Below are 114,283 nucleotides of genomic sequence, written 5' to 3'. Positions count from 1 at the left end.
CGAAGCTCGCCGCCGTCTCCTCCGCGCTGGACCTGCAGACCGGTGGGGGAGAGGTGACGGCCTCCGCCCCCGTCCTGCCGCCCCTGCTGGCCGCGACCGAGTCGTGGCCGCCGAACGCCGCCGTGGCCGCCAGGAACCTGCCGTTCGTCGTGCGGGCACCCGACGGCGGGCCGCTGCCGTTCCGCACCGGGGTGTTCGACCTCGTGATCAGCCGGCACCCGGTGGTGACGCCGTGGCAGGAGGTCGCGCGGGTGCTCAAGCCCGGCGGGACCTACTTCTCGCAGCAGATCGGGGCGGGGACGAACCGGGAGCTGACCGACTTCATGATGGGACCGCAGGTGGTGGGCGAGGAACGCGGCACCGCGGCGGCCCGGGCCGCCGCGGAGGCCGCCGGGCTCGAGGTGGTGCGGCTGGAGCCGGTGTCGCTGCGGGTGGCGTTCTTCGACGTCGGCGCGGTGGTGCACTTCCTGCGGAAGGTGCTGTGGACGGTGCCGGGGTTCACCGTGGAGGCCTACCGGGACCGGCTCCTGGACATGCACGCGCACATCCAGGAGCACGGGGAGTTCGTCTGCACTTCGACGAGGTTCCTGGTCGAGGCGCGGAAGGGTCGGCGTGGGCCGGTGTGACCGGAGACGCGCGAGCCGGTTTGGTTGGGGCGGCTTGGTGGTGCGCGGGTGGGCCGGTGTGGTTGGGGCGGCTTGGTGCTGCGCGCGTGAGTCGGAGCGACTGGGGCGGTTCGGCGCTGCCTGGGTGAGCCGGTGTGATCGGAGGCGTCTTGGCGCTGCCTGTGTGGCCCGGTATGACTGGGGCGGTTCGGTGCCGCCCGTGTGAGCCGGCATGGCCGGAGGCACCTCGGCGCTGCCTGTGTGGCCCGGTACGACTGGGGCGGTTCGGTGCCGCCCGCGTGACCCGGCACGATCGGAGGCACCTCGGCGCTGCCCGCGTGACCCGGCACGGCCGGAGGCACCTCGGCGCTGCCCGCGTGACCCGGCATGACCGGAGGCGCCCCAGCGCCGCCCGCGCGACCCGGCACGACCAGGACGCCCCGGCGCCGCCCGCGCCGATCTCGCGGAACGGGCGGCACCGCGCTGTTCGCTAGCGGGGCTGGCGCTCCCGGCGGATCGTGACGCGCTTGCCCTTGATCGTGGCGTCCCGGAGCTGCTCGATCACGTCGTTCGCGGCCGGGCCCGGCACCTCCACCAGCGAGAAGCGGTCGGCGATCTCGATCGCGCCGATGTCGCGGCCCTTCAGGCCGGTCTCGCCGGTGATCGCGCCGACGATGTCCTGCGGCCGGATGCCGGACGAGCGGCCGGCGCCCAGGAACAGCCTCGTCATGCCCTCCGACGGGCCGCGGCGTTCGCGGCGGGGACCGGCGACGCCGTCCCGGCGCGGGCGGTCCTCGCGCGGGCGCACCTCCGGGATCTCCTCCTCGTCGGCGGCGGCACCGGAGGCCTCGTGGGCGAGCTTCACCGCGGCCAGCGCGATGTCCATCACGTCGAACTCGTCGGCCAGCGTCTCGACGACGACGCGGAACCGCGACAGGTCGTCCTCCAGCAGCGACTCGTGCAGCGAGGAGCGGGTCAGCTCGAGCTGGCGGGCGCGCAGGTCGGCGACCGTCGGGACCTTCTCGACCGGGATCTTGGTCTTGGTGACGCGCTCGATGGTCTTGAGCATCGAGTTCTCGCGCGGCTCGACCAGGGTGATCGCGACGCCCTCGCGGCCGGCGCGGCCCACGCGGCCGATGCGGTGCGTGTAGGCCTCGGGCGCCGAAGGCACGTTGTAGTTCACGACGTGGGTGAGCTGCTCGATGTCGAGGCCGCGGGCCGCGACGTCGGTGGCCACCAGCAGGTCGGCGGTGCCGCCGCGCAGGCGGGCCATCACGCGGTCGCGCTGCTCCTGGCTGATGCCGCCGTGCAGCGACTCGGCGCGGTAGCCGCGGCCGTTCAGCGTCTCGGTGAGCTGGTCGACCTCGTCGCGCGTGCGGCAGAAGACGACGGCCGCGGTCGGCGACTCGACGTCGAGCACGCGGCCGAGCGCGGCGGGCTTGTGCTCGCGGCGCACCAGGTACGCGGTCTGCCGGACGCGCGGCGCTTCGCCGGGCTCGGTCTTCTCGCGCTCGATCTGGATCAGCACCGGCTCGCGCAGGTGGCTCTTGGCCATGCGGTCGATGCGCGGCGGCATCGTGGCCGAGAACAGTACGGTCTGCCGCTGCGCCGGGGTCTCGTTGAGGATCGCGTCGATGTCCTCGGCGAAGCCCATGTCGAGCATCTCGTCGGCCTCGTCGAGCACGACGACCTGGAGGTCGCCGAGCTGCAAGGTGCCGCGCTGCAGGTGGTCGATCGCCCGGCCCGGGGTCGCGACCACCACGTCGACGCCGCGGGACAGCTCGCGGAGCTGGCGGCCGATCGGCTGGCCGCCGTAGATCGGCAGCACGCGCGTGCCCAGGTGGCGGCCGTAGCGGTGCACGGCCTCCGACACCTGCACGGCGAGCTCGCGGGTCGGGGCGAGCACGAGCGCCAGGGGCTTCTCGCCCTTGCCGATCCGGTCGGCGATGCGTTCGAGCAGTGGCAACGCGAACGCCGCCGTCTTGCCCGTGCCCGTGGCGGCCTGCCCGAGCAGGTCGTTGCCGGCGAGCAGCGGCGGGATCGCTTCACTTTGGATCGGCGTCGGCTCCTCGTAGCCCAGGGTGGTGAGTGCGTTGAGGATGTCGGGCCGCAGCCCCAGGTCGGCGAAACCGTTGTCGGCGGTGGTCATGCCGAGTATCTTCCCCCACCGCCCGACACCGCACTCACCCAGACCAGGTCAGGCCGCTCCGCGCGCGCTCACCCGCACGTCCGCGCTGCTCGTCACGCCGTTCACCGTGGCCGAGATCTTGACCTGACCAGGCCTGATGGCGGTGAGACCCCCGGTGCCGGGATCGAGCCACGCGACGTGCCACGGCCTGATGCCGGACTTCTCGCCCACGTGCAGACCGGGTGACCCCTCCCACACCACGCTCATCGGATATCTCACCGGGAGGGTCCGCGGCCCTTGTTTCACCGTCGCGGCAACCGTTTCCGCCCGGCCCGCCACCAGCTCCGCCGGAACCCGCACCTCCAGCGAGTCCACGTGGGGCCGGACCTCGGCCCTGATGCCCCCGCCGGTGACGCCGAAGAGCGTCCAGCCGGTGAACCCGCCGGCCTCGGCGGGGGCCTTGCCGGAGTTGCCGTTGACGACGTGCGGCACACCGTCCACAGTAGACGCGAAGAAGCCGCCGGCGTGCCCTGCGACGAACGCCGTGGGTTTGTCGCGTTCGGACAGCAGCTCCTCCAGGTAGGCGGCCTCCATCCGGTCGGCGAGCTGGCTCGTGCGCGCGGGCGCGGGGTCGCGCGTCGGGTGGTGCGCCATCACGACGACCTGGCCCTCGGCCGTCCGCAGCGCGGTCCTGAGCATCTCCACCTGGTCGAAGCCGCCGCCCCGCAGCGTTCCGGTCGACGAGTCGAGCAGCACGAACCGCGTGCCCCGGTGGTCGAACGCGCGGTGGGTGGCGCCGAACTCGCGGCGGAAGTTCTCGATCGTGCCCGGCCCCATGATCTCGTGGTTGCCCGGCACGTAGTACCAGGGGAGGTCGCCGAGCTCCTCGGTCAGGACCCTCCTCGCGAACGCCAGGTCCTCCGGTGACGCCTCGTCGACGAGGTCACCGTTGACCACGACGAACTCGGCGCCGGAGGACCTGATCTCCCGGAACGTGCGCCGGGCTGACCTGACGAGGTCGCTGCCGGGGTCGCGGGCCACGAACTGGGCGTCCGACATGACCGCGAACTTCCAGCCCGCCGCCGGTCCGACCACCTCCTCGCGCAGCTCCGGCGTGGGCGGCAGGGCGACCTCGGGCGGAACGCGCGCGGTGATGTCGTCGAGGAGCACCTCGCCCGTGTACGACCGGTCCGCCGCGGTCTCGGCCACGGTGAACCTGGTGACCTGGACCGGGAAGTCGAGCTCCGGCGGCACCGGGACCTCCAGCCGCTTCCAGCCGTGCCAGGTGATGTGCGGTCCGTAGAGCGCCCGCGACCGGCCGGTCGAGTCGGTCACGGTGAACGCTGTCCACTCGCCCCGGCCGGCGCCGTGGACCCGGGCGGCGAGCGAGAGGGGCCGGCCGTCGACCCGGAGCGGCCGCGGGGGGACGGCGTGGGCGGTGCGCGTGCCGGTCGACCGGGTGAAGTCGTAGCTCAGCCTCAGCCCGCCGCCGGTGTGGCCGCGCGGTTCGGGGGCGACCGCGCCCGTCGCCCTGGCGGATCCGAACGTCCACTGTGGTGCGTCGTCGAAGTCCGCGACCAGCTCGTCCTCGGCGCCGACGGTGACCGCGACGTGGGTCTCCGCGGCCCCGGCCCTCGCCCTGATCGTGGTCGCGCCGGCCTTCAGGGCCCTGACCCGCAGGTCCGGGGTGACCTCGACGACCGCGCGGTCGTAGCTCAGGTCGAGGTCGGCCCGCTCGATCGGCGCGCTGAAGCCCTTCGCGTCGAAACCGTTGATCCGCAACGGTTTCCGCTCGTCGAGGTGCAGGTTGATCCGGGGGTTCTCCGGGGCGAGGCGGGTGAGCTCGCCCAGCACGGTGAGGCCGGTGGTCGCGGACGTGCCGCCGCGGGAGGCGGTGAACGTCGCCCTTCCCGGGCGGGACCCGGCGTGGAAGGTGTCCCCGATCGCCCATCCGCCCGTCGCGCGCGTGAGGTGGCTGTTGTCGGTGACCGGTCCGTACGTCTCGTCGTGGCCCCGGACGGTCATCCGGCGCGTCAGGCCGGGGAAGACGCGCTCGTCCGCGGCCCGCAGGTCGAACCCGACCAGCCTGCCGGTGCCGGTCGGCGCGTAGAGCGCGAGACCGTTGGGGACCGGCCGCTCAGCGCCGTCCGACGGCGTGTTGACCAGCTCCAGCCCGGTCGTGCCGGGCTCGCGGGCGAGCATGGTCGACGAGCCGCCGCCGTCGAGGTTCAGGGCGTGGTGCGCACCGAGCTCGATCATGGCGTCGGCGAGGTCCCGGAGGTTCAGGCCGAGCAGGAACGGGCCCTGCCGCCCGTCGACGGTCAGCACGTGCATCTTCCTGCCGTCCCGGGAGAACCCGACCGCCGTGCGCGGGTGCGCCGCGTCGGCCGGAGCGACGTTCTCGCCGTCCCTGACCAGCAGTTGCCGCCCGCCGATGGCCGTCACCGGCTCGCTGCCGTCGCTGGTGCGGCTGCGGTAGGTGACGTCGAGCCGGTCACCGGGCTTGAGGGCCTTGAGCACGTCCGCGCCCCTGTCCCGGCCGACCAGCGCGTACCCCTGGACAGGTTCGGCGCTCGGGGCGCCGACCTTCTCGACGACGTCGTCCTTCACGATCACTTCGGCCGTGTTGGTCGCGCCCCGCGTGGCGTGCGCTCTGCTGTAGTCGCCCCACAACGAGTTGAAGACGCCTATGCCGTCGACGTCGATCTGCGCGCTGTTGAGCTGCGTCAGCCTGTGCGTGCCGTTGAGCGTGCCTTCGAAGAAGGTCTCCATCACGCTGCCGACGCCGGCCGCGTCGATGCCGACGGCCCGCCCCCGGCCGGACTTCCTGAGCCGGCCGTCCTGGACGCCGACGCCTTCCGGCGCGTTCGAGTTGTCGATGTCGAAGAAGTCGCCGTTGACCGCCGCGACGGCGTTCCCGGTCTGCTCCGAGAGGGGAACGGCGCGCGTGACGGTGCCGGGATCGACGTACCCGACCCGCGCCCTGGTGAGGTCGACGGCCAGGGAGTCGCCGCGGATCCAGCCCCCGGACCCGCCCGGCTCGTACCAGTCGAACGAGCTGAGCGTGACGCCGGGAGCGACGGGCCGCTCGGTCCGCTCGGTCTCGATGCGCCTGGTGATGTCGGCGTGAGCAGGGGAAACGGGCGCGAGCAGGGCCGCGGCGGTGATCACGACAAGTGCACGTCTCGTCACATCGCGCAATGTAGACCGCTCCGGTGTGAATCCGCCGGACCGTCCGTGTCACGCGCCTGAGTGCCTTCATCCGCAGTGGTGATGCGGGCTGATCCGGGTCAGGTCGTGGGCGTCAGCTCCGCGGCCTTGGCCAGGATGATCAGGATCCAGATGCCGGACGCGGCGACACCGAGGCGCACCAGCAGGCGGCCCGACTGCCCGGTTCGCGCGATCTGGAAGAGCGCCACGCAGCCGAAGATCCAGCACAGCAGAATGGGGAAGCCGAGAATTCCCACCAGCCCGCAGATCAGGCACGCGACGGCCCACCCGTTGCGCTGCGGCGCTGTCTGCTCGTGCTGCGGAGCCGGTGCCAACTGCAGGTACGCCGGTGGGTTCGGCCCCTGCGGACCGTTGTGCGGCGGCTGCCCCGGTGAACTGACCGACATCTCGCCCCCCCGCGAATGTGGGTGATCGACCTGGGCGATTATGTCACAGCGCGGTAGGCCGTCCGGCACAATCAGTGACGCTCGATGGCCTCATGGCGCCGGGGAGGGCTTGTGCGAGGGCAGGACGTGGTCGTGGCCGGTACGAACGAGATGTGGAGCCGGCTGTTCGACGGCCGGGAGCGGTGGGGCTGGGAGTTCACGCCTCCGGCGCCGCCCGCGGTGAGCCCGGAGGCTGCCTGGGAACCGGTCGCCGAGCAGGTGTACGCACCGCACGACTTCATGTTCCACCAGCGGCGCGCCAAGAGGGCCTGGCTGGGGCTGATCGGCTGGTTGGTCGTGACGTTCTTCGCCGTCGCGCTGACGGGCTCGGTGCTCAAACCGGCACAGGAGAAGATGCCGGGGCTGGTCGAGTGGACCACGTCCGTCATCCTGGCCCTGGGCGTCGTGTTGTCCGTGGTGACGTTCATCCGCACCAGGCGCCGGTTCAGCGTGATGAAGCGGAACTACGACAGCCAGTACAACGGCGCGCTGCAGCGGTACAACGAGGCCTATGCCGGGTGGCGGAGCCGGATCGACGAGCACAACCGCCGCGAGGCCGAGAGGTTCCAGTCGGCGATGCTGTGGCATCCGGTGCGACTGACGTCCAGGCCGAGCCGGATCGACGTCTTCGGCGGCACGGAGGACGGCTGGGCGAGCCTGCTCACCACGATCGGAGCCGCGCAGCTCGCGTCCGGGTCGTCGATGATGTTGCTCGACTTCACCGACATGGCCGTGGGCGACAACCTCGCCCACGCCGCCGCCGGCCAGGGGCATGAGATCGTCGTCCGCGAGGCTCCCCGCGACCTGGCCCGGCTCGGCCTGCTCGCCGGTCTCGACTCGGTCGAGCTCGCCGAGGTGATCGCCGACTCCATGCACAACCTCAACCGCTCGGCCATGTCGGCCGACCTGCGCGGTCTGCACATCGACCTGCTGTCGGCGATCGCGGACAGGCTCACCACCGTGAGCTTCGCCAAGCTGGTCGCCGGACTGCAGGTGCTGCGGCGGGTCTACGACGCCGGGTCCGACGAGACGCTCGCCGCGGATGAGCTGCGCAAGCTGAACTCCTACGTCGACACGGTCGGCAACACCGACCAGGTCCGCAACGAACTGCAAGCCCTCGAAGGTGAGCTGCGCGTGCTGGCGCGAGCGGAGCGGGAGGGCGAGAAAGCCGAGCCGGCCCGTTTCGACGCCATCTGGCCGGTGCGCGGCTTGTCCGTCATCGCGACCAGAGCGCGGACGGGCAGGCACCACCGGTTCCTCAACCACGTCGTGTTCCACCGGACACTGCAGGAGCTGAGCTCCCGCCAGGCGAGCGGCCGGGAGACGCTGGTCGTGGCGGGTGCGGACCAGATCGGGCTCGAGGCCCTCGAGTCGATGTCCCGTCAGGCCCGGCGATCCGGCGTCCGGCTGGTCTTCCTCATCCAGCACCTGCGCGACGACCTGCGCAAGCTGCTGGGCGCCGGTGGCACCGCCTCCCTGTTGATGCAGCTCGGCAACGGCGAGGAGGCCTCAGCCGCGGCGGAGTTCATCGGGCGTGGGTTCAAGGTCGTGATGTCACAGCTGACCGTGCAGGTGGGGCAGACCTTCACACATGGCACGTCATCGACCGACGGTGGTTCGCAGAGCAGCACCCGCAGCAGCGGCTACACCTACGGCGGCCACTCCAGCAGCTCCTTCTCCGGTGACGGCAGCAGCTCCTCGTCGTCCGGCAGCTCGTGGTCGACGACCAGGAGCAACGCCGAGACGAGGGAACAGAACTGGTCCGACACCCGCAGCCAGTCCGAGGCGGAGTCGCAGAGCAAGGGGGTCACCGCTGCCCGCGTCTACGAGTTCGACGTCGAGCCGACGACGCTGCAAGGCCTGGCGCCGACGGCGTTCGTGCTGGTCGAGACCGGACCCGCCGGGCGGAGGGTCGTCACTGGCGACTGCAACCCCGGCATCGTGATGCTCGACCGGGTGGCACTCGATGCACCGGTCTCCTGAGACGGTGCTGGACGGCTTCGTCTTCCACCGGATGACCGTGGCTCCTCGCGGCGACGACCTGGCGGCGGTCACCGACCGTCCCGACGAAGCGGGCGGGCGCGCACCGGCGCAGTTGTTCGCCGCCTTGACCGCGGCGCACGCGGGGCTTCGCGGCCGGGACGACGGGGCGTTCGCCGTCGCGTGGGAACGCGAGCGCGACGGCCGCGGCCTGAGAATCCTCGTCGGCGGACGTCCGGACTCGCCGATCGCCCGCCCGATCCCCGGTAGTCCCCGGGACGTGCCCCTGCTCTACCCGCCGGGCAGTCTCGGCATCCCGGCACCGACTCCGGAGATCGCCGAGCGGTGGGCGGGCCTCGCCTCGTGGATCCGATGCGCGGGCGGCCCGGACCCACTGTGGACACCACAGGCGGGCGGCGAGGCCCCTGGGCGGGGCGGCTTCGACGACTACGTCACCCATCTGCCCGGTGAGTTCGTCTGGCTGGTCGTCGCGGAACCGCTCGCGGCCGAGGCGGTGGAACGCGAGCTGCTGGTCCTCGAAACGACGATGCCGCGGCTGCGGCAGCGGGAGAACTCCGAGCCCGACCGCGTCGAACTGGTGCGCGCCGAGGCCCGTTACCGGGAACTGGCCCGCGCCAAGGCGGTCGGACTGTGGTCGGTGCACGTCCTGGTCGGCGGCCCGGACGACGTGAGCACCCGCACCGCGGCCGCGCTGTTGTGCGGCGCGAGCGACCTCGACGCGTTGCCGTACGTCCTGGCCCCCTGCGACGAAGCCGGCGCCTTCGCGGACGTGTGGTACGACCACGGCAAGGGCGCGGAACTGAGCTCGCCCTTCTCCGCCACCGCCGAGCTGGTGGCCGCGCTGGCCCGCCCACCGCGCCGCGAGCTGCCGGGCATCCGCGTGATCGAGCCACCGCTGTTCGACGTCACCCCGGAGAACGAGGGTGACGTGCCGCTGGGCACGGTGCTCGACGACGCCGACCAGCCGGTCGGCGAGTACCTGGTCCCGCTCGACACCCTGAACCGGCACACGTTCGTCGCGGGGGCCACCGGTTCCGGCAAGTCCCAGACCGTCCGGCACCTCCTGGAGGGACTGGGCAAGGCGGGCGTGCCGTGGCTGGTGATCGAACCGGCCAAAGCCGAGTACGCCGCGATGGCAGGGCGCCTGGGCGAGGACGGCGCCGTCACCGTGATCCGGCCCGGTGACCCGGAGACCTACCCGGCCGGGCTGAACCCGCTGGAACCCGCTGAGGGTTTCCCCCTGCAGACGCACATGGACTACGTCCGTGCGCTGTTCCTGGCGGCTTTCGAGGCCGACGAGCCTTTCCCGCAGGTGCTGGCCCAAGCCCTGACCCGCTGCTACACCGACCAGGGCTGGGACCCGGTCACCGGCGGGGTCCGGGGCAGAGCCGGAAGCGCGCGCTACCCGAGCCTCGGCGATCTGCAGACGGTCGCGAAGGAGGTCGTCAAGGGCATCGGCTACGGCAAAGAGGTCGCCGACAACGTCCGTGGGTTCGTCGACGTCCGGATCGGCTCGCTGCGCCTGGGCACCCCCGGCCGCTTCTTCGAGGGCGGGCACCCGCTCGACGTGGCGAAGCTCTTGCGGGGCAACGTCGTGCTGGAGATCGAGGACATCGGTTCGGACGCCGACAAGGCGTTCTTCATCGGCGCTGTGCTGATCCGGATCTTCGAGCACCTGCGCGTGAACCACAGGGCCCGCGCGCGCGGCCTGCGGCACGTGCTGGTGCTCGAAGAGGCGCACCGGTTGCTCAAGCGGGTGGAACCGGGTAGCCCGGCCGCGCACGCCGTCGAGCTGTTCACCTCGCTGCTGGCCGAGATCCGTGCTTACGGCGAGGGCATCATCGTGGCCGAGCAGATCCCAGGCAAGATCGTCCCGGACGTCGTGAAGAACACGGCCTGCAAGATCCTGCACCGCCTGCCCGCCGAGGACGACCGGCAGAGCGTCGGTGCCACGATGAACCTGAGCGAGGCCCAGTCCCGCCACGTCGTGACCCTGCCTCCAGGCCGCGCCGCGGTGTTCACCGACGGCATGGACCGGCCGTTGCGGTTGCTGATGCCGTTGAACGAGGAGCGTGAGTCTGCCGACCTGGTCTCGCGTTCACCCGCGGTCGGCCGGCGCAGCGCGGCGTGCGGTTCCCTGTGCGCGGTCACACCGTGCACTCTGGGCCAGCTCAGCGATGCGGTGCACAGCGCGGACGAGGACGAGCGTTTCGTGTTGTGGATCGAGCTGCTCACGGTCGCCCACCTCACCGGCCGACCGGCTCCGGAACCGGACCCCGGCTGGGTTTCGTCGTTGCGGTCGCGCTTTTCCGCACGGGCGCTGGAATGTGCTCTCGCACACCGCGTCCAGTCCGCTGTGGACAGTCGCTACGCCGGCATCGCCAAGAGGTATCCGGCCGACGACCTCATCCGGCACCTGACCGAGAGCGCCACCCGCACCCTCAACACCCTGCCACACGGCTGCAAGGTGCCGGACGTGCGTTGGCAAGCGGGCCGCTACCGCTGGTACGACGTGTACCAGGCGCTGAAACGAACCGACCTGCCCACCCCGCACCCGGACACGCCTGCTTGGCGCGCCCGCGGCCTCGACCTCGAGGGCACGACCACCGCCGAGCAGTTGACCGCCCTGCGCGCCCACCCGGACCACTGGCGCGGCGGCGACGAGACGGTGCTGGGGACCTTGCGCCCGACGCTGGTGGAGACTGCGATCGCCCGGCTGAGCAACAACAAGGACCCGGTGGAGCGGTTCAAAGCGGCGACCGGCTTCCTGAACCTGAACTGGCGGGCGGCCGCGGTGCTGAGGCTGGACCAAAAGGATCTCCGATGAGGTCCTGCGGAGGACGTCTGTGAACGAGACGAGTGACACCGGGCCGGAGGCGCCGGAAGAGCCGCCACCGACCTCTGCGGAAGACTCGGACACCTCTGCGGAAGGCTTTGACGATCCGGTGGACGACGACGGCCCCGAGCCGTCCGAGTCTGCAGACGATTCCGGTGACGCCCATGACGATCCGGTGGACGACGACGAACCCGACGCGTCTGACGCCGAGGTCGCGGATGACGATCCGGTGGACGATGACGATCCGGTGGACGATGACGATCCAGCCGACGATGACCAGCCGGTTGCTGACGAGCAGCCGGATGATCCGGTGGACGAGGACGAACCTGCTGCGGACGAAGAGCGGGATGGTCCGGTTGATGACGATCAACCGGTGGACGATGGCGATCCGGTGGACGACGATGGCCCCGCGGATGATGACGAGCCCGCCGACGATGACGAGCCGGTTGCCGACGAGCAGCCGGATGACCCGGCGGACGAGGACGAACCTGCTGCGGACGCAGAGCGGGATGATCCGGTTGATGACGATCAACCGGTGGACGACGACGATCCGGTCGTTGAAGATCATGAGGATCCGGTCGATGACGACGAGCCTGTCGACCCGGTCGAGGACGATCCCAGGGCTGAGGAACAGGCCGAGGACGATGATCGTGTCGAAGACGCCGATCGAGACGACATCGATGATCAGCAGGCTGAGGACGATGCCGATCGGGCCGGGGATGACGCTGATCGTGCGGATGACGACGTTGATCGGACTGAGACCGAGGACGATCGTGTCGAAGCTGAAGAGCAGCGGGCCGAGGACGATCGCGCTGACGCGGACGACGCGGCGCGGGAGCAGGCTGACGACGACGCGGATCAGGCCGACGCCGACCAGGCGGAGAACGACAGCGCCGAAGCGACCGGGTCGGAGGACAGCGACCGCACTGAGCCGGACGACACCCAGCCGCCCGCCGAGCAGCTCACCGATCCGGTTGAGGATTCGGGCGACACCGAAGAGCTGGAGCTCGAGCTCAGGCCGCAGGACCCGCGCTGGGACGGCAACTGGTTCACGCAGGCAGCCGACCAGCCGTCGCCGGGTGCGGTCCTGCTGACAGCGACGGACCAGCAGAGCGTCTCGCCGACGGCGGTTCGGGTGGATGTGATGTCCGGCAACACCGCGACCGCGTCGGTGGACGGGACAGGCGCCGGTGCTCCTTCTGACCAAACCTCGAGCGAAATCGGTCCTGGCTCCGAAGCAGTCGAGATGCCTCGGACGAAGGACACGACCTCCCAGCTCTCCCCGGATCGGCCCGGAGAGAGCGTCGAGAACCCGACACAGGCGGTTGACGACGCCTCGCCGATACATCCGGGCGACGAGATCTCCGAGGCGCTCCAGCAGGAGAACCCGGACGCGGCCACATCCGACCACGTGAACCACGCTGTGGAAGCGTCGGCCAGCGACGATTCCGGATCGACGACGCCAGACCGGGGCTCGTCCTCCGCAGCGGCTGCATCCGGTGAGCGGTCCACCGCAAACGGCGAGCGACCGGGCGACTCCCGGAACAGCACGGCCGGCGGGGACAACGGTGGCGGTGGTGGCGGCGACAACGGTGGCGGTGGCGGAAGCGGCGGTGGCGACCGAGGGGATGGCGGCGATCACGAAGACAAGGGCGAAAAGGCGGACAAGGAGGCTGCTGCCGACTACCTCACGCAGTTCTTCGGTGAAATGCTGGCGAAGGTGTGGGACGGGTTCGGGCAGCTCAACGACAGCGGCGCGATGGGCAAGATCGGCGAGTCGCTCGCGGAGGCCTACAAATCCGGAGGGCTCGAGGCCGCGAAGAATATCGCGAACGGCTGGGTCGCCGGCCTGAAGAAGGGGCTGGCGGAGAAGGACTCCTCCCCGGCGTCGCAAGAGTTCAAGGACCAGGCTGAGGCGATGGCTGACCGGCTCGAGGAGCAGGGCGAGGCGTTCAAGGACCGGGCTGAGGCGATGGCTGACCGGCTCAAGGAGCAAGGCGAGGCGTTCAAGCGCGACGTGGAGGGCAGGACTTCGCCGGGTGCGGGGGAAGTCTCGCCGAGCGAGTCCCGGGAGGCGCCGCCGCCGACGCCTCCTGACGATGAGAACTCGCGTTAGCCCTCCGAACGCGGACAGACGTCGGCGTTCAGGTGGGTGGGAGGTCCACCGTCGACAGCATGTCCGCCTCGGCCAGGTACAGCCGGCCGAGGTCGGTGAGAAGCGTTCCCAGCTCCCGGTAGCGCGCCGCGCGCTCGACGTCGGGAATCAGGCCGCAGGTGCGCAACATATTCTGTGCGAGCAACTCGCCGAACTGTGGATAAGTCTTCACCACCTCACGCGAGAGCCGTTGAAGGGATATGCGCAGCAGGTCTTCGGTCAAGATTTCCGCGGCCATGGCAGGATCCCCTCGCTCTCGCGCCAGACGCCGTCGCAATCGCGGCACGTCGGCCAGATGTTCTTGTCGCGCCACAGGCTGACCTGGTGCGGCACAAAGGGATGGCCGCACAGTGTCTCCACGAGCTGCCCCCTGGTCAGCTCGTCGGGGATGGCGTGTCGCAGCCCCTCGTGGGGCGCCCAACGAAACTTCACACAATTATTGTGCGCCTTGGAGGTGCTCCAAGCTAACGCCCTTTGGGGTTGTGTTGTGGCCGAACGTTCCGGGGTGCGCGGAAATGCCGTTACCGTTCTCGCCATGCCGAAAAGATTCTCCACCGCAAGAGGTCGTGAGTTCGGGGAAGGCCTCCGCGCGGCCATCGCGGCCACGGGCATGACGTCGCGCGCCGTCGCCGAGCTCGTCGGCTGGAACGAGGCCAAGATCTCCGACCTCGTGAACGGGAAGGGCGGCGCGACGGAGCTGGAGCTGGCGCTGCTGCTGGGCACCTGCCGGACGCCACCGGAGGAGCGCGAGCACCTCCTCGCGCTGTTTCGCGCCACCAACGTCAAGGGGTGGCTTCAAGAGCACGGCGCCGCCGAGCCGATCCAGCCGCGCACGCTCGTCCGGCACGAGGCCACCGCGAAGACGCTCGTGAGCTGGCAGCCCTTGGTGGTGCACGGGTTGTTGCAGATCCCCGAGTACACGCGCGCTGTTGTCGAAGCGAACGCCAATGTTCCGGAAGACGAGGTGGAGGAACGCGTTGCGGCGCGCGCGGCGCGGAAGAAGGCACTCCAGCCGAGCCTGAAGGCGACGTTCTACCTCCACGAAACGGTGCTGAGGACACCGGTGGGCGGTGAGGAGGTGATGCGTGCACAACTGAAGCATTTGGCCCAGGTGTCGAGACGGACATATGTCGTCATCAGGGTGATTCCGACGTCGCTGGGTGCACACGCGGGGCACTCGGGTCCGTTCGTGTTGATGAGGTTCCACAACGTGGAGCCGGTGGTGTTCGTGGAGAGCGAGAACGCGAGTCTGATCATCGAGGCGCCGCTGCCGATCAAGAGCTACGACGCGGTGGTGGAATCACTCGCCCGGACGGCGTTGGACGAGGAACAATCCAGGAGGTTGATCGAGGACATCGCCGGGTGAGGAGACGTGTATGGCCGAGTGGCGCAAGAGCACGCACAGCGCGAACGCGAGTGACTGCGTCGAAGTCGCCACCGGCGTCGGGATCCGGGACAGCAAGGCGCCCGCCGCTCACATCGAGGTGGGCTCGGCCGCGTGGGCCGCGTTCCTCGCGAACGTCACCCGAGGGCGTCGGCGCACCGGTCGTTAACATCCGAACCATGAGCATGCCCGCAGCGATCGAAGCCGTCCGCGCCGCGTTCATCGGGCTCACGGCGGGGGAGTTCGACCTGCCGCCGCGCCAGGCGTTCGGCGGGAGCCGGTCGCTGGTGATGGCGGCGCACCACCGGCCGAGCGGGTCGACGGCGGTCAAGGTGGTCAGCATCGAGATCGAGCGGGACCCGGTCATCACCGGCACGCTCGTCTACTCGCACCCGGACGGGCAGTTCGTGACGGACGCGGTGCCGCTCACCACCCTGCGGACCGGCGCGGTCGTGGGGGTGGCGACGGACCTGCTGGCCGAGGAGGACGCCTCGCACCTCGCCCTGATCGGGGCCGGCGCCCAGGCCGCGGACCAGGTGCGGGCCGTGCACGCGGTGCGGCCGTTGAAGAAGCTCGTGGTGTTCAACCGGGACGCCGCAAAGGCCGAGGCGTTGCTGGCGGGGCTGGAGGACGAGCTGCCGGACACGGTCGTGGACATCGCGTCCGACGCCGACGAAGCGGTCCGGGAGGCGGACGTGGTGTGCTGCGCCACGGCGTCGACGATGCCCCTGTTCTCGGGCGACTCCCTCAAGGAACGGGTGCACGTCAACGCGATCGGGTCGTACCGGCCGGTGATGCGGGAGCTGCCGCAAGAACTGCTGGCGACCGCGGAAGTCGTGGTGGTGGACCAGGTCGAGGCGGCGCTGAGCGAGGCCGGGGAGATCATCCGGGCGGTGCACTCCGGGGTGCTGCGGCTGGAGTCGCTGGTGGAGCTCGGGGCGGCGCTGGACAACCCGCCGCTGCGGCAGGGCCGGACCGTGTTCAAGTCCGTAGGGGTGGCCGTGCAGGACTGGGCGGTCGCGAGGCTGCTCGCGTGACAGTGCGCTGGACGCGAACCCTTCCGCCGCGGGGGTTCACGTCCAGCGCGGTGCTTCTCCCGTCAGGCCTCGCGGCCGGCCGGGAGAAACGTCATACCTGCCACTTCTGGCTGGCGACGCCGAGGCAGTCCCAGATGTGGAGCCTGGTGCCGTCGGCCGAGGAGCCTCCGACGGTGTCCAGGCACTTGTTCGCCTGGGGGTTCACTATGTCCCTGGCACCTGTGACGACCCATTGCTGTGCGGCCGACCCGTTGCAGTCCCAGAGCTGGGCCACCGTGCCGTTCGCGACACCGCCACCGTTGACGTCCAGGCACTTGCCCAGCGCGCGGATGGTGCCGTCACCGGGACGGCTCCACTTCTGCGCGGCGTTGCCGTTGCAGCCCACGACCTGAACGGGCGTGCCGTTGGCGGTGTTCGCCCACGCCACGTCGACGCACTTGCCGCCGATACCGCGGATCTCCGTGCCGCCGGTGGGCGGCGGGTTGTCGTTGGAGACGCGGACCCAGTCGATCAGGAGCTGCTGCGGGAACGTGGTGCTGCCGTCCGGGTAGCCGGGCCACTCACCACCGACCGCGAGGTTGATGATGATGAAGAACGGCTTGTCGAACACCCACTGGCGGCCACCGAGGTCGGCGGGCGTCTTGCGGCCGTAGACCTGGCCGTCGACGGACCACACGATCTCACCCGGACGCCAGTCGACGGCGAAGTTGTGGAAGCCGTCGGAGAAGTTCGGGCCGTTGTACTGGTGCAGGAGGCCGCCCGAACCGCTGTAGCCGGGACCGTGGATGGTGCCGTACACGGTGTTCGTCTGGTGTCCCAGGAACTCCATGATGTCGATCTCACCGGAGTTCGGCCACGGGTTGCCGGTGTTGATGTCGGCGCCCAGCATCCAGAAGGCCGGCCAGATTCCCTTGCCGCGCGGCATCTTCATCCGCGCTTCGAACCGGCCGTAGGTGCTGGTGAACTTGCCCGCGGTGTTGATGCGGGCGGAGGTGTACTCGCAACGGCCGTACCAGCACTGGTAGTTGCCGGGGTTCTCGCGCTTGGCGGTGATCACGAGGTTGCCGTTGCCGTCGTGCGCAGCGTTGGAGGTACCGGCCTGGTACCACTGCGACTCTCGGTTGTTGCCGTTGTTGTTGCCCACTTCCATTTGCCACTTGCCACCGTCGACACCCGTGCCGGCGGGGGCGTTGAACTCGTCGGCCCAGATCACCGCCGCATTGGCAGGGGGAGCTTGGGTGGTGGTGGCGACGGTGATCCCCGCGGCCGCCATCAAGGCGGCGGCGAGGGCCGTCCCGATGCGTCGAGGCATCGAACCGACCTTTCCGGGTGTTGGTTGTGCGCCCAGTGGTTCGGAAGTGTTGTCATGCCGTGACCGGCGGTCAACGTGTAAACGTTTTCATCTTTTTGTCCTATGAGAGCGCTCTCAAGAGATCTAGCCGCTGACCAGCGGGTTCAGGGGCGGAAAAATCGTGTTGCACGCGGGAGGTGGGAGCTACAGGTTCAGACCATGGCTCGAGGGATGCTCTGGCTCGCGGCGGTCGCCTGCGGGGTCGCGGTCGGCAACGTCTACTTCCCGCAGGCGATCACCCCGCTGGTCGCCGAGGGGCTCCTGCTTGCTCCCGACCGGGCGGCGCTGGTGGTCACCGCCGCTCAGATCGGGTACGCGTGCGGGATCTTCCTGCTGGTGCCGCTGGGGGACCGGGTGCCGTACCGGCCGCTGATCGCCACGCTGTTCGCGGTCACCGGGCTGGGGCTCGCGGCCGCGGGTCTCGCGCCGTCGTTCGGGCCGCTGTTCGCCGCGGGCGTCGCGGCCGGCGTGGCCACGGTCGTCGCACCGGTCATCGGCCCGATGGTCGCCGGGATGGTGTCCCCCGAGAGGCGGGGCGTGGCGAGCGGGACCGTGCTCGCCGGCTCGATCGGCGGGATGCTGCTCGCCCGCACGGCCGGCGGGGTGCTCGGCGAGTGGCTGGGCTGGCGGGCGCCGTACCTGGTGGCCTCGGGGCTCTCGGTCGTGATGGCCGTGGCGCTGTGGCGGGCGCTGCCGCGCACCGAGCCGCACACCCGGCGGTCCTACCCGGGTCTCGTGCTGGAACCGTTGCGGCTGCTGCGGACCGAGCCCGAGCTGCGGCGGTCCTGCTGGTACCAGGCCACGATCTTCGGGGCGTTCAGCGCGGTGTGGGGCAGCGTCGCGTTGCTGCTCACCGGACCGCTCTACGGTCACGGCGCGCAGGCCGTGGGGCTGCTGGCGCTCGTCAACGCCGCGACGATGTTCGTGACGCCGCTCGCCGGCCGGATCGTCGACCGGCGCGGGCCGGACCCGGTGAACCTCGTGTGCGTACTCGCGGTGATCGGCTCAGCGGTCGTGCTGGCGGCCGGGGCCGCCGGTGGCCACGGCGGCCTGGTCGCGTTGGTGGCCGGCACGCTCGTGCTCGACGTGGCGATGCGGTGCGGGATGGTCGCGAACACGGTGCGCATGTACGCGTTGAGCGACACGCATCGCGGGCGCCTCAACACCGCCTACATGACGTGTGGTTATCTCGGCGGTGCGGTGGGGTCATGGCTGGGAGTTCAGGCCTACGCGCGGCTGGGCTGGCTCGGCGTGTGCGGGCTCGTCGTGCTGGCGGCCGGAGCCGCTCTGGCACGCCACCTGCGGCCGCGCGTCCGCGTTGACAACGCAAGCTAATCACATTAGCTTTTCGGTTATGGCTGTTCGCCCACGTCTCACCACCGCCAAGGTCGTGGACGCCGCACTGGACCTGGTCGACGAGCACGGCATCGAGGGGCTGACGCTCGCCGCCGTCGCCGCCCGCACCGGTGTGGCCACGCCGTCGCTGTACAAGCACGTCGCTAGCCTCGGTGAGCTGCGCGGGCACGTGGGCGCGCGGGTGCTGGAGGAGATGGCCGACCGGTTCACGAGTGCCGTGCTCGGGTTCGCGGGCGACGAGGCCGTCGCCGCGCTCATGCACGCGCATCGGGCGTACGTCAAAGAACACCCGAAGCGCTACGCGGCCATGCCGGTGGACCCGTTGCACGACGAACTCCAGGCACACGCGGGCCGGAAGCTGCTGGAGGTCATGCTCTCGACGTTGCGCGGCTACGGCCTGGAGGGCTCGGAGGCGGTCCACGCCACGCGACGGCTGCGGGTGATCGTGCACGGCTTCGCGTCGATCGAGGCCAGCGGCGGGTTCGGCCTGCCGGAAGGGCTCGACGAGACCTACGACCAGCTCGTCCGGATGTACCTCGACGACCTCGGGAGGACGAGGTGAGGCCGGCGCCCGGCGCCGCGGCCGCGTGCGGCTCAGCGCGGGGTGAGGCGGAAGACCCGCAGCTCGCGGCCCCCTGACCGCTCGACGTAGTCCTCGAACGCGGGCCACGCCGCCACCATCTTGCGCCAGGCCGCTTCCCGCTCGGCCCCGGCGAGCAGCTCCGCCCGCACGTCGCGGACCTCGCCGCGCACGTTCACCCGGACGTCGGGGTTCTTGAGCAGGTTCGCGGTCCACGCGGGGTGGTGCGGCTTGCCCCAGTTCGAACCGACGACGAGCATCGAGGCACCGTCGGCCACGTACTGGACCTGGTTCTCGCGCCGCGCACCGGACTTGGCGCCGACGGTGATCAGCGTCAGGCCGGTCTGCCCGCTGAACGAGACGAGGGTGACCCTGCCGCCGGTCAGCCTGTACAACAGCCGATCGACGCCGATCACGGCCTTCTGCTGCCACGGCATTCAGAGCGCTCCCGTCAACCTCGCCGCGTGGACGGCGGCGGTTCTGTTGTGCACCCCCAGCTTGCGCATCGCGCCCCGGAGGTAGGCCTTGACGGTCTCGGTGCTCAGCCCGAGCTCGGCGGCGATCTCCCGGTTCGATCCACCGACCGCGGCCAGCCGCAGCGCATCGAGCTCGCGCGGGGTCAGCCCCGTCGGCACGGCGATCGGGGACTCGCCACCGAGGTCCTGGTGCACCTTGCGGAGCCGCTCGCGCAGCACCGGATCGCCGACGAGCTTGGCGACCTCCGCGAGTTCGCGCAGAGCGGCTTGCGTGTGCAGTGAAGGCATGTCCAGGTCCCCCGCGAAGCCCTGTGCGATGACGCCGGCCGTCCTGATCGCCCGGTCGCCGACGGTCGACTGCCCGCGCACGGCACCGTAGAGCACGCCGCGCACGGTGCCGCGCACCGTCACCGGGTAGGCGAACACCGACGTCAGCCGTTCGTCGACGACCACCATCTGGTCGAACTCGTGCGTGATCGCGCGGGTCGCCGCGTAGTCGTTCACGCGGACCGCCGTGCCCATCGCGATCGCCGTGCCGCCCAGGCCGCGGCCGGTGCCGACCCGCAACCCGTGCAACGACGTGCCGTGCGTGCCGAAGAAGCTGCTCAGCACCAAGGGACGGCCGGGCGTGACGGCGCCGCCGAACACGACGGGCAGGCCGGTGGCCCGGCGGAGCATGTCGAGGCGTTGCGGCAGGAGCGCCTCGAAGCGGTCTGGCAGCACGCCGTGCAGTGTCGTCCACGCGAGCACCCTCGAAAAGGGGTGCACCCCCGTCCGGGGGTATCCCGGCGTCGCCCGTCCTCCCCACCCTCTGCACCAGCGAAGGAGGACATCGATGTCTGCTCACGACACCTACCGCGCCGCGCGCGATCTCATGCTCACCGACCCCGAGTCATTCCGCTGGCCGAGTTTCGCCGGCAGCTTCAACTGGGCGCACGACTGGTTCGACGTCATCGCCGAAGGCAACGGCACCACGGCGTTGCACATCGTGGAGGAGGACGGCTCCGGGCGCGCCTACTCCTACGACGAGATGCGCCGCCGGTCCAACCGCGTCGCGCGCTGGCTCGCGTCGCACGGCGTCGGCAGGGGCGACAGCGTGCTGATCATGCTCGGCAACCGCGTGGAGCTGTGGGAGTCGATGCTCGCGGTGATGAAGCTCGGCGCGGTGGTCATGCCGACCACCACCGCCCTCGGGTCCTCCGACCTCGCCGACCGGCTCGCGCGCGGCGCCGTGCGGCACGTCGTCGCACGCGCCGAGGACGCCCCCAAGTTCGAGGGCGTGCCCAAGGCGGAGGGCACCGTGCTGATCGCCGTCGGCGGCACGGCGGCGGGGTGGCTGGACTTCGCCGAGACGGCCGGCGTGCCGGACGGGCCGCTGCCGCACCCGCGGACCGGTCCCGGCGACAGGCTGCTGCTGTACTTCACCTCCGGCACGACCAGCCGCCCGAAGCTCGTCGAGCACACCCAGGTCTCGTACCCGGTCGGGCACCTCACGACGATGCGCTGGATCGGCGTGCGGCCGGGCGACGTGCACCTCAACATCAGCTCACCCGGCTGGGCCAAGCACGCCTGGAGCTGCTTCTTCGCGCCGTGGATCGCCGAGGCGACGATCTTCCTGCACAACTACACCCGGTTCGACGCCGCCGCGCTGCTCGGCCAGATCCGGGACAGGGGCGTCACGACGTTCTGCGCGCCGCCCACCGTCTGGCGCATGCTGATCAAGGCCGACCTCAGCGGCGGACCGGGCGCGCTGCGCGAGGTCGTTGCCGCCGGTGAGCCGCTCAACCCCGAGGTGGTCGACCAGGTCCGGCAGCAGTGGGGCCTCACGCTGCGGGACGGCTTCGGGCAGACCGAGACCACGCTGTCGGTCGGCAACGTGCCCGGCGCGGAGGTGAAACCCGGCTCGATGGGGCGGCCGTTGCAGGGCGTTCCGGTGGTGCTCGTCGACCCGATCACCGGTGAGCCGGCCGAGGAGGGCGAGATCTGCGTCGACCTCGCGGACCGGCCGATGTCGTTGATGGTCGGCTACTACGGCGACGAGGAGCGCAACGCCGAGGCGATGGCCGGCGGCTACTACCACACCGGTGACATCGCGAGCCGCGACGAGGACGGCTACCTGTTCTACATCGGCCGCACCGACGACGTCTTCAAGGCGTCGGACTACAAGATCTCGCCGTTCGAGCTGGAGAGCGTGCTGATCGAGCACCCGGCGGTGACGGAGGCCGCTGTCGTGCCCTCGCCGGACCCGCTGCGGCTCGCGGTGCCCAAGGCCTACGTGGCGCTGAGCGCGGGCTGGGAGCCGGACCGCGAGACGGCGCTGCAGATCCTGCGGCACGCCCGGGAGAACCTGGCGCCGTTCCAGCGGATCCGGCGGCTGGAGTTCATCGAGCTGCCCAAGACCGTGTCCGGCAAGATCCGCCGCGTCGACCTGCGCGTCCGCGAGGAGAACGGCGGCGGGCAGGCGGGGGAGTGGCGCGACGACCAGTTCCCCGAGCTGCGCCGCTAACGTGGGCTCCGCCGTCGCGACGACAGGAGCACCACATGATGCGCAAGATCGCGGGCCGCCCGGCCGTGATCACCGGAGCCGCGTCGGGAATCGGCCGCAGCCTCGCCCAGCGGCTGTCCCGGCTCGGCTCGCCGGTGGTCATCGCCGACGTCGACGCGGTGGGTCTCGGCGAGACCGCCGCGTCGCTGAGAGGCCCGGTGCTCAGCCGGGTCCTCGACGTGCGGGACGCGGAGGACGTGGGGCGGTTCGCCGCGGAGGTCCGGGCCTGGCTGGACCTGCCGCTCGCGGCGGTGTTCAACAACGCGGGCGTCGCCACCTCCACGACCGTGCTGAACTCCGTGCCGGAGGACGACTCCTGGCTGTTCGACATCAACTACTGGGGCGTGGTCAACGGGACGCGCGCGTTCCTGCCGCAGCTCGTCGAGCAGAACTACGGCGTGGTCGTGAACACCTCCAGCGTCTACGGACTGCTGGGCATCCCGAAGAACAGCGCTTACTGCGCCGCGAAGTTCGCCGTCCGCGGCTTCACCGACTCGCTGCGCCAGGAGCTGCGCGGCACGGGCGTCTCCGCCGTCACCGTGCACCCCGGCGGCATCAAGACCAACATCGTCCGCGCCAGGAGCTGCGCGGCACGGGCGTCTCCGCCGTCACCGTGCACCCCGGCGGCATCAAGACCAACATCGTCCGCAACGCCCGCATCCACACCGATCCCGACGGGAAGGGCCGCTCGCTGGAGCAGCTCGCCGCGGACTTCGACAAGATCGCGCTCACCACCGCGGACAGGGCGGCCGAGATCATCCACCGCGGCGTCGAGCGGGGCAAGGCGCGGATCCTGGTCGGACCGGACGCCTACGTGTTCGACGCGCTCGCGCGCATCGCCCCGACGCACTACTTCAGCGTGATGGCACGGTTCTTCGAGCGGTGAGGCATGATCCACGCCATGGTTCCCTCGGAGGTGGTGCGGCGGACCGAGCAGTGGTTCGTCCGGCAGGGTGCGCCGACCATGATCGAGGGCTACGGCTTCCGCTCGCACGTGCTGCCGCGGATGCTGCCCGCGCTGGCGTTCGTGGCGGCCGGCAGCCTCGCGTGGCTCGTGCTGCAGCAGTCGTCCGGGCTGTCGCGGTGGGTGCTGCTCGGGGTGGTCGTCGCGGTGACGGTGTTCGCGTGGGTGCTGCTCTCGGTGTTCGTGCGGCGGATGCCGAGCTTCTCGCCGCGCGCGACGGTGCTGGTGCTCGTGCTCTACGCGGCGATGCCGGTGATCACGCCGTTGGTGCAGTTCGCCATCGACAACCGGGTCACCGCGCCGGCGGGTGACCCGGCACCCGGTTCGGTGTGGGGCGCCCTGGTGTGGTTCGCCATCTTCTTCGGGCTCGCGTTCGTGGCCACCATGCTGGCCACCACCTACGGGCTGGGCGCGTTGCTGAAAGCCGCTATCCGGCACACGATCCAAGACCTGCGCAACAGCGTGCACCTGCTCGGCAGGGCGTTGCCGCCGATGCTGTTCGTGACGCTGTTCCTGTTCTTCACCGGCGAGCTGTGGCAGGCGATGGACCGGCTGAGGTGGCCGCGGGTCAGCCTGATCGTGCTGCTGTTCGCCGCGATCACCGTGCTCGCCGCGGCCGCCCGGCTGCGCGACGAGATCGGCAGGGTCGAGCAGGACCTGCGGCCGGAGGTGCTGGCGCTCGCCTGCAAGGGCACGCCCCTGTCCGGTGTGGAGATCGCGGAACCGTTGCAGGCCAAGAAGCTCAACGGCCGGCAGTTGCGCAACCTGCTGGTGGTGCTCGCGATCCGCCAGCTCGTGCAGGCGGCGGTGGTGGGGCTCGCGCTGTTCTCGTTCTTCGTCGTGCTGGGACTGATCGTGGTCACGCCGGAGGTCGCCGAGCAGTGGATCGGGTCGCCGGCGAAGGAGTCGGTGGTCCCCGGTGTGCCGTCGGCGATGCTGCGCAACGCGACGCTGTTCGCCGCGTTCGGCAGCATGTACTTCGCGGTCATCTCGATGAGCGACGCCGAGCACCGCCGCCAGTTCTTCGCTCCCGTGATCGAGAAGGTCGAGCGGACGCTGGAGGTCCGCGCGGTGTACCTGGCCGTCAGAGAACGGATCGCGGCCTGAGCGTCGCGTCGCGGCTCGGCGTCGTGCCGAACTGGCGGCGGTACTCGCGGCTGAACTGCGACGGGCTGTCGTAGCCGACGCGGTGGCTCACGCCGGTCACGTCCCGGCTGGTCGCGAGCAGCAACCGGGCTTCCTGCAACCGGATCTGCTTCTGGAACTGGATCGGGCTCATCGCGGTGACGGCCTGGAAGTTGCGGTAGAACGCCGACTCGCTCATGCCCGCGACCCGCGCGACGTTCTCCACCTTGAACGACTCGGCGTAGTTCTCCCGGATCCACCGCACGGCCCTGGAGATGTGGCTCAGCCCGCTGTCCCGCACCCCGAGCTGGCGGACGGCGGCGCCCTGCTCGCCGGTCATCACCCGCCACAGGATCTCCTGCTTGACCAGCGGGGCGAGCGCCCGTGCGTCCCGCGGGCTGTCCAGCAGCCGCGCGAGCCTCGTCACGGCGTCGGCCAGCTCCGGGGTGGCGTCGCTGACGGCCAGGCCCTCCGGGGTGCGGGTCTCCCTCGGCAGGTCGTTGCGCAGCACCAGTTCGGCGACCTGGTCCGGACGCAGGACCAGGCCGATGCCGAGCGCGGGCTCCGCCGGGCTGACGTCCACGTAGTTGCCGGTGATCGGCAGGTCGACCGAGGCCACCAGGTACTGCCCGGCCCGGTAGTCGTGGACGCGGTCGCCCAGCGCGATGCGTTTGCGGCCCTGGGCGACGAACGCGAGGATCGTGCCGGTCATCGACGGCACCGGCGGACCGCCCGCGGTCGTCCTGGAGACCAGGACGTCCTCGATGGGCGTGGTCAGGTCGGGCCGGGCGTGCTTGGCGAGCAACGCGCGCAGTTCATCCACGCCGTCGATGTTCTCCGTTCGCAGGATGATCGGGCAAGCTCGTGGAGGTCACCCTCGCGAGCGCGTCGCGCGCAACGACGTGAGGAGCCGCAGCCGGTCGGCGTCCGCGCTGCCCTCCTCCGCGGTGTAGATCAGCATGACCGGTCCCGGGTTGCCCGGCAGGGGGTAGGTGTCCCAGTCCAGGGTGATGTCGCCCACCTCGGGGACGTGGAAGGTCTTCGTACCGCTGACCGACTCGCGCACGTCGTGCCGGGCCCACAGCCGGCGGAACTCGGCGCTGCGGATGCTCAGCTCACCGACGATCGCGGTGGCCCGCGGGTGGGTGGGGTCCGCGGCGACGGCGGTGCGCATCATGCCGATGTAGTCCAAGGCCTGCTGCTCCCAGTGCGGGCAGCTCCGCTCGGGGGTGAGCGCGTCGCCGAACATCAGCAGCAGCATGTTGAGGCGGTCGGGCGAGTAGTCCTCCGGTGAGCCGAGCAGTGCCTCGGCCGCCGGGTTCCAGTCGAGCAGGTCGAGGTGCCTGCCGAGCACGAGCGCGGGGGTGTCCATCACCCGCAGCAGCCGCCGGGTGCTGTCCGGCACGCGTTCGGGGGCGCGGTTCACCCGCGCGGGCACCGGCCGCCGGGCGGCGCGGGCCAGCGTGAACAGGTGCCGGCGCTCTCCGTCGTCGAGGCCGAGCGCCCCGGCGATCGCGTCCAGCACGTCGTCGGACGGGCGCACGTCCCGGCCCTGCTCCACCCGCTGGTAGTAGTCGGTGCTCAGCCCGGCCAGCAGCGCGAGCTCCTCGCGCCGCAGCCCGCTGACCTTGCGCCGGCCGCCCGGCTCGAGTCCCACGTCGTGCGGGCGCAGCCGGCCGCGGCGGGCGCGCAGGAACTCCCCGAGCTCACGTGCGTGCGGATGAGGGCTGTCCATGTCACCAGTGTGCCGTCGCGCCGGTGGCCGAAGGTAGGTCTGCCAGACCTGGGCAACCGGGAACGACCGAGTTCCCGCCGAGCGCTCCTAGCGTCGCCGACGACACCCCCGACACGCCCCAGGAGCCACAGATGACGGCATGGACCACCGACCTCATCCCGGACCAGAACGGCCGAGTCGCCGTCGTGACCGGCGCGAACTCCGGCCTCGGCCTCGTCACCGCCACCGAGCTGGCCCGCCGCGGCGCGCACGTCGTGCTGGCCGTGCGCAACACCGCCGCGGGCGAGGAGGCCGCCCGCGGCATGGCGGGCTCCACCGAGGTGCGCGAGCTGGACCTCGCGTCCCTCGCCTCCGTGCGCGCCTTCGCCGCGGGCCTGGCCGCCGACCACCCGGCGGTCGACCTGCTCGTCAACAACGCCGGCGTGGTGCTGCTCGGGCCTCGCCGCACCTCCGCCGACGGCTTCGAGCTCCAGCTCGGCACCAACCTGCTGGGCCACTTCGCGCTGACCGGCCTGCTGCTGGACGCCCTCACCGCGGCGGGCGGGGCGAGGGTGGTCAACCTCAGCTCGATCACCCACAGGGGAGCCCACCTGGACTTCGACGACCTGATGTTCGAACGCGGCTACCGGGCCGCCACCGCCTACGGCCGGTCGAAGCTCGCCACCACCGTGTTCGGCCTGGAGCTCGACCGCAGGCTGCGCGCCGCCGGGTCACCGGTCATCAGCACCCTGGCCCACCCCGGTGTCACCCGCACCAACCTGACCCCGCGCGCCTGGGAGCACCGCGGCCGGCTCGGAGAGGTGATCGCGCGGGCCGGCCTGCTCGCGACCCAGCCCGTGGAGCAGGGCGCGCTGCCGCAGCTGCGCGCGGCGACCGATCCCGGGCTGCGCGGCGGCGAGTTCTTCGGCCCAGCCGGGCTGGGGGAGATCCGCGGCCGGGTCGCCGAGGCCCGGCTCAGCCGGGAAGCGGCCGATCCGGAAGTCGGCAGGCGGCTTTGGGGTGCGGCGGAGAGGTTGACCGGGGTGAGTTATCTCTGATCCGTCGCCGGGGATCGCCCGCGGATCGGCTCGTGCGTTGCCCGCGCGGAACGCACGGCAACGGGTGGAACTGCGGCCGGGTCGCCGAAGGCGCGGCACCGCGGACGCGGAGGCCACGTCACCGCGGGCGACCCGCCGAGCGGTCAGGGTCCCGGAAGAACGTGGTGAACACGCGGTCGAAGCGCGGCGCCACCAGGTCCTCGCGCTGGACCACCCGGTGCGCGGTGGCACCCTCCGGCGTGATCACCACACCTGGCCGGGGTGATCACGCCCGCGCGGCGGTCGAGAGGTTGGCAAGCGGTCACGCCGGGTCGACGAAGACTTTGCGGTCCGGCCGCACATCGGTGCGCGGCCTCGGGCGGATTCGACGGCACCGGAGCGGCTTGGTGGCGGCAAGGTGGCTGAAGAGCGAGCCTGCGACGCGGCAGTGCCGAGGTCGATGCCCGAGCGGTACCCGTGCCGCCGGGCCGGAGGAAGACCGGGCGCGGGAGTCGTCGTCCCGCCCACGAGCGGTATCGACTCGCCGCCGGCTCTCACCCGCGGGAGAACCGCACGCGGACGGCGTGGGTGACCGTCGCGACGACAGCCGTCCCGATGACCGACCCGATCAGCGTGAGCACCGCTCCGACAGCCCAGAGGCCCGAGTCGTCACTCGTGGCGGCCAGCCAGGTCCACACCGCGGTGAAGGAGAGCGCCACCGCCGGGGCCACGAGCAGCGGGCGGACGAAGAAGGTCCCGCCGACCGTGAGCATGACCAACGCGGCACCGCAGGCGATCACTCCCGCCGTGTTCCCGGTCCGAGTGCCCGTCGACGGGTCGGCGGCGCCCATGAGGGGGTGCAGGAAGATCCATGTCGCGGCACCGGTCAGGGCGAGCAGTCCGGCGGCGACCGCGAGGTTGTGCCCTATGCGCCGCTTCGAGCGGTTGCCCGTGATGTTCATGCGTCCATCCTGTCCCACCGCCGCCCTGGCGCCGGCAGTCGTGCGGCACCGTCCAGGACACTTGCTTTGATGATATGTCAACATAGCTGGTGGCGTGGGGGGATGGCAGCGCGCTGGCTCGACGAGGACGAGGCCCGGTTGTGGCGGGCGTACCGGGTGCTGAGCGGCGAGCTCCAACGGGCGATGGAGCGACAACTGGAGCGGGATGCCGGGCTCTCCGGGGCGGACTACGCGGTATTGGCCCCGTTGTCGGAGGCCGAGGGCGGCGTGCTGCGGATGCGGGAGCTCGGACGGGCCGTGGGCTGGGACCGCAGCAGGTTGTCGCACCAGGTGCGGCGCATGCAGAACCGCGGGCTCGTGGCGCGTGAGGAGTGCGCCGAGGACGCCAGGGGGTTCATGGTGCGGCTGACCGACTCCGGCCGGGAGGCCGTCGAGGGCGCTGCTCCCGAGCATGTCGAGACCGTGCGCCGGTACTCCTTCGACCTGCTGTCCGACCGCGAGCGGGCGACGCTCACGCGGGTGTTCGAGAGGCTGGGCGCGCGACTCGCGCAGGACGCGAAAGAGCACCTCTGACCGGCCGCGTCGATGACCACTCCGCCCGACGCGCGGAGCCAGGGTCGCGGCCGCACCGGCACGAGGTCCTGTCGCCGACCGAGCTGCCCGCGGCCGGCTGGGTGATCGCGATCAACGGGTTCGGCCGGAGCTCCGTCACGAGCGGGCATCCGGTCCGGGGATGAGGCGCTACCCCTCCCAGGGGGCCGGAGTGGGGGCGCTGCGCGGGGCGGGCGCGGCCAGCCGGGGCACCGAACCCCGGTAGCCGTTCAGCACGCCGCACCGAACCGCCGGGACCGGCTTGCCGCGCCTCGCGGAACGCGGCGATCTCCCCGGCGAACGGCGTGCTGCCGAGCAGGAGGATCCGCACCGGACCAGCGCCGCTGATGGCCGGGTCGAACCGCGGGTGCGCTGAGCGAGGCCAGGCCGGCTCGCCGCCTGCACCCCGCCGAGGTCCACGACCAGCTCGGCGCTCGGCAGCGGGTGGACGAGGGGAGGCGCTTCCCGTCAGGCTGCCGAGGAAGTCGCGGGTGGGTGCCCCGGCAGCGCGGGCGGCGGCGCATGGTGTGCCGGAAGGCGCGGGGCGGTGCTCTTCCGGCAGCGCCGCCCGCACCTGCGCGCCGTGCAGGGCGGAGATGCCCGGTGCGGGCACCTCCGCGTGCGCGATGCCGTGCGCCGCACCGGTCATCGGGGCCACCGGCCGTCGTCGGTGGAGGACCACGGGCCGATCAGCGACCGCCAGCCGTGCACCCCACGGTCGCCGAGGGCGATGTGGCGTCCGGCCACGATCACGGCGGTTCTCCCGGTGCCGGCTTGACCGGACCCGACCTCCGCCTCGCCCTTCGGCTCGTCCTCGTCGGCGGTCAGGAGGTGATGACGAACTTGCCGCGGACGTGCTGGCGGGTGAAGTCCAGCAGCGCCTGCCGGACCTCAGCGAACGGGTACTCCGCGGCGATCTCGACCTGCAGCGCGCCCTCGGCGGCCAAGGTGGCGAGTTCGGCGAGGCGGCCGGCCGGCGTGGTGGTCCCGGTGTAGGAGGCGGTGACACCCCGGTCGAAGGCGGGCGGGCCGCCCAGCGGGGAGACCAGCACGCCGCCGTGCCTGGCCGCGGCGGCGGAGGAGGCCAGGCCGGGTCCGGCGGCCACCAGGTCGACCACCGCGTCGACGCCCTGCGGGAACCGGTCCCGCACCCACCGGGTGATGTCTTCGGCGCGGTAGTCGACCACGTCGTCGGCGCCCAGCCGCCCGAGCCGCTCCCGGTCCTCGCCGCTGCCGGTGGCCAGCACCGTGGCACCGGCGCGCTTGGCGAGCTGCACGGCGTAGCCGCCGATGCCGCCGCTCGCGCCGACGACCAGCAGCGTCGAGCCGGGCGCGGGCTTCGCCAAGTCCAGCAGGGCCGCCGCGGTCAGCGCGGCCGTGGGCAGGGCGGCGCCGCGGCGCGCGTCCAGACCGGCGGGGCGTGCGGCCGCCGAGTCGTCGGCGCGTACGAGCGCGTACTCGGCGAAGGCCCCGGAGGGAATGCCGTTCCACGCGATCACCGCGTCACCGGGGGCGAACCGCTCGACGTCCGCCCCGACGGACTCGACCACGCCGCTGACGTCCACGCCGGGCACGAACGGGTGCGTGATCGGCGCGAAGGCCTTCATGGCACCGGTGATCAGCTTGACATCGACGGGGTTCAGCGCCGCGGCCTCGACGCGGACGAGCAGCTCCCCCGGTCCGGGCACGGGACGGGGCACGTCGACGATCTCCAGGTCCTCCAGGGGACCGTACGCGCGGGCGACCAACGCCTTCATCGTTCTCTCCTCGGGTGGTGGGTGGGGTGAGCTCCGGCGCGGGTGCTCATCGGTCAGCGGCGGGCAGCACGCCGACCTGGCGCGGGACGGAGTACTGGTTCGCCACGCCCCAGTGCTCGGTGATCCGGCCTTCCCGCACGCGCATGGCGTCGACCGTCTCGAACTCGACGTGCTCGCCCGTGGGCGCGATGCCGAGGAATTCGCCCAGGTGGGTGCCCGAGCAGGTCTTGTGGGTGGTCACCACGTCGCCCTCGGCGGTCTGCCAGTGGATTTTCGCGGAGAAGTCCGGGAACGCCGAACGCAGAGCGCGGTACAGCGCGCGCACGCCGTCCTTGTCGGGAGTGGTGCCGGGCTGCGGGGTGTGGTCGACGAAGCCGTCCGCGAACAGCTCCTCGAACAAGGCGGAGTCGCCGCCCGACTGCACCTGTTCGGTGTTGCGGCGCACGACCTCCTTGACGTCCGTCCGGGGCGAAGCCAGCGCCGCGCTCCAGGCGACCACCTGGTCCAGCAGCGCGCCGACCGCGGCCGTGTGGTGCGGGGCCGGCCGGAAGGTGCTGAAGTCCTCGAAGTCGGTGAACAGCGAGAGGGCGACCTGGTTCCGCACGTCGGCCACCTGGAGCTCGCCCATGACGAGCCGCAGGTGCTCGACGGCCCGCGTACCGCCCGCGGTGCCGTAGCTGACGAAACCGGCCGCCTTGTTGTGCCACTCGCGGTGGAGGAAGTCGATGGCGTTCTTCAACGCGCCCGAGGTGGAGTGGTTGCACTCCGGCGTCACGAACACGTACCCCTCGAACGAGGCGATCTTGTCCGCCCACGCCCCGGTGTGGGGCCGGGTGTACTGCCGAGTGCCGGGGGAATGACCTCGTCCAGGTGCGGCAGGCGGAAATCGGCGGTGTCGACCAACTCGTACTCGGCGTCGTCCCGATCGCGTGCGATGCCGTGCACCCACTTGGCCACGGCCTCGCCGTCCCGGCCGGGCCTCGTGCTGCCCAGGACGATCGCGATGCGGGTCATGTTCGCCACCTTCTCGGAAGATTTGCTGGCGTGTCAACAAAGTAGCGGTCAGCTTGTTGATGTATCAACAACTGAGCACGTCGCTCGCGTCCCGCGGCCGGCGCTGTCTTGGCGTGTCGACGTGTCGGGGACTGGATGGCGCCCAGGTGGACACACCCGGGCGCCGGTGGGGCATCACGCGGTCAGCGGAGCCGCGGCGGGCAGGTCGCGGAGGACCTCCGGCGCGGTGGTGCGGATCCGCTGCCGGTCGAAGCGGAACTCGTCCAGTGCGGCGGGGAGGATCTCGCGCTTGAGGCCGTTGCTGATCAGGTACACCGTGTCGTCATCGGTGGTCCTGGCCAGGTGCGCGCCGTCGGACAACGGGCCGTTGCCGGCGATGTTGTCCAGCGTGATGACCAGCCGGACCGTCTGGTCGTCACCGAAGAGGTTGCGATGGGTTTCCGGGTTCGGGATCAGGTGTTTCCGGCCGTCGAGGATCAGGTGGACCTCGCCGGTGCGCGCGGCGCGCAGGCGCAGGCCGTTGTCCTGGGGGAACGTGTGCCCCCCGGTGGCGGTGGTCGTGACGGTGGTCGTGTCCGCGACCGCGGTCGTCCCGGCGGCGCCTGCGCCCGTCGAGATCGTCAGTGCCGCGAGCGGCAGGGCGAGAACGAGGTTGCGCGTTGACATGGCCTGCTCCTGGAAGTCGTGGGTGGCGAGCTCTCCGGGCGGAGGTCTCGGCGCCCCTTTTTGCTGACACATCAACAATAGCGCGCTTTGTTGATGTGTCAACATCGGCTCGTCGTCGCGGTCGTCGTGCTCCGGCGGATGACCGGTGCGGCGCGGCCAGGTGATCGGCGTCACCCCCGGGATAGGCGGTTCCTACCGATGTGACGGCGCCTCGGCGGACGACACCATGGGCGCAGAACGATCATCGACCAGGAGGACCACATGGCCGTCGCCGACGACCGCTACGCCGGGCTCGACGCCCTCATCACGCCGGACGACTCGGTGCTGGTGCTCATCGACCACCAGGGAGCCCAGTTCGCCGGGCTCACCCACCCGGACCCCGTCGCGGTGATCAACAACGTCACGTTGCTGGCCAAGGCCGCGAAGCTGTTCGACGTGCCGACGATCCTGACCACCGTGGTGGAGGAGCGCGGCGGGCGCATCCTCCAGCAGGTCCAGGACGTCTTCCCCGACCAGGTGCCGATCAACCGCACGACCATCAACACCTGGGAGGACCAGCGGGTGGTGGACGCGGTGGCCGCCACCGGGCGTCGCAACCTGGTCCTGGCGGGACTGTGGACCGAGATCTGCGTGGCGTTCCCGGCGATCCACGCCCTGGCCGACGGCTACCGGGTCTTCGCCGTCACCGACGCCTCCGGCGGCACGAGCGCCGAGGCGCACGAGCGTGGCGTGCAGCGCATGGTGCAGGCGGGCGTGGTGCCGCTGACCGCCGGGGTGGTCGTCGGGGAGTGGCAGCGCGACTGGGCGCGGGAGGCCACCGTGCCGGGGGTCGCGGAGATCATGATGGCCCACGGGGGCAGCTTCGGTGCGGCGCTGGCGTGGGAGTTCCAGCTGCTCGGCCAGGCGAAGGACTGACGAGTCCCGGTCGGCGCCGCGGGGCGCGTTCCTCCCCGCGGAGCCGGCCGATCCGCCGGTGCCCCGGAGCACGCCCGTTCAGGGGTGCAGGTCGCGGAGTTCGCGACGTGACCGGATGCCCAGCTTGCGGAAGATGCTGCGCAGGTGGGCGTCCACCGTGCGCGTGCTCAGCACCAGCCGTTCGCCGACCTCCCGGCTCGTCGCCCCCGCGGCGACGAGCACGGCGACATCGCGCTCGCGGCCGGTGAGACCGGTCAGCCGGTCGGTCGCCGACCGGGCGCGGGTCGCGCGGTCGCGCACCTCCTCCCAGCGCTTGCCGCCGTGGGGGCCGACCGTGCCCAGCAGGACCGCGGCGGCGTCGAACGAACCCGCGTCGCAGTGCGCCGCCGCGGCCTCCACGGCACGGGCCGCACGCGTTGCCCGGTCGGGGGTGAGGTGCGCCGCGCGCTCCAGGAACGCGGCCCGCGCCGCCGCGCCGCCGCGGTCCCAGACCAGGTGGGCGGCCGACGCCAGATCGGCGGCCACCCCCTCGTCCGGCGTCGAGGCCGCGGCCGCCCGGTGCCACGCGCGCCGCTCGACGTCGTTCGCGCCGGCGGCCTCGGCCAGCGCTCGGTGCGCTGCCCGCCGGGCGCGGGGCGACGCGGACCGGTACACCGCGCAGCGGTCGAGGGAGTGGGGGAACCGCACCCGCGCGCCCACCTCCACCAATCCGGCCGGCGCCGGGGGCTCGGCGCCGGTGCTCGCCGCCGCGGTCCACAACAGGGCCGGGTCCCCGGTCGAGTCCGTTGCGGCGATCAGCAGGAACGCCCTGGCGGGTCGCGGCAGCACCGCGCTGCGGCGCGCCCACTCGTCCACGGCGTCCGCGTCGACGCGGACGCCCTCCACCGCGCCCCAGCCGCCGGCCAGTGCCGCCGGGGTGGCGGCCTGCGGCAGTGTCACCAGGGCGCGGGGGTTGCCGCGGGCCTCGACCACCACCCGGTCGCGCACCCTGGGGTCCAGCGGGCCGCGCCACCGCGCGTCCAGCAGGGCCGCGGCGTCCCGCTCGCCCAGCGGGGCCAGCCGCAGGCGCGGCAGGCCGTCCAGTTCGAGGTGCTCGCGTCCATCGCGCACGGCGAGCACCACCGCGCAGCGCAGGCTGTCGACCCGGCGCGCGGCGAACGCCAGCACGCGCCGTGACGGTGCGTCCCACCAGCGCCAGTCGTCGGCCGCGCACACCAACGGCGTGCGACCAGAGGCGTGCGCCAGCAACTCCACCAGCGCCACGCCGACCATCTGCTCGTCCAAGGCGACGTCGGCGCCCCGGCAGGTCAGCACGGTGAGCAGCGTCGAGCGCAACGGCTCGGGCAGCCGGTCCACCTCCGCGCGCAGCGGCGCGCAGAGCCGGTGCAGCGCGGCGAAGGGCAGCCTCCGCTCGGAGGCGGCGCCGACCACCCGCAGCACCCGGACGTCCGTCGCGGTCGGCAAGGCGTTCTCCAGCAGCGCCGTCACACCGGTGCCCGCCTCGCCGGCCACGACGAGCGCACCGCCCCGGCCGGCGCGTGCCTGCGCCACGAGACGCGTCAGCACCTGCGACTCCTCGTCCCGGCCGGCCAGAACCGATCGTGTTCCCCGGTCGTCCACGGCCTGTCGCGCTCCTCCCGCACCGGTCGTCACGTCTATCTGATCTTGTGCTTATTTTGCTGATGTGTCAACAAGTGGGGAGGGCCCGGACAGCGGTCGTCCGCTGCGACCGTGCGACGCGTCGCGAACGTCCGTGCTCTGCTCGCGTCCACCCGCCTGGCCCGGACGAGCCGAGCGTGGAGTCCTCGCGGCGGCGTTCTCCGCACCGACCTGCCCGCGAAGGCCGGCCGGGGTCCGCTCGCCGGCTGATACGGTGCCGACCACGGTGAAAGCTCCTCGAACGGGAGTGTTTCCCGCTTCAGGGTCGATGACGATCCGTCGGCCCCCGCTCCAGGAGGTTGGCTCGATGAGCTTGCTGCGCAGCTACGTGTCGGGTGGGTGGCACACGCCATCCGTGGAGGGCGCGCCGTTGCACGACGCCGTCACGGGTGAGGAGATCGCCCGCATCTCGTCCGCGGGCATCGACATGGGTGCGGCGCTGCGGTACGGGCGTGAAGTCGGCGGGCCCGCGTTGCGCGAGCTCACGTTCCACCAGCGGGCGCAGTTGCTGAAGGCTCTCGGGCTGTACCTCAAGGAGCACAAGGCCGAGCTGTACGCGTTGTCCGCGCGCACGGGCGCCACTCGCTCCGACTCGTGGATCGACGTCGACGGTGGCTTCGGCGTGCTGCTCGGCTACGCGTCCAAGGCGAAGCGCGAGCTGCCGAACGACAAGGTCTACATCGACGGCGCGGTGGAGCCGTTGGGGCGTGGCGGCACGTTCGCCGGTCAGCACATCTGCACGCCGTTGCGCGGTGTGGCCGTCCAGATCAACGCCTTCAACTTCCCCATGTGGGGGCCGTTGGAGAAGTTCGCGCCCGCGTTCATCGCCGGGGTGCCGTCGCTGATCAAGCCGGCGTCCCAGACGGCGTACGTGACCGAGAAGCTGGTCGAGCTGATGCTCGCCTCCGGGCTGCTGCCCGAGGGGTCGTTGCAGTTCGTGTGCGGTTCGGCCGGCGACCTGCTCGACCACCTGACCCCGCAGGACCTGGTCGGGTTCACCGGGTCCGCGTCGACCGCCCAGCACCTGCGCACGCACCAGGCCGTGATCCGGTCGTCGGTGCGGTTCAACGCCGAGGCGGACTCGCTGAACTGCTCCATCCTCGGGCCGGACGCGGTCGCGGGCACGCCGGAGTTCGACCTGTTCGTCGACCAGCTCGTGACCGAGATGACCACCAAGGCCGGGCAGAAGTGCACAGCGATCCGGCGCGCGCTGGTGCCCGCCCCGCTGATCGACGCGGTGGCCGAGGCGACGGCGGCGAAGCTCGCCGAGGTGGTGATCGGCAACCCGGCCGACAAGTCGGTCCGCATGGGCGCCCTGGCCGGTCTGGAGCAGCGCGAGGAGGTCCGCCGGTCGCTGAAGGCGTTGCGGGAGAGCGCCTCGGTCGTCCACGGCGACGGCGCGCTGTCCCTGGTGGACGCCGACGCCGAGCGCGGCGCGTTCATGTCACCGGTGCTGCTGCGCGCTCCGGCCGACGCCGTGCAGCCGCACGAGGTGGAGGCGTTCGGTCCGGTGTCGACGTTGATGCCGTACGACACGGTCGACGACGCGGTGGCGCTGGCGGCCCGCGGTTCCGGTTCGCTGGTCGGGTCGATCGTCTCGGCCGACACGGACTTCGTGCGCGACGTCGTGATCGGCGTGGCGCCGTGGCACGGACGGCTGCTGGTGCTGGACCGCGAGAACGCCGCCGAGTCGACCGGGCACGGGTCTCCGTTGCCGATGCTGGTGCACGGCGGTCCCGGCCGTGCCGGCGGCGGTGAGGAGATGGGCGGTATGCGAGGCGTGCTGCACCACATGCAGCGCACGGCCGTACAGGGCAGCCCGCGCACGTTGGCCGCCGTCACGAACCGCTGGGTGCAGGGCGCGCCGCGGCACGAGCCGGACGTCCACCCGTTCCGCAAGACGCTGGCGGAGCTGCGCCTCGGCGACACCGTCGTGGCCGGGCCGCGCGAGGTGACGCTGGAGGACATCGAGCACTTCGCGTCGTTCACCGGCGACACCTTCTACGCCCACATGGACGAGGAAGCCGCTGCCGCCAACCCGTTCTTCGGCGGGCGAGTCGCGCACGGCTACCTGGTGGTGTCGTTCGCGGCCGGGCTCTTCGTGTCGCCGGAACCCGGACCGGTCCTCGCCAACTACGGGCTGGAGAACCTGCGGTTCCTCACGCCGACGTTCCCCGGCGACGCGCTGACGGTGACGCTGACCGTCAAGCAGATCACGCCGCGCGAGGACCAGGAGTACGGCGAGGTGCGCTGGGACGCCGACGTGGCGAACCAGAAGGGCGAGTCCGTGGCCCGCTACGACGTGCTCACGCTGGTGGCGAAGAGCTAGCGCGGTTCCTTCCTGGGGAGGGGCCGCGTCGCCGGCCCCTCCAGCACCGTGCCGTCGACGTCGAAGCGCGACCCGTGGCACGGGCAGTCCCAGCTGCGTTCGGCGGCGTTGAACCGCACGAAGCAACCGAGGTGCGTGCAGCGCATCGACACCCCGTGCAACTGCCCGTCGTCGTCGCGGTAGACGCCGGTCCTGCCCAGCCCGTCGCGGATCACGTGGGCGTGGCCGCGCGGCAGGGTCTCGCTGGAGGTGGCGTCGGCGGGGATGATCCTGTCCCCGACCATCTGCACCGCGACCTCGGCGTTCTTCTTCACCAGATCCGGCAACGACTTCAACGACAACCGGTGCGGGCTGAACCGCTCGGCCAGCTCGTGCGGCTTGCCGGTGACGAGGTCCGCGAGCAGCGAGGCGGCGAAGGTGCCGCTGGTCAGTCCCCACTTCATGTACCCGGTGGCGGTGTAGAGGGTGGTGTTGCCGGGCGTGTAGCTGCCGATCATCGGCAGGTGGTCGTAGGACGTCGGGTCCTGCGCCGACCAGCGGTGCGTGATCTCCTCGACCTGCCAGTGCTTCCGCGCGAAGTCCTCCAGCCGGCGGAACGGCTCCACGGCCGGCTTGCCGGTCGCGTGGCTCTGACCGGCCAGGACCAGCTTGTCCTCGTGCGCGGAGATGGACCACGACGGACTGCCGGTGCTGATCGCGAGCGCCTGCGCCGGGTTCTTCACGCGCGCGGCGATGCAGTAGGCGCGGGTGAGCTCGAGACGCGCGAAGTACAGCCCGCGGTCGAGCGTCGGGTAGTGCGTGGCGATCACGATCTTCTCGGCGTCGACGTGGCCGTCCTCCGTGGACACGCGGTTGCCGCTCACGTCGAGCACGCGGCTGTTCTCGTGGATGCGGCAGCCGTCGCCCTCGACCGCCGCGGCGATGCCCCGCAGGTACTTCACCGGGTGCAGCGCGATCTGGTCGTCGAGCCGGACCGCCGCGTGCACCTCGAACGGCAGGTCGACGTCGGTGTTGCCGCGCACCGGCAGGCCGACCTGGCGCGCGGTGATCAGCTCGTGGTCGACGTCGCTCACCTCGCCCTCGGTGTAGGCGTAGGTGACGGCGGGGGAGCGGCGCAGGTCGCAGTCGATGTTCTCGCGTGCCGCGATGGCGGCCACCTCGTTCACCGCAGCCTGGGACGCCGTGGCGTAGTCGGTGGCGGCGGCGAGGCCGTGCTTGCGCCGGATCTGGGAGTACACCGTGGACTGCAGGGCGGTGACCTTGGCGGTGTTGTTGCCCGACACGCCCGACGCCACCCGGCCCGCCTCCAGGACCACGACGGACAGGCCGCGGCGCTTGAGCAGCAACGCGGTCGTGAGGCCGGTGATGCCGCCGCCGACCACTGCCACGTCGAAGGTGTGCGCGCCGGTCAGGGGCGGGCGCGGCTCCGCAGGCAGGGCGGTGAGCCACAGGGACTGGTCAGCGGTGGTGGTCATGGTGGCGGATACCCGGCGGTGACGACGGGTATGCGGTGGTCAGCCGAGCGTGACGAGCGGCACCGGCGGTGCACCGCCTCCTCGGCCCGCCCTTCGCGCCGCGTGGAGGTCACCCGGTCGCAGCCCGCGCGTCCTCGCCCGGATATGCCCGGCGTTCAGTGGGTATGCGACCGGCATGGGTAAGCACCGAGTAGTCGTCGTCGGTGGTGGCTTCGGCGGCCTGGGCGTCGTGCGCGGCCTGAAGCGCGCCGACGTCGAGGTCACGCTGATCGACCGCACCAACCACCACCTGTTCCAGCCGCTGCTCTACCAGGTGGCCACCGCGCTGCTGCCCGCGGGAGACATCGCGCCGGCGTTCCGGGCGATCCTGCGCAAGCAGCGGAACGCGCGGGTCCTGCTGGGCGAGGTCACCGGGTTCGACACCACCGCGAAGCTGGTGCACGTCGACCTGCCGGACGGCCGGTCGCGCGAGATCGGGTACGACACGCTGGTCGTGGCGGCGGGAGCGCGGGACAGCTACTTCGGGCACGACGACTGGGCCGAGTCGGCGCCGCCGATGAAGACCCTCGAACAGGCCGTGACCCTGCGGTCGAGGCTGCTCAGGGCGTTCGAGACGGCGGTGTCGGCCGACGACCCCAAGCAGTGGCTGTCGTTCGCGGTGGTCGGAGCGGGCCCGACGGGCGTCGAGCTGGCCGGGCAGCTCGCGGACATGGCCCGGCGGGCGATGAAGGGGCAGTTCCGGGAGATCGACCCGCGTGACATCCAGATCACGCTGCTCGACGCGGTGCCGCACGTGCTGCCCCCGTTCTCGGCGCCGCTGCGCGAGCACGCCCGCAGGAAGCTGGAACGGCTCGGCGTCACCGTGATGACCGGCGCGATGGTCGAGTCGATCGACGACAAGGGCCTCACCACCAAGGACGGGGACCGCGTCGAGGCGCGGACGATCATCTGGGCGGCCGGCGTGCAGGCCTCGGCGTTGTCGCGCGAGCTCGCCGAGGCGACCGGCGCCGAGACCGACCGCAAGGGCCGGATCCTGGTCAACCCCGCGGACTGCTCGGTCACCGAGGACATCTTCGCGGTCGGCGACATGGCCAACCTCGACGACCTGCCCGGCATCGCCGAGCCGGCGATCCAGGAGGGCCACCACGTCGCGAAGGTGATCAAGGCGCGCCTGGAGGGCAGGACGCACAAGCCGTTCAAGTACCTCGACCTCGGCACGATGGCCACGATCTCGCCCGGCGACGCCGTCGCGGACATCAAGAAGCTGCGTCTCAAGGGGTTCATCGGCAAGGTGGCGTGGGCAGGCGTGCACATCGCGTTCCTGGTCGGCTGGCGCAACCGGATCGCGGTGCTGACGCAGTGGGCCTGGAACATCGTCACGGGCAGGCGTGCGCAGCCGATCATCCTGGAGCCGACGCGTGCGATAGAGCGGAAATAGCACTCGTCGCTACCGTCCACGACTGCCGAATGCTGGGTCGGTGCTCTCCGTGGCGCACAAGCGGAAGTGGACGGATGTCGAACCTGGTGAACCAACTGCCCGTCGAGGTCGTGCGCTGGCCCGGGGAGGCGGCGGCGAGGGAGGCGTGCCAGCGCAACGGCACGTTGTGCCTGCTGGTGCTGGAGAAGAACGCGCCCGCACCCGTGCTCACGGACCTGCGCGAGGACTGGGTCCGCGCGCCGGTGCCCCACCAGGACCTCGCCGTGCGCATCGCGATGCTGCGGGCCCGCGCCGCCCGCTACGCCGTGCCGGAGCTGGACGCGTCCGGCATCCTCCGGTTCCGCTCGCGGTCGGTGGTGCTCTCACCGACCGAACGAGCGCTGGTCGCCGAGCTCCTGCGCCACTTCCGCGCCCTGACCACCCGGGAGAGCCTGCTGCGCTGCCTGCCCGGCAAGGACGGCGACACCAGCAACGCCCTGCACCTGCACATCATGCGGCTGCGGCGGCGGATCGCGCCGCTCGGCCTCGTCATCAAGACGTTGTGGAACCAGGGGTACCAGCTCGGTCCGGCCGACCCCAGGTTTGACCAGGGGTAACCCACCCGTGTGAACTCCCAGCTGCTGGGCATCTACCTCAACGACCACCTGGCGGGGGCGATGGCGGGCACCGAGCTCGCCCGCCGCATCAGCCGCACGCATCCCGAACTGCGTGCTCTCGCGGACGACATCGAGTCCGACCGCAAGGAGCTGCTCGACGTCATGCGCGAGGCCGGCGTCGAGCCGCGGCCGCACAAGGCCGCGATCGGCTGGCTGACGGAGAAGGCGGGGCGGCTCAAGCTCAACGGGCGGGTGCTGGGCCGCTCGCCGCTGAGCGACGTCCTCGAGCTGGAGGGGCTGCGCCTGAGCATCGAGGGCAACGCCGCGATGTGGCGGACGCTGCTCAGGCTGCCCGGCTTCGGCGCCGAGCGGCTGGAGCGGCTGTCCCGCCGGGCCGAGAGCCAGGCCGAGCTCCTCGACGGCTACCGGCTCCGCCTCGCGCCGCAGGCGTTCACCGCAGAGCAGACGTCCGGCGTCGACGTCGAGCGCACCTTCACCGTCGCGTCCTCGCCCGCGGGCGTCATCGGGTACCTGCGCGACTTCTCCCGCTCCGAGCAGTGGGACCCGGCCACCGTGACCTGCACGCGCCTCGACGAGGGACCGGTCGGGGCCGGATCCCGTTGGCGCACCGTGTCGACGTTCCTCGGCCGCAAGACCGAGCTGGTCTACGAGCTGACCCGCGACGACCCGGACGGCCTGCGGTTCGTCGGCCGCAACGACGTCGTGACCGCGACCGACGACATCTCGGTCACCGCCGCCACGGCGCCCGGCACCACCAGGGTCGCCTACCGCGCCCACCTCGAGTTCACCGGGCTGGCGAAGCTGGGGGCGCCGGTGGCGAAGCTCGCGCTGGAGAAGCTCGGCACCGACACGGAGAAGAACCTGATCCGCGTGCTCGGCTCGGTCGGCTGACCCCGTGCGGCGCGTCCGGCACGGGCGGCCGCAGCGGTAAAGGCAAAGGAAAAACGCAGGTCAGACCGCATTCCCCGGGGCAGGCGAGATCCATAGACTCCCTCGCGCCGGTTGGTGAGGCAGGTCCTTCCCCCTGTCCCCTCCGGCCAGAACGCAGAGGGAGATCCGGGGTGTTCGAGAACAACGTCACCAGGCGCGGCTTCGTCACGGGCGCGGCGGCGGTCGCCGGTCTGGCCGGTCTGTCCACCATCGCTCCCGGACTCGCCGGAGCCGACCCGAAGACGGGCGACCAGCACACCGAGGCCGAGATCAAGGCCGCCGAGGTCGGCGCGCTGGCCATGATGACGTTCCAGAAGATCGATGGAACGCCCGTCTACTACTGGCGGTCCAACCGCGGCAACACCACCGCGCGCAACTGGCAGGCCACCGACGCGTTCTACAACGCGCTCGTCGCCTGGATCCGCGACCTGCGCTCGCTGTCGTCGAGCTACGGCTCGATCAGCTACATCGTCTCCGCGGGCTTCTACGTCGACAAGCCGGGCCAGCACGGCGCCGGCACCGCGATGGACCTCGACCACGTCCGCTGGTCCGGCGGCACCACGATCTCGCCGCTCGACCAGGCCCACGCCTCGGGCACGGCGTCGGTCCGCAAGCGCTACCTCGCGACGGAAGCCGTGTGCCGGCGCCGGTTCCGCTACGTGCTCGACGGCTGGTACAACGCCGACCACGCCGACCACATCCACGCCGACTTCGGTGGCATGCCGGTCCGCGCGGTCAAGGACTCCGAGTCCGACACCAAGTTCGTCCAGGCCGTGTGCAACAACTTCCGCGGCGCCGGCCTCGCGATCGACGGCATCTGGGGCCCGAACACGACCAGCGCGTTCAACGGCCTCAAGTCGGCCCTGGGCGTGACCGGCGACCCGCACACCAGCTCGTCGGTGTGGCAGTCGATGCTGTCGAAGATCGCGACCAAGGGCTTCGCGAACCAGAACATCTGATCCCGCTCGTCGTCACGGCCAGGCCGGAGCCCGTTCTCTCCCGGGGCTCCGGCCTTTCGCGCGCTCGCGCCGACACGTTTCTCCGGCATTCGAAGAATGCGCGGGATGCCGGTTCGCTGAATTCCCGGACGTGCACACGACAAAGGCGCACCCACGTCGGGATGCGCCTTTTGGACGTGGAACCGGTTACCGCTGGGGTCCGCCGCCCATCGACCCGCCGAGGCCGAAGAGGATGCGCTGGATGAGCTCGGGATCGACGTCCGGCTCGTCACCCAGCGCCTCGGCGGCGGGGGAGCGGCGCTTCTCGCGCCGGGGCAGCGGCACCGCGGTGGCGTTCACCCCGGTCGGCAGCGGGAGCTCGCACCAGATCAGCTTGACGCCACCGCCGAGCTGGAGCTCGCCCGTGCGCAGATCCGGCGCGGTCGGCGGCATCGTGAACCGCGCGGCCTCCAGCTCGACGACGAGGTACTCGCCGGTCAGCCGCAGCCGCAGCGTGATCAGCCGCGAGGTCTTGGGGTCCGCGGACTCGACCGCGGCCTCGACCAGCGCGCACGCGACGGCCGAGCACTCCCCGATCATGTTGCGCAGGCGCCACTCACCGAGTGTGAAGCGCACGAACAGATCCGCGCAGTTCACCGCGGTGGGCACCGCGATGAGTGTCAGGTCGTCGACCTGGGCGGTCTGGGCGTTCGCCTGCATGCTGCCTCCGTTTCGCGTGCGGCGCGCGATCCGACGACGGTCACTCGAACGGCCGTCGCGGTGAGCCGGAATCTACATGGGTATACGGAGGAAGCAATGGCCTGGTTGACTCACCCGTCAAAAGTCACGCGTGGGTTACGGTGAGAGGGCGTCACGCTCACTCTGAGTAGATGTGTTCGCGCATTCCGTCACCGTGGTGGCCCAGCGCCGCAGGCGGGGAGTGGTGCCGGTGTCCCGGTCGCCGTCGGCCGTCGCCCGGACCGCGCGTGCCGCGGGCGGCGTGGTCATCGTCACATCCGGTACCGCCTGGTTCTCCCGATCCAAATGCGCGGAACGTGAACCGCCGACCGGCGACTTAAATATATTTAAGACGGATTAATCGTCTGAACGGTGGATTGGCGGCGCCCGGCGGTCGGCTAACTTCGTGCCAGATCGAAGAACAGATCCACCGACCTCCCCGAATACGCCGGTCCCCACACCTGGCGCCGAGAGCCCCGGCTGGTCCACCTCGTTTCACCGGTGTGGGAAGGCGAGCGCGCACCGCTCACCGGGTTCCTCCTCCTGCTCGGAGCCCGGTGGTGCGGCAGCGGTGCGCAGCAGCCGGCCGGTGCCCGCCGGCGGCGTCGGACCCGTCCCACGGTCCGCACGCCGCCGGCGGTGTTCTCGTCCGGCCCGTGCTCGGGCCCTAAAGCCTCCGGAGCCTCAATTGCACGCGTGCGCCACCCAGCGGCCCGCGGTCGACGTGGAGGGAGCCGCCCGTGCTCTCCGCGGCGCGGCGGGCGATGTCGAGCCCCAGGCCGGTGGAGCCGCCGCCGCTCGCGCCGCGGCGCACCGCGCGTGCGATGTCCGCGATGCCCTCACCCGCGTCCTCGACCACGAGTGCCACCAGATCGGCCTGGTGCACCAGTGCCACGGCGAACCGCGTGCCCTCCGGGGTGTAGCGGAAGACGTTGCCCAGCAAGGCGTCCAGGGCGGCGGTGAGGTCGGTGCGGGCCAGCGGCACGTGGGCCGGCTTGTCGGCGCCGCGCACGGTCCACGGCCGGTCCTGGTCGTCGGCGAGCGCGGACCAGAACACCAGCCGCTCGCGGACGACGCTCGCCGCGTCGGTGTCGCGGTCGTCCGCCCGCAGGCCGGACCGGGCGGCCTTGATGATCTCGCCGACCTCTCTCTCGAGCCCCTGAACGGCCGTGCGAATGCGGTCCGCACTCGACCCCTGTCCGAGGGCGTCCGCGTCCAGCAGCAGGGCCGTGAGGGGTGTTCTCAGCCGGTGCGAGAGGTCGGCAACCACTTCCCGTTCGGCGGCGAGCAGGTGCCGGACGCGTTCGGCCATGGCGTTGAACGCCTTGCCGGCCTCCGCGACCTCCGGCGGTCCCGTGACGGGCACGCGGACCGAGAGGTCACCCGCGCCCATCCGGCGTGCGCCCTCCGCCAGCGCCCTGGTCGCCTCGACGGCCCGCGCGCCCAGCCGGTCGGCGACCAGCACCGAGCCCGCGACCAGCCCGACCGCGACACCGGCCAGTGCCCACCAGGTGCCGATCACGCCGCGGGTGAGCTGCTCGTGCGGCACGAACGCCTCGATGATCGCGATCCCGTCCGCGCTGGTGGCCAGCGGTTGCAGGTAGGCGACGCCGTCCGGCCGTTCGACCGTGGACGCCGTCGCGAGGTTCTGCGCCTGCGCCAGGTCCTTCGCCGTGATGTGCGAGGTGCCATAGGTGCCGTTCTGGGCGTTGAGGTGCACGGCGAGCCGCTGCTGGGCGCCGTACTGGGTGCTCCGGATGGCCTGGCGGATCTCCTGGGGCTTCGTGGTGATCACCAGTGCCGGGATGAGCGCGGTGGCCTGCTTCTCGGCTTCGCCGAGCGCGCGCTCGTACGCGGCGTTGCGCACGACGATCGCGAGCGGCACGAGGAACGCCAGCGCCACCATGCTGGTCGCCGCGAGAGCGACCAGCACCAGTGACCGCCTCACCTCGGCGCGGCCAGACGCACGCCGACGCCGCGCACCGTGTGCAGGTAGCGAGGTTGTGCGGCCCGTTCGCCGAGCTTGCGCCGCAACCACGAGAGGTGGACGTCGAGCGTCTGGTCGTCGCGGGTGGACGGCCACAGGTTCGCGAGGATCTCGGCCCGCGGCACCACGTCACCCGAGCGGGCCGCGAGGTAGGAGAGCAGTTCGAACTCCTTGTGCGTCAACGAGAGCTCGCGTCCGTCCACAACGGCCCGGCGCAGGCTCACGTCGATCTCCAGGCCGCCGACCACGAGCTGCGTGCTGTCGCGGGCCCGCCGCAGCACCGCCTGCAGGCGGGCCTCGAGGTGCTCGCTGGAGAACGGTTTGACGAGGTAGTCGTCCGCGCCCGCGTTGAGCAGGCGGATGATCTCCGCCTCCTCGTCGCGAGCGGTCGCGATCACCACCGGGGTGTTCGTGACGCCGCGGATCATCCGCAGCGCGTCGCCGCCGTCGAGGTCGGGGAGCCCGAGGTCGAGCACCACGACGTCGTAGCCGGTGGCGGTGACTTCGCGCAAGGCCTCGATCGCGAGCGCGACACCGTGCACGATGTGGCCCTGGCCCGTGAGAGCGCGCGTGACCGCCGCTCGCACCACCGGGTCGTCCTCGACCAGCAGTACCGATGCCATGCTAGGGGAGGGTCCTCGCGGTGAGACGGTCGATCGGGTACCTGGCCGCCTGGGCGGTGGTGACCGCGGTCGCCATCGGCCTGTCCTGGCTCGGCATCCGGTCGGCGATGGCACCGGCGCCCGTGGCGGCGGTGGACGCCACGGCAGGTCCGGGTGTGCTGCCGATGCCGACCGTCACCTCGATCAGCGTCCCGGTGCCCGACGCGGGGCCCTCGCTCAGCCTGCCGCCTGCCCCGCCTGTCACGCCCACGTCCACCAGGCCTCCCGTGGTCAGCTCGTCCGTTCCGGCTCCTCCCAGTAGTACGGATGCGCGTCCCACCCCGGCTCAACTCCCGCAGGGGGAATGGCAGTCGGACGGCTCCTACGTCCACGCCTTCCACCTCCGGGGCGGTGACGTGGTCGTGCGGTACCGCCCGACGGGGGTGGAGGCGTTGTCCGCCACCCCGGGGGACGGGTGGTCGGTGGCCGTGGAACAGCCCGGCGGGCCGCTGGTGGTGAACTTCCGCACCGCCGCCGGCCGGTTGTCCCGGTTGGAAGCCACCTGGACGAACGGGCCGACGGCGCGCGTGATCGAGCAGTGAAGGCAGCCGTGCGGCGGGGCTACAGCCCGATGGCCTTGGCGATCTGCGCGGGCTTGAGCACCCGCAGGATCGCCTCGAACAGGTAGTAGTCGCCGTAGGGCAGCGAGACCTCCACGCCGTCCTCGGCCGGGCGGTTGCGGGTGCCGCGGGCCAGGACCGCCTCGGCGCGGGCCGAAGCGGTGGTGAGGCACGTGCCGACCAGCCCGTCGAGGATCTGCAGCGCCCGGTCGCGGTAGCGGTCCGAACCGGTGGCCTTGGCGAGGTCGAGCAGTCCGCAGGCGAGGATCGCGCCCGCCGACGAGTCCTTGACGTCGTGGGCGCCCAGCGGGGACCGGTAGTCCCACACCGGCACGTTGTCCGGGGTCAGCACGGACAACGCGTAGTCGGCCATCTTGCGCGCGGTGTCGCGGAACTCGCGCAGGCCCGTGCGGCGGTACATCGTCGTGAAGCCGTAGATGCCCCACGACTGGCCGCGCGACCAGCACGACGTCGGGCTGTAGCCCTGCACCGTGTTGGGACCGACCGCCGCCCCGGTGTCCGGGTCGAAGTCGAACACGTGCGGGGTCGAGCCGTCCGCGCGCAGGAAGTGCGCCTGCGTGGTCCGGGCGTGGGCGATCGCGATGTCGAGGAACCTGCGGTCGCCGGTCTGCTCGGTGGCGAACGCGAGCAGGTCCAGGTTCATCATCGTGTCGATGATGACGCGGCCCGCGTTGTCCGGCGTGCCGAGCCTGCCCCACGCGCGGAGGAACCTGCCGGCCGGGTTCCAGCGCTGCAGCAGCGTGGCCGCCGCCTCGATCGCGCCGTCGCGCCACCTGGTGCCGCCGGTGAGCCGGTGGGCGGTGACCCAGGAGGGGGAGAAGAGGAAACCCAGGTCGTGGTCGCGGGGGTCGAGCCGGCGCGGCGCCAGCCGCTCGTTCGCGGCCTCGGCCAGCGCGCGGAACCGCGCGTCGCCGCTGTCGAGGTGGGCGAGCCACAGCGTGCCCGGCCAGAAACCGCCGACCCAGCCGCCGTCGGCGACGTAGGTCCACTTCTCGAACCGGGTGATCTCCGGGAACGACGTGATGCCCGGTGCGACCGCCTTCAGCTTGGCGAGGCCGTAGTCGAGTGCGCCGCGCAGCTTGGCGGGCGAAGCGACCGCTTCGCCCGCACCGAGTGCGAGCCCGGTTCCGGTGAGCAGGGGAGTGGCCGCGGCAGACGCCAGGAGGGTGCGTCGAGACAGGTTCACGAGACTGTCCAGTCCCTTTCGTGTCCTTGCGCCCGGCGCCACACTGCCAGATCTGATCAAGGCCTGACAAGGAACGTCAAAAATTAATCCCTCCCCTTGTCGCGGGGCGCTGAACAGCGTAAAGGCGCTGCTGATCGATCAGATACGTGAACCTGCCGGATTTCGGCGGTGCGAATAGGAATGTTCACGAGGATGAACAGGTCGCGGACTGCGGGAAAGCTCGTCCCGATGTGTGGACCCGCAGAAGGATGAACGGTTTCCCGGCCGTTCGGAGGCACGCGTCGAAGGGTGCGGTGGCGGACCGGTTTTCTTGCGAACCACGCTCAGTGCGCGGCGTGCCAGACAGCGAAGGGCACGTCGATCTCGTCCCGGCTCAGGCCCCCGTGCTCGAACTTCGCGGACGGGTCGGGGATCGGGAACGCCGGCGACGCGGCCACCGCCACGACCGGGCCCGTCTCCGGCTGGGGCAGGCCGAGGTCGGTGGCGTGGTGCACGGTCGCCGTGGCGCCCAGAACCGTTGCCACGCGGTCGAAAACGGCGTCCACGCGGTCCGGCTTCGGGTAGAGCCACCTCGTCCGGCCCGCGCCGCCGGACGGGATCTCGCACTCCTCGCGCACGATCGCGTCCCAGGCCTCGACGAGCGCCGGGTCGGGGTCGACGGCGACCTGGCCGTGGTCGGAGTGCGCCACGACGGTCCACCCCGCCGCCGCCCACCGGGACGCGTGCGCGTCGAGCCGGAGCATGGCCTCGTGCACCGATTCGTCGTACCCGTTGCTCCGCACGTGGTCCTCGACGTTGACGTAGGTCCACAGGAACCGGGAGTCCGGCAGCGCCTTGTCGAGATCGGCGACGACGTTGGCGACGAGCAGCGGCGGATCCTCCGCCTGGGCCGCGAGTTTGTGCCGCGGAGATGAGGGTACCCGCGTGCACCCCCGCAGGAGGGCCTGTGCCCAGGTGCCTTCGAGGAGGTCGAGCTCCCTGGCGAGAACGGTGGCGCCGTGCCGCTGCAGAACGGTCGGCAGCACCGGGATCGCCGGCGTCCCGTTGATGGCGTGCACGAGGCCGGATCCGTTGCGGTACACCGTTCCCGGTACGCGGTGGACATCGGCGGACACGCCGGTCAACGCCGTCAGCAACGCCGTCGCGGAGGTGGAGGGCACCGTCGAGGAGAGCGTGGAGAGGGAGGCGGACAACCAGGTCTGCTTGGCGACGTCCGAAGAGAGGCCGTCCACGGTCAGGACGATCACGCCGCGGTCCGCACCGCTCAGGGCGTGGTCGAGCCGGGAAGGGATCTCCGCCAATGACATCGGCCGACTGTAACGCATCTCATCAGGTCGACATCTGGCCGTTCGGGCGCTTGGGCCCCCGCTGCGGGCAACGATGCGGTAAAGAAGACGTTTGCGGAGGAAGGTGACGGATGTCGGTCGGAGTTCTGGACGTCGGGTGCTTCAGCGCACACCTGGTTGTCGTGGACCGAGACTTGCTGCGTCCGTTGCTGTCCCACAAGGTCCGGCTGCGGCTGGACCGGGAACTGGGTCCGGACGGCGCCATCAGCGCCGGCGGCATCGACTCGCTGTGCGCCGCGGTGCTCGCCGCGCGCAAGAAGGCGGGCGACGTCCCGTTCCTGCCCTTCGCCACGTCGTCCGTCCGCGACTGCACGAACGCCGACGAGGTCATGCGCAAGGTCGCCAGACGCACCGGCGTCGAGCTGAAGGTGTTGTCGGGCAAGGAAGAAGCACGGCTGTCGTACACCGCGGCACGGCACTGGTTCGGCTGGGGCGCCGGTCCGATGGTCGTGCTGGACGTCGGCGGTGGCACCGTGGAACTGGCGTCGGGCACGGGCGCCGAGCCGGAGGTCGCGGTGTCCCTGCCGCTGGGGGCCAGGACGCTGACGCGGGCCGGCTTGACCGTTCAGGACATGCGGGCCGTGGTGCGCGAGCGGCTCGCCGCCTTCCCGCGCAACGAGACCGCTCGCGCCGTCGGCTGTTCGAAGGTCTTCGAGCAGCTCGCCCGGCTCGCCGGAGCGCGCCCCGACATCTACGCGCAGCGCCAGTTGAAGCTGAAGGACCTGGAGAAGTGGATCCCGCGGCTCGCGAAGCTGTCGGTGCGCGAACGCGCGGCGCTGCCGGGGATCTCACGCCACCGGGCTCAGCAGTCGCTGGCGGGCGCGGTGGTCGCGGAGGGCCTGATGCAGGCCTCAGGCCACGACGTCGTGGACATCTCGCCGTGGTCGACGAAGGAAGGCCTGCTGCTCGACCTGGTGGAAAGAGCCAGGGGGAGGCGGAACTCAGCGGCGTAGGGCGGTGACGGCGTCGTCGACGTCGGCGAACAACAGCAGGAGCCGGTCGACCGCCGTCATCTCCAAGGGGCGCAACACGGTCCTCGTGTCGCTGACGACGCCGAACTTCACGCCGAGCTGGTCGGCCTGGTTCTGGGTCTGCACCAGCGCGCGGATCCCCTCGGACCCGAAGAACCGGACCTCCCGCAGGTCGACGACCAGCGCGGGCGGTTTGCTGCCGAGCAGCTCGAAGAGCGTGCTGGTGATCGGAGCGGAAGACATCACGTCGATCTCTCCGGTGAGCGCGACGATCGGAATCGACTGGATGTAGGTCGTTCTTTGACGAATCTGGTTCATGGAGAGCTCCCGTCCACTTCGACCGTACGCGCCTACTCGCGGCCACCACAAGCAAAGCCGTTTTTCGCCAAGCCACGCCGGGTACACGCCGAAGGAGAAGAAAATCCCTGATAGACATCCCTGATAGACGAGGAGGAACCGTGTCGACCACGGAAACCGGTCACGTCACAGGCACGAAGGACAAGGACTACAACATCCTCTGGTTCACCGAGGCGTGCCTCGACAACGCGCTGCGGCTCGAGACCTACATCGCCGACGCCGAGCGCGACGGCGACACCGAGCTGGCGGACTTCTTCCGCAAGGCGCAGGCCGAGAGCCAGAAGGGCGCCGAGCAGGGCAAGCGCCTCCTCGCGTCGCGGCTCGCCGCCCAGTAGGAACGCCAGGGCCGGGAGCATCGTGGCCACCGGCACCCGCGACGGCGGTGCGCCCGGTGGCGACCTCCGGCGACGCCGGCCCGTGCCGCGGCAGACCCGGCGTTCGCCCGGCCTCCGGTGGGGTGCCGCCCGGCCGCACCCCACCTCCCGGGCCCTGGGCCCGGAGGGCGTGGCGGGCCGGGACCAGGCGGTGTGACGCGAGCGGGCAGTGCGCGACGGGCCGGGAGCAGGAGGCGCGGCGGCCGAGATCAGGCGGTGCTCGACGCGGGCCGGGACCAGGAGGCGCGGCGGGGCACGTCCGGTTCTCAGTCCTCCAACTGCGCCCAGACCACTTTGCCGTTGCCGTCGGGCGTGATGCCCCAGCGCACGCTCAGCGCCTGCACGAGCTGCATGCCCCGTCCTCGTGCCGAGTTGGTGTCGACGGGCCGCACCTGGGGCTGCGCGGACGACTCGTCGTGCACCTCGACGAGCATGCCCCCGGACTTCCTGCTCACGGTGAGCGTGATCGTCCCCTCGCCGTGGTCGATCCCGTTCGAGACGAGCTCGGTCACCACGAGCTGCGCGTCGTCGGCGAGGTCCTCGGACAGCCCCCAGGAGGCCGCGGCATCGCGCACCACCCGGCGTGCACGCGCGCAAGACCCGCCCTCGGCGGTCAGAATCACCCGCACCTCAGCCAGTGGGTCGTTCAACACAAGGCGCATCGTCGCACATCCGGTGGCCCGTTCGGATCTTTCAGCCCCCCGGTGGTCGCATGGTCGGACCTCGTGCTGCACGATTTGGGGCGCACGAGTCGGGCGTGGCGGAAGGAACGGCGACGATGGAGCTCAACGTCGGCAGCGAGGTCCAGCGGGGATGGCGAGTGCTCGCCGTCGCCGGTGAGCTGGACATCGACACCGTCCCCGTGCTGTCCGCACGGCTTGATTCGGACGTCAGCGGTGCTCACGCCGTCCTGGACCTGTCGGGGTTGCAGTTCATGGACTCGACCGGGCTCGCCCTGGTCCTGGACTGGCACCGGCGGCTGGCCGAGGCCGGGGGGCAGTTGCGGATCGCCTCCACCCAGGCCCCGGTCCGGCGGTTGTTCGAACTGGCCGACGTGGCCGAGGTGCTGAGCTTGCACGAGACGGTGGACGCCGCTGTGCAGGAGCCGGTGGACACCGCTCCGTAGACATCACCTGAGACGCCCCGGAGCCAGGCCCAGGGGCTCCGAGGGGCCTGTGCGGGGCTCCGGCGGGTGCTCGCCCCGGCGACCACCCGCCGTGGCGACGGGTCAGACCTCGGAGGACACACCCAGGTAGTAGGCGATCAAGCGGATCAGGTGCTCGGTGTCCACCGGCTTCGTCACGTAGTCGGTCGCGCCCGACGCCAGCGCCTTCTCGCGGTCGCCCTTCATCGCCTTCGCGGTGACCGCGATGACGGGGAGGTCCGCGTAGCGCTCCATGGCGCGGATGGCCGAGATCGTGGCGTTGCCGTCCAGCTCCGGCATCATGATGTCCATCAGGACGATGGCCACGTCGTCGTACTGTTCCAGAGCGCGCACACCCGTGATGCCGTTGTCGGCGTAGATGGCTTCCAGGCCGTGCAGTTCCAGCACGCTTGTCAGAGCGAAGACGTTGCGCAGGTCGTCGTCGACGACCAGCACCTTCTCGCCATGGAAGCGCATTGAGCTGGAAGCGGGCACGACCGGGGCGGGGGCGACGATCGGAGCCGGTTCCGGCAGGACGATGGGGTCGGAGCCCTCCTTGCCCAGGGGCAGGCAGAGGGTGAACGTCGAGCCGATCCCCGGTTCGGACCTCACGCGCAGCGCGCCGTTGAGGAGCTGAGCCAGTTCACGGCTGATGGAGAGGCCAAGGCCCGTGCCGCCGTACTTGCGGGACGTGGTGCCATCGGCCTGTTGGAACGCCTCGAAGATGACGGCGAGCTTCTCGGCCGGAATGCCGATGCCCGTGTCGTGCACGTCGAACGCCACGGTCGAAGGGTCGTCCATGCGCACGTGCAGGCGGATGCCGCCGTCGTGGGTGAACTTGACGGCGTTGGAGAGCAGGTTCCGCAGGATCTGCTGCAGGCGGTGCTCGTCGGTGCGCAGGGTCTCCGGGACGTCCGGGTCCACCTTGACCGAGAACTCGAGGTTCTTCTCGGCGGTCAGCGGCAGGCAGAGGGTCTCGACGTAGCGGACCAGCTCGTCGACGCGGACCGGGTCCTCGTGCAGCGTCATGTGGCCGGCCTCGACCTTGGTGAGGTCGAGGATGTCGTTGATGAGCTGCAGCAGGTCCGAGCCGGACGAGTGGATCGTGCGGGCGAACTCGACCTGCTTCGGGTTGAGGTTGCCGTCGAGGTTGTCGGCGAGCAGCTTGGCCAGGATCAGCAGCGAGTTGAGCGGTGTCCGCAGCTCGTGGGACATGTTCGCCATGAACTCGGACTTGTACTTCGACGCCGTCTGGAGCTGGCGCGCCCGGTCCTCGAGCTCCTCCGAACCGGCCCGCAGCTCCGCCGTGAGGCGCTGGGACTCGACGAGGAGGGCGTCGGTGCGGGAGTTGGCGAGCATCGTGTTCACGTTGACGCCGATGGCCTCCTTGAGCTGGTCGAGGAGGTCGAGGTGGACGTCGGTGAACTCGTTGAGCGACGCCAGCTCGATCACGCCGAGCGTCTCGCCCTGGAACAGGATCGGCAGGATCACCAGGTTGACCGGCGCCGACTCGCCCAGGGCGGACGACACGGTCAGGTAGCTGCCGGGGACGTCGGTGACGAGGATCGTCTTCTTCTCCAGCGCGGACTGGCCCACCAGCGTCTCGCCCATCGCGACGCGGGTCAGGCGGGCGGTGTCCAGGCGGAAGCCGTACGAGGCCGTGAGCTCCAGGGTCTGCTCGGCGTCGTCGTCCTCCTGGATCTGGAAGAACGCGCCGTGATGGGCGCTGACCAGCGGCGTCAGCTCGCTCATGATCAACGACGCCAGCGCGCGCAGGTCGCGGTGGCCCTGCATCAGGCCCGAGAGGCGCGCGAGGTTGGTCTTGAGCCAGTACTGCTCGCGGTTGGCCCTGGTCGTCTCCTTCAGGTTCGCGATCATCTGGTTGACGTTGTCCTTGAGCTCGGCGAGCTCGCCGGACGCGTCGACGGTGATCTGCCTGGTCAGGTCGCCCGCGGTCACGGCGGTGGCGACGGCGGCGATCGCGCGTACCTGGGTGGTGAGGTTCGAGGCGAGCTGGTTCACGTTGTCGGTCAGCTTCGACCACGTGCCCGCCACGCCGTCGACCTCGGCCTGGCCGCCCAGCTTGCCCTCGGTGCCGACCTCGCGGGCGACGCGGGTGACCTCGTCGGCGAACGAGCTGAGCTGGTCGACCATCGTGTTGATCGTGGTCTTGAGCTCCAGGATCTCGCCACGCGCCGAGACGTCGATCTTCTTCGACAGGTCGCCCTGCGCGACCGCGGTGGTGACCTGGGCGATGTTGCGGACCTGGTTGGTCAGGTTGTCCGCCATGAAGTTCACCGAGTCGGTGAGGTCCTTCCACGTGCCCGCGACACCCGAGACGCGCGCCTGGCCGCCGAGGATGCCCTCGGTGCCGACCTCGCGCGCCACACGCGTGACCTCGTCGCCGAACGCGCGCAGCGTGTCGACCATGCCGTTCAGGGTCTCGGCCAGGGCCGCGACCTCGCCCTTCGCCTCGACGGTGATCTTCTTCGACAGGTCGCCGTTCGCGACGGCGGTGGCGACGGCGGCGATGTTGCGGACCTGGTTGGTCAGGTTGTCCGCCATCAGGTTGACGTTGTCGGTCAGGTCCTTCCAGGTGCCGGCGACGCCCTGCACGCGGGCCTGGCCGCCCAGGCGGCCGTCGGTGCCGACCTCGCGGGCGACGCGGGTGACCTCCTCCGCGAACGACGAGAGCTGGTCGACCATCGTGTTCAGCGTCGACTTGAGCTCCAGGATCTCGCCGCGCGCGTCGACGGTGATCTTCTGCGACAGGTCGCCGTTCGCCACCGCCGTCGCGACGTGCGCGATGTTGCGGACCTGGTTGGTCAGGTTGTTCGCCATGAAGTTGACGTTGTCGGTCAGGTCGCGCCAGGTGCCGGCGACGCCCGGCACCTGGGCCTGGCCGCCCAGCCGGCCCTCGGTGCCGACCTCGCGCGCCACGCGCGTCGCCTCGTCGGCGAAGGCGGAGAGCTGGTCGACCATCGTGTTGATCGTGGTCTTGAGCTCCAGGATCTCGCCGCGGGCGTCGATCGTGATCTTCTGGGTCAGGTCGCCGCGCGCGATGGCGGTGGTGACCTGGGCGATGTTGCGGACCTGGGTCGTCAGGTTGTTCGCCATGACGTTCACCGACTCGGTCAGGTCGCGCCAGGTGCCGGCGACGCCGGGGACCTGGGCCTGACCGCCCAGCCGGCCGTCCGAGCCGACCTCGCGGGCGACGCGGGTGACCTCGTCGGCGAAGGCGGAGAGCTGGTCGACCATCGTGTTGATCGTCGACTTGAGCTCCAGGATCTCGCCGCGGGCGTCGACGGTGATCTTCTGGGTCAGGTCGCCCTGCGCGACGGCGGTGGTGACCTGGGCGATGTTGCGGACCTGGGTCGTCAGGTTCTCCGCCATGAAGTTCACGTTGTCGGTCAGGTCGCGCCAGGTGCCCGCGACACCGGGGACCTTCGCCTGGCCGCCGAGCTTGCCGTCCGTGCCGACCTCGCGGGCGACGCGGGTGACCTCGTCGGCGAACGAGCTGAGCTGGTCGACCATCGTGTTCAGGGTGTTCTTGAGCTCCAGCATCTCGCCGGAGACGTCCACCGTGATCTTCTGGGTCAGGTCGCCGTTCGCCACCGCGGTCGCGACCTGGGCGATGTTGCGGACCTGGTTGGTCAGGTTGTTCGCCATCGAGTTGACGTTGTCGGTCAGGTCGCGCCACGTGCCGGCCACGCCGGGCACCTTCGCCTGGCCGCCCAGGCGGCCGTCGGTGCCGACCTCGCGCGCCACGCGGGTGACCTCGTCCGCGAACGACGAGAGCTGGTCCACCAGGCCGTTCACCGTCGAGCCGAGCGTGGCGAACTCACCGCGCAGCGTCTGGTCCGACATGCGCTTGGTCAGGTCGCCCTCGGCCACGGCGGCGAGCACGCGGCTCAGCTCCGTCGTCGGCCGCATCAGGTCCTCGACCAGGCCGTTCACCGAGTCGGCGATCATCGACCAGCCACCGGCCGCACCCGCGGGCGCCACCCGTTCGGTGAGCCTGCCCTCCTGGCCGACCGCCTGCCGGACCCGGCCGAGCTCGCCGGCGAGCCACTGGTTGCGGTCCGCGATCTCGTTGAACACGTCCGCGAGCGCGGAGACCGGCCCGTTCCCCGGCACCACCAGCCTGCGGCGGAAGTTGCCGTCGCGCAGGTCCTTCATCGCCGAGAGAACCCGGTCGAGGGTCGCGTCCGTCTCTTCGTTGGCCGTGGTCACTCCAAGCCTCCGTGCCTCGGTGGTCGCGACCAAGCCTGCCACGTTAGGTTGGGAGCGAGGTAACTTGATGCCGCGATGCACGCAAACGACCCGCAGGAGGCCGTGATGATCCGGCCGTCTGCGCAGGACAGCAGCGGATGAGCAGCGTCGTGGGCATCGACCTGGACGGCTGGCGGCGCCTGGTGGACGGGCTGCGCGAAGCCGTCCTCGTCGTGGACCCGGCGGGGCTGGTGCGCGTGCGCAACGCCGCGGCCGCCGCCCGCTTCCCCGGGCTGGTGCCCGGTGAGCAGTTCGCCGTGCACGCCACCGGGCGCCAGCACGACCTCGGCGACGGCTGGAGCGCCTGGTACTTCACCGACACCGCGCTCGACCACGCCCACCTGCGGCTCGCCGGCGGCACGTCGCGCGAGGCCACGCTCAAGAACATCGTGCAGCTCGCCTCCGAGCTGCTGGGGGAGCACTGCGTCGCCGTGGTGCCCGCCACGCGCGACCGGCTGGAGTGGTGGCGCTGCGGTGGCGGCGAGCCGACGGTCGCCCGCACGCCGCGCCGGGCGTCCGTGCTGTCGGAGGTGCTGACCGGCGCCTCGGCCATGACGAAGATCACCTCATTGGGTGAAGGCGGCTGGGGCGTGCCGGAGGACTTCGGCTGCGGGCTGGCCGTCCCGCTCGGCGTGGGCGGCGCGCTGGTCGTGCTGCGGCGCGGCGATTTCGCGCCGCACGACGTCGAGCGCGTCCGGTTGTTCGGCAAGCACGCCGCCGTGGCCCTGGAGTCGTCGTCGAAGCTGACCGAGCAGCAGCGCATGATCGACGTGTTGCGCTCGGCGCTGCTGCCGCTGCCGCTGCCCGAGGTGCCCGGGGTCTCGCTCGCCTCGGTGTTCATCCCCGCCCACCAGCGCGCACTGGTCGGTGGCGACTTCTACGACGTGCACCCGCGCACGGACGGATCGGCGACGTTCGCGCTCGGCGACGTCTGCGGCCACGGCCTGGAGGCCGCGGTCCACAGCGGACGCGTGCGGCAGTCGCTGCAGGCGCTCTCGCTCGTCGAGACGAACCCGGTGCGGCTGCTGCACCTGCTGAACACCTCGCTGCGCGCCACCGGTTCCAAGCTCTTCACCACGATCGTCGTCGGCCAGCTCGTGCCGCTCGCGGACGGGGGAGTGAGCCTCTCGCTGGCCTCCGGCGGCCACCCCGCACCGCTGGTCCTGCGGGCGGACGGCACCGTGCAGGACGTGAGCGCGCCCGGAGCGATCGTCGGCATCCTCTCCGACGTCCGGTTCTCCAGCGAGCAGGTCACGCTGGCGCCGGGGGACACGCTGGTGCTGTACTCCGACGGGTTCACCGAGGCCCGCGCGCACACCAACCGCAGCGAGCTGTTCGGCGAACAACGGCTGCGGGCGGTGCTGAAGGAGTGCAAGGGGCTGCCGGCCGAGGAGATCGCGCGGCGCTGCCAGGAGGCCGTGCTCAAGTGGCTGGACCGCGACGACCACGACGACCTCGCACTACTCGCCGTGCAGGCGGTGTGACGGTCCGCCGTGTGAATGAACTTCCCGGCACAAGCGTTCATCCGCCGTTCGTTTCCCACGACAGGTTGACCGGTTGAGATCTGCGCATGTCCCACTCACACGATCACCCGCACGGTGATCACGCGCACCACCACCACCACCACGAGGTAGAGCCGGTCGAGGGCAGCTGGCTCGACCCCGAGGACGACCGCCCGTCATCGGTCGAGCGCCGCAGGTTCCTCGCGGGCCTGGGCATCGCGGCCGGGGCCGCCGGTGTCGCCGCCGCCGCCGGAACGGGCACGGCGCGGGCGCACGTCCCCGTCAACCCGTGGGGCGGCGGTGACCGCTGGTACTCCGGCGACCACCACATCCACACGCAGTACTCCGACGACGGCCAGTACACGGTCGAGCAGCAGGCGCGGAAGGCCCGCGAGTTCGGGCTCGACTGGATCGTGATCACCGACCACGGCGGTCCCGCGCACCAGAAGTTCTCGATCGACCAGGTCGCGCCGGACATCGAGCGCGCCCGCCGCGCGCAGCGCGACGTGCTGGTCTACCAGGGTCTCGAGTGGAACATCCCGGGCGCCGAGCACGCCACCGTGTTCCTGCCGCCCGGCAAGAACACCGTCGACATCCTCAGGGCCTTCGAGCTCGCCTACGACGGCCGCATCGCGAACAACACCGAGCCCCTCGCCCTGGCCGCCCTGCGGTACCTGGAGGCGCAGGTCCTCTCGGGACGGACCGAGATCGCCCTGATGTTCGCGAACCACCCGGCCCGCCGCGGCGTGGACAGCCCGCACGAGCTGCGCGGCTGGCGCGACGCGGCCCCCGGCGTCGCGGTCGGCATGGAGGGCGCGCCCGGCCACCAGGCCGCCGGCATCCCGAAGTCCGCGGGCGGCCCCGGCCGTGCGCGCGGCTTCTACGACATCGCCGCGCCGCTGCCCGAGTCGTTCCCCGGCTACCCGATGGAGGCCTACCGCACCCACGGCGGTTTCGACTGGATGACCGCGAAGGTCGGCGGTCTGTGGGATTCCATGCTCGCCGAGGGCCGCCCGTGGTGGATCACGGCGAACTCGGACGTGCACCAGGTCTTCGGCGACACCGTCACCCCGGGCAAGCAGGACTACGCCACGACGGGCTCGAAGGGCGCGCCGATCGACTCGGGCGTCAAGCAGACCGGCTACGGCGACTTCTTCCCCGGCCAGTACGGCGCCAACGTCGTGGGCGCGCGCTCGCGGTCCTACGTGGACGTCATGCGCGGCCTGCAGGCGGGCAAGGTCCTGACGGTGCACGGCCGCCTGATCGACGGCCTGGAGCTGCGCGTGCGCTCGCGCGACGACCTGCGCGGCGTGACGCTGGGCGGCCGGACCTTCGTGCGCCGCGGCGGCGACGTCGAGGTGACGATCGAGATCGACCGCGCCGCCGGGCCGAACTGGGCCGGTGCGGTCCCGGTCCTGGCCAAGGTCGACCTGATCTCCGGCCCGGTCACCGGCCCGGCCGTCGACCGCGACGTGTTCTCGGCACCGGAGACGGTCGTCACCAGGACCTTCGAGGTGCCGCGCAAGGGCAAGATCCGGTTCACGCACACGTTCAAGGGCGTCGAGCGGTCGTTCTACCTGCGGCTGCGCGGCAGCGACGGCAAGCGCCTGACCTCCGCCGGTGACCCGCTGATCGACGAGATCGCGAACTCGGACCCGTGGGCCGACCTCTGGTTCTACGCCAACCCGGTGTTCGTCGACGTGATCTGAGTGCCGATGACCGACAGCAGCCGCAGCTTCTCGTGGCTCTCGCTGCCAGGGGTGGCGGTGTAGACGAGCAGGTAGTGGGACTGGAAGGGGTCGAGCAGCGTCTGGCAGTGCAGTTCCAGCGACCCGAGCGAGGGGTGGACGAAGCGCTTGACCTCGTTCGGGCGGATGCCGACCTCGTGCGCGTCCCACACGGCACGGAACTCCTCGCTCCGTGCCAGGAGCAGGTCGGCGTAGTGGGCGGCGCGGGAACCAGGCCCGCGCCGCGTCACGGCCTCGCGCAGGCCGGAGGCGAACATCCGGCCCAGGAAGTCGTGGTCGGCGGGGTCGTACAAGGCGCGTGATGCCGGGTCGGTGAACCACCGGTAGCCCATGCTGCGGGCCGGACCGGTGAACCGCTTCGCGTCACCGGTGAGCGCGACCCCGAGCGGCGTCTGGCGGAGGGTCTCGCCGAGCTCGGTGACGATCTCGGCGGGGGTGTCGTGCAGGCGGTCGAAGATGCGCGCGAGGCCGGGCGTGACGTGGTCGCCGCCCCAGCCGCGGGCGGGCGCGCCGTGCCCGGCGAGCCGGAACAGGTGGTCGCGCTCGTCCAGCGACAGGTGCAGTCCCTGGGCGATCGCGGCGATCATCTCCGGGGACGGGTGCGGCCCGCGCTCCTGTTCCAGCCGGGCGTAGTAGTCGGTGGACATGTTGCACAGCGCGGCCACCTCTTCGCGCCGCAACCCGCTGGTCCTGCGCCGCGGTCCGCGCGGCAGCCCGATGTCCTCCGGTTGCAGCGCCTCCCTGCGCAGCCGCAGGAACGCCGCCAGTCCCGCTCTGTCGATCGCCACGTGTCCCTTTCTAACGCCGGTGCGCCGCCGTAGCCACGGATCGTCGAGTCCTGGATGAGCGCCGGCGCGTCCGGCCACTGTGGGGACAACACCACGACGAACCGAGGAGTGCCCATGGCCAGCAGGAAGTTCGACGTCGAGATCCCGGACCTGTCCGGCAGACGAGCCGTCGTCACCGGCGCCAGCGACGGGGTGGGACTCGGCATCGCACGCCGGCTGGCCGCGGCCGGTGCCGAGGTCGTCATGCCGGTGCGCAACCCCGCCAAGGGCGCCGCGGCCGTCGCCGCGATCCGCCGCGAGGTCCCCGGAGCCGAGGTGTCGCTGCGCGAGCTCGACCTGTCGTCGTTGCGCTCGGTCGCCTCGTTGAGCTCCGCACTGCTGAGGGAGGACAAGCCCGTCCACATCCTCGTCAACAACGCGGGCGTCATGACCCCGCCCGGACGGCAGACCACCGAGGACGGGTTCGAGCTGCAGTTCGGCACCAACCACCTCGGCCACGTCGCGCTGGTCATGGGCCTGCTGCCGCTGCTGAAGGCCTGCCGCGCCCGCGTCACGTCGCAGATCAGCATCGCCGCGAGCCAGAACGCCATCAACTGGGACGACCTCAACTGGGAACGCTCGTACAGCGGCCAGAAGGCCTACAGCCAGTCGAAGATCGCCCTCGGCCTGTTCGGGCTGGAGCTCGCCCGGCGCAGCGCAGAGGAGGGCTGGGGTATCACGAGCAACCTCTGCCACCCCGGGATCGCGCCCACCAGCCTGCTCGCCGCCCGGCCGGAGATCACCCGTGCCTCCGACACCCTCGGCGTGCGGCTGATCCGCCTCCTGTCGGCTCTCGGGGTCGTCGTCGGCACCGTCGAGTCGGCAGGGCTCCCGGCTCTTCTGGCCGCGACGTCTCCCGAACCCGGTGTCTTCCACGGGCCGAGCGGACCCGCTCACCTCGGCGGGCCGCCCGCTGAGCAGGAGCTCTACAGCCGGCTGTGCAGCACGGAGGAGGCCCGGCGGGTGTGGGAGGTGTCAGAGGAGCTCGTCGCCACCGGACTCCGCACCGGCGGCTGAGCTAGCGCACGCCGTGCGGGCGGAACTGGACGCTGATGCGCGGCCCCACGACCTTCGACGTCTTCGGGATCGCGTGCTCCCACGTCCGCTGGCACGACCCGCCCATCACCAGCAGGTCTCCATGCCCCAGCGCGTACCGGTGCGCCTCACCGCCGCCCCGAGGCCGCAGCAACAACGCCCGAGGCGCACCGACGGACAGGATCGCCACCATCGTGTCCTCCGTCTGCCCGCGGCCGATCGTGTCGCCGTGCCACGCCACGGAGTCGCGCCCATCGCGGTAGTAGCAGAGCCCGGCGGTGGTGAAGGACTCGCCCAGTTCGTCCTCGTAGTGCTCGGACAGCATCGAACGCGCGGAGGACAGCACGTCGGACGGCAGCGCGCCGGAGTAGAAGCAGAGCAGGCGCGGCACGTCGACCACGGTGTCGTACATCTGGCGGCGTTCCGCCCGCCACGGCACCCGGTCGACCAGCTCGTCGAACAGGGCGTCGGCGCCGGACAGCCAGCCCGGCTGCACGTCGACCCACGCGCCGGCGGACAGCGTCGTGCGGCGCGGGGCGAGCGGGGCCAGTGCCGGCTCCGCCTCCAGGTCGAACAGTGATCCCTGGCGCATGAGCGCAGCATAATCGAACAGGTGTTCTACGGCGACAGCACCGACCACACGGCGTCGGCGACCAGTTCCCTTGCGGCGTCCAGGTCGAAGACGCCCAGCAGGAAGCGGCGCACCGACTCGTGCGCGGGGCCCATCGCCACGGGTTCCAACGCCCACGGCGGGATGGAACACAGCTCGCCGGACGCCATCCGGTCGAGGAACCACGCGAGGACCGGCGCGAACTCCGCCTGCTTCGCCACCGGGTCGGCGTGGTCGGGTGCGGCGTAGAGGAAGCGGGCGCGGTTCGGGTTCGCGATCACCCAGTCCAGGTAGCGCAGCGTCAGGTCGCGCACGGCCACGCCCGGCGGGCGCGAGTCGAGGGCGGGGAGCATCGCCGCCACGCAGCGGGCGTAGCTGTCGGCGTAGAGCTGGGCGAAGACGCCGGCGCGGCTGCCGAAGTGGTGGTAGATGCTGCCGTTGGACATGCCGGACCGCTCGGTCAGCGCCGCGATCGTCACGGCGTCGAGACCGCCTTCCTCGACGAGCTTCAGCGCGGCGTTGAGGAGGGACTGTCGTCGGTCGGCCACGCCGGTTAGAGTACCGCTCTGGAGCGATGCTCCAGAGAAGGGGAGAGCGATGGCGCTGTCGATTCCCGGGCTGCTGCGCGAGCGGGTCGCCCGCACGCCCGACGCCGAGGCGATGCGGTACCGCGACGGCGGTGGGTGGGTGTCGCTCACGTGGGCCGAGCTGCAGGAACGGGTGGCCGCCGAGGCGTTCGGGCTGCGGGCGGCCGGGCTGCGCAAGGGCGACCGCGTCGCGTTGATGGGCGCCACCTGCATCGAGTGGATCGTCACCGACCTCGCGGTGCTCGCGGCCGGCGGCGCCACGACCACCGTCTACCCGAACAGCACCGAGGCCGAGGTCGCGCACATCGTCGGCGACTCCGGCAGCCGGATCGTGGTCGTCGAGACCGACGAGCACGCCGGCCTCGTGCCGGACGGCGCGGAGGTCCTGCGGTTCGGCGCGGTGCCGCGCGGCCGGGGCGACTACGACGCGCTGGTCGACGAGCTCGGGCCCGGCGACCTGGCGACGTTGATCTACACCTCCGGCACGACCGGCACGCCCAAGGGCGTCGAGCTCACCCACGACAACTGGCTCACGACGGCCGAGGCCATCGCGTCGCTGGGCATCCTCCGCCCGACGGACCTGCACTTCCTGTGGCTGCCGCTGTCGCACGCGTTCGGCAAGGTGCTGACGATGGCGATGATCGCCGCCGGTGTGCCGACGGCCGTCGACGGCAGCGTCGAGCGGATCGTGGACAACCTCGGCGAGCTGCGGCCGTCGATCGTGGCCGCCGCGCCGCGCATCTTCGAGAAGATCCACGGCAGGATCGTGGCGGGGGCGCGGGAGAAGGGCGGGCTCACCGAGAAGGTCTTCCGGTGGGCCGACCGCGAGCACGGGCCCGCCACGCGCTGGCTCGCGGACCGGCTGGTGTACCGGAAGCTGCGCGACCGCGTGGGCGGCAGGATCCGGTACTTCGTGTCGGGCTCGGCACCGCTGGCCGCGGAGATCGCGGAGTTCTTCGCGCGGGCCGGCCTCCCGATCCTGGAGGGCTACGGGCTCACCGAGTCGTCCGCGGCGACGTTCTTCAACCGGCCCGGCATGATCAAGATCGGCACGGTCGGCCCGCCGATCCCCGGCATGGAGGTCAAGATCGCCGAGGACGGCGAGGTCCTGCTCTCCGGGCCCGGCGTCATGCGCGGCTACCACAACCGGCCCGACGCCACGGCCGAGGCGCTGACCGGCGGCTGGCTGCACACCGGGGACATCGGCGAGCTCGACGACGCGGGCCGGTTGACGATCACCGACCGCAAGAAGGAGCTGATCAAGACCTCGGGCGGCAAGTACGTGGCCCCCACCCGGATCGAGAGCATGATCAACGCGGCGTCGCCCTACATCAGCAACGTGATCGTGCACGGCGACCGCCGGAAGTACTGCGTGGCGCTCGTGACGCTCGACCCGGACACCGCGCGGAACCTCGCCGACCCGGAGGCCGAGGTCGGCACCGCGATCGACGCGGTCAACGCGCAGCTCGCGCGACACGAGACGATCAAGCGCTTCGCGGTGCTGGAGCACGACTTCAGCGTCGAGGACGGGTTGCTGACCGCGTCGATGAAGCCCCGCCGCCGGGAGATCGAGAAGCGCTACGCCGACGTGCTGGACGGCCTGTACTAGCGAGCCGCCCACCGGCGGAAGCGGTGGGCGGCTCGCCGGTGTGCTGCCGGTGTGCTCTCAGCGGCGTTCATCGTCGCGCTCGACCTCGACGCGCTCCTTGCGGATCTCGTCGCTGACGCCCTGCTGCTCGGTCACCACGTCCTTCTCCAGGCGGACCCGTTCGACGGCCTCGGCGCGCTTCTGCACCACCGGTTCCTCGCGGTGCAGCGTGACCTCGGCCTGCTCGTCGGCGAACGCCCTGCCCGTGCGGTCGGTGCCGCCCTCCACGGGCTCGCGGACGATCCGGACCTCCTCGTGCGTCACCGGCACGGTGACGTTGCGCTGCTCGGTGACCGTGCGCTTGACCAGCCGCACGCGGCCCGCCTCGACGTTGCGGGTGCCGACGTCGAGCTTCTCCTCCGAGAGGACCACCTCGGCCGCGTCGGGCTCGACGCGCGCACCGTGCCGCCCGGTGGCCTGCCCGCCGTCGAGCCGGTCGTGCTCACCGGTCTTGGCCTGCGGGATCATCCCGTAGTGCCGGTAGAGCGCCTCCTGCTCCTCGTCGGAGATGTGGTCGTCGAAGGTGTGCACGCTCGGCGCCTCGTCGACCTGTTCCTTGGCGATGGGGACGGTGATCGTGCCGTCCGCCATCTTCGCCTGCTGGATCGGGACGAAGCTCTGCCTCATGCCGAGCAGTCCCGAGTTGACCTCGGCCCACACCGGTGCGCCGGTGCCGTCCTCGAGCCACACCTGCTTGACCGAACCGATCTTCTCGCCCTTGTTGTCGATCACGTCGCAGTCGTACAACGCCTCAACTTGCGTCTGATCGATCATCAGTGCCGTCCCTCCGCGTTGGCTGTCGGCTTGCCAGCGCGAAGTACCCGCCACCGCGAATTTCTCCCGGGGGCCCTCTGACCAGGTGACCGTGCCCCCACCGCAATTCAGCCGGTCGGATGACGGCCGGCTCACCAGGGGACGACGCCCTCGTCGTCGAAGAAGCCGCCGCGGGGCCCGTCGTCCGGCAGGGTCGCGAGCCGGATCGCGATCGCGGCGCCCTGCTCGGGAGTCCGCGGCGCGGCGAAGCCGGTGAAGTCGGTCGCGACGTAGCCGGGGCAGCACGCGTTCACGATCACGTTCGTGTCGGCGAACGCGCGCGCGTACTGGACGGTGATGCTGTTGAGCATCGACTTCGACGGCGCGTAGGCGGCCATGATCGGGCCGGTCCGCAGCGTCAGCGAGCCCATGGTGCTCGAGACGTTGACGATCCGCGGCGAGGCGGCGCGGCGCAGCAGCGGCAGCACCGCGTTCGTCACCCGGACGACGCCGTTGACGTTCGTGTCGAGGACGGTGCGCACGACGTCGAGGTCGAGCGTGGTGGGGTCCTGCGCCCCGTCGCCGACCGGACCGGAGATCCCGGCGTTGTTGACGAGCACGTCGAGCCGCCCGGCCGTCTGCTCGACGGTCGCCGCGGCGGCGGCGGCGCTCTCGTCGGAGGTGACGTCCAGGGCGACCCCGAACGCGTCGACGCCCGCGGCGTGCAGGCGCTCGACGGCTTCCTTGCGCCTGATGTCGTCGCGGGCACCCACCGCCACGGTGAAGCCCAGCGCTCCCAGGCCCTGTGCGATGGCGTGGCCGATTCCCTTGTTCGCGCCGGTGACCAGCGCGGTCTTCGTGTCCTTCACGGAACCCATGCTCGGCGTGCCGCCGGCCCGCCGTCCAAGATCGATCCAGTAAGCCGTGATACCCGCCGGGTATCAGCGTAGGCTCCCGCGGGTGGACGACGTCGAGACCCGCGAGCTCAGGTACTTCGTCGCCGTCGCCGAGGAGCTCCACTTCGGACGCGCCGCCGCCCGGCTCGGGATCGCCCAGCCGCCGCTCTCGCGCGCGATCCACCGGCTGGAGCGGCGGCTCGGCGTGCGGCTGCTCGACCGGGACCGCCGCGGCGCGGTGCTCACCGCCGCCGGCGAGGTGCTGCTGCGGGAGGCCAGGGCGGCGCTCGACGCGGTCGCCGCCGCCGTGCGCAGGACGCGGCGGGCGGGGAACCCTGACCGGCCGCTGGTGCTCGTGACCAAGGCCGGGGCGTCCCACGAACTGCTGCGCCGGCTCCTCGACGCGCAGGCGGGCGAACCCGGCGCGGCACCGGTCGAGGTCCTCCTGTGCGAGGTCGGCGAACAGGCGCACCGGCTGCGCGACGGGCAGGCCGACGTGGCGCTCATGCACCGCCCGTACGACGACCTCGCCGGCTTCGACACCGTGGACCTCCACGTCGAGAGCCAGGTCGCGATCGTGCCCGCGGCGCATCCACTCGCGGCACACGACCGGCTCACCCTGGCGGAGGTGAGCCACGTGCCGGACCTGCCGATCGCCCGCTGGCCGCGGCTCGACGGGACCTATCCCGAGGGGCCGGGACCGGAGGTGCGCACGCAGTCGCAGCTCGCCCAGCTCGTGGCACTCGGCAAGACCCTGCTCGTCATCCCCGCCTCCAGCCGCGCCTGGCAGTGGCCGGAGCACGTCGCGGTGCCCGTCGTCGACGCGCCGGAGGTCACCACGGTGCTCGCCTGGCCGCCGGGCGGGTACTCCCCGGCACTCGCCTCGCTCGTCCGCTCGGCGGCCGGGCTGCGCGACACCCCGCGGCCGCTCCCGGCCGAGGACCCGCGGCCGGGCTCGCCGGGGGCACCGGCGGTCAGTCGCTGATCTGCGGGTCGACGGCTCTTCGTCCGGCTCGGCGCAACGGACGCCCGACCCCGGCACGAGGTGGCCTCGACGCCGGTACCCGGCACCGAGGCCACCCGCCGCGGATCAGTCGCAGACGGCACCGCGCGAGGCGGAGCCGACCAGCTTCGCGTACTTGGCCAGCACACCGCGTTCGTACCGCGGGGGCAGCGGCGCCCAGCCCTCGCGGCGGCTGTCCAGGTCGGCGTCGACGTCGAGGGTGCCCTCGGCGACGTTGAGCGTGATCCGGTCGCCGTCGCGCACGAACGCGATGGGCCCGCCGTCGACCGCCTCCGGTGCCACGTGCCCGACGCAGAGCCCTGTCGTGCCGCCGGAGAACCGGCCGTCGGTGAGCAGCAGGACGTCCTTGCCGAGGCCCGCGCCCTTGATCGCCGCGGTGATGGCGAGCATCTCGCGCATGCCCGGCCCGCCCTTGGGACCCTCGTAGCGGATCACCACGACGTCGCCCGCGGTGATCGTGCCGTCCTCCAGCGCGTCCATCGCCGCGCGCTCGCGGTCGAACACCCGCGCGGTGCCGGTGAAGACGTCGGAGTCGAAGCCGGCGGACTTGACCACGGCGCCCTCCGGGGCGAGTGAGCCCTTCAGGATCGTGATGCCGCCGGTGTGGTGGATGGGCTGGTCGAGCGCCCGCAGGACGAGGCCGTCCGGGTCCGGCGGGGCGATGTCGGCGAGGTTCTCGGCGACCGTGCGCCCGGTGACGGTGAGGCAGTCGCCGTGCAGCAGACCGGCGTCCAGCAGCGCCTTCATCACCACGGGCACGCCGCCGATGCGGTCGACGTCGGTCATCACGTGCCGTCCGAACGGCTTCACGTCGGCCAGGTGCGGCACGCGCGCGCCGATGCGGCTGAAGTCGTCCAGGGTGAGCTCGACGCCGGCCTCGTGCGCGATGGCGAGCAGGTGCAGCACGGCGTTGGTGGAGCCGCCGAACGCCATGACGACGGCGATGGCGTTCTCGAACGCCTCGCGCGTCATGATCTGCCGGGCGGTGATGCCGCGCCTGAGCATCTCCACCACGGCCTGGCCGGACCTGCGCGCGAACCCGTCGCGGCGGCGGTCGGTGGCCGGGGGAGCGGCGCTGCCGGGCAGCGACATGCCCAGCGCCTCGGCCGCGCTCGCCATGGTGTTCGCCGTGTACATGCCGCCGCACGCGCCCTCGCCGGGGCAGATCGCGCGCTCGATCAGGTCGACGTCCTCGCGGCTCATCAGCCCGCGCGCACAGGCCCCGACGGCCTCGAACGCGTCGATGATCGTGACTTCCTTCTCCGTGCCGTCGGTCAGCGTGACGCGGCCGGGCAGGATCGACCCCGCGTAGAGGAACACGCTCGCGAGGTCGAGCCGTGCCGCGGCCATCAGCATGCCCGGCAACGACTTGTCGCAGCCCGCCAGCAGCACGGAGCCGTCCAGGCGCTCGGCCTGCATCACCGTCTCGACGCTGTCGGCGATCACCTCGCGCGAGACCAGCGAGAAGTGCATTCCCTCGTGGCCCATCGAGATGCCGTCCGACACGGAGATCGTGCCGAACTCGAGCGGGTACCCGCCCGCCGCGTGCACGCCGTCCTTCGAGGCCTTCGCGAGGCGGTCGAGCGACAGGTTGCACGGCGTGATCTCGTTCCACGACGAGGCGACGCCGATCTGCGGCTTCTCCCAGTCCTCGTCACCCATGCCGACGGCCCGGAGCATGCCGCGCGCGGCGGTGCGCTCCAGGCCGTCGGTCACGTCGCGGCTGCGTGGCTTCACGTCCGGTGTCTCGGTCATGCGGGCACGCTAGCCGTTCCTAGGACGGGTTCGCCGCGTGGGTGAGCGTCTCCCAGGCGGTGAAGAGGTTGTCCGTCCCCTGTGGACGCTGGCTCTCGGTGTAGCGCTGGGTGCTCGGCATGGGGATGCCCAGCCGGGTGTTGAGGGCGGTGAAGCTGACCTCCGAGGTCGGCCCGAGCTCGCGGGAGTAGCTCCCGCCGCACAGCCACGACGGCACCGGTTCGCCGTTCTGGTACTTGGTGTGCAGGCCCCACGCGTGCCGCATCCGCTCGCGGATCTCGCCCCAGACGTCCTGGCCCTGGTGCCGCGCGGTCTCGGCGAAGTGCGAGGCGGCGCTCAGCCCGTACGCGGTGTGCGCGAAGTCCCGGCAGGTCTCCTGCGCGAGACCGTCGACGAACGTGGACTGGTTGTGCCAGAAGGCGATGATCTCGTCCCTGGTGTCGATGCCGCTGCCCGGCGGTGTCCTCGGCAGCGCGCCGTCGGTGCTCAGGTAGATGAACGCCTGGATGCGCGTGTGGAAGATGCCGACCGCCTTGTCGTACGCGGCGCGGTCCTCCAGGAACACCGCGATGCCGAGCGTGGCCTCCATCATGCTCAGCTCCCAGTTGCCGGTCGTCTTCGCCCGGCCGTTCTGGATCTCCGGCAGGTAGACGTCGCGCAGCATGGTGCCGAACCTGGCGCTGTCCGCCCAGTTGCCGCGGACGTGCTTGATGATCTCCGCCGCCTTGGGCCAGCTGCTCGCCGACCACGCGGTCTGCAACGGGGCGTTGGAGCCGGTGTGGTCGCGGATGGTCGCCGACCAGGCGTCCATGATCTGGATCGCCTTGGCCGCGTACCGGTCGTCGCGCGTCACGTACCAGGCGAGGGACAGGGTGTACGCGGCGATGGCGTCCTCGCGCTCGTCGGTGCAGCCGTGGTTGGGGTTCGAGTAGGAACCGCACTCCACGACGGCGCGTGGCCGCGGGGTCCGGCTGAGGTCGGCGTACTTCGACGCCATCATGCGGTCGTAGGCGAGCTTCCACGGCTGGGCGCCGGCGAGGACCTTGGCGCGCATGAAGTCCAGTTGCGGGCGGGAGACCACGACGCCGGGGTGGGCGAACGTCGCCGGTGCCGCGGTGGCGGCGGAACCGGCGACCGGTGCCAGCAGGCTGGCCAGCAGGGCGATCAGCACCGTGCAGGAACGGATGACCATGCCGCCAGTGTCAGCGGCCCGTACCTCGTGGTCAATCATGCCCGAACGGGGTTCAGGGTGATGAACGATTCCCCGCCGGGCAAAGGAAATCCCCCGGTGCGCGGGAGGTGCACCGGGGGATCTCGACTACCTGAACAGCGTGCTCAACGGGTCACTCGCGGCACTTCTTGCCGGTGTTCACGCAGTTGACCAGGCGGTTCATGATCTTCTGCGACATCACGTTCGCGAAGTCGTCGTGGTCGGTGAGCGGGTTGTGCTCCTCCTCGGGGAAGGAGTCGACCAGGTAGCGGCCGTCCTTCTGGACGTCCAGCGGGATGTCGTAGGTCAGCGAGATGCGGAGCTGCGGAACGGCCTTGAAGCCCTGCTTGCACTTGCCGTTCTGGTCGGGGAACACGATGTGGTCGCGGTGGTTCGCGGAGTCGATGTTCTTGCCGTCCCAGCAGCTCGGGAAGTCGTGGACGCGCTTGACCTTCGAGCCCTGCGGGCAGATCGGGTACTTGTCCATCAGGACCTTGTCCTCGAAGCCCGTGCAGGTCCAGGAGGCCTTGGCGTTCTTCGGGCCGTTCTGGCCGGCCTTGGCGTCGCCGTAGAGCACGCGCAGGAACTTGGGCATCGCGACGACCTTGCCGGTCGGGCTGCCGCGGAAGGTGAGGTCGACGACGGCCGGGCGCTGGATCTCGCCCTCGTTGCCCTCGAGCTCGTTCTCCGCGTTCTCCTCGGGGTTGTTCTGGTTCTTCTTGTTCTCGGTGCCCTCGGCCTGGGCGGCGTCGCTGTTCTCGCTGCCGTCGTCGATGCCGGCGTTGTTCTGGTCCTTCACCGCGCAGGCAGCGGCCGGGTTCAGGTCGGGCGCCTGCCGGCCCTGGCGGCTGAACGCCAGCATCATCCGGTTGAGGATGGCGGCGCGCTTCTCGCGAGTCGGGCCGACGATGACGTTGTCGCGGTCCTGGGCCTTGGTCTGCTCGAGCTTCTTCTCGGCCTCGCCGGTGACCTTCTCGATGTTCTCGAGCTCGCGGTCGATCTCCGCCTGGGCCGCCTCCGGCACGTCCTCCGGGAGCAGGGAGGCGACATCGGGGCACTCGAGGGTCGGCGCGGCCTTGTCCGCCTTGTCCTTCTCCTGCTGCGCCTTGTCGTCCTTCTTCGGCGGCGCCTGCTCCTGGCCCTCGCCGGCCTCCGCCTCTTCCTCCTCGTCGATGATGCGCACGACGGGCCAGAAGTAGGCGGACTTGTCGCCGTTCTTGCAGGTCGTCCCGGCCCGTTGCAACGACTTGTTGTTCGAGTCCGCGTTCGTGGAGAGGTTGCCGACGTAGTCGTGCAGGTGCTGGGCGCCGTTGCGGACGCCGGGCTGCGCGATGAAGTTGTCCGGGTTGAAGTGCCCGTTCTCGTTCCGGCCGCAGTCCACGGTGAACGTACCCGTGGTGGCGTCGTTCTCCGGTTTCGGTTTCTTGACGTTCGGCTTCACCTTGGTGATGTCGACGAACAAGCTCTTGTCCGCTCCGTCGGCGAGCGCGGCGCCATCAGAAGAACTGATGGCCACCACCGCGGCGCCGCCAGCGACCACGGCCATCGCGGCCGCGGCGGCCGTGAGCCAGATCGTGGATTTCCTCCGGTGAATAGCCATTTGCCACCTCGTGGTAGTCCGATAAAACGGCATGGTGAAGCTGACGGCGGTATGGGCCGCTATCTTCGGTTTGAACCTGGGTGTTTGTTTTTTCTCAGTACGAACGAGATTTCCGCCGTGTTTTCTTGGATCGCGATATCATTCGCATCCCCACCAGCGCGAGCGCGAGCACGCCGATCGCCCCGAAGAAGACGCCGTTGTTGTCACCGAACACCCCTTGTTCCGCGGTGCGGGTGAACCTGGTGCCCTGCGGCACGGTCGGGATCACACCGTCGGTGGGGTTCGCCGACTGCTCGGCCGCCTGGTCGCCACCGGCGTCCGGTGCGGCGGTGCCGTCGGCGTTCGCCGTCGGCGGGGCGAGCGGTTGCGGTGACTCCAGGCCGGCGAAGTCGACGCGGCCCGTCTCCTCGAGCACCTTCATGTGGTCGAAGACGGTGATCATCGCTTGGGTGGAGAGGATGCGGATGAGCTCGTTCTTGGTGCCCGCCCGGATCTGCGCGGCGTAGGCGTAGACCTTGCCGTGTGCCGCGCGCAGCCGGTTGGCGAAGACGACGTCGAACTCGTCGCCGTTCGCCGCGTCCATCTCGGCCAGCCAGCCCTTCTGCTCCTCGGAGGCCTCCGTGGGCAACGTGTGACCGAGCAGGACGCCCGCCCGGTTCACCACGTTGTCCAGCAGCGTGTGCCCCTCGATGAGGTGCTTGCAGGCTTCCTGGATCTTGGGCTGGTCCGGCCGCTTGGCCTTGCCCTTGTCGCCCGCCGGCTTCTCCCACAGCCCGGCCTGCTTGACCCGGTTCATGAAGTCCCGGTCGGCGGGTCCGAGCGGTCCCCACTGCGTCTGCACGACCTCGTCACCCGTGCCGCCGCTGCCCGGCGGCGGGGTCGAGATGGGCGTGGACGGCGTGGTGGCCGGCTGGCCGGTCGCGCTCCCGGTGCCGATCAGCACGGCCAGCGCGCAGCCGGCCAGCGCGACCAGCAGTCGCGTCGGCATCGCCAAGTCCATGGGGAGTCGCACGAACTGGAGTACGGCCACGGGCCGGAGCGCGCCTCAGTTCGAGACATCGGCGTTATTGAACCGTTATCCGGAACCGCGCAACCACGGCCTGATCGAAACGACCTAAAATCCTGAGCATGAGCAAGCGGTTCGTGGCGCTGGGGGACTCGTTCACCGAGGGGGTGGGCGACGACGACCCCGGTCGTCCCAACGGGGTGCGGGGCTGGGCCGATCGCGTCGCCGAGGTGCTGGGCGCGGCCGACCCCGAGTTCACCTACGCCAACCTGGCCGTGCGCGGCCGGCTGCTGCCGCAGGTGCTGGCCGAGCAGTTCGAGCGCGCGCTGGCGATGAAGCCCGACCTCGTTTCCCTGTACGCGGGCGGGAACGACCTCATGCGGCCGAAGGTGGACATCGACGCGTTGATGCGCCGCTACCGCGCGGCCGTCGCACGGCTGGTCAACGCCGGCGCGAAGGTCATCCTCTTCACCGGCGTCGACGGCGCGGACGACCCGGTGTTCCGCAAGATGCGCGGCCGCGTGGCCATCTACAACGAGCACGTGCGCGCGATCGCCGCCGAACACTCGTGCGTCCTGGTCGACATGTGGGGCATGCGGCAGTTGTGCGACCGCCGCATGTGGTCTCCCGACCGGCTGCACCTCAACTCGCTCGGGCACACCGAAGTCGCGATCTCGGTGCTCGACGGGCTCGGCGTGTCGCACGCGCTGACCCGGACCGTGCTGGGGGTGGCGCCGCTGGTGGACCGGCGGGTCCGGCGGTCGGAGGACCTGCGGTGGGCCCGGGAGCACGTCGTGCCGTGGGTGTTGCGGCGGTTGCGCGGGGAGTCGTCCGGCGACGTGATCAAGCCGCGGTGGCCGGAGCTGCTGCCGCCGTTGTGATCGGCTGACCCACGGCCGGAACTGGCCGAGAACCGGTTCCAGTCGAGCTGGTCAGTCCCGAGAACGTGTTGTATCAGCATTCGTCCACAGCTTGGCCGACTCTTGTGCAAAGCCTGGTCAAACGACTGAAGCTCGCTCCGGTGACGCGGTTGCGCCGCATTGTTTGCAGATAGAACGCGTTCTAGAAAATCGGTCGGCCACACGGGTGAAACCGCAGGCCGGCGATTCGGGCTGGATTGATGCAGTGCCCTAGCGTCGGTCCGCATGCGTCGCAGGACAACGCTGGTCGTGGTGGCGGTCTGCGCGGTGCTCGCGGGCTGCGGGAGCAGGCTCACCGACGAGCAACGCGCCGCTCTCGCCGTGCCCCAGGGCGGCGGGACGGCGACGGAGCAGGGCGCGGTGCCGGAGGACGGCGCGGTGGCCGGCACCGATGGCACCGCCGGCACCGCCGGCCAGACCGGCGCGAACAACCCCCAGCAGGCGAACAGGCAGCCGAACCCGCCCGGCAGCATCGCGGCGGCCTGCCAGGGCACCGGGGGCGCCACGGACGCCGGCGTCACGGCGGGCGAGATCACGATCGCCAACATCTCCGACATCAGCGGACCGGTGCCCGGCATCTTCCAGTCGGCCCAGCAGGCGACCAAGGCGTTCGTCGAGTACTTCAACGCCACCCAGGGCACCGTCTGCGGCCGCAAGCTCAAGCTCGTGTCGTTCGACTCGCGCACGGACAGCGGTGGCGACCAGCAGGCCACCTCCCAGGCCTGCCAGCAGGCGTTCGCGCTGGTCGGGTCGATGTCGGCGTTCGACCAGGGCGGCGGGCCCGCGGCGGCCGGGTGCGGGATCCCCGACCTGCGGGCCTCGACGGTCACGGCGCAACGCCAGCGCACGCCGGTCAGCTTCGGGGTCGCGTCCAACGTCGTGAACCTGGTGTCGTCGGCGGGACCGGACCTCGTCAAGGCGAGCTTCCCCGGCGGCGCAGGCCACGCGGCCTCCCTCTACCTCAACGCCGACGCGAGCGCGCAGAACGCCCGCAGCATGCAGAAGGCGGCGGAGGCGCGCGGCATCAAGTTCGTGTACTCGCAGGCCATCGACATCACGGACGTCAACTACGCGCCGTACGTGGCGAAGCTCAAGGAAACCGGCGCCAAGATCGTCTACTGGATCGGGTCGGCGCAGTACGCGGTGCGGTTGCAGCAGGCCATGCGGCAGCAGGGGTTCACGCCGGAGGCGTTCGTCACGGACCCGAGCGCCTACGACCCGCAGTACGTGCGGCAGGGCGGCGGGGCGGTCGACGGCACCGTCGTCTACACCAACGGCGCGCTGTTCGAGGAGCCCAACGCCCAGGTGGCGCTGTACCGGCAGTGGCTAGGGCGGGTGGCACCCGGCGCCGCGCCGAGCTACTTCGGCATGTTCGCCTGGGCCGCGGCCCGGCTGTTCGTCCAGACCGCCGCGAAGGTCGGGCCGCAGCTCACCCGCAAGGCGATGATCGACGCGATCAGGAACGTGCACGACTTCACCGCGGAGGGGATGGTCGCGCCACAGGACGTCGGCGGCAAGCGGACCTCCGCCTGCATGGCGCTGGTGCGGCTGAAGGGCGGGGCGTGGAGCAGGCTCGCGCCGGCGTCCGGGTACTCGTGCGGGTCGTTGGTCGACACGGGGGTGGGCGGATGACCGCCCTGCTCGCCTACACGATCTTCGGCCTGGTGACGGGCGGGGCGTACGCCGTGGTCGCCGGCGGGCTCGTGCTGACCTACAGCACCTCCAAGGTGTTCAACGTCGGGCACGGCGCGATCGGCATGGTCATGGCGTTCCTGTACTGGGAGCTCGCGGAGAACCGCGGCCTGCCGCAGTGGCTCGCGCTGCTGGTGGTGGTCGGCGGGTGCGCGCCGCTGTTCGGGCTGGTGGTCGAACGCTTCGTGATGCGCAGGCTCGCGGGTGCGCCGGTCGGCATCACGCTCGTCGCGGGCGTGGGCGTGCTGGTCGGGTTGATCGGGGTGGCCCAGGTGGTCTGGCCGCCGCGGGCGCGGCCCGTGCGGCCGTTCCTCGACCAGCACGGCGTCCACCTCGGGCAGTCCTACGTCAGCGGGCACGACCTGGTGACGCTGGCCTGCGCGGTGCTGGTCGCGGGCGGGCTCTACGCGCTGCTGAACCGGACGCGCACCGGGCTCGCGATGCGGGCCTGCGTCGACGCGCCGGAGCTGGCGGCGCTGTACGGGACGCGGCCGCACCGGCTGTCGGCGCTGAGCTGGGCGATCGGGTCGGCGCTGGCCGCGCTGGGCGGCATCCTGCTCACGCCGGTCGTGCAGCTCGACTACGTGACGATGACGCTGCTGGTGATCACCGCCTACACCGCGGCGCTGGTCGGGCGGCTGCGCAGCCTGCCGTGGACGTTCGCGGGGGCGCTCGGGCTCGGGCTGGTGCAGTCCTACGCCGTCGCGTACCTGCCGTCCTCGCCGTTCTGGATCGCGTTCCGGGCGGCGATCCCGGCGTTGCTGCTGTTCGTCGTGCTGCTCGCGATGCCGCAGTCGCCGCTGCGGATCGGCGGCGTGCGGGGGTCGCGCGGGGTGGCGGTGCCCGGCGCGTTGCCGACCGGCGTCGGCGCGGTGCTCTTCCTGGGCGCGGTCCTCGCGCTGGCGCTGCCGGCCGGTCCGGTGGTGGCCGGGCAGCTCGCGCTGGGGCTCGTGTTCGGGATCGTGCTGCTGTCGATGGTGCTGCTCACCGGGTACGGCGGGGTGGTGTCGCTCGGGCAGTTCACGTTCGTCGGCGTGGGGGCGGTGACGGTCGCGCGGCTGGGCTCGTCGTCGCCGTGGTCGTTGCTGCTGGGCGCGGCGGTGGCGGCCCTGGTGGGCGCGCTGGTCGCCGTGACGGTGCTGCGGGTGAGCGGGCTGTACCTGGCGCTCGCGACGCTGGGGTTCGCGCAGCTGATGGACAAGCTCGTGCTTCAGTCGCCGATCGCGTTCGGCGTGCGGGGGAGCCTGCAGGTGCCGCGGCTGGTGGAGTCCGCGACCGGTCAGCTCGTGCTGGCCGCCGCGGTGTTCGCGCTGGTCGGGATGGGCGTTCTCGCGGTGCGGCGCGGACGGCTCGGGCGCCGGGTGATCGCGGTCAAGGACAGCCCCGCGGCGTGCGCGACGCTCGGCGTCAACGTGCGCTGGATCCGGGTCGGCGTGTTCGCGCTCTCGGCGGCCATCGCGGGCCTGGCGGGCGGGCTCTTCGCGCAGCTGCGCGAAACCGTCGCGGCGAGCGACTTCCAGCTCTTCAACAACCTGCCGTTGCTGCTGTTCGCCGTGATCGCGGGGGTGACGTCGGTGTCCGGCGCGCTGCTCGGCGGACTGCTGCTGATGCTGCTCCCGGTGCTGCAGAGCGGTTTCCCGGCGTTGGCGGGCGTGGCGGTCGTGCTGCTCGGCGTCGCGGCGGCGGGACTCGCCCGCGATCCCAACGGCCTGGTGAGCTGGGTGTTCCGGGCGTGGTCCTGGCGGCGCGCATGAGCACGCTGCGGCTGGAGGGCGTGACGGTCCGCTTCGGCCAGGTGACCGCGGTCGACGACGTCTCGCTGGTGGTCGAGCCCGGCGTCACCGGGCTGATCGGGCCCAACGGCGCGGGCAAGACGACGTTGTTCGACGTGGTCAGCGGACTGCGCAGGCCGTCGGCGGGCCGGGTCCTGCTCGACGACGAGGACATCACCGCCAAGGGGCCGCACCAGCGCTCCAGGCTCGGTGTGGCGAGGACGTTCCAGCGGCTGGAGGTGTTCGGCTCGCTGACCGTGTGGGAGAACGTCGTGGTGGCGCTGGAAAGCCGCCGCCGATCGCCGGACCTGGCCGCGGGCCTGCTGGAGCGCGTCGGCATCGCGGAGTTCTCGGCGAAGCAGGCCGACACCGTGCCGACCGGTGCCGCGCGGCTGCTGGAGCTGGCCCGCGCGCTCGCCACCGACCCGCGCCTGCTGCTGCTCGACGAGCCGTCGTCGGGGCTCGACCGCGCCGAAACGGGCGCGTTCGGCGCGCTGCTGCGCGAGCTGAGCGCGGAGGGCCGCTCGGTCGTGCTGGTCGAGCACGACATGGACCTCGTGATGGGCTACTGCGACACCGTGCACGTGCTCACCCTCGGCCGGCTGCTGGTGTCCGGGACACCGGCCGCCGTGCGCGCCCACGAGGGTGTCCGGGAGGCGTACCTCGGATGATCGACCTGATGGACGTCCACGCCGGGTACGGCCGGATCGAGGTGCTGCGCGGCGTCTCGCTGAACGTGCCGCGCGGCACCGTCACCGCGTTGCTCGGCCCGAACGGCGCCGGCAAGTCCACCCTGGTCAAAGTCCTCAGTGGACAGTTGCGGGCGTCGGCAGGGCACGTCCACCTGGGCGGGGTGCACGTCAACGACGCCGCGCCCGACGAGCTGGCGCGCGCGGGCCTGTGCACGATCCCGGAGGGCCGGGCGATCTTCCCGAACCTCACGGTCGCGGAGAACCTCCGGCTCATGCGCGGTGATCCCGCCGTGGTCTACGAGCGGTTCCCGAAGCTCAAGGCGCGGCACCGCCAGCTCGCCGGGTCGATGTCCGGCGGCGAGCAGCAGATGCTCGCGTTCTCCCGCGCGCTGATCACCGACCCGGCCGTGCTGGTGGTCGACGAGCTGTCGATGGGGCTCGCGCCGGTGGTCGTAGCCGAGCTGTACGAGGTGGTCGGGGAGCTCGCGGGCAGCGGCGTCACGATGCTGGTCGTCGAGCAGTTCGCCGAGACCGCGTCCGCCGTCGCCGACCAGGTCGTCGTGATGGCGCACGGGGAGATCACCGCCGGTGAGGACCTGGCTTCCGCCTACTTCGGAGGGACCTCGTGAGGTACGCGATCGTCGTGCTGCTCCTGCTGCTGTGCCCGGCGCCCGCACGGGCGGCCGACATCGGCGGGTTCACCCTGTCCGCCCGCGCGGCACCGGTCTCGGTGCTGCTGCACAGCGACCTGATCCCGGTGCCCGCGGAACCGCAGGGCGAGGTGCACCTGTCCTACACGCGGACCGAGCTGGGCTCCGGCCCGATCGGCCGGTCGGTCGCGAGCTCGCTGTGGCCGGGCGCGGCCGTCGGCACAGGGCTGCCGCAGCTCGTCGGCTTCGCCTACCCGGTGCAGGCGAACGCGGCGCACCCCGGTGGTCCCGCCGACGAGTCCAAGCCGGGGATGAGGGCCACGGCGGGCGCCGCCAGGGCCGAGTCCTCGGCGGGCGCCCGGCAGGGGGTGCCGTTCCTGCTCACCGCCGACGGGGTGACGTCCAGCAGCGTCAGCGCGGTCGGCGCGACGGAGGCGCGTTCTGCCGCGGTGACGTCCGTGCAGACGATCTCGTTGCTGGCGGGCCTGGTCGTGGTGTCCGGGGTCCGCTTCGAGTCGGTCGCGGTGAGCGACGGCGGCAAGGGCAGCGGCACGAGCGCGTTCTCCGTCGCCGAGATCACCGTGCTGGGGCAGAAGTTCCCGGTGGAGGCGCCCGGCGCACCGCCGGACGGGCTGCTGAAGGTGTTGGAACCGCTGGGGATCACGCTCACCTGGCCGGCCGCCGCGACGAAGCTCGACGGGACGTCGGCCACCTCCACCAGCCGTGGCCTCGTGCTCACCGTCGACGTGCTCGCGTTGCGGACCGGGCTCGGCCTGGGCGGGATCCTGGACGGTGTGCTGGCGCCGTTGCTGCCCGAGGAACTCGTGCCGCTGCTCAACCCGTTGCGCAAGATGGTGGTGGTCGTCGGCGACACCGAGGCCGCGGCGAACGCGTCCGCTTCGGCGCCGTCGACACCGCCGGACGCCGCTCCCGCTCCGGCTCCCGCGGCACCGGTGCCGCCGGGCGGCGAGGCGGCGGCACCGCTCGCACCCTCGCCGGGATCGCCGCCGGTGGCCGGGGTCGCGCCGCCCAAGGCCGTGGCCCCGGTCGCGTCCGCGCGGACGAAGCCCGGCTCGGTGCTCGGCTTCCCCGGAGTGCCGGCGCTGCTGGTCCTCGCCGGGCTCGGTGTCGCGGCGGCCGGCGCGTTCGGGGTGAAGTCGTTCGGCACCTTCCTGCTGGGCGGCGCCCCCTGTCCCTCCGGACACCCGACCGGTGTCCCCGACCTGCGCAACGGGTGAGCCATGACCATCCAGGACCGGCGCCGCGCCCGGATGCGCAGCGGGCTCGGCCTCGTGGGCGCGATGCTGATGACCGCCGGCGTCGCGGCGATACTCTTCGCCTGGTGGGGTGTCGCGCACACCGGGTACGTGTGGGAGCAGGTCCCGTACCTGGTGTCGGGCGGGATGCTCGGGCTCGGCCTGATCGGGGTCGGCGGGTTCCTGTACTTCGGGTCGTGGCTCACCAAGCTCGTGGAGGAGCAGCGGCAGACCACGTACGCGTTGTTGCAGTTGCTGGACGAGCGGACGGCGGACCGGTCATAGTCTCGTGAGAGCGCTCCCTCAAGCTCTGGCGCGGTGAATCGCGCCCGGTTCATCCTCTTGAACGAATGGTTTAGACCAGTTAACGTGCTCGCCATCACGTACCCCCTGCACGTGGATGGAGCACCATGAAGAAGTTCCGCTGGCAACTCCTGACCGCCGCGGTGGCGATGGCCACGGTGGTCGGAGGCGTTCTCGCCGCTCCCGCGAGCGGCGCGACGGGTGTGACGGCGGCGTTCACCAAGACGTCGGACTGGGGCAGCGGTTACGAGGCCAAGTACACGATCTCCAACAGCGGTGGCTCCGCGCTCTCGTCGTGGACGGTCGAGTTCACGCTCCCGGGCGGGCAGTCGATCGCGTCGCTCTGGGACGGCAGCTACGCGGCGAACGGGCAGAACATCACCGTTCGCAACACCTGGAACGGCACCGTGCCGGTCGGTGGCTCGGTGAGCTTCGGCTTCACCGTGCGCGGCACCGGCGGCAGCCCGACCGGGTGCAAGATCAACGGCGGGTCGTGCGACGGCGGGCAGCCGCCGACGACCACCACGACCACCACCACGACGACCACGTCGAACCCGCCGGTGCCCGGCACCGGCCGCGGCGCGCCCTACCTGTACCTGGGCTGGGGCAACCCGCAGAGCGCCACGCAGGTCATGGCCTCGACCGGCGTCAAGTGGTTCACGCTCGCGTTCGTCCTGTCCAGCGGCGGCTGCACCCCCTCGTGGGACGGCCAGCGCCCGCTGACCGGTGGCGTCGACCAGCAGACGATCAACGCCATCCGCGCCGCGGGCGGTGACATCGTGCCGTCCTTCGGCGGCTGGAGCGGCAACAAGCTCGGCCCGAACTGCGCGACGGCGGAGGCGCTGGCAGGTGCCTACCAGCAGGTCATCAACGCCTACGGGCTCAAGGCGATCGACATCGACATCGAGAACTCCGACGAGTTCGAGAACACGACGGTGCAGGACCGCATCCTCACGGCGCTGAAGATCGTCAAGCAGAACAACCCCGGCATCCAGACGATCGTCACGTTCGGCACCGGCACCACCGGGCCGAACTTCTACGGCGCCCGGCTGATCGACCAGGCCAAGGCGCTGAACGCGAACATCGACGTGTTCACGATCATGCCGTTCGACTTCCACAGCTCCAACATCCGCACTGACACCATCAGCGCGGCCACGGGGCTGAAGAACAAGCTCAAGTCGACCTTCGGCTGGAGCGACGCCGAGGCCTTCAAGCACGTGGGCATCTCCGGCATGAACGGCCTGTCCGACCACAGCGAGCTCACCACCACCGACGACTGGACGGCGATCCGCGACTGGTCGAAGTCGAACGGGCTGGGACGCCTCGCGTTCTGGTCGGTGAACCGCGACCGCGGCGGCTGCGACGGCCAGATCGCGGCGCACTGCTCGGGCATCCCGCAGCAGGAGCTCGCGTTCACGAAGATCACGGCAGGGTTCTGACCGCGGCAGGGTTCTGAACGACCACGAGCCGCCGGCGCCACTTAAACCAGTGGCGCCGGCGGCTTACCCTGATGTCATGCGACGACGACATTGATCTTCAACTGATCTCTCCCGGACCGCGACGGCGTGGGCGTGGTGCTCGCACCTCATCCCGATCTACGCGCTGTACGCGCTGCTCTTCGCCGACAGCGGCCTGTCGGACGCCCGGATCTCGGTGCTGCTCGCGATCTGGTCCCTCACGGCGGTCGTGTTCGAGGTGCCGTCGGGCGCGCTGGCCGACCGCTTCTCGCGGCGCGGCTGCCTGGTCGCCTCCGGTGTGCTGCAGGCGGCCGGGTACGCGGCCTGGGTGCTGTTCCCGTCCTTCTGGGGGTTCGCCGCCGGTTTCGTGCTGTGGGGGCTGGGCGGCACGCTGCAGTCGGGTGCGTTCGAGGCCCTGCTCTACGACGGGCTGGCGGCCAACGGCGACGAGGACCGCTACGGCCGGCTCAACGCCCGCGTCGACACCATCGAGCTGATCGCCCAGGTCCCGGTCGCGGTCATGGCCACCGCGCTGTTCTCCCTCGGCGGCTACCGGCTGGCCGGGTGGGTGTCCGTCGCGATGTGCCTGGCCTCGTCGGTGATCGCGGCGCGGTTCCCGGAGCCGCCACGCGGGTCCGGCGGCGACGACGAGCCCGGCTACCTCGCCACGCTGAGAACCGGTCTGCGCGAGGCCGTTCCGGTCCGGCGCGCCGTGCTGGCGGTCGCCCTGGTCTACGCGATCGACGCGATCGAGGAGTACTTCACGCTGCTCGCCCACGACTGGCACGTGCCGACGGTGTGGGTGCCGCTCGCGACGATCGGCGTGCCGTTGACGGGCGCCGCCGGTGCCGCACTCGCCGGCCGGTTGCCGTGGCGCGGCTGGGTCCTGTTCGCGTCCGGCGCGGTGCTGGTCGCGGCGGCGGTGCTGGCCGTGCCGGCGGCCATCGTCCTGGTCGGACTCTTCTACGGGCTGTACCGGTTCGTGCTGGTGCACGTGGAGACGGAGTTGCAGCACCGGATCGGGTCCGACGCTCGTGCGACGGTCACGTCGGTGGCCGCGATCGGGTCGGAGTTCGTGGCGTTCGCGGTCTACGGGCTGTGGGTGCTCGGATCGGCGGCGGCCGTGGGCGTGCTCGTCCTGGTGGTGGCGCTGGTGATCCTGAGGAGGTGAGCGGGGTTCCTGGCGTGCACCAGCAGCCGGTCGGGGCGCAGGCCCAGTGCCACGTCGAGCTCGTCCTCGGTCGCCAGCACGCCGAGCCTCGGGCTCGCCGCCTGGTCGCGGTACCGCGCGACCAGGCCGGCGTGGCCCGCGAACACGAACAACCCGTCGCCGTGCGCCGCGGCCAGATCGGCGATCTCCGGCGACCGGGTGCAGGCGTGCCAGAGGTAGGGCCGGGTGGGCCACAGGGCTTTGAGCGCCTCGTAGTGCTCGATCGTGCGCGGCAGGCCGTACTCGGCCTGTTCGCCGAACCAGCCGAACACCTTCGCCGTGGTGCCTCGCCCGAGCACGAGGTCGGTCCGGCCGGGCGCGAGGAGCTGCAGCGTGGCGTACTCGGCGGCGAGGCGCTCCGGCCGGTTCGTGGTGATCAGCGTGGTGGCGGTGGAGAGGCCGATCCGCGTTGTCCGCGCGGCGATGTGCGCCAGGAGCGTGGCGGGGGAGGAGGAGTTGTAGGGCGGGTTGTGGTGCTCGCCGACCGCGAAGACGTCGAAGCCCGCGTCCTCGGCGGCGACCGCCAGTGCCACGATCCCGGCCGGTTCGAGGTCGCCCGCGGTGAAGACGCCGATCTGCACGCGTCCAGTGTGCCTCCGCCCGGAGGCCCGGGAGGAGGCGTTGCCGCCACCTGGCCTATTCCACTGGCGGCGGCGTAACGCCAGGATCGTCCGATCAGATCAACCGGCACAAGCCGGACATCCGCTGGAGGCCGTCGTGCTCGTCGTCCAGATCTTCCTGCCGCTGGCGCTCGCGCTCGTCATGTTCGGCCTCGGGCTCACCCTCACCGGCGCCGACTTCGCCAGGGTCGCGAAGTACCCGAAGGCCGCGGTCATCGCGCTGGTCTGCCAGGTCTTGGTGCTGCCGGTGATCTGCCTGGGACTGGTGCTCGCGTTCGGGCTGGAGGGCGTGCTGGCCGTCGGCATGATGCTGCTGGTCGCCTCACCCGGCGGCACGTCGGCGAACCTCTTCAGCCACCTGGCCGGCGGGGACGTGGCGCTCAACATCACGCTCACCGCGATCAACTCGGTGCTCGCGGTCTTCACGCTGCCGCTGGTGGTCGGGCTCAGCATGGCGCACTTCATGGCGGACAACGCCGACGTCGGCCTGCAGCCGGCGAAGTTCGCGCAGGTGTTCGCGATCGTGCTGGTGCCGGTCGCGATCGGCATGGTGGTGCGCAGGAGGTTCGCGGCGTGGGCGCTGCGGATGAACGACCCCGTGCGGATCGCGTCCGTGGTGGTGCTGGTGCTCGTGATCATCGCGGCGGTCGCGCAGGCCCACCGGCAGCTCGTCGACAACATCGCGACGCTCGGGCCGGTCGCGCTGTTGCTCAGCGTCCTGAGCCTGCTGATCGGGTACTACGTGCCCAAGGCGTTCAAGGTCGACCGGAGCCAGGCGGTAGCCAGCGCCATGGAGATCGGCATCCACAACGCCACGATCGCGATCACACTGGCGCTGACGGTGCTGAACGACGAGACGATGGCGGTCCCGCCCGCGGTGTACGGCGTGCTGATGTACCTGCCGGCGGCGGTGGCCGCGCGGTTGTTGTCCCGGACCGCGACGACTGTCTGAACGCGACGGCGGCCAAGGCTCCTGCCTTTTCCGCACGGCACCTGGCACGCCCTTGCCGCCGCCGTTCACAATGGAGTCCGGCTGCGCCATCGTCGGCCGCGGCGCAGCGGACGGGCCAGTGCGACCTGTGGAGTGCGAGTGTTCCGGCAACTGGAGAACGCCAGGAGCGTCGAGCCGCTCCACGGCGACGGGCTCACCAACGCCCTGCACCTGGTGGTCCTCGCCGACGGGCGCAAAGCCGTGCTGCGGCAACCGAAGGTGGCCCGCGACCTGCCGAAGTTCGTCGTGCCCGGCGCGCCGGAGGTCCTCGCCTGCAACGGGCGCGGCGACGTGCTGGTCGAGTACGTCGAGGGCAGGACGCTGGCCGACGCGCTGCCGGTGTCCGCGGAGGTCTGGCGCAGCATCGGCGAGGCGTTCCGCAAGATCCACCGCATCGGCCTGCTGCACAACGACGTCAACCTCTACAACGTCATCGTCGGCGACGGGAGAGCGACGCTGATCGACTGGGACAACCCCGGCCTGGGCAACCCGCTCGACGAGCTCGCCGCCTTCGAGGAACACCTCTACCTGCACGGAACCGTGCTGCCGCAAGCGTTCTGGGACGGGTACGGCGACCGGCCCGACCCGGACCTGCTGCGGCTGCACCGGATCGCGGGCTGCATCGGCTGGCTCGCGAGCGAGGACTGGCGGGAGTGGGAGGACGACCCGGCACTGCGCCCGGAGCTGCTGGCCAGGGTCCGGAACTGGCGGCGGCTGCTGGCGAGGTGGCTCGCCGACCAGTTCCGGACCGAGTTCCTAGCGGCTGAGGTTGCGGTACTTCAGCACCGACAGCGGCCAGAAGACCGCCACGAACACCGCGGGCCAGAGCACGGCCAGTAGCAGCGAGTTCTGCGCGGCCCAGGAGTCGCCGCCGACGCCGGGGTTGCCGAACAGCTCACGTGCCGCCGCCACCGTCGAGGACAGCGGGTTCCACTCGGCCACCACGCGCAGCCAGCCCGGCATCAGCTCCGGTGAGACGAAGGTGTTCGCGAACATCGTCAGCGGGAACAGGAACATCCACGACGCGGACGCCGCTTCCGGTCGCACCAGGAGACCGAGGTAGATGCCGATCCACACGAGCGCGAACCGCAGCCACAGGAACAACGCGAACGCCAGCAGTGCGTTCGGCAGGCCGTTGTGGAACGACCAGCCGATCACCAGGCCGCACAACGCCAGCACCAGCAGCTCCAGCGACGAGTTCACCAGGTCGGCGAGGCTGCGCCCGGCCACCACGCCGGTCTGCGACATCGGCGAGGCGCGGAACCTGTCGGTGACGCCCCGGTCGGCGTCGATCGACACCGTCATCATCGTCGCGGCCACGCCGAACGCGATGGTCTGGCCGAACATGCCCGGCAGCAGGAAGGCGATGTAGTCTCCGCCGCCGAAGACGGTCATCGCGCTGCCGAAGACCAGCCCGAAGATCAGCACGGAGATGATCGGGTAGGCGAGGTTCGCGAACACCCTGACCGGTTCGCGCACCCAGTGGACCAGGTCCCGCTTGGCCACGACCCACGAGTCGACGACGGCGAACCGCAGCGCGTTCACGCCCGCACCTGCGCTTTGTGCCCCGTGATCGCGAGGAAGACCTCGTCCAGCGTCGGCCGCCGCAGCACGATGTCCTCGGCCTCCACGCCCTTCGACGCCAGCGCCGACGTCACCCGCGTCAACGCCGCCACCCGGTCCGCCACGGCCGCGCTCACCCGGAACGCGTCCGGGTCCACCTCGGCGTCCGGCCCGAGCACGTCCCGCACGACCGGCAGGTCGCCCGCGTCGCGGACGACGACCTCGATCCGGTCGCCGCCGAGGGTGGACTTGAGCCGCTCCGGCGTGCCCTGCGCGGCCACGCGGCCGCTGTCGAGCACGACGACCTGGTCGGCGAGCTGGTCGGCCTCGTCCAGGTACTGCGTCGTGAGCAGCACCGTCGTCCCCCCGGTGACGACCCGCCGCACCTCCCGCCACACCTCGCCGCGGTTGCGCGGGTCGAGGCCGGTGGTCGGCTCGTCGAGGAACAGCACCGACGGCCGCGTGATGAAGCTCGACGCCAGGTCAAGGCGGCGCCGCATACCGCCCGAGTACTGCTTGGCGCGCTTGTCCGCGGCGTCGGTGAGGCCGAACTGCTCCAGCAGCTCGTCCGCCCGGGCCCGCGCCTGCCGCCGCGACAGGTGGTAGAGCCGCCCCCACATGACCAGGTTCTCCCTGCCGGTCAGCACGTCGTCCACTGTGGACTGCTGGCCGTTCAGCGCGACCCGCCGGCGCACCGCGGGCGCTTCGCGCACCACGTCGTGGCCCGCGACCTCACCCCGTCCGCCGTCCAGGCGCAGCAACGTGGCCAGGATGCGCACCGCCGTCGTCTTGCCGGCGCCGTTCGGGCCCAGCAGCCCGCACACCGTGCCGGCGGGCACGGCCAGGTCGAAACCGTCCAACGCCCACTTGTCACCGAACCTCTTGCGCAGCCCTTCTGCGAGCACCGCGTGTCCCACGACTTCCACCCCCATGGCTGAACTGCGTACTTTGTACACTCAGTGTACGTTGTACACGGTTCTAGGATTGATCCGCAAGCGGTGTGAAGAGGAGGGGCCGGGTGAAGCAGAGCGACCGGGACCGCAGCGTGCGCCTGTTGTGGGAGCCGCAGCCCGAGCCGACCAGGGGCCCCAGGGCGGCGCTGAGCCAGGCGCGGGTGGTCCAGGCGGCGATCAAGGTCGCCGACGCCGAGGGCGTCGACGCGCTCACCATGCGCCGGGTCGCCGAGGAGCTGGGCAGCACGGCGATGTCGCTCTACCGACACGTGCCGGGCAAGTCGGAGCTGCTCGACCTGATGGTCGACGCGGTGTGGGGCGAGACCGAGCACACCCCGGAGGGGCCGTGGCGGGCCGGTCTGGAGTTCTTCGCGCGGCAGATGTGGTCGATGTACCGCGCGCACCCGTGGATGCTGCAGCTCACGACCTCGCGCCGGATGCCGGGCCCGCAGGCCATGACGCGGCAGGACGCCGCGTACGCCGTCGTCGCCGGCCTGGGGCTGCGTCCCGAGGAGGTGGTGGCGGTGGTGACGACGGTCGCGCAGTTCGTCGACGGCGTGGGCCGCACGATGGCGGACCGCGTGCAGGCCGAACGGGAGACCGGGGTGTCCGAGGAGGACTGGTGGAACGGCACCGAGTCGCTGTGGGAGCACTTCACGCCGGAACGCCTGCCGATGATGACCTACCTCTACGGTTCGGGCGGCTTCGACCGTCCGCTGGACGAGTTCGAGTTCGGTCTCGCGCGCGTTCTCGACGGCCTCGCCGCGTTCGTCGAAGCCGAAGATCGACCGGCAGTTCGTCGATCTACGTGTCTGTAGCCGGGGCCGACGACTTGAGTCGTCCGTTCGAGTGAAAAGCACTGCTCAGGCAGGTCGCGAACCGCGGTCGCGCAGTGACGTAATGCCATTGTTATGCGCAATCGGAATGAACTCGGTCGCGAGCTGAACCGACCACTCCTTTCTGCCCGTTTTCCTTGTGACACCGTTTCGCCGCGGGGGCAAATCGGGACGACGAGGAGGTCGTATGACAGCTGGCGGGCACGACGCGGTCACCCTTGGCTGCTACGCGCTCGGCGTTCTGGACGCGCACGAGAGCCGTGGTGTGGAACAACACCTGAGGGGTTGCCCGGCCTGCCGCGCGCAGGTCGCCGACTTCCACCGGATCCGCACGGCGCTCGACGAGGTGCCCCGTGAGGCGTTCCTGCACGAGCTCGAGGACGACCTCCCCAAGCCGTCGGACCTGGTGCTGCAGCGGGTGCTGCGGCAGATCAGGCAGGAGTCGGTCATCCCGCAGCCGCGGGCGGCCGACCAGCGCCCGAGAGCCAGTCCGCTGCCGGTGCAGGAGCTCCCGCAACCGCAGCACGCCAAGCCCCGGCGCTGGCCGGGCTACCTCGCCGCCGCGGCGGTGGCCGCGGTGGTCGCGTTCGGAGGTGCCGCGGTGCTCATGCAGGACCAGGCCCCTGGATCGTCGATCGCGGCACCGCGCACGGGCGAGGCGAGCGCGACCGGCGGGATCAGCCTGGTGGCGGAGATCGCACCGTCGTCGCAGGACAGGTACCTGGTGACGGCCAAGATCAGCGGCCTGCCGGCCGCGCAGAAGTGCAAGCTGGTCGTGATCGGCGCCGACGGCACGAAGACCGAGGCCTTCGCGTGGACCTCGTCCGAGAAGGGCAGGGTCGAGGGCGCCACCGTGCGGGGCATGGTGAGCGTTCCGCCGGACCAGGTGAAGTCGATCCTGGTCGAGAACGCGGAGGGCAAGGCGTTCGTGGTGGCGGACATGTGAGACCGGAAACGGACGAAGGGCCCGGATTCAGGCAGAATCCGGGCCCTTCTCACATTGATGTGATTAAACGGCCTGCAATGCGAGCCAGGCGCCGACGACGATCACCATCGCGGCTGTGCCGACAGGTGCGTGATGAGACAGGACGCGGCTGGCCCGGCCGTCGAGAATTCTTTCGACGCGTTCCCGCGCCTTCACGAGCAGCAGTCCGACCGCGGTGAGCGTGGCGGCCATGCCGAAGCCGTACCCGAGGACCAGCAGCACGCCGAACCACGTCCGGCCCAGCGCCATCGCGCCGAGCAGGACGACCAGCGCGGACGGCGACGGGACCAGGCCGTTGGCCGCGCCCATGCCGATCAGGCTCGCCCGGCTGTAGCCATGCCCATGCCCGTGCCCGTGCCCATGCCCGTGGCCGTGCCCATGCCCGTGGCCTTGCCCGTGGCCTTGCCCGTGCCCGACGCCGGCGAGGGCGGGTTCCCTGGTCATGGCGGAGCGCAACAGCAGCACGCCGATCACCGCGATCAGCACGCCGCTGACCAGCCCGAGCCAGCGCAGCACCTGCTCGCCCGCCAGCGCGCTGGAGGCGCTGATGACCAGACCGAGGACCAGCACACCGCCGGTGTGCGTGACCGTGACCGACGCACCGACGATGAACGCGTCCTTCGGCGTGCCCTGACGGCCGGCGAGATAGGCGGCGATCAGCGTCTTGCCGTGACCGGGCAACGCCGCGTGGGAGGCGCCGAGCGCCAACGACAGCAGCAAAGCCAGGAACCCGAGCCACGGCGTGAGGTCGTCGCTGCCCAGGACGTCGTTCAACGCGGCCGCCGTGACGCTCAACGACCCGATCGCCGAGCCGGTGGCCCGCCGCGGCTCCGACCCGCCGCCCGGCTCGGCGCCGAACGCGACCGAGCGGACGTCCACCGGGTTGCCGAGCAGGTCCTCCGGGTAGGCGCGCAGCTCGTCGCTGACGCTCTCGGTCGGCACCTGCGAGTCCGTCAGCCTGATCCCGGTGCCGGCCGCGGTGATCTCGCGCCAGCCGACCCTGTCGCTGTTCGACTCGTCGCGGAACTCGAGCCGCGCGGGCCGGCTCAGGTCCACCTTCGCCGTGAGCTCGCAGACCAGCCTCGTGGTGAGCAGGTCGGCCTGGCCGACGGGGTGCTCCTTGGTGGCGGTGGTGAGCGTCCAGGTGATCCGCCGCCCGTCCACCGCGGCGATGCCGGTGCGGGCGACCTCGCCGCACCACCGCCTCGCGTCGCGGTTCTGCAAGTCCTCCTGCAGCGTCGGGATCTCCGCCACGTCGACCACGGATCTCAGGTCGACGCGGTCCGGGTGCAGGTGCAGCCCGTGGTGGTGGTTGACGCTGAAGTTGCCGAGCGGATGGCCGGACGCCTCGCCGTTGAGGAAGAACACGCCCGCGAGCAGCAGGGCGGTCACCAGGACGGGCCGCACGACCCGGCCCGGCAGGCTCACCGGCCGCCGCGCAGCTCGGCGAGCTTGCGGCCCGCCTTCAGCGCCTGCAACGGGGAGAAGTTCGCGTTCAGCCGCAGCGCCCGCACCAGCGCCTCCTGCGCCTCGGCGACCCGGCCGAGCGCGGCCAGGATCATGCCGCGGTGGTAGGAGAACGTGGCGTTCTGCCAGCCCAACGACACCGCGCGGTCGGAAAAGGCCAGTGCCTCGGCGTCACGGCCGGTCACGTGCAGCGCCCAGGCCATCGCGTCGGCCACGAAGACGCTCTGCCGGCGGCTCCACTCGGCTTCCGCGCGGCGCAACGCCTGCACGCCGTCACCGCGGTCGGCGGCGTGCAGGGCCGCGGCCAGGTCGTCGGAGGCACCCTGCGCCTCCATCAGCCGCTGCTGCTCGGTGAGGACCTCGTACTGCCTGGCCGCCTCGTCGTGCCGGCCACCCGCCTCCAGCAGCTCCGCGTACTCCTGGAGGTACTGGGGCAGGGGAGCGCGGGCCACCAGCGCGCGGTAGGTGTCGAGCGCCGCCGGGACGTCACCCCGTGCCGCCGCCACCTTGGCCATGCCCTGAGTGAGAGCCATGTCGTCTCCTCTCGCCGCCAGTCCCTGCCGGTAGTGCTGCGCGGCGTCGTCGAGCCGGTTGTGGTCGAACGCGAGTTCGCCCAGCCGGTAACGGCAGAACGCGATCTCCTCGGGCGTCGCGGCCGCGGCCAGCGCGCGGTGCATGGCGTCGCGGGCGCCGTCGACGTCGCCGTGGAGCTCGAAGTGGAAGGAGGCGCGGGCGAACGACGCCGTGCCGGGCTCCAGGTCCAGCATCCGCTGCACCGCGTCCTGGGCGCCCGCGTCGTCGCCGAGCTGCGTCAGCGCGTCCGCGAGCACGCCGTGCGCCTCCGCCGACCGCGGCAGCGCGGTGATCGCCTTGCGCGCCCAGTCGCGGGCGGCGTGGAAGTCGTGGCGGGCGTTGGCCAGCGTGCCCATGCCGATCGCGGCGAGACCCGTGTCGCCCGCGTTCTTCAACGCGCCCTCGGCCTTCGCGTAGTAGGAGGGGTCGGCGGTGACGCGCGCCAGCTCCACATAGGACGCGCCGAGCTGCGCCCAGGAGTCCTGGTCCTGCGGCACGGCGTGCAACCGCTGCTGGAGCTGGTGCACCACGCGGTGCATCCGGTTCTGCTGCGCCACAGCCGGAACGGGGGGCTCGCCCCCGGCCCTGCTGCCGGCAGGACCGGGGGCGGCTGAGTGGACAAGCACCGCGGTGACCAGGAGACCCACCGCGACGGCCTGCCGCTGCTGGTACCTCACTTCGAGTGCGACCCGTACCTGCGGATCTGCTGCTGGCGCTTGCGCCACAGCCAGAAGCCCGCGCCGAACACGAACGCCGAGCCCACCGCGGTGGTCATCGCCATCGGGTCCAGGCTGGCGATCCTGCCGACCGGGTTGACCGCGATGTTCGCCTCGGTGCCGGACGCGTTGACCGCCGTGCCGTTGCGCGGCAGGGCCAGGTACGGGAAGTTCGCCTCGAACGGCTGGTCGTTCGCGTCGACCTTGTCACCGGCGGCGAGCGCCTCGACGAGCTTGCCGGTCGCCGCCGCGCCCTCGAACGCCTGGATGCCGATGTCGACCACGTCGTCGGTGAGGCGCCGGCCGTTGGGGAAGCCCTGCTGGTCACCGCCGAGCAGGCCGAGCCGGTTCGGGTTGGGGTTCGGGTCGATCATCATGTTCAGCCGCAGCATCTCCGACGGCCGGAACCGGTTCTTGTCGGCGTCGGCGTTGTTGATCTGCGAGTTCAGGTCGGCGTTGATCTGCCCGCCGAGCTTCTTCGTGATGCCGGTCAGGAAGATCTCCGCCAGGTCGTCGCGCTGGCCCTGCGGCGCCGGGATCTTGTAGATGCCCTCGATCAGCTTCGGCAGCTCCGGGTTCACGACCCGGTCGACGAGCTCCTTCACGCCCGCGTCCTGGTCCGGGCGCAGGCCGTTGAACGCGTCCTTGAGGCCCGCCGGGGCCACGACCTCGTTCACCAGCGGGTTGCCCAGGCGCGAGACCTGCACGAAGTCGCCCTGCGGCTCCGCCTTGCCCGGCGAGAGCTTGAGCGTGCGGCGCTGCGTCGTGCTCCAGACACCGATGTTCGGGTTGCGGTGCGCGTCGTTCTTCAGCGCCAGCGCCTGCTTGGGCAGCTGGATCGCGATCGAGTTGACGTTGTAGCCGCGCAGCGTGTCCTGGCCGACCTCGCTCAGGTTGCCGCCGTAGAGCAGGTCGAACACCCGCAGGTCGAGGAAGAACGAGTCCTCCGCCGGTCCGACGTAGACCTTGCCGCCGCCGGGCAGCGCCAGCACCGCCTGGTCGCGCAGCTTCTTGAAGTCCGGCATCGCCGCCGCGCCGTTCGGCGACGGCGCGACCGGGGCGTTGCTGATGAGCTTGACCTTCTGGCCGTTCTCGTAGATCGCCTCGATGTCGTAGCGCTGGCGGAACAGCAGGTTCTCGTCGTCGAGCGAGTCCACGACGCCGTTGGCGTACAGGAAAGTGTTGTTCTTGCGCCGGTCGTCGTTGCGGAACTGCCAGCGGAGGATGACGTCGGCCTTCGCGTCGCCGTCGTTGTCGATGTTGAAGTCGTACTGCGCGTCCTCGGCCCACGGGTAGAAGTTCGGGCCGCCGTTGGGTTCCTGGAACGGGAACCAGTTGCCGACCAGCGTCACGGTGTCCTTGTGGTCAGGACTGACGAACGCGTACAGGTCGGTGTTGTCCACGGCCGGGTTGCTCGCGACGAGCGGAGCCTCGCGGTGGGAGGACGCGGTCGCGCCGGTGCCGCCGAACATGGCCGCGTTGAGCAGTGTCGCGCCGACCAGCGCGGCCGCAGCCACCTGGCCGCGCCGACCGCTGAGGACGTGCGGTGATGACATCGTCTGGGACCTCTCGACGGGGAGCTCTCGAATGCTCTGGGAACGGTCAGGCGCTGTGCATGAGGAGCGAGGGTTCGCCGGAGTGGCTCGCGTGCTCCGAGGTCCACCTCGCTTGGGTGAAGTCGCGGATTCCTTCGACGAGCCGGTCGACGTCGTGCTCCGGCCGCACCACCAGGCGCGCGAACCGGCTGCTCATGCCGAGCTTGTTGCCGCACTCGCGGATGAAGACCTGGTGCCGCGACAGCAGGTGGTCGCGCAGCTCGCGGCCGTCCACGCCGCCGCCGAGCTTGACCAGCAGGAAGTTGGCCTGCGACGAGTACACGGTCAGATCGGGGATGCGGGAGAGCTCCACGCCCATCCGGTAGCGGTCGCGGCTCAGCAGCCGCAGGCTCTCCGCGTACTCCGCCTCGTGCTCGGCGAGCATGAACACGACGGTCTCGGCGAGGGAGTTGAGGTTCCACTTCGGCAGCGTCCGCCGCATCTTGCCGGCCAGACCGGGGTTCGCGACGAGGTAGCCGAACCGGATGCCGTGCAGCCCGAAGTTCTTGCCGAGGCTCTTCAGCACGACCACGTTGGGCCGGATCGACGCCTCGGCCGCGACCGACGGCGCGCGCTCGACCTCGACGAAGTCGATGAACGACTCGTCGATCACGACCAGGTCCAGGTCGGCGAGCTCGTCCATGAACCGGACGATCTCCCGGCGCGGCAGGTAGCCGCCGTCGGGGTTGTTCGGGTTGCAGACCACCGCCGTGCGCGACCCCCGCGCGCGGATGAACTTGATGTACTCGTCGACGTCCAGCTCGAAGTTGTTGCTCTCCTGCAGCGGGAACATGTCGACGCGCTTGTCGTTCTCCATCGGCTGGTCGGTCCAGCGGCCGAAGGTGGGGATCGGGATCGCGATGCTGTCGCGGACCCACATGTGGTCCATCCACGTGATGAGCTCGGTCGACCCGTTCGACATGGCGATCGTGGCCGGGTTGAGCCCCAGGACGGTGCTGAGCTGCTGCGCGATCTTGGCCGAGTCGCTCGGGTAGAACTTCAGCACGGACTCGAGGTTCTTCGCCAGCTCCTCGAACATCTGCGGCGTCGGGAAGTACGGGTTGCAGGGGATGCAGAAGTCGACGAGCTCGCCGGCGCCGGTCCTCGACAGCTCGAAATAAGACGGGCTGTGCGCGGTCTGCTGGAAAAGACCCGAGTCGACACCATGGCGCACGCGATCACTCCGTCCCTCGGTCCGTTTCCGACACCGGGGCATACGTGCCGGCGTTCATCGCGGTTCACGGGACCGTTTCGGGAAGGTCTCGGAACGGTCTCGCGCGCAACCTCGCGCCCGCCGGTTCCTCGGCCCCCGCCCTGTCCGTCGATCGTCCACATCGGACAGACAGGCGGTGCCTCCGGAGCGGTCGGTCCCCGGCTCGGGATCGCGGTCCGGACGCGGCCGGAGGCCCGCCGCAGGCGCGTCCGGCGACGGCTCCCCGGCGCAGACGGCCGTTCGGATCCGAACATTCGCGCACACATGCGGTCACCCCCGCCGGTCGCTCACAGTGGCCGACCGTCACGCTCCACCCACCCGGCGGCGCCCGCCGAGGCCGTGACGTGCGGTGATTCCGCGCGTCCCCAGAGCACCGATTCCGCGCTGCCCCCGACCCCGGATCGCACCGCCGCCACCCGACGCCCCGGCCGGTCGGCACGGCCCTGAAATGCGGGTATTCCGCCACGGGGCCCCGCGACCCCAGGTCTGGTGACGCACCACCCAGGCCGGTTCCCACCTCCAAGACGGGCGTCCTGCTAAGAATTGTCAGACGGTGCGGATACCCTGCTGGCAGTCCGCACACGATCCAGGGAGCAGTACCCGTGACCGCAGAGACCCTGTACGGGGCCGACGACCTGACGCACCTCGAGGGTCTGGAGGCCGTCCGCAAGCGGCCCGGCATGTACATCGGGTCCACCGACAGCCGGGGCATCAACCACCTCTTCAGCGAGATCGTCGACAACTCGACCGACGAGGGCGTGGCCGGCCACGCCACGAAGATCGTGGTCACGCTGCACGCGGACGGCAGCGTCCAGGTCGACGACGACGGCCGCGGCATCCCCACCGACGTCCACGCCAAGTCCGGTCTGTCCGGTGTGGAACTGGTCCTGACGAAGCTGCACGCCGGCGGCAAGTTCGGCGGCTCCGGCTACAAGACCTCCGGCGGCCTGCACGGCGTCGGCGCCTCCGCCGTGAACGCCCTCTCGCACCGCTTCGACGTCACGGTCCGACGTGGCGGCAAGGTGCACGAGATGTCGTTCGCCCACGGCGTTCCCGGCGTCTTCGACGGCCCCGGCCCCAAGGCGAAGTTCACCCGCCAGAGCGGGCTGAACGTCGTCGGCAAGATGAAGCGCTCCGAGTCGACCGGCACCTCCATCCGCTACTGGCACGACGCCCGCTACTTCGAGAACGGCGCCACCCTCGACGTCGAGGTGGTCCGCACGAAGCTGCGCAACACGGCCTTCCTCGTGCCGGGCGTCACCTACGTCCTCCGCTCGGCGCTGGAAGACACGATCGCCGAAGAGGTCTTCCACTACCCGAACGGCCTGACGGACATGGTCGAGTTCCTCGCCCCCTCCGGCGACCGGGCCGTCTCGGGCACCCTGGTGATCACAGGCTCCGGCACCTACTTCGAGAACGCCGCCGACGAGAACGGCGTGATGCGGTCCAAAGTGGAGCGCCAGGCCGAAGTCGAGGTGGCCCTGCGCTGGGGCACCGGCTACGAGCGCACCGTCGAGTGCTTCACCAACACCATCCGCAACGTGCACGGCGGCACCCACCGCCGCGGCTTCGACCGCGCCGTCCTCAAGGCCGTGCAGGACGCCATCTCCAAGACCCGCGGCCTGCTGAAGCCCAAGGAGGAGATGCCGACCCTCGACGACGTGCTGGAGGGCATGACCGCCGTCGTCCACGTCCGCATCCCCGAACCGCAGTTCACCTCGCAGACCAAGGACGAGCTCTCCACCGCCGGCATCACCAAGGTCCTGCAGGGCATCGTCGACCGGCAGGTCCGCGCCTGGACCGAGGACCGCAAGACCAAGGTCGAGGCCAAGACCGTCCTGCAGAAGGTCGTCGACGCCTCCCGCGTCCGGCTCACCCAGAAGCAGCAGAAGGACGCGGCGCGGCGCAAGACGGCGCTGGAGGGCGCGGCGATGCCCGCCAAGCTCGTCGACTGCCGGACCACGGGCGTGTCGCGCAGCGAACTCTTCCTCGTGGAAGGCGACAGCGCCCTCGGGTCGGCCAGAATGGCACGCGTCTCCGAGTACCAGGCGCTGCTCCCGTTGCGCGGCAAGATCCTCAACGTCCAGAAGGCCTCCCTGGCCGACACGCTTCGCAACGCCGAGATCGCCTCCATCGTCCAGGTCCTCGGCGCCGGAACCGGCCGCACGTTCGACATCTCCCAGATGCGCTATGGCCGCGTCATCCTGATGGCCGACGCGGACGTCGACGGCAGCCACATCCGGACGCTGCTGATCACGCTGTTCGCCAAGTACATGCGCCCGGTCATCGAGGACGGCCGCCTCTACGCGGCCATGCCCCCGCTGCACAAAGTCATGACGCGCGGGCGCAACCCGGAAACGCACTTCACCTTCACCCAGCGGCAGATGGAGCAGAAGGTCGCGCAGCTGGAGAAGGCCGGCAAGCAGGTCGTCACGCCGGTGCCGCGTTTCAAGGGCCTCGGCGAGATGGACGCCGACGAGCTGTGGGAGACCACGATGAACCCGGCCACCCGCTCGGTCCGCCGCATCACGATGGACGACGCCGAAGCAGCCGAGGAAGCACTCGAACTGCTGATGGGCGAGAAGGTCGAGCCGCGGCGCAACTGGCTCGTCGAGTCCGCCGCACGGGTCGACCAGTCGGCCATCGACCTCTAAGCCTTCTACGGACAGACGGAGTTACGAAGTCATGGCACGCCGCAAGGGACCCACGACCAAGGTCGACCCCGCCGCGTTCGACCGGGCCGGCGCCAGGGTGCTCGACAACTCGCTGAAGACGGAGATCGAGGACTCGTACCTGGAGTACGCGTACTCGGTCATCCACTCGCGGGCACTGCCGGACGCGCGGGACGGCCTCAAGCCGGTGCACCGCCGCATCCTCTACTCGATGCACGAGGCCGGTTACCGGCCGACGCACGCGTATGTGAAGTCATCACGCGTCGTAGGGGACACAATGGGCAAATTTCATCCTCACGGCGATACGGCGATCTACGACGCGTTGGTCCGCCTCGCGCAGGACTTCAGCCTCAACGAGCCGTTGATCGACGGGCACGGCAACTTCGGCAGCCCGGACGACGGACCGGCCGCGAGCCGCTACACCGAGTGCCGGATGTCCCCGGTCGCCATGCAGCTCGTCGGCGAGCTGAACGAGGACACGATCGACTTCCGGCCGAACTACGACGGGTCGCTCGACGAACCGACGGTGTTGCCGGCGGCGTTCCCGAACCTGCTGGTCAACGGCACGTCCGGGATCGCGGTGGGCATGGCCACGAACATGATCCCGCACAACCTGCGCGAGGTCGTGGGCGCGGCGCGGTGGCTCATCACCCACCCGAACGCCGACCTCGACAAGCTCATGGAGTTCGTGCCGGGGCCCGACCTGCCGACCGGTGGCATCCTGCTGGGTCTCGACGAGGTCAGGAAGGCCTACGAGACCGGCCGGGGCGTGGTGCGGATGCGCGCCAAGGTCGAGATCGGGCCGTTGGAGGGCAGCCGGGGGCGGCAGGCCATCACGGTCACCGAGCTGCCGTACGGCGTCGGTTCGGAGCGGATCGTCGAGAAGATCACCGACGAGGTGAACAAGTCCAAGCGGCTCACGGGCATCGCGGACGTCAAGGACCTCACCGACCGCGAGAACGGCATCCGGCTCGTCATCGAGTGCAAGGTCGGGGTGAACCCGCAGGCGTTGCTCGCGGACCTCTACCGGCTCACGCCGATGGAGCAGTCGTTCGGCATCAACAACCTGGTGCTGGTCGACGGGCAGCCGCAGACGCTCGGCCTCAAGGAGCTGCTGGAGGTCTTCCTGCGGCACCGGTACGAGGTCGTCACGCGGCGCACGAAGTTCCGGCGCCGCAAGCGCGAGGAGCGGTTGCACCTGGTCGAGGGTCTGCTCAAGGCCCTGCTCGACATCGACAAGGTCATCAAGCTGATCCGGGGCAGCGAGAACGCCGCTGCCGCCAAGGACGGCCTGATGAAGCAGTTCAAGCTGTCGGAGGTGCAGGCCTCCTACATCCTCGACACACCGCTGCGCCGCCTCACCCGCTACGACAAGCTGGAGCTCGAGGCCGAGCAGGACAAGCTCACCAAGGAGATCGCGGAGCTCACCGCGATCCTGGAGGACGAGGGCGTGCTGAAGAAGCTCGTCTCGGCCGAGCTGGCGGCGGTGGCGAAGGAGCTCGGCGGTGACCGCAGGACGAGCTTGATCGACGGTGACCTCAAGGAGGTGCTGGCGGCGTCGAAGCCCGCGGGGCCGCTGGAGGTCGCGGACGATCCGTGCCAGGTGATCCTCAGCGCCACCGGGCTGGTCGCGCGCACCGCGGCCGAGTCGGAGGAGGTGTCCGAGGGCAAGCGGCGGGCGGGTCGGGTGAAGCACGACGCCGTCGCGGCGACCGTGCACTCCACCGCGCGCGGGCAGGTCGTGCTGATCACGAACCTGGGCCGGGCGTTCAAGACCGACGTGCTGCCGCTGCCGGTGCTGCCGGAGCAGAGCGGGACCGTGAGCCTGCGGGGCGGCATGGCGGCCAGTGAGCTGGTGCCGTTGCAGAAGGGGGAGAAGGTCGTCGGCATCGCGCCGCTCGATCCGAAGGACTCTCCGGGTCTCGCGCTCGGGACGAAGCTCGGCACGGTCAAGATCTGCGCGCCGGAGTGGCCGGTGCGGTCGGACGAGTTCGAGGTGATCACGCTCAAGGACGGCGACGAGGTCGTCGGCTGCACGTGGCTCACGGACGGCAGCGAGACGCTCGCGTTCGTCAGTTCCGACTCGTCGTTGTTGCGCTACGACGCGAAGCTGGTGCGGCCGCAGGGCCTCAAGGGCGGCGGCATGGCGGGCATCAACCTGAGTGGTGACGCGCAGGTGGTGTTCTTCGGGGCGATCCGCACGGACGACGACGAGCACGGTGAGCCGATGGTCGTCACGTCGTCGGGGCAGAGTGTCAAGGTCACGCCGTTCAGCGAGTATCCGGCCAAGGGTCGTGCCACGGGCGGTGTGCGGTCGCAGCGGTTCCTCAAGGGTGAGACGCACCTGGTGCTGGCGTGGATCGGCAGCAGGCCCGCGGGTGCGGACGAGAAGGGGTCGCCGGTCGAGCTGCCGGACGTCGATCCGCGGCGGGACGGCTCGGGGCACGCGCATCCCGGTCCGGTCGTGGTCGGGCACCTGGTCGAGCGGAACTGAGCCGGCGGGTTCGCCGCCGGCGAGGGCGTTCGAGGCCTCGCCGGCGGCGAACCGTCAGTCGAACTCGACGACGGCGCGGTAGCGCGTGCTTCCCTCGCGGACGCGGTCGAGGGCTTGGTCGATGGCGGCGACCGGGAAGGTCTCCACCTCGGCCCGGATGCCGTGCCGGGCGGCGAAGTCCAGCATCTGCCGGGTGTGCGAGGCGGATCCGACGATGCCGCTGACGACGGACTTCACGGCGGGTAGCAGGCTCAGCGGTGAGAACGCGATGGGGTTCGGTGGCACGCCGACGACGCACAGGGTGCCTTGGGGGCGCAGGATTCCGAGGTAGTCGTCCCAGGGCAGGTCCGCGGACACGGTGCACAGCACGAAGTCGAACGAGCCGGCGGCCGCTTGCAGGGCGCCCTGCTCGCCGGAGGCGATGAAGCCGGTGGCGCCGAAGCGTTCCGCGTCGTCGCGTTTGGCGGGTGTCGTCGAGATGGCGGTGACGGAGCAGCCCCACCGGGCCAGGAACTGGATGGCCAGGTGTCCGAGGCCGCCGATGCCGACGACGGCGGTGCGGTGGGTGGGCAGGACGCCGTTGGCGAGCAGTGGGGAGAACACGGTCGTTCCCGCGCACAGCAGCGGGGCGGCCTGCTCCGACGGGATGGTGTCCGGGATCGGGTGGACGTGCCGCCAGTCGCTCGCCCGCACGTGGCTGGCGAATCCGCCGCGGTCGCCGCGCAGGACGGTGTCGTCCCTGGCGGGGCAGAGGTTGGTCCGGCCGCTGAGGCACCATTCGCAGTGGAAGCAGGATCCCGCGATGGCTCCGACGCCGACGCGTTGGCCCACCCGGAGGACGTCCTGGTCGACGGCGTCGCCGACGGCGTGCACGACACCGATGGCCTCGTGCCCTGCCACGGCGGGGTAGCGGGAGAGGCCCCACTCGTCGTCGATCAGTCCGATGTCGGTGTGGCAGATGCCGCCGTGCGTCACGCGCACGTCGACCTCGTTCGCTCCCAGCGGTCCGCTGTCGTACTGGTAGGACCGGAGAGGTCCGCCGGCTTCGAGTGCCGCGTATGCGTGAACCTGCACGCTCTTGCTCCTCATCCTCAAACAAACTAGTTAGTTACTACTCCAGGTAAGCACAGTGTGGCGATCTGGACAAACCAACGAGTTGGTTACTATGGGTCGATGAAGGACGGGAACGCCACCAGGCGGCGTCTGCTGGACGCGGCGGCCGCGGAGTTCGCGGCGTACGGCATCGCGGGCGCCAGGGTCGACCGCATCTCGGCGAACGCGAAGGCGAACAAGGCGCAGCTCTACGCCTACTTCGGGGACAAGGACCGCTTGTTCGACGCGGTGTTCCAGGAGCAGGCCGACGAGCTCGTCAACGTCGTGCCCTTCAGCGCGGACGACCTCCCCGGTTATGCCCTCGCCCTCTACGACGCCTGCCTGACCAGGCCGAACCTGGTGCGGCTGGCCACCTGGGCCAGGCTGGAACGCGTGCCCGCGGGTGCCCTGGTCACCTCGATGCCCGAGCAGGCCGAGCGCAAGCTCGCGGCCATCTCCGACATGCAGCGCGCGGGCCGGATCGATCCGGCGCTCGCGCCGGAGGACGTCCTGGCGATGGTGTCCATGTTCGCACTCACCTGGTCGCCCGCCAGCCTCTTCCACACCGCGACGCAGGCCGATCCGGAAGCCGACCACGAGCGGCGGCGCCAGGCGCTCGCCGAGGCGGTGCGGCGTGCGTTCAGCCCCCCGGAGGGGACCGCGGCCACGGGGCGGAGCTGAAAGAACGGCGCCGTTCTTCGCGTCCAAACGCGGACTTTCCGATCGTCACCTATCGGGTGGTCTTGTCCGCGTCCGGGCGTGCGGAACCGGTTCGGCGTTCTTACGTTCCTGCCAGCGGTCGTCAGGCCGCCGCACAACCAGGGCTCGCCGTCCGCTCACCTGTCCAGCGGCTTGCCCTCCCCAGGTTCACGGACCAAGACCCCGCCGGACAGGCGCTGCTCACAGCAGATGAAGCGAGGCGGGTGCGAAAAGGGTCATGCGTCATCACCGTGGCAACATCGCCAGTCGCGCCGTGCTCATCGCCGTTTCCGCGACGGCACTCATCACGACGGGCGGCGCGATCGCCGCCGCCGCGGCACCGGTCGACTGGGACCGGATCGCCCAGTGCGAGAGCGGGAGCAACTGGTCGATCAACACCGGCAACGGCTACTACGGCGGACTTCAGTTCAGCCAGTCGACATGGCAGGCGCACGGCGGTTCCGGCCGTGCCGACCAGGCTTCCCGTGAAGAGCAGATCCGCGTCGCGGAACGCGTTCTGCGCACTCAGGGACTGGGGGCGTGGCCGACGTGCGGACGGCGCGCGGCCGTCGGCGGCACACCGCCGATCCGCCACCGGCACAGCCCGGCAGCCACGAAGGCCGTGTCGCGGGTCGTGCCCGTCGCCGCGCCGTCGACGAGCAACCCGGACGGTGACTACGAGATCAAGGCCGGTGACACGCTCAGCGGCATCGCCGAGCGGCTGCGCGTCGAAGGCGGCTGGCAGGCGCTGGTGGCGAAGAACGCCAAGTACCTGACCAACCCGGACCTGATCAGGCCTGGCGACAAGATCGCGACGAAGTGACGCGAGCCGGCGGGGCCGGCTGAACTCGGGTGCGGGGCCCGTGCGAGACGGGTCCCGCACCCGACCGGTGTCCAGGCGCCGACGACGCGGTGACCGCGACCCCGCCGGTCTCTCACCCGGTCTTCCCGGTCGATCCGCGCCAGCCGGTCCGCGCCGGTTGATCCGCGCTACTCGATCCTCAGGGTCTGCACCTTCGCTTCCGCGACGATGCGGTCCGCCTCGTCGCGCGCCGCGTTCCGCAGTTCCGCGAGTGCGCGCATGGCCTCCGCCCGGCGGGCCGACATGGCGAGCCGGAAGTCCTCGCGGATCTCCTCCCGCTCGGCCGCGGCCTCCTCGTCGAGCCGGCGGGCGCGCTGTTCGGCCTCGCCGACGATCATCAACGCCTTGAGCTGCGCGTCCCTGAGGACCTCGCGACGTTCCTCGTCGGCCAGCGCGACCATGCGGGCGAGCCGTTCCGGCAGGCCCTTCGGGTCGATCGGGGTCAGGCAGATGCGGTGCAGGCCGTCCTGCAGGGCGGCGTTCTCCTCCTGGATCGACGCCAACCGGCTGGCCAGGGCCTCCGCGCGGGCTTCCGACGCGTTGCGGTCGGCGATGACCAGGCGGAGCTCCGCTTCCAGCTCGGCGACGTAGTCGTCCACCTCGTCGCGGTCGTAGCCGCGCCAGCGCAGCCCGAACCACGTGCGCAGGGGTAAAAGCTCTGTGCTGCCGTCGACGCTCACGTCTGCCTCCTCCGCCTCCCACGAGTCAGTCCTGACAGGGGGTACGTATGAGGTGCGACATCGGTTCTAACGGGTTCACCAGGCACAATGGCGGCGTGAACACCAAACTGTGCCCCTGCGGGACCGGTCAGTCCTATGTGGACTGTTGTGGCGCACTGCACTCCGGCGCCCGCAAGGCGGCCACCGCCGAGCAGCTGATGCGGTCGCGCTACAGCGCTTTCGCCGTGTCCGATGAGGACTACCTGCTGCGGACGTGGGCCGCGAAGCACCGGCCTTCGAGTGCCGGGATCGACCCGACCGACCGGTGGCTGAAGCTCGAGGTCCTGGCGACGGAGAACGGCGGCCTGCTGCAGAACGAGGGGGTCGTCGAGTTCCGCGCCCACTACGTCGGGGGCGTGGTGCACGAGCGCAGCAGGTTCATCAGGGAGAACGGGCAATGGGTCTACGCGGAGGCGCTGTGATGAAGGTCGGGAGCCGGTTCAACGGCCCGCCGGGGTCGGGCAACGGCGGCTACTCGGCGGGCCTGCTCGCCGCGCACGTCGACTCACCGGCCGTGAGCGTCCGGTTGCGCAAGCCCGTGCCGCTGGACCGCGAGATGCAGGTCCGCGACGGGCAGCTGCTCGACGGCGACGTCGTGGTCGCGTCGGCCGAACCCGCCGTGCTCGACCTGGAGGTGCCGCCCGCGCCGACGTTCGACCAGGCGCGCGAGGCCGCCGCGAAGGTGCCGTGGCGCGACCGGCACCCGTTCCCGACGTGCTTCGGGTGCGGTCCCGGCCGGGAGGACGGCATCGGCGCGCTGCTGGGCCCGCTGGACGGGCGCGCCGAGTGGGCGGGCGTCTGGCGGCCGGCCGGCGCGCTGCCCAACGACGGGGCCGCGGTGCTGCCGGAGATCGTCTGGGCCGCGCTGGACTGCCCGTCGGCGCAGCCCGTCGCCCCCGACGGAGGACCCGCGTTCGTGCTGGGCACGTTCGTCGCCCAGGTCGAGCAGCCGGTCGAGCTGGGTGTGGACCACTTGCTCCTCGCGTGGGAACTTGGCCGGGAGGGGCGCAAGGCGTACTCCGCATCCGCCATCATCGGACCTCACGGTGTGTGTGGACGAGCGCGGGCCGTGTGGGTCTCGATCGGATGAGATCAAATAACCCGACTGGGTGACAGCTGTGCGGCGCGTCTTGATAGCGTGCACGACCGTTGCCCGCTTAAGCCGAAAGGGCGAGTGAACGGGATGGCACGGAGGTGATCAGGCGCTTGATGGGCCGACGTGCCGCCGCCCATGGCGACCAGCAATCGCAGACCCAGAGTCCGGAGCAGTTCACGAGCACTGCCCACGACAAGGATCTCTACCCCGCCGAGCAGCCCCCGGCAGCGGCGCCGCCGCCGGAGCCACTGCCCCAGCGCACGCCGTTCGCGGCGAACTTCGTGGGCGCCACGCTCGTGGTGTCCGCGCCGGAAGGTCCCGGCCAGGGCGCGACGGGTCTCGCCCGCACGCTCCCGGTCGACCGCGGCCGGACCGTGGTCGTGGTCGACTTCCCGAGCGGCGACCAGACCACGTTCTGGCCGCACGTCGTGAGCGCCCTGAGCGGTCGCGGGCCGATCAGGCTCGCGGTCTCGCACGCGGGCTCGATGCGCCCCACCGCGCCGGCTCAGTGGCTGGCCGAGCAGCTCCAGACCGAGGTCGTGGCGCCGGACGGGGTGCTGACCACGGTTCCGGGCGCCGCCTTCGTCGTGGGCACGCAGGGCTACGGCAGCTGGGTGCGCTTCCAGCCGAACGCGTCACCGATGCCGTTCGGCCGCCGCTTCCCGGTGCCGCAGTGGGAGGCGATGGACCCGAACTCGCCGTGGCCGACGGGCGAGATCGGCATCTCCGAACCCATTCCCGCCGGGCTCTGGCTGCGCGCGCAGCAGCCGCCGTTCGACCCGGCCGCCCAGGACTCGCGCCCGATCGTGGCGCTGCCGTGCCGGGAGAACGTGCTGACGGTCGTCGTCGGCGGCCCCGGCCAGTCGGCGATCCCGACCGACGAGGTGTGCCGGCTGCTGACCGCGCTGCCCCAGGCGGCCCGGTCCCGCGTGCGGCTCGTCCCGTACGGGGTGGACGCGTCGCTGGGACGCCAGGTCGCCGATCAGCTCGGCGAGTCGATCGCGATGTACACCGGCCTGCCGGTCGGCAACCTGCGCGCCGGCGGCCCCGCGGTGATCGCGGTCGACCCGCGCGGACAGCAGACGTGGCGCCCGTTCGTCACCGAGGTGACGTTCACGCCGAACGAGACCTTCCCGGCGGTGTCCGGCTATCGCGCGCCGGTGCCGGGACTCGCCGAACTGTCGCCCGGTGTGTTCTCGCTCGGCGACGGTGTCGTGCTGGAGGTCGTTCCTTCCGGCCTGTGGGTGCGTGAGCACGACGAGCCGTACAACGCGGCCGAGGTGCGCTCTCAGCCTGTTGACCCGGAGTGGGCACGTCTGACCGTGGGCACGCCTGGGCGCACGACGCCCGGTGCGGTCGCAGTGCACGGTGCTGCTCTCGTGGAACGTCTGGAGCCCGAGGTGCGCAAGCTGCTGCGTCTCGTCTTCTGCGACTCGAAGGTGTCCGCACCGCCGCCACCACCCCCGCCCGCTCCGGCGACCAGCCCCGCGCAGATCGCCTCGGCGCAGATCGCTTCGGCGCAGATCGCCTCGGCGTTGGGCGCGGCCAAGCAGGCGTTGTCCTCACGTGAGCCGAAGGACGGCGGCACCGGTTTCTTCACGCCGGTCACGCCGGCCGAACCGGAACCGGAGCGGCCCACCTACGCGAGCATGGACCCCGCTATCGCAGCCGTGACGACGCACGTGCTCGACGATCCGGACGAGGCGGCCTTCCCGTCCTCCGACCCGGATGCCGCGGCCGTCAGGTTCCGCGTGGACGGCCCGCTGCCGTTGCAGCCGCTCGCCATGTGGGAGGTTCCGGCGGAGACCAACGGCGAGCGCGAGACGGTGCTGCCGGACCACAGCAGCTCGGACAAGGAACGCGACACGGTCCGCAGGGCACTCGGTGAGCGGTATGGCGTGCACGCGGCGACGGTTTGCCGTTTGCTGGCCCAGCGCCCCGACGCCGAGGAGGATCCGACGGCGTTCGAGGCCATGGTCACCGACCTGACGGCGTTGCTCGCGTGCGTGTCGCAGGACGAGGAGATGGTCGTCGAGACACTCCGCACGGGCCGCCTGGGCCGGTTGCGGCCGTACGTCGCGTGCATCGTGTCGGGCCTCAACCGCCTGCCCGTGCACAACGGTGTGGTGGCGGTGTGGGGCGTCAACGGTCCTACCGGCCCGCGCCGCTACCGCACCGGCGACGTGCTGGTGGAGCACGGGCTGCTGGACGCCGTCGCGAACCCGGCCCAGCGCATCGAGGGCGTCACCGAGTACCTGCTGTGGTCGGTCACCGGCCGCCGGGTCGAGGTGGCGGACCGCGTCGCCGTGGCGACCGAGGAACGCGTGCTCTTCCCGCCCGGCACGCCGTTCCGGGTGCTGGCGGTGGCCGAGGCCGAGGGCGATCACCCGCAGCAGGTGCTGTTGCAGGAGATGGCCGGCGCGGCGGCGGACCAGGAGATCGCGGCCCTGCGGCCGAGCGTGCTCTCGCAGCTGGAACGCGCGGCGGCGAACCTGCGCGTGCTGCCGGTCTCGCACCAGGTGCCCGCGCAGACCTGATCAGTGCTCCGCGCCGGTTGATCGGACTTTGGTTGTTCGGTCGCGGGAACCGATCGTCACCAACGTCGCCGCGGTAGGTCTGGTGTCGGCACCTGCGGAGGTGCCGGCAACGGAGAGGGGACGGCGATGGGTGCGAGGCGACGGATTTCGGTGGCCGCGGCGGTGTTGGCGGCGGGTTCGGCGGCGGTGGTGTCCGCGGCGCCGGCGCAGGCGACGGTGTTCGAACGTTCTTTCCCTGGGATCAGCATCTTCGAACACACCTGCAACCCCCGGCCGAACGACACCGTGTGGGTCGAGATCAGGGGCCATGCCGCGGGCAACGACAACTACGTCAGCGAGGTCCGGTACAAGAACTGGAGCGCCTACCGGATTCTCATCCACCGCGTGGTGGTGGGTGCGAACGGCCAGTACGTGTACCCGCCGACCAGGGAACTGTCGCCGTTCAGCGAGGTCGTGTACCCGGTGAACCGCAGCTTCCCGGGCAAGATGACGGTCGTGAACGACATGGTCGCGCCGGAGTCCGCCGGCGAGAACTGCGGCGGCAAGGGCGGTAACACGCACGCGTTCAGCCGGCCGTGACCCCGGCCGGGTGCCCGCCCACCGGGGACGGGCACCCCGGCAGGGCGGCGATGCCGGGAACGGCGGCCACAGGAAGGCCGCGTGATCCACCCGCGGTGGCCGCAGTGCGATCGGCCGGGGCGAAGGCGACCGCTCGCACGACGCCGGTGTGCCTCCCCGGCAACCGGACGCGGGCAGTGCCCGCGGCACGCCTGAGACGTCCCGCCGACGCCATCGGTGCCAGGCGCGGCGACCGTCGTGCCGCCACCGGCTTCGGGGGGTAGCAGCCTGGCTCACCGCCCGGCCGGACCCACCCCGCCGCGGTCCGGGATCGACATGCATCGGCGCCGCCGGATCCGGGGCCGGGCTCTTCGCGCTGCCATCGTTCCCCCACCCGGATGTCGACCGCTGACAACCCTCGCCGCACCGCGCGCGGCGAGGCCGCGGCCACGAGTCGGAAAGGTGTGCTGTGCTTGCTCATCTCGCCACGACCGCACTGCTGCTCGTCGTGCCCCCGCCGGGCCACGCCCACGACGTGGGCCTGATCGCGGGCCGGGGTGCGGGCGACGTCAACGACACGGCCGGCCGCTTCGCGGTGCACGCCACCGACCTGGGGGTGATGTGGCGGGACAGCCGCGGCAGGGTGGCGATCGCGTTCGGCGACACCTACGGCGCCGGCTGGGGTGGGCACGGGGCCGGTCCGGAGACCGCGGACTGGCGGTTCAACACGCTCGCGCACTCGACCGACCACCACCTCGCCGACGGGCTGAGCATCGACTCGATGGTCACCGACCGCCCCGGCCACGCCGCGCAGATCCTGCCCGGCGACCCGTCGGTGCCCGAGGTGACCGTCATCCCGACCGCGGCGGTCGCGGTCGGGTCGCGGGACTACCTCCACTACATGTCGGTCCAAAGCTGGGGACCCGCGGGCACCTGGACGACCAACTACGCGGGTCTCGCCCACTCCGACGACGGTGGGAGGACCTGGGCGAAGCCGGACACCGCGCGGTGGGCCAACCGAGGTGGTGGCAGCGCGTTCCAGCTCGGCGCGATGGTGCGCCGGGACGGCTACGTCCACCTGTTCGGCACGCCGAACGGCAGGCTCGGCGACGCGTACGTGAGCCGGGTGCCGGAGCACGAGGTGCTGAACCTCGCCGCGTACCAGTACTGGACCGGCTCCGGCTGGCGGACCGGCGCTCCCGGCAGCGCCGTCCCGGTGATGTCGGGTCAGGTCGGCGAGCTCTCGGTGCAGTACAACTCCGCGCTCGGCCGGTGGGTCGCGCTGCACCTCGACGAGAACCGCGCGGCCATCGTGGCGCGCACCGCACCCGATCCCGCGGGACCGTGGACCGGCGGTCAGGTGGTCGCCGACGGGAAGGACCACCCCGGGCTCTACGGCTCGTTCCTGCACCCCGACAGCGCCACGAGCCCGGTGCTGCACTTCGCGATGTCGCGCTGGGACCCGTACCACGTCCGGCTGATGCGTCTGGACAGCGTGCCCGCTGACGGGAACGCCTTGCAGGAAGGCGGTTTCGAGCATCGCACCGGTGCGTGGCGGAGCACCGGGCAGGGCGGCGTCGACCACGGGCTCGGGCTGGCGCGCACGGGGGCGAACAACGGCTGGGTCCGCAGCACCAGCGGCTGGAACGACCTGTTCCAGCAGGTCGTCGTGCGGCCGGGCACGCGCTACCGGCTCAGCGGCTGGGTGCGCAGCTCCGGCACGACGAGCGACGGCTACTTCGGCGTGCGCCGTCCTGGTGGTGGAGGCGTTGTCGCCGAACAGGAGTACGGCTCGCTGCCCTCCTACGGCCGGCTCTCGGTCGAGTTCACCGCCACCGACCCGCGGGCCGAGGTCTTCACGGGCATCTGGGCGCGAGACGGGCAGGACACCTGGGCGCAGGTCGACGACCTGCTGCTCGAACCGATCGGCTGACTTGGGGGAAGGAACGGATGAGGAAGACATCGATGGCCGCGGTGATGGGGATCGCCGCCCTGGTGACCGCGACACCCGCGAGCGCGGCGCAGTGGTGCCTGAACGGCTCGGCCTGCTTCCACACCGGCGACGTGGGGCAGGTTCTCGTGGCGCAGAGCGAGAACTGGCACAACCTGACCGGTCCTGCCGCGGTCATCCGCACGATCGTCAACAGGCAGCCGGAGGGCGATGACGCGTGCGTCGCGTCCGGCCTCGACGGGTCGGGTCAGCGGTTCTGCGTCGACGGAGGGGACGAGGGCACCGTGCCGTCCGGGCTGATCGCCCGATCGCTGCGCGGATGACGGACAACCACCAGGAAGAAACCGTGAGCAAGGGGGAATTGTGAAAACTGTCAACAAGTTCGGCGTCGTCTTCGCGGCCGTGGCCACGATGTCCGCGTTGACGTCCACGACGACGCAGGCCGCGCCGGCGGTGACCCGGTCCACACTCGATCGGCTGATCGCCGCCAATCCCGGCGCCCAGCAGACCTCGGCGAACTCCGTGCGGCTGGCCAACGGGGTCGAGGCCGTCATCCGCGAAGCGGGACCGTGCACGGGCGGCTGGCTCTGCCTCTACGACTCGCACAACTTCAGCGTGTCCGGACGTCAGCTGGACCTCCAGAACTGCGGCTTCGTGAACATCGGCGACATGGGGTGGAGCGACAAGGTCCGGTCGTACCGGAACTACAAGCCGCAGGGCACGGTGTCCATCTTCATGAACTGGACCGGCTCGAGCTGGCAGGAGGTCGAACGTTCCACCGCGGTGCAGGAGAAGCCGTACGTCGACGACGCCTACAACGCGGACGGGGTCTGGGTGTGCTGAGCAGGTGAACAACGGCCGGGCAACCCGTGGAAGGCTGCCCGGCCGTCGTTCACGACCCTGGGTGCGGGCAGGGCGACCTGAAGTCCACCCCGGGGAAGTGCTCACCCCACTGGTCCGGGGTGAGGGCCGGGAGGTGCTCGCAGACCCAGCTCGCCGCGCGCTCGGTGTCGGTGTCCCAGAGCCGGGTCGTGCGGTCCTCGCCGCCGGTGGCCAGCGCCCGGTCGCCGGGGCGGAACGCCACCGCGTAGAGCCGGGTCGGGTGTCCACTGAGGACTGCCAGCTCGGTGGGGGCCGCGGGGGTGCGGAGGTCCCACAGCCGCGCGGTGTTGTCGGCGCCGGCGGTGGCGAGGGTGCCGCCGTCGGAGCTGAACGCGACCGCGTGGACGGTCTCGGTGTGCTCGGTGAACCTCGCGATCTCCTCTCCGCGCCGCCGGTCCAGGAGGTTCCACAGCCGGACGGTGTGGTCGCCGCTGCCGGTGGCCACGGTGTGCCCGTCCGGGCTGAACGCCACCGATTTGATGCTGTCGGTGTGCCCCTTCAGCGACGGGAGCTCGGCCGGGTGCGACCGGTCGGTCAGGTCCCACAACCGGACGACGCGCCCGGTCGTGCCCGCGGCCAGCGTGCGCCCGTCCGGGCTGAACGCCACGGACTCGACGTTGTCGTGGTCGGTGTCCTGGGTCAGCACCGCCAGCTGCCGCGGCTGCCGGGTGTTGGTGACGTCCCACAGCCGCAGCGAGTGGTCGGCGCTGCCGGTGGCCAGCGCGGTCCCGTCCGGGCTGAACGCGACCGACTGCACCGCTTCGGTGTGCGCGTTCACCACCGCGAGCTCGTGGAGGCGCTGCGGATCGGTCAGGTCCCACAACCGAGCCGTGCGGTCGAGGCTCGCGGTCGCGAGAACCCTGTTGTCCGGGCTGAAGGCGACCGAGTTGATCGCGGCGGTGTGCACGGTCGACAGGGCCAGCCGCCGGGGCCGCCGGGGGTCGGTGACGTCCCACAGCCGCACGGTGCCGTCGTAGCTGCCGGTGGCCAGGAAACGGCCGTCGGGGCTGAACGCCACGGTGTAGACGGCGGAGTCGTGCCCGGTGAGCACCGGGCAGGGGAGGTCCCACAGGCGCACCACGCGGTCGAACCCGGCCGTGGCCAGCGTCCGGCCGTCCGGGGTGAACCACGCGCTCAGCACCGGACCGGTGTGACCGGACAGCACCGTCAGCTCGTGCGGACGGCGCGGTGTGCTGATGTCCCACAGCCGCACCGTGCGGTCGAGGCCGGTGGTGGCCAGCGAGCGGCCGTCGGGGCTGAACGCGACCGCGTGCACCGAGCCGGCATCGACCTTGAAGGCCGCCAGTTCCTCCGGGCGCACCGGATCGGCGACGTTCCACAGGTGGACCGTGTGGTCCGCGCCGACGCTCACGAGGACGTCGCCGTCCGGGCTGAGCGCCAGCGACCCCGGCTTGTCCGTGGCGGTGACCACCCTCGTCAGCTCCCGCGGCGCACGCGGATCAGCCACGTCCCACAGCCGGATGGTGCGGTCCCAGCCGGATGTCGCCAGCGTGCGTTCCCCCGGGCTGAACACGACCTTGGTGACGGCCGCGGTGTGCCCGGTGATGGTCCCGGCCTCCCGGACCCCGCGCGGATCGGTGAAGTCCCACAGACGAACCGTGTGGTCCATGCTCGCGGTGGCCAGCAGAGCGCCGTCCGACGTGAACGCGGACGACACGACAGGGCGTTCATGTGCTGTGAGCGTCCTCATCTCACCGGGGCGGCGCGGATCGGTGATGTCCCACAGCCGGACGGTCCTGTCCTCGCTCGTGGTGACCAGCACCTCGCCCGACGGGTGGAACGCGAGCGACCAGACCGTGCCGGTGTGCCCGGTGAGCACGGCGAGCTGGACCGGGTGGCGCGGGTCGGCGATGTCCCACAGCCGCGTGGTGCGGTCCGCGCCCACCGAGGCCAGCAACCGCCCGTCGGCGCTGATCGCCAGCGCCTGGACGATGTCGTCGTGACCGGGCAGCCGGGTGGCGACCGGGCCCGCCGCCGCGCTGAGCAGGCTGCTGCGCGCCTCGACGGTCGGCGCCACCCGGAAGGCCGCCAGGCCGAGCTGGGCCGCGAGGCCCGAGTCGCTGGTGCGCAACGACGCGGCCTCTCCCGCGACCTTCTGCGACAGCGCGACGTTGCGTTGCCCCGCGATGGTCCGCCCGGCGTCGAGCGCGTAGCCGAGGGTCCCGGCGGCCACGACGAGCAGCGCCGTGAGCACACCGAGGAGCTGCCGCAGCCGCCGCGCCCGCCGCCGGGCCGCGGCCTGCTCCGCCGAGTGCGCGGCGGCGCTCGAGCTCAGGAAGTCCTGCTCGGCGGGGCTGAGCAACGCCCCCGAACCGGCCCACTCCCGTGCCACCTGCAACCGGACGCCGCGGTAGAGCGAACCGGAATCGCGGTGCAGCGCGAGCCACTCCGCGGTCGCCTCGGTGATGCCGCGGTGGACGCGCAGCCCGTCGCGGTCCTCCGCGAGCCACCCGCGCAGCCGCGGCCACGAGCGGATGAGGGCCTCGTGCGCGATCTCCACGCCGTCCCGGTCCAGCACGACCAAGCGCGCCGCCGCCAGGCTCTCCAGCACCGCCCGCGTGTCCTCACCGGCGAAGTCCAGCTCCGCGCGGCTCACCCTGCGCTTGGTGTCCTCCGTGCCCTGCCCGAGCGCGCAGAGGCGCAGGAACAGCTGCTTGGCGATGCGCTGCCGTTCGGCGGAAGATCCGCGAAGACGGCCTCGGCGGTGTGCGCGACCGCGTGCTCGACGCCGCCCGCGGCCTCGTACCCCGCCAGGGTCAGCGTGGTGCCCCGCCTCCTCCGCCACGTCTCCAGCAGCGCGTGGGACAGCAGCGGCAACACCCCCGGTTGTCCGGAGGCCTCGGCGACGATGCGCGTCACCAGCGCCGTCTCGACGGTGCACCTCGCGCGGACCGCGGGTTGCACGACGGCGAGCCGCAGCTCGTCGGCCGTCATCGGCCCGACCGTGACCTGCCCGTCGCGCAGCACCTCGACCAAATCGGGATGCGTGGTGCAGTGGGCGTAGAAGTCCGCGCGCACGCCGAGCACGACCCGGCACCCGCTGTTCCCTGCCCGCGCCGCCGTCAGCAACTGGTCGATGAAGCGGACCCGTTCCCCCTGGTCGCGGCAGAGTGTGAAGACCTCTTCGAACTGGTCGACCACGAACACCAGCTCGGTGGTGTCCGGCACCACCCGCCGCACCGAGCGGTGCAGCCACCGGCTGTCCTCCGCGGGCGGATCCGTCGGCGCGCCCGCGTACCGGCCGAGGTGGATCGCGCACTCCTCCAGCGGGTGCGCGCCCGGCGTGAACAGCACGACCGGGCCGGGCCAGCTCGGGACCAGCCCGGCCCGCAGCAACGAGGACTTGCCCGAACCCGAGGCGCCGACGACCACCACGACGCGGTGCTCGCCCAGGCGGGACACCAGTTCCCGGATCAGCGCTTCCCGCCCGAAGAACCGCTCGGCGTCCTCGGTCCGGAACGCCGCCAGCCCCACGTACGGCGAGGTGCCGGGTTCCGCGGCGGGCTCAGGTGGTTCCAGCTCGGCGGCGACCTCGCGCCAGCGCTCCTCCCACTCGTCCTCGGCTCCGCCGCAGGCCCGCACGTACGCGCGCGTCACCTGCAGGCTCGGCAACCTCCGCCCCGCGGCGGCCTGCGACAGGACCGCCGGCGAGTAGTGCGTCTCCGCACTCAGCTCCCGATAGGTCGGCGAACCCGCCCTCTCCCGCAACAACCGCAGGTCGCGGGCGAATCGGAGCAGTGCGCTGTCGCCCGCGTCCAGCGGGCGTTCTCGTCTTGGCATGCCACACCCCCAGACCTCCGATTGTCACGAATCCCGCGGCTCCCGTCCCGCAAACGGCGATGACGCCGCTGACCTGGGGCGTCGCCGTGGGGCGCGGTCGTTCGGCAGCCGAGGGCGGTGCGGAAGCGGCGCCCGGCAGAGCACGTCCTGGTGGAGCGCGGGACCGGCGTACGGTGTGCGGAAGTGAGCTGGAATCGATTCGGTGGGGAGCCGGTGCCGACCGCCCACCTCGGCATCCGCTACGCCGAACCGCCCGTCGGCCCGCTGCGCCTCCGCCCGCCGGTGGACTGCGACGGCGAGCCGGCAGGTCGGTTCGGCGACGCCCACACCCTGAACGTCTGGACGGCGGCGGGCGGTCCGGCGCCGGTGCTCCTGTGGGTCCACGGCGGCGCGAACACCGTCGGCTCGTCGGCACAGCCGGAGTACGCGGGCGACGTCCTCGCGAGCCACGGCGTGGTGTTCGTGAGCTGCAACTACCGGCTGGCGCGGGACGGGTACGGCGTCGTGGAGGGGTTTCCGCACAACCGCGGGCTGCTCGACGTCGTGTCCGCGCTCCGGTGGATCCGGCGCAACATCCGCGGATACGGCGGAGATCCGGGCAACGTCACGGTCGCCGGCCAGTCGTCCGGGGCGCAGACGGTCGCGAGCCTGATGGTGATGCCCCTGGCGAGAGGGCTGTTCCACCGGGCGGTCGCGCACAGCCTGGCCGGCCGGTTCTTCACGCCGGAGGAAGCCGCGGAGGTGCAACGAGCCGGGGAACCGGGGGTCGTGCACTACCAACCGGTCGTGGACGGCGACACGCTGCCGCGATCACCGCTGGTGGGTCCGTACGGGGTGGACCTCCTGGTGTGCCACACCGAGGACGAGGACGCCGAACTGTTCCAGCGGCCGACCACCAGGCTCGCCGGCGAGCACGGACGCGCGTTCCGTTCGGTCTACGCCAGGACACCGGCGCACCACGGCGCCGACGTGCCGGACATGTTCCGCGGCGACATCGCGGCGGCCTGGGCGGGGTTCGCCCGCGACGGCGATCCCGGCTGGCCACGGGACCAGGTCAAGCGCTGGGTCTAGCCCGTGTTTCAAAGGTGAGGTGATCGGCGGCGTGTCGGTGCCGGAACGTGGCGAGGTCTCCGGTAAGTGGGTTAGCGACCAAGCAAACCTGCAGTACCGGAGACCTCGTGGCCAGCGTAGCGGCAGCGGGGCGGGCCGACCTGACCGACGCGCAGTGGGCTGTGTTGCAGCCGCTGCTGCCCGTCGGCGCCAAGCCGGGCCGCCCACCGAAGTGGAGCAAAAGGCAGTTGATCGACGGCATCCGATGGCGGGTGCGCGTCGGTGCCCCGTGGCGCGACATCCCGCCCGACTACGGTCCCTGGCAGACCGTGTACGGGTTGTTCCG

General features: G+C 71.2%; 101 protein-coding genes and 1 pseudogene (1 of these 102 cut by a window edge). 56 read left to right on the top strand and 46 right to left on the bottom strand.

All coding sequences use genetic code 11. The features are described 5' to 3' along the window. Positions 1 to 626: the 3' portion of a methyltransferase domain-containing protein gene (locus BMW88_RS25810; RefSeq protein ID WP_089955310.1), read on the top strand. Its footprint begins 127 nt before the window's first position; only the last 626 of its 753 coding nucleotides appear in the window; its start codon lies off the left edge, out of view; its stop codon occupies positions 624 to 626. Positions 627 to 1,095: 469 nt separating this feature from the next. On the opposite strand, the gene BMW88_RS25805 is transcribed toward BMW88_RS25810, so the two are convergent. From BMW88_RS25805 to BMW88_RS25795, 3 genes are all read right to left on the bottom strand, one after another. Next, complete coding sequence (locus BMW88_RS25805) at positions 1,096 to 2,754, bottom strand: DEAD/DEAH box helicase (protein WP_089954959.1); 1,659 nt, start codon at positions 2,752 to 2,754, stop codon at positions 1,096 to 1,098. 48 nt (positions 2,755 to 2,802) lie between these two features. Then, entirely contained in the window at positions 2,803 to 5,925 is a 3,123-nt protein-coding gene (locus BMW88_RS25800; RefSeq protein WP_245778050.1) for a phosphodiester glycosidase family protein, read from the bottom strand. A gap of 98 nt (positions 5,926 to 6,023) precedes the next feature. Further along, positions 6,024 to 6,350, bottom strand: a complete 327-nt coding sequence (locus BMW88_RS25795) for a DUF4190 domain-containing protein (RefSeq protein ID WP_089954954.1) — start codon at positions 6,348 to 6,350, stop codon at positions 6,024 to 6,026. Between the two features lie 111 nt (positions 6,351 to 6,461). Between BMW88_RS25795 and BMW88_RS42110 the strand changes: the two genes are divergently transcribed. Genes BMW88_RS42110 through BMW88_RS41120 form a run of 3 tightly spaced genes read left to right on the top strand, consistent with a single transcriptional unit; the run spans position 6,462 to position 13,342 of the window. Next, positions 6,462 to 8,372 (top strand): hypothetical protein, encoded by a 1,911-nt coding sequence (locus BMW88_RS42110; RefSeq protein ID WP_177221311.1) that lies wholly within the window; start codon positions 6,462 to 6,464, stop codon positions 8,370 to 8,372. Continuing rightward, positions 8,356 to 11,217 carry an ATP-binding protein gene (locus BMW88_RS25785; RefSeq protein ID WP_245778049.1) on the top strand — a complete coding sequence of 954 codons (2,862 nt, stop codon included), beginning with the start codon at positions 8,356 to 8,358 and terminating at the stop codon, positions 11,215 to 11,217. Before BMW88_RS42110 ends, BMW88_RS25785 begins: the two co-directional genes overlap by 17 nt. A 19-nt stretch (positions 11,218 to 11,236) precedes the next feature. Next, entirely contained in the window at positions 11,237 to 13,342 is a 2,106-nt protein-coding gene (locus BMW88_RS41120; protein WP_143116242.1) for a hypothetical protein, read from the top strand. Positions 13,343 to 13,370: 28 nt separating this feature from the next. Here the strand turns inward: BMW88_RS41120 and BMW88_RS25770 are convergent, their stop codons facing one another. Continuing rightward, positions 13,371 to 13,619 (bottom strand): hypothetical protein, encoded by a 249-nt coding sequence (locus tag BMW88_RS25770; RefSeq protein ID WP_089954945.1) that lies wholly within the window; start codon positions 13,617 to 13,619, stop codon positions 13,371 to 13,373. Further along, entirely contained in the window at positions 13,601 to 13,813 is a 213-nt protein-coding gene (locus BMW88_RS25765) for an HC3 family zinc finger protein (protein WP_089954942.1), read from the bottom strand. The genes BMW88_RS25770 and BMW88_RS25765 overlap by 19 nt, the downstream gene beginning before the upstream one ends. Positions 13,814 to 13,916: 103 nt before the next feature. Between BMW88_RS25765 and BMW88_RS25760 the strand changes: the two genes are divergently transcribed. Genes BMW88_RS25760 through BMW88_RS25750 form a run of 3 tightly spaced genes read left to right on the top strand, consistent with a single transcriptional unit; the run spans position 13,917 to position 15,802 of the window. Next, positions 13,917 to 14,747 (top strand): helix-turn-helix domain-containing protein, encoded by an 831-nt coding sequence (locus tag BMW88_RS25760; protein ID WP_177221310.1) that lies wholly within the window; start codon positions 13,917 to 13,919, stop codon positions 14,745 to 14,747. A 10-nt stretch (positions 14,748 to 14,757) separates the two neighbouring features. After that, positions 14,758 to 14,934, top strand: a complete 177-nt coding sequence (locus BMW88_RS25755) for a DUF397 domain-containing protein (protein ID WP_089954938.1) — start codon at positions 14,758 to 14,760, stop codon at positions 14,932 to 14,934. A gap of 10 nt (positions 14,935 to 14,944) precedes the next feature. Further along, positions 14,945 to 15,802 (top strand): ornithine cyclodeaminase family protein, encoded by an 858-nt coding sequence (locus BMW88_RS25750; protein ID WP_089954936.1) that lies wholly within the window; start codon positions 14,945 to 14,947, stop codon positions 15,800 to 15,802. 91 nt (positions 15,803 to 15,893) lie between these two features. Here BMW88_RS25750 and BMW88_RS25745 read toward each other — a convergent pair whose 3' ends face one another. Further along, positions 15,894 to 17,114, bottom strand: coding sequence for a glycoside hydrolase family 16 protein (locus BMW88_RS25745; protein WP_089954934.1), 1,221 nt, complete (start codon positions 17,112 to 17,114; stop codon positions 15,894 to 15,896). Between the two features lie 198 nt (positions 17,115 to 17,312). On the opposite strand from BMW88_RS25745, the gene BMW88_RS25740 reads away from it, so the two are divergent. After that, the gene (locus BMW88_RS25740) at positions 17,313 to 18,488 is read left to right on the top strand and encodes an MFS transporter (protein WP_089954932.1); all 1,176 of its coding nucleotides are present in this window, start codon (positions 17,313 to 17,315) and stop codon (positions 18,486 to 18,488) included. Positions 18,489 to 18,507: 19 nt separating this feature from the next. Continuing rightward, the gene (locus BMW88_RS25735; protein WP_089954930.1) at positions 18,508 to 19,071 is read left to right on the top strand and encodes a TetR/AcrR family transcriptional regulator; all 564 of its coding nucleotides are present in this window, start codon (positions 18,508 to 18,510) and stop codon (positions 19,069 to 19,071) included. A 32-nt stretch (positions 19,072 to 19,103) separates the two neighbouring features. On the opposite strand, the gene BMW88_RS25730 is transcribed toward BMW88_RS25735, so the two are convergent. Next, the gene (locus BMW88_RS25730) at positions 19,104 to 19,526 is read right to left on the bottom strand and encodes a nitroreductase family deazaflavin-dependent oxidoreductase (RefSeq protein ID WP_089954927.1); all 423 of its coding nucleotides are present in this window, start codon (positions 19,524 to 19,526) and stop codon (positions 19,104 to 19,106) included. After that, entirely contained in the window at positions 19,527 to 20,288 is a 762-nt protein-coding gene (locus BMW88_RS25725) for a helix-turn-helix transcriptional regulator (RefSeq protein ID WP_218148210.1), read from the bottom strand. 112 nt (positions 20,289 to 20,400) lie between these two features. Between BMW88_RS25725 and BMW88_RS25720 the strand changes: the two genes are divergently transcribed. From BMW88_RS25720 to BMW88_RS25710, 3 genes are read left to right on the top strand one after another with little or no spacing between them, the layout of a single operon-like run. Next, on the top strand, positions 20,401 to 22,071 hold the full coding sequence (locus tag BMW88_RS25720) for an AMP-binding protein (protein WP_089954924.1): 1,671 nt from the start codon (positions 20,401 to 20,403) through the stop codon (positions 22,069 to 22,071). Positions 22,072 to 22,106: 35 nt separating this feature from the next. Next, entirely contained in the window at positions 22,107 to 22,973 is an 867-nt protein-coding gene (locus BMW88_RS25715) for an SDR family oxidoreductase (protein ID WP_245778048.1), read from the top strand. A gap of 38 nt (positions 22,974 to 23,011) precedes the next feature. Next, a complete protein-coding gene (locus BMW88_RS25710; protein ID WP_143116240.1) occupies positions 23,012 to 24,181 on the top strand; it encodes a hypothetical protein in 1,170 nt (389 codons plus the stop codon). Here BMW88_RS25710 and BMW88_RS25705 read toward each other — a convergent pair. Beyond that, complete coding sequence (locus BMW88_RS25705; protein WP_218148209.1) at positions 24,159 to 25,022, bottom strand: AraC family transcriptional regulator; 864 nt, start codon at positions 25,020 to 25,022, stop codon at positions 24,159 to 24,161. The genes BMW88_RS25710 and BMW88_RS25705 overlap by 23 nt on opposite strands. 48 nt (positions 25,023 to 25,070) lie before the next feature. Next, complete coding sequence (locus tag BMW88_RS25700; protein ID WP_089954917.1) at positions 25,071 to 25,934, bottom strand: helix-turn-helix transcriptional regulator; 864 nt, start codon at positions 25,932 to 25,934, stop codon at positions 25,071 to 25,073. A 131-nt stretch (positions 25,935 to 26,065) separates the two neighbouring features. Between BMW88_RS25700 and BMW88_RS25695 the strand changes: the two genes are divergently transcribed. Beyond that, positions 26,066 to 26,971, top strand: a complete 906-nt coding sequence (locus tag BMW88_RS25695) for an oxidoreductase (RefSeq protein ID WP_089954916.1) — start codon at positions 26,066 to 26,068, stop codon at positions 26,969 to 26,971. A 118-nt stretch (positions 26,972 to 27,089) separates the two neighbouring features. Here the strand turns inward: BMW88_RS25695 and BMW88_RS44060 are convergent, their stop codons facing one another. Then, positions 27,090 to 27,218, bottom strand: coding sequence for a hypothetical protein (locus BMW88_RS44060; RefSeq protein ID WP_281249446.1), 129 nt, complete (start codon positions 27,216 to 27,218; stop codon positions 27,090 to 27,092). 286 nt (positions 27,219 to 27,504) lie between these two features. After that, positions 27,505 to 27,912: a hypothetical protein gene (locus BMW88_RS25690; protein WP_089954913.1), complete on the bottom strand. Its 408-nt coding sequence runs from the start codon at positions 27,910 to 27,912 to the stop codon at positions 27,505 to 27,507. 102 nt (positions 27,913 to 28,014) lie between these two features. On the opposite strand from BMW88_RS25690, the gene BMW88_RS25685 reads away from it, so the two are divergent. Continuing rightward, positions 28,015 to 28,485, top strand: a complete 471-nt coding sequence (locus BMW88_RS25685; RefSeq protein ID WP_089954912.1) for a MarR family winged helix-turn-helix transcriptional regulator — start codon at positions 28,015 to 28,017, stop codon at positions 28,483 to 28,485. An 842-nt stretch (positions 28,486 to 29,327) separates the two neighbouring features. Here BMW88_RS25685 and BMW88_RS25680 read toward each other — a convergent pair. The 4 genes from BMW88_RS25680 to BMW88_RS25670 form a co-directional block, all read right to left on the bottom strand. Beyond that, positions 29,328 to 30,260 (bottom strand): NADP-dependent oxidoreductase, encoded by a 933-nt coding sequence (locus BMW88_RS25680; protein WP_089954909.1) that lies wholly within the window; start codon positions 30,258 to 30,260, stop codon positions 29,328 to 29,330. A 46-nt stretch (positions 30,261 to 30,306) separates the two neighbouring features. Next, positions 30,307 to 31,062 (bottom strand): ester cyclase, encoded by a 756-nt coding sequence (locus BMW88_RS43455; protein WP_281249447.1) that lies wholly within the window; start codon positions 31,060 to 31,062, stop codon positions 30,307 to 30,309. Then, complete coding sequence (locus tag BMW88_RS44055; RefSeq protein WP_177221309.1) at positions 31,032 to 31,274, bottom strand: NADPH-dependent FMN reductase; 243 nt, start codon at positions 31,272 to 31,274, stop codon at positions 31,032 to 31,034. Before BMW88_RS44055 ends, BMW88_RS43455 begins: the two co-directional genes overlap by 31 nt. Positions 31,275 to 31,448: 174 nt before the next feature. Beyond that, a complete protein-coding gene (locus tag BMW88_RS25670; protein ID WP_089954907.1) occupies positions 31,449 to 31,940 on the bottom strand; it encodes a hypothetical protein in 492 nt (163 codons plus the stop codon). Between the two features lie 261 nt (positions 31,941 to 32,201). On the opposite strand from BMW88_RS25670, the gene BMW88_RS25665 reads away from it, so the two are divergent. Continuing rightward, on the top strand, positions 32,202 to 32,855 hold the full coding sequence (locus tag BMW88_RS25665) for a hydrolase (RefSeq protein ID WP_089954905.1): 654 nt from the start codon (positions 32,202 to 32,204) through the stop codon (positions 32,853 to 32,855). Between the two features lie 78 nt (positions 32,856 to 32,933). Here BMW88_RS25665 and BMW88_RS25660 read toward each other — a convergent pair whose 3' ends face one another. Continuing rightward, positions 32,934 to 34,475, bottom strand: a complete 1,542-nt coding sequence (locus BMW88_RS25660; RefSeq protein WP_281249445.1) for a LuxR C-terminal-related transcriptional regulator — start codon at positions 34,473 to 34,475, stop codon at positions 32,934 to 32,936. A gap of 346 nt (positions 34,476 to 34,821) precedes the next feature. Here BMW88_RS25660 and paaZ point away from each other — a divergent pair, with 346 nt between their 5' ends. Next, positions 34,822 to 36,843 carry a phenylacetic acid degradation bifunctional protein PaaZ gene (gene paaZ, locus BMW88_RS25655; protein WP_089954901.1) on the top strand — a complete coding sequence of 674 codons (2,022 nt, stop codon included), beginning with the start codon at positions 34,822 to 34,824 and terminating at the stop codon, positions 36,841 to 36,843. Here paaZ and BMW88_RS25650 read toward each other — a convergent pair. Further along, a complete protein-coding gene (locus tag BMW88_RS25650) occupies positions 36,840 to 38,318 on the bottom strand; it encodes an FAD-dependent oxidoreductase (protein ID WP_089954899.1) in 1,479 nt (492 codons plus the stop codon). The two genes, paaZ and BMW88_RS25650, sit on opposite strands and share 4 nt — an antisense overlap. Positions 38,319 to 38,493: 175 nt before the next feature. On the opposite strand from BMW88_RS25650, the gene BMW88_RS25645 reads away from it, so the two are divergent. From BMW88_RS25645 to BMW88_RS25630, 4 genes are all read left to right on the top strand, one after another. Beyond that, positions 38,494 to 39,756: an NAD(P)/FAD-dependent oxidoreductase gene (locus tag BMW88_RS25645; protein WP_089954896.1), complete on the top strand. Its 1,263-nt coding sequence runs from the start codon at positions 38,494 to 38,496 to the stop codon at positions 39,754 to 39,756. A 74-nt stretch (positions 39,757 to 39,830) separates the two neighbouring features. Then, positions 39,831 to 40,352 carry a helix-turn-helix domain-containing protein gene (locus tag BMW88_RS25640; RefSeq protein ID WP_089954894.1) on the top strand — a complete coding sequence of 174 codons (522 nt, stop codon included), beginning with the start codon at positions 39,831 to 39,833 and terminating at the stop codon, positions 40,350 to 40,352. A gap of 9 nt (positions 40,353 to 40,361) precedes the next feature. After that, positions 40,362 to 41,264: an SRPBCC family protein gene (locus BMW88_RS42880; protein ID WP_218148208.1), complete on the top strand. Its 903-nt coding sequence runs from the start codon at positions 40,362 to 40,364 to the stop codon at positions 41,262 to 41,264. A 170-nt stretch (positions 41,265 to 41,434) separates the two neighbouring features. Then, positions 41,435 to 42,262, top strand: a complete 828-nt coding sequence (locus BMW88_RS25630; RefSeq protein ID WP_089954892.1) for an extensin family protein — start codon at positions 41,435 to 41,437, stop codon at positions 42,260 to 42,262. A gap of 186 nt (positions 42,263 to 42,448) precedes the next feature. Here BMW88_RS25630 and BMW88_RS25625 read toward each other — a convergent pair whose 3' ends face one another. The 3 genes from BMW88_RS25625 to BMW88_RS25615 form a co-directional block, all read right to left on the bottom strand. Next, positions 42,449 to 42,961: a histidine kinase gene (locus BMW88_RS25625; RefSeq protein WP_089954890.1), complete on the bottom strand. Its 513-nt coding sequence runs from the start codon at positions 42,959 to 42,961 to the stop codon at positions 42,449 to 42,451. A gap of 685 nt (positions 42,962 to 43,646) precedes the next feature. After that, a complete protein-coding gene (locus tag BMW88_RS25620) occupies positions 43,647 to 44,912 on the bottom strand; it encodes a HAMP domain-containing sensor histidine kinase (RefSeq protein ID WP_245778047.1) in 1,266 nt (421 codons plus the stop codon). Between the two features lie 11 nt (positions 44,913 to 44,923). Next, positions 44,924 to 45,589, bottom strand: coding sequence for a response regulator transcription factor (locus BMW88_RS25615; protein WP_089954885.1), 666 nt, complete (start codon positions 45,587 to 45,589; stop codon positions 44,924 to 44,926). A gap of 20 nt (positions 45,590 to 45,609) precedes the next feature. Here BMW88_RS25615 and BMW88_RS41115 point away from each other — a divergent pair, with 20 nt between their 5' ends. Further along, on the top strand, positions 45,610 to 46,170 hold the full coding sequence (locus tag BMW88_RS41115) for a hypothetical protein (protein WP_143116238.1): 561 nt from the start codon (positions 45,610 to 45,612) through the stop codon (positions 46,168 to 46,170). Positions 46,171 to 46,189: 19 nt separating this feature from the next. Here BMW88_RS41115 and BMW88_RS25600 read toward each other — a convergent pair whose 3' ends face one another. Both BMW88_RS25600 and BMW88_RS25595 read right to left on the bottom strand, forming a co-directional pair. Continuing rightward, the gene (locus BMW88_RS25600; protein ID WP_089954878.1) at positions 46,190 to 47,395 is read right to left on the bottom strand and encodes an AGE family epimerase/isomerase; all 1,206 of its coding nucleotides are present in this window, start codon (positions 47,393 to 47,395) and stop codon (positions 46,190 to 46,192) included. Positions 47,396 to 47,718: 323 nt separating this feature from the next. Continuing rightward, entirely contained in the window at positions 47,719 to 48,702 is a 984-nt protein-coding gene (locus BMW88_RS25595; protein WP_143116237.1) for a hypothetical protein, read from the bottom strand. A gap of 110 nt (positions 48,703 to 48,812) precedes the next feature. On the opposite strand from BMW88_RS25595, the gene BMW88_RS25590 reads away from it, so the two are divergent. After that, on the top strand, positions 48,813 to 49,694 hold the full coding sequence (locus BMW88_RS25590) for a Ppx/GppA phosphatase family protein (RefSeq protein WP_089954873.1): 882 nt from the start codon (positions 48,813 to 48,815) through the stop codon (positions 49,692 to 49,694). Here BMW88_RS25590 and BMW88_RS25585 read toward each other — a convergent pair. Continuing rightward, positions 49,683 to 50,030, bottom strand: coding sequence for an STAS domain-containing protein (locus BMW88_RS25585; protein WP_089954871.1), 348 nt, complete (start codon positions 50,028 to 50,030; stop codon positions 49,683 to 49,685). The two genes, BMW88_RS25590 and BMW88_RS25585, sit on opposite strands and share 12 nt — an antisense overlap. Before the next feature lie 140 nt (positions 50,031 to 50,170). On the opposite strand from BMW88_RS25585, the gene BMW88_RS25580 reads away from it, so the two are divergent. Together BMW88_RS25580 and BMW88_RS42090 are read left to right on the top strand one after the other, a co-directional pair. Further along, positions 50,171 to 50,404: a hypothetical protein gene (locus BMW88_RS25580; protein ID WP_089954869.1), complete on the top strand. Its 234-nt coding sequence runs from the start codon at positions 50,171 to 50,173 to the stop codon at positions 50,402 to 50,404. Between the two features lie 22 nt (positions 50,405 to 50,426). After that, the gene (locus tag BMW88_RS42090) at positions 50,427 to 50,600 is read left to right on the top strand and encodes a hypothetical protein (RefSeq protein WP_177221307.1); all 174 of its coding nucleotides are present in this window, start codon (positions 50,427 to 50,429) and stop codon (positions 50,598 to 50,600) included. Positions 50,601 to 50,709: 109 nt separating this feature from the next. Here BMW88_RS42090 and BMW88_RS25575 read toward each other — a convergent pair whose 3' ends face one another. Continuing rightward, on the bottom strand, positions 50,710 to 51,066 hold the full coding sequence (locus tag BMW88_RS25575; RefSeq protein WP_245778046.1) for an ATP-binding protein: 357 nt from the start codon (positions 51,064 to 51,066) through the stop codon (positions 50,710 to 50,712). A gap of 134 nt (positions 51,067 to 51,200) precedes the next feature. Here BMW88_RS25575 and BMW88_RS25570 point away from each other — a divergent pair, with 134 nt between their 5' ends. Further along, the gene (locus BMW88_RS25570; RefSeq protein WP_245778045.1) at positions 51,201 to 51,569 is read left to right on the top strand and encodes an STAS domain-containing protein; all 369 of its coding nucleotides are present in this window, start codon (positions 51,201 to 51,203) and stop codon (positions 51,567 to 51,569) included. 102 nt (positions 51,570 to 51,671) lie between these two features. Here BMW88_RS25570 and BMW88_RS25565 read toward each other — a convergent pair whose 3' ends face one another. Then, positions 51,672 to 55,820 carry a HAMP domain-containing protein gene (locus BMW88_RS25565; protein WP_089954862.1) on the bottom strand — a complete coding sequence of 1,383 codons (4,149 nt, stop codon included), beginning with the start codon at positions 55,818 to 55,820 and terminating at the stop codon, positions 51,672 to 51,674. Positions 55,821 to 55,957: 137 nt separating this feature from the next. Between BMW88_RS25565 and BMW88_RS25560 the strand changes: the two genes are divergently transcribed. Both BMW88_RS25560 and BMW88_RS25555 read left to right on the top strand, forming a co-directional pair. Then, entirely contained in the window at positions 55,958 to 57,343 is a 1,386-nt protein-coding gene (locus BMW88_RS25560) for a PP2C family protein-serine/threonine phosphatase (protein ID WP_089954860.1), read from the top strand. A gap of 86 nt (positions 57,344 to 57,429) precedes the next feature. Further along, positions 57,430 to 59,070 (top strand): PHP domain-containing protein, encoded by a 1,641-nt coding sequence (locus BMW88_RS25555; protein ID WP_089954859.1) that lies wholly within the window; start codon positions 57,430 to 57,432, stop codon positions 59,068 to 59,070. Here the strand turns inward: BMW88_RS25555 and BMW88_RS25550 are convergent. After that, positions 59,037 to 59,891, bottom strand: coding sequence for a helix-turn-helix transcriptional regulator (locus BMW88_RS25550; RefSeq protein WP_218148221.1), 855 nt, complete (start codon positions 59,889 to 59,891; stop codon positions 59,037 to 59,039). The two genes, BMW88_RS25555 and BMW88_RS25550, sit on opposite strands and share 34 nt — an antisense overlap. A gap of 120 nt (positions 59,892 to 60,011) precedes the next feature. Here BMW88_RS25550 and BMW88_RS25545 point away from each other — a divergent pair, with 120 nt between their 5' ends. Beyond that, entirely contained in the window at positions 60,012 to 60,953 is a 942-nt protein-coding gene (locus BMW88_RS25545; protein ID WP_089954855.1) for an SDR family oxidoreductase, read from the top strand. Between the two features lies 1 nt (position 60,954). On the opposite strand, the gene BMW88_RS25540 is transcribed toward BMW88_RS25545, so the two are convergent. After that, positions 60,955 to 61,563, bottom strand: a complete 609-nt coding sequence (locus BMW88_RS25540) for an alpha-ketoglutarate-dependent dioxygenase AlkB (protein WP_089954852.1) — start codon at positions 61,561 to 61,563, stop codon at positions 60,955 to 60,957. Between the two features lie 26 nt (positions 61,564 to 61,589). Beyond that, entirely contained in the window at positions 61,590 to 62,129 is a 540-nt protein-coding gene (locus BMW88_RS25535) for a TetR/AcrR family transcriptional regulator (protein ID WP_177221305.1), read from the bottom strand. Between the two features lie 49 nt (positions 62,130 to 62,178). On the opposite strand from BMW88_RS25535, the gene BMW88_RS25530 reads away from it, so the two are divergent. Further along, positions 62,179 to 63,777 (top strand): AMP-dependent synthetase/ligase, encoded by a 1,599-nt coding sequence (locus BMW88_RS25530; protein WP_089954851.1) that lies wholly within the window; start codon positions 62,179 to 62,181, stop codon positions 63,775 to 63,777. A gap of 57 nt (positions 63,778 to 63,834) precedes the next feature. On the opposite strand, the gene BMW88_RS25525 is transcribed toward BMW88_RS25530, so the two are convergent. Further along, on the bottom strand, positions 63,835 to 64,590 hold the full coding sequence (locus tag BMW88_RS25525; protein ID WP_089954848.1) for a DUF2382 domain-containing protein: 756 nt from the start codon (positions 64,588 to 64,590) through the stop codon (positions 63,835 to 63,837). 131 nt (positions 64,591 to 64,721) lie between these two features. Further along, on the bottom strand, positions 64,722 to 65,447 hold the full coding sequence (locus BMW88_RS25520) for an SDR family oxidoreductase (RefSeq protein WP_177221304.1): 726 nt from the start codon (positions 65,445 to 65,447) through the stop codon (positions 64,722 to 64,724). Between the two features lie 82 nt (positions 65,448 to 65,529). Here BMW88_RS25520 and BMW88_RS25515 point away from each other — a divergent pair, with 82 nt between their 5' ends. Then, positions 65,530 to 66,450, top strand: a complete 921-nt coding sequence (locus tag BMW88_RS25515) for a LysR family transcriptional regulator (RefSeq protein WP_089954845.1) — start codon at positions 65,530 to 65,532, stop codon at positions 66,448 to 66,450. A 105-nt stretch (positions 66,451 to 66,555) separates the two neighbouring features. Here the strand turns inward: BMW88_RS25515 and ilvD are convergent, their stop codons facing one another. The 4 genes from ilvD to BMW88_RS25495 all read right to left on the bottom strand — a co-directional run bounded on the left by ilvD (position 66,556) and on the right by BMW88_RS25495 (position 72,042). Continuing rightward, entirely contained in the window at positions 66,556 to 68,244 is a 1,689-nt protein-coding gene (gene ilvD, locus BMW88_RS25510) for a dihydroxy-acid dehydratase (RefSeq protein ID WP_089954844.1), read from the bottom strand. Between the two features lie 19 nt (positions 68,245 to 68,263). Next, positions 68,264 to 69,436: an alginate lyase family protein gene (locus BMW88_RS25505; RefSeq protein ID WP_218148207.1), complete on the bottom strand. Its 1,173-nt coding sequence runs from the start codon at positions 69,434 to 69,436 to the stop codon at positions 68,264 to 68,266. Positions 69,437 to 69,587: 151 nt separating this feature from the next. Further along, a complete protein-coding gene (locus BMW88_RS25500; protein WP_089954839.1) occupies positions 69,588 to 71,054 on the bottom strand; it encodes a DUF1996 domain-containing protein in 1,467 nt (488 codons plus the stop codon). A gap of 94 nt (positions 71,055 to 71,148) precedes the next feature. Beyond that, positions 71,149 to 72,042 carry a DUF4142 domain-containing protein gene (locus BMW88_RS25495; RefSeq protein ID WP_177221303.1) on the bottom strand — a complete coding sequence of 298 codons (894 nt, stop codon included), beginning with the start codon at positions 72,040 to 72,042 and terminating at the stop codon, positions 71,149 to 71,151. A gap of 140 nt (positions 72,043 to 72,182) precedes the next feature. Between BMW88_RS25495 and BMW88_RS25490 the strand changes: the two genes are divergently transcribed. The 9 genes from BMW88_RS25490 (at position 72,183) to BMW88_RS25450 (ending at position 81,973) form a co-directional block, all read left to right on the top strand. Next, positions 72,183 to 72,941 (top strand): SGNH/GDSL hydrolase family protein, encoded by a 759-nt coding sequence (locus BMW88_RS25490; protein ID WP_089954834.1) that lies wholly within the window; start codon positions 72,183 to 72,185, stop codon positions 72,939 to 72,941. Positions 72,942 to 73,205: 264 nt separating this feature from the next. Next, positions 73,206 to 74,612 (top strand): ABC transporter substrate-binding protein, encoded by a 1,407-nt coding sequence (locus BMW88_RS25485; RefSeq protein ID WP_089954831.1) that lies wholly within the window; start codon positions 73,206 to 73,208, stop codon positions 74,610 to 74,612. Beyond that, positions 74,609 to 76,426, top strand: coding sequence for a branched-chain amino acid ABC transporter permease (locus tag BMW88_RS25480; protein ID WP_089954830.1), 1,818 nt, complete (start codon positions 74,609 to 74,611; stop codon positions 76,424 to 76,426). Before BMW88_RS25485 ends, BMW88_RS25480 begins: the two co-directional genes overlap by 4 nt. Then, positions 76,423 to 77,115, top strand: coding sequence for an ABC transporter ATP-binding protein (locus BMW88_RS25475; protein ID WP_089955297.1), 693 nt, complete (start codon positions 76,423 to 76,425; stop codon positions 77,113 to 77,115). Before BMW88_RS25480 ends, BMW88_RS25475 begins: the two co-directional genes overlap by 4 nt. Then, the gene (locus BMW88_RS25470; protein ID WP_089954827.1) at positions 77,112 to 77,765 is read left to right on the top strand and encodes an ABC transporter ATP-binding protein; all 654 of its coding nucleotides are present in this window, start codon (positions 77,112 to 77,114) and stop codon (positions 77,763 to 77,765) included. Before BMW88_RS25475 ends, BMW88_RS25470 begins: the two co-directional genes overlap by 4 nt. After that, entirely contained in the window at positions 77,762 to 79,024 is a 1,263-nt protein-coding gene (locus BMW88_RS25465) for a choice-of-anchor P family protein (RefSeq protein WP_089954825.1), read from the top strand. Before BMW88_RS25470 ends, BMW88_RS25465 begins: the two co-directional genes overlap by 4 nt. Positions 79,025 to 79,027: 3 nt before the next feature. Continuing rightward, entirely contained in the window at positions 79,028 to 79,327 is a 300-nt protein-coding gene (locus tag BMW88_RS25460; RefSeq protein WP_089954823.1) for a hypothetical protein, read from the top strand. Positions 79,328 to 79,452: 125 nt separating this feature from the next. Beyond that, positions 79,453 to 80,784 (top strand): cellulose binding domain-containing protein, encoded by a 1,332-nt coding sequence (locus BMW88_RS25455; RefSeq protein WP_089954820.1) that lies wholly within the window; start codon positions 79,453 to 79,455, stop codon positions 80,782 to 80,784. Between the two features lie 148 nt (positions 80,785 to 80,932). Then, a complete protein-coding gene (locus tag BMW88_RS25450; protein WP_089954818.1) occupies positions 80,933 to 81,973 on the top strand; it encodes an MFS transporter in 1,041 nt (346 codons plus the stop codon). Here BMW88_RS25450 and BMW88_RS25445 read toward each other — a convergent pair. Then, positions 81,892 to 82,593, bottom strand: a complete 702-nt coding sequence (locus BMW88_RS25445) for an LLM class flavin-dependent oxidoreductase (RefSeq protein WP_089954816.1) — start codon at positions 82,591 to 82,593, stop codon at positions 81,892 to 81,894. The two genes, BMW88_RS25450 and BMW88_RS25445, sit on opposite strands and share 82 nt — an antisense overlap. A gap of 136 nt (positions 82,594 to 82,729) precedes the next feature. Here BMW88_RS25445 and BMW88_RS25440 point away from each other — a divergent pair, with 136 nt between their 5' ends. Next, on the top strand, positions 82,730 to 83,584 hold the full coding sequence (locus BMW88_RS25440) for a bile acid:sodium symporter family protein (protein ID WP_245778043.1): 855 nt from the start codon (positions 82,730 to 82,732) through the stop codon (positions 83,582 to 83,584). Positions 83,585 to 83,722: 138 nt separating this feature from the next. Continuing rightward, on the top strand, positions 83,723 to 84,463 hold the full coding sequence (locus BMW88_RS25435) for a BUD32 family EKC/KEOPS complex subunit (RefSeq protein WP_089954814.1): 741 nt from the start codon (positions 83,723 to 83,725) through the stop codon (positions 84,461 to 84,463). Here the strand turns inward: BMW88_RS25435 and BMW88_RS25430 are convergent. Both BMW88_RS25430 and BMW88_RS25425 read right to left on the bottom strand, forming a co-directional pair. Continuing rightward, positions 84,380 to 85,168, bottom strand: a complete 789-nt coding sequence (locus BMW88_RS25430) for an ABC transporter permease (RefSeq protein WP_218148206.1) — start codon at positions 85,166 to 85,168, stop codon at positions 84,380 to 84,382. The two genes, BMW88_RS25435 and BMW88_RS25430, sit on opposite strands and share 84 nt — an antisense overlap. Beyond that, the gene (locus BMW88_RS25425; protein WP_177221301.1) at positions 85,165 to 86,118 is read right to left on the bottom strand and encodes an ATP-binding cassette domain-containing protein; all 954 of its coding nucleotides are present in this window, start codon (positions 86,116 to 86,118) and stop codon (positions 85,165 to 85,167) included. The genes BMW88_RS25430 and BMW88_RS25425 overlap by 4 nt, the downstream gene beginning before the upstream one ends. 86 nt (positions 86,119 to 86,204) lie before the next feature. Here BMW88_RS25425 and BMW88_RS25420 point away from each other — a divergent pair, with 86 nt between their 5' ends. After that, positions 86,205 to 86,957 carry a TetR/AcrR family transcriptional regulator gene (locus BMW88_RS25420; RefSeq protein WP_177221299.1) on the top strand — a complete coding sequence of 251 codons (753 nt, stop codon included), beginning with the start codon at positions 86,205 to 86,207 and terminating at the stop codon, positions 86,955 to 86,957. A gap of 205 nt (positions 86,958 to 87,162) precedes the next feature. Beyond that, a complete protein-coding gene (locus BMW88_RS25415) occupies positions 87,163 to 87,921 on the top strand; it encodes an anti-sigma factor family protein (RefSeq protein WP_089954807.1) in 759 nt (252 codons plus the stop codon). 63 nt (positions 87,922 to 87,984) lie between these two features. Here the strand turns inward: BMW88_RS25415 and BMW88_RS25410 are convergent, their stop codons facing one another. The 4 genes from BMW88_RS25410 to BMW88_RS25395 all read right to left on the bottom strand — a co-directional run bounded on the left by BMW88_RS25410 (position 87,985) and on the right by BMW88_RS25395 (position 93,485). Then, positions 87,985 to 89,388 carry a nickel/cobalt transporter gene (locus tag BMW88_RS25410; protein ID WP_245778042.1) on the bottom strand — a complete coding sequence of 468 codons (1,404 nt, stop codon included), beginning with the start codon at positions 89,386 to 89,388 and terminating at the stop codon, positions 87,985 to 87,987. Next, positions 89,385 to 90,557, bottom strand: a complete 1,173-nt coding sequence (locus BMW88_RS25405; protein WP_245778041.1) for a tetratricopeptide repeat protein — start codon at positions 90,555 to 90,557, stop codon at positions 89,385 to 89,387. Before BMW88_RS25405 ends, BMW88_RS25410 begins: the two co-directional genes overlap by 4 nt. 116 nt (positions 90,558 to 90,673) lie before the next feature. Continuing rightward, a complete protein-coding gene (locus BMW88_RS25400) occupies positions 90,674 to 92,272 on the bottom strand; it encodes a DUF4331 domain-containing protein (protein ID WP_089954805.1) in 1,599 nt (532 codons plus the stop codon). Positions 92,273 to 92,318: 46 nt separating this feature from the next. Next, positions 92,319 to 93,485: a pyridoxal phosphate-dependent aminotransferase gene (locus tag BMW88_RS25395; RefSeq protein ID WP_218148205.1), complete on the bottom strand. Its 1,167-nt coding sequence runs from the start codon at positions 93,483 to 93,485 to the stop codon at positions 92,319 to 92,321. 641 nt (positions 93,486 to 94,126) lie between these two features. Between BMW88_RS25395 and BMW88_RS25390 the strand changes: the two genes are divergently transcribed. Together BMW88_RS25390 and BMW88_RS25385 are read left to right on the top strand one after the other, a co-directional pair. After that, a complete protein-coding gene (locus BMW88_RS25390; protein ID WP_089954801.1) occupies positions 94,127 to 96,178 on the top strand; it encodes a DNA gyrase/topoisomerase IV subunit B in 2,052 nt (683 codons plus the stop codon). A 31-nt stretch (positions 96,179 to 96,209) separates the two neighbouring features. After that, positions 96,210 to 98,690, top strand: a complete 2,481-nt coding sequence (locus BMW88_RS25385) for a DNA gyrase/topoisomerase IV subunit A (protein WP_089954799.1) — start codon at positions 96,210 to 96,212, stop codon at positions 98,688 to 98,690. Between the two features lie 54 nt (positions 98,691 to 98,744). Here the strand turns inward: BMW88_RS25385 and BMW88_RS25380 are convergent, their stop codons facing one another. After that, positions 98,745 to 99,764, bottom strand: coding sequence for an NAD(P)-dependent alcohol dehydrogenase (locus BMW88_RS25380; protein ID WP_089954797.1), 1,020 nt, complete (start codon positions 99,762 to 99,764; stop codon positions 98,745 to 98,747). Between the two features lie 99 nt (positions 99,765 to 99,863). On the opposite strand from BMW88_RS25380, the gene BMW88_RS25375 reads away from it, so the two are divergent. Together BMW88_RS25375 and BMW88_RS25370 are read left to right on the top strand one after the other, a co-directional pair. Continuing rightward, positions 99,864 to 100,463 carry a TetR/AcrR family transcriptional regulator gene (locus BMW88_RS25375; RefSeq protein WP_089954796.1) on the top strand — a complete coding sequence of 200 codons (600 nt, stop codon included), beginning with the start codon at positions 99,864 to 99,866 and terminating at the stop codon, positions 100,461 to 100,463. A gap of 256 nt (positions 100,464 to 100,719) precedes the next feature. Beyond that, a complete protein-coding gene (locus BMW88_RS25370) occupies positions 100,720 to 101,304 on the top strand; it encodes a LysM peptidoglycan-binding domain-containing protein (protein ID WP_089954793.1) in 585 nt (194 codons plus the stop codon). 167 nt (positions 101,305 to 101,471) lie between these two features. Here BMW88_RS25370 and BMW88_RS25365 read toward each other — a convergent pair whose 3' ends face one another. Beyond that, on the bottom strand, positions 101,472 to 102,023 hold the full coding sequence (locus tag BMW88_RS25365; RefSeq protein ID WP_089954790.1) for a DivIVA domain-containing protein: 552 nt from the start codon (positions 102,021 to 102,023) through the stop codon (positions 101,472 to 101,474). A gap of 95 nt (positions 102,024 to 102,118) precedes the next feature. On the opposite strand from BMW88_RS25365, the gene BMW88_RS25360 reads away from it, so the two are divergent. From BMW88_RS25360 to BMW88_RS25330, 7 genes are all read left to right on the top strand, one after another. Continuing rightward, positions 102,119 to 102,484, top strand: coding sequence for a YchJ family protein (locus BMW88_RS25360; protein ID WP_089954787.1), 366 nt, complete (start codon positions 102,119 to 102,121; stop codon positions 102,482 to 102,484). Further along, the gene (locus BMW88_RS25355; RefSeq protein WP_089954784.1) at positions 102,484 to 103,152 is read left to right on the top strand and encodes a hypothetical protein; all 669 of its coding nucleotides are present in this window, start codon (positions 102,484 to 102,486) and stop codon (positions 103,150 to 103,152) included. Before BMW88_RS25360 ends, BMW88_RS25355 begins: the two co-directional genes overlap by 1 nt. A 119-nt stretch (positions 103,153 to 103,271) precedes the next feature. After that, the gene (locus tag BMW88_RS42085; RefSeq protein WP_177221296.1) at positions 103,272 to 105,695 is read left to right on the top strand and encodes a hypothetical protein; all 2,424 of its coding nucleotides are present in this window, start codon (positions 103,272 to 103,274) and stop codon (positions 105,693 to 105,695) included. Between the two features lie 126 nt (positions 105,696 to 105,821). Next, on the top strand, positions 105,822 to 106,274 hold the full coding sequence (locus BMW88_RS25345; protein ID WP_143116234.1) for a 60S ribosomal protein L26: 453 nt from the start codon (positions 105,822 to 105,824) through the stop codon (positions 106,272 to 106,274). 448 nt (positions 106,275 to 106,722) lie between these two features. Next, entirely contained in the window at positions 106,723 to 108,186 is a 1,464-nt protein-coding gene (locus BMW88_RS25340; protein WP_245778040.1) for a glycoside hydrolase family 183 protein, read from the top strand. A 17-nt stretch (positions 108,187 to 108,203) separates the two neighbouring features. Then, positions 108,204 to 108,527, top strand: coding sequence for a hypothetical protein (locus BMW88_RS25335; protein ID WP_143116233.1), 324 nt, complete (start codon positions 108,204 to 108,206; stop codon positions 108,525 to 108,527). Between the two features lie 40 nt (positions 108,528 to 108,567). After that, complete coding sequence (locus tag BMW88_RS25330) at positions 108,568 to 109,047, top strand: peptidase inhibitor family I36 protein (protein WP_089954776.1); 480 nt, start codon at positions 108,568 to 108,570, stop codon at positions 109,045 to 109,047. A 49-nt stretch (positions 109,048 to 109,096) separates the two neighbouring features. On the opposite strand, the gene BMW88_RS25325 is transcribed toward BMW88_RS25330, so the two are convergent. Together BMW88_RS25325 and BMW88_RS44350 are read right to left on the bottom strand one after the other, a co-directional pair. Next, positions 109,097 to 110,797 (bottom strand): WD40 repeat domain-containing protein, encoded by a 1,701-nt coding sequence (locus BMW88_RS25325; RefSeq protein WP_342715220.1) that lies wholly within the window; start codon positions 110,795 to 110,797, stop codon positions 109,097 to 109,099. Positions 110,798 to 110,836: 39 nt separating this feature from the next. Next, a pseudogene (locus BMW88_RS44350) lies at positions 110,837 to 112,887 on the bottom strand (nSTAND1 domain-containing NTPase); the annotation flags it as partial. A 183-nt stretch (positions 112,888 to 113,070) separates the two neighbouring features. Between BMW88_RS44350 and BMW88_RS25320 the strand changes: the two are divergent. Then, positions 113,071 to 113,958 carry a carboxylesterase family protein gene (locus BMW88_RS25320; RefSeq protein ID WP_143116232.1) on the top strand — a complete coding sequence of 296 codons (888 nt, stop codon included), beginning with the start codon at positions 113,071 to 113,073 and terminating at the stop codon, positions 113,956 to 113,958. 107 nt (positions 113,959 to 114,065) lie between these two features. After that, positions 114,066 to 114,283: transposase (locus BMW88_RS25315; RefSeq protein WP_143116231.1), on the top strand; the 218-nt coding region annotated here is incomplete at its 3' end.

This window comes from Lentzea xinjiangensis, from assembly GCF_900110955.1.
In the GTDB taxonomy this organism is placed as follows: Bacteria; Actinomycetota; Actinomycetes; order Mycobacteriales; family Pseudonocardiaceae; genus Lentzea; species Lentzea xinjiangensis.
This window is presented reverse-complemented; position numbering and strand designations above follow the sequence as displayed.

What these genes read in the sequence shown, in the direction of transcription:
- BMW88_RS42085 (WP_177221296.1), top strand. Translation starts at nt 103,272, where the DNA reads ATGGGCCGACGTGCCGCCGCCCATGGCGACCAGCAATCGCAGACCCAG.
- BMW88_RS25715 (WP_245778048.1), top strand. Translation starts at nt 22,107, where the DNA reads ATGATGCGCAAGATCGCGGGCCGCCCGGCCGTGATCACCGGAGCCGCG.
- BMW88_RS25685 (WP_089954912.1), top strand. Translation starts at nt 28,015, where the DNA reads ATGGCAGCGCGCTGGCTCGACGAGGACGAGGCCCGGTTGTGGCGGGCG.
- BMW88_RS25495 (WP_177221303.1), bottom strand. Translation starts at nt 72,042, where the DNA reads ATGCCGACGCGACTGCTGGTCGCGCTGGCCGGCTGCGCGCTGGCCGTG.
- BMW88_RS25560 (WP_089954860.1), top strand. Translation starts at nt 55,958, where the DNA reads ATGAGCAGCGTCGTGGGCATCGACCTGGACGGCTGGCGGCGCCTGGTG.
- BMW88_RS25400 (WP_089954805.1), bottom strand. Translation starts at nt 92,272, where the DNA reads ATGTCATCACCGCACGTCCTCAGCGGTCGGCGCGGCCAGGTGGCTGCG.
- BMW88_RS25485 (WP_089954831.1), top strand. Translation starts at nt 73,206, where the DNA reads ATGCGTCGCAGGACAACGCTGGTCGTGGTGGCGGTCTGCGCGGTGCTC.
- BMW88_RS44055 (WP_177221309.1), bottom strand. Translation starts at nt 31,274, where the DNA reads ATGACCCGCATCGCGATCGTCCTGGGCAGCACGAGGCCCGGCCGGGAC.
- BMW88_RS25500 (WP_089954839.1), bottom strand. Translation starts at nt 71,054, where the DNA reads ATGGCTATTCACCGGAGGAAATCCACGATCTGGCTCACGGCCGCCGCG.
- BMW88_RS25710 (WP_143116240.1), top strand. Translation starts at nt 23,012, where the DNA reads ATGGTTCCCTCGGAGGTGGTGCGGCGGACCGAGCAGTGGTTCGTCCGG.
- BMW88_RS25615 (WP_089954885.1), bottom strand. Translation starts at nt 45,589, where the DNA reads ATGGCATCGGTACTGCTGGTCGAGGACGACCCGGTGGTGCGAGCGGCG.
- BMW88_RS25335 (WP_143116233.1), top strand. Translation starts at nt 108,204, where the DNA reads ATGAGGAAGACATCGATGGCCGCGGTGATGGGGATCGCCGCCCTGGTG.
- BMW88_RS25325 (WP_342715220.1), bottom strand. Translation starts at nt 110,797, where the DNA reads ATGAGGACGCTCACAGCACATGAACGCCCTGTCGTGTCGTCCGCGTTC.
- ilvD (WP_089954844.1), bottom strand. Translation starts at nt 68,244, where the DNA reads ATGACCGAGACACCGGACGTGAAGCCACGCAGCCGCGACGTGACCGAC.
- BMW88_RS25745 (WP_089954934.1), bottom strand. Translation starts at nt 17,114, where the DNA reads ATGCCTCGACGCATCGGGACGGCCCTCGCCGCCGCCTTGATGGCGGCC.
- BMW88_RS25525 (WP_089954848.1), bottom strand. Translation starts at nt 64,590, where the DNA reads ATGATCGATCAGACGCAAGTTGAGGCGTTGTACGACTGCGACGTGATC.
- BMW88_RS25695 (WP_089954916.1), top strand. Translation starts at nt 26,066, where the DNA reads ATGACGGCATGGACCACCGACCTCATCCCGGACCAGAACGGCCGAGTC.
- BMW88_RS25760 (WP_177221310.1), top strand. Translation starts at nt 13,917, where the DNA reads ATGCCGAAAAGATTCTCCACCGCAAGAGGTCGTGAGTTCGGGGAAGGC.
- BMW88_RS25700 (WP_089954917.1), bottom strand. Translation starts at nt 25,934, where the DNA reads ATGGACAGCCCTCATCCGCACGCACGTGAGCTCGGGGAGTTCCTGCGC.
- BMW88_RS25740 (WP_089954932.1), top strand. Translation starts at nt 17,313, where the DNA reads ATGGCTCGAGGGATGCTCTGGCTCGCGGCGGTCGCCTGCGGGGTCGCG.
- BMW88_RS25770 (WP_089954945.1), bottom strand. Translation starts at nt 13,619, where the DNA reads ATGGCCGCGGAAATCTTGACCGAAGACCTGCTGCGCATATCCCTTCAA.
- BMW88_RS25385 (WP_089954799.1), top strand. Translation starts at nt 96,210, where the DNA reads ATGGCACGCCGCAAGGGACCCACGACCAAGGTCGACCCCGCCGCGTTC.
- BMW88_RS25375 (WP_089954796.1), top strand. Translation starts at nt 99,864, where the DNA reads ATGAAGGACGGGAACGCCACCAGGCGGCGTCTGCTGGACGCGGCGGCC.
- BMW88_RS25415 (WP_089954807.1), top strand. Translation starts at nt 87,163, where the DNA reads ATGACAGCTGGCGGGCACGACGCGGTCACCCTTGGCTGCTACGCGCTC.
- BMW88_RS25595 (WP_143116237.1), bottom strand. Translation starts at nt 48,702, where the DNA reads ATGTCATTGGCGGAGATCCCTTCCCGGCTCGACCACGCCCTGAGCGGT.
- BMW88_RS25645 (WP_089954896.1), top strand. Translation starts at nt 38,494, where the DNA reads ATGGGTAAGCACCGAGTAGTCGTCGTCGGTGGTGGCTTCGGCGGCCTG.
- BMW88_RS25530 (WP_089954851.1), top strand. Translation starts at nt 62,179, where the DNA reads ATGGCGCTGTCGATTCCCGGGCTGCTGCGCGAGCGGGTCGCCCGCACG.
- BMW88_RS25755 (WP_089954938.1), top strand. Translation starts at nt 14,758, where the DNA reads ATGGCCGAGTGGCGCAAGAGCACGCACAGCGCGAACGCGAGTGACTGC.
- BMW88_RS25665 (WP_089954905.1), top strand. Translation starts at nt 32,202, where the DNA reads ATGGCCGTCGCCGACGACCGCTACGCCGGGCTCGACGCCCTCATCACG.
- BMW88_RS25625 (WP_089954890.1), bottom strand. Translation starts at nt 42,961, where the DNA reads ATGCAGGCGAACGCCCAGACCGCCCAGGTCGACGACCTGACACTCATC.
- BMW88_RS25720 (WP_089954924.1), top strand. Translation starts at nt 20,401, where the DNA reads ATGTCTGCTCACGACACCTACCGCGCCGCGCGCGATCTCATGCTCACC.
- BMW88_RS25785 (WP_245778049.1), top strand. Translation starts at nt 8,356, where the DNA reads ATGCACCGGTCTCCTGAGACGGTGCTGGACGGCTTCGTCTTCCACCGG.
- BMW88_RS25490 (WP_089954834.1), top strand. Translation starts at nt 72,183, where the DNA reads ATGAGCAAGCGGTTCGTGGCGCTGGGGGACTCGTTCACCGAGGGGGTG.
- BMW88_RS25470 (WP_089954827.1), top strand. Translation starts at nt 77,112, where the DNA reads ATGATCGACCTGATGGACGTCCACGCCGGGTACGGCCGGATCGAGGTG.
- BMW88_RS25355 (WP_089954784.1), top strand. Translation starts at nt 102,484, where the DNA reads ATGAAGGTCGGGAGCCGGTTCAACGGCCCGCCGGGGTCGGGCAACGGC.
- BMW88_RS25425 (WP_177221301.1), bottom strand. Translation starts at nt 86,118, where the DNA reads ATGGGGGTGGAAGTCGTGGGACACGCGGTGCTCGCAGAAGGGCTGCGC.
- BMW88_RS25370 (WP_089954793.1), top strand. Translation starts at nt 100,720, where the DNA reads ATGCGTCATCACCGTGGCAACATCGCCAGTCGCGCCGTGCTCATCGCC.
- BMW88_RS25545 (WP_089954855.1), top strand. Translation starts at nt 60,012, where the DNA reads ATGGCCAGCAGGAAGTTCGACGTCGAGATCCCGGACCTGTCCGGCAGA.
- BMW88_RS25805 (WP_089954959.1), bottom strand. Translation starts at nt 2,754, where the DNA reads ATGACCACCGCCGACAACGGTTTCGCCGACCTGGGGCTGCGGCCCGAC.
- BMW88_RS25480 (WP_089954830.1), top strand. Translation starts at nt 74,609, where the DNA reads ATGACCGCCCTGCTCGCCTACACGATCTTCGGCCTGGTGACGGGCGGG.
- BMW88_RS25540 (WP_089954852.1), bottom strand. Translation starts at nt 61,563, where the DNA reads ATGCGCCAGGGATCACTGTTCGACCTGGAGGCGGAGCCGGCACTGGCC.
- BMW88_RS25670 (WP_089954907.1), bottom strand. Translation starts at nt 31,940, where the DNA reads ATGTCAACGCGCAACCTCGTTCTCGCCCTGCCGCTCGCGGCACTGACG.
- BMW88_RS25455 (WP_089954820.1), top strand. Translation starts at nt 79,453, where the DNA reads ATGAAGAAGTTCCGCTGGCAACTCCTGACCGCCGCGGTGGCGATGGCC.
- BMW88_RS25345 (WP_143116234.1), top strand. Translation starts at nt 105,822, where the DNA reads ATGGGTGCGAGGCGACGGATTTCGGTGGCCGCGGCGGTGTTGGCGGCG.
- BMW88_RS25795 (WP_089954954.1), bottom strand. Translation starts at nt 6,350, where the DNA reads ATGTCGGTCAGTTCACCGGGGCAGCCGCCGCACAACGGTCCGCAGGGG.
- BMW88_RS25475 (WP_089955297.1), top strand. Translation starts at nt 76,423, where the DNA reads ATGAGCACGCTGCGGCTGGAGGGCGTGACGGTCCGCTTCGGCCAGGTG.
- BMW88_RS25750 (WP_089954936.1), top strand. Translation starts at nt 14,945, where the DNA reads ATGAGCATGCCCGCAGCGATCGAAGCCGTCCGCGCCGCGTTCATCGGG.
- BMW88_RS25460 (WP_089954823.1), top strand. Translation starts at nt 79,028, where the DNA reads ATGACCATCCAGGACCGGCGCCGCGCCCGGATGCGCAGCGGGCTCGGC.
- BMW88_RS25555 (WP_089954859.1), top strand. Translation starts at nt 57,430, where the DNA reads ATGTCCCACTCACACGATCACCCGCACGGTGATCACGCGCACCACCAC.
- BMW88_RS25730 (WP_089954927.1), bottom strand. Translation starts at nt 19,526, where the DNA reads ATGCCGTGGCAGCAGAAGGCCGTGATCGGCGTCGATCGGCTGTTGTAC.
- BMW88_RS25520 (WP_177221304.1), bottom strand. Translation starts at nt 65,447, where the DNA reads ATGGGTTCCGTGAAGGACACGAAGACCGCGCTGGTCACCGGCGCGAAC.
- BMW88_RS25585 (WP_089954871.1), bottom strand. Translation starts at nt 50,030, where the DNA reads ATGAACCAGATTCGTCAAAGAACGACCTACATCCAGTCGATTCCGATC.
- BMW88_RS25590 (WP_089954873.1), top strand. Translation starts at nt 48,813, where the DNA reads ATGTCGGTCGGAGTTCTGGACGTCGGGTGCTTCAGCGCACACCTGGTT.
- BMW88_RS25680 (WP_089954909.1), bottom strand. Translation starts at nt 30,260, where the DNA reads ATGAAGGCGTTGGTCGCCCGCGCGTACGGTCCCCTGGAGGACCTGGAG.
- paaZ (WP_089954901.1), top strand. Translation starts at nt 34,822, where the DNA reads ATGAGCTTGCTGCGCAGCTACGTGTCGGGTGGGTGGCACACGCCATCC.
- BMW88_RS25650 (WP_089954899.1), bottom strand. Translation starts at nt 38,318, where the DNA reads ATGACCACCACCGCTGACCAGTCCCTGTGGCTCACCGCCCTGCCTGCG.
- BMW88_RS25505 (WP_218148207.1), bottom strand. Translation starts at nt 69,436, where the DNA reads ATGGTCATCCGTTCCTGCACGGTGCTGATCGCCCTGCTGGCCAGCCTG.
- BMW88_RS25690 (WP_089954913.1), bottom strand. Translation starts at nt 27,912, where the DNA reads ATGAACATCACGGGCAACCGCTCGAAGCGGCGCATAGGGCACAACCTC.
- BMW88_RS25735 (WP_089954930.1), top strand. Translation starts at nt 18,508, where the DNA reads ATGGCTGTTCGCCCACGTCTCACCACCGCCAAGGTCGTGGACGCCGCA.
- BMW88_RS25640 (WP_089954894.1), top strand. Translation starts at nt 39,831, where the DNA reads ATGTCGAACCTGGTGAACCAACTGCCCGTCGAGGTCGTGCGCTGGCCC.